General features: G+C 65.8%; 99 protein-coding genes and 2 tRNA genes (2 of these 101 only partly in view). 64 read left to right on the forward strand and 37 right to left on the reverse strand.

What is annotated here, in order from left to right:
• The 4 genes in view from ACPVPU_RS02990 to ACPVPU_RS03005 are tightly spaced (at most 22 nt apart) and all read right to left on the reverse strand, a layout consistent with a single transcriptional unit that may run on beyond the window.
• Window positions 1-97: the beginning of a 23S rRNA (pseudouridine(1915)-N(3))-methyltransferase RlmH gene (locus ACPVPU_RS02990; RefSeq protein WP_448659439.1), read on the reverse strand. Its footprint begins 326 nt before the window's first position; 97 of the gene's 423 nt are visible here — the first part of the coding sequence; its start codon is at window positions 95-97; its stop codon lies off the left edge, out of view.
• Between the two features lie 22 nt (window positions 98-119).
• Entirely contained in the window at window positions 120-509 is a 390-nt protein-coding gene (gene rsfS, locus ACPVPU_RS02995) for a ribosome silencing factor (RefSeq protein ID WP_448659440.1), read from the reverse strand.
• Between the two features lie 8 nt (window positions 510-517).
• Window positions 518-1144 carry a nicotinate-nucleotide adenylyltransferase gene (locus ACPVPU_RS03000; RefSeq protein ID WP_448660399.1) on the reverse strand — a complete coding sequence of 209 codons (627 nt, stop codon included), beginning with the start codon at window positions 1142-1144 and terminating at the stop codon, window positions 518-520.
• A gap of 13 nt (window positions 1145-1157) precedes the next feature.
• Complete coding sequence (locus ACPVPU_RS03005) at window positions 1158-2441, reverse strand: glutamate-5-semialdehyde dehydrogenase (protein ID WP_448659441.1); 1284 nt, start codon at window positions 2439-2441, stop codon at window positions 1158-1160.
• A gap of 60 nt (window positions 2442-2501) precedes the next feature.
• On the opposite strand from ACPVPU_RS03005, the gene ACPVPU_RS03010 reads away from it, so the two are divergent.
• The 4 genes from ACPVPU_RS03010 (at window position 2502) to ACPVPU_RS03025 (ending at window position 5782) form a co-directional block, all read left to right on the forward strand.
• The gene (locus ACPVPU_RS03010) at window positions 2502-3563 is read left to right on the forward strand and encodes a DUF3667 domain-containing protein (RefSeq protein ID WP_448659442.1); all 1062 of its coding nucleotides are present in this window, start codon (window positions 2502-2504) and stop codon (window positions 3561-3563) included.
• Window positions 3564-3660: 97 nt separating this feature from the next.
• Window positions 3661-3747, forward strand: a tRNA-Leu gene (locus ACPVPU_RS03015).
• 146 nt (window positions 3748-3893) lie between these two features.
• Window positions 3894-4988: a sensor histidine kinase gene (locus ACPVPU_RS03020; protein WP_448659443.1), complete on the forward strand. Its 1095-nt coding sequence runs from the start codon at window positions 3894-3896 to the stop codon at window positions 4986-4988.
• On the forward strand, window positions 4985-5782 hold the full coding sequence (locus ACPVPU_RS03025; protein WP_448659445.1) for a LytR/AlgR family response regulator transcription factor: 798 nt from the start codon (window positions 4985-4987) through the stop codon (window positions 5780-5782). Before ACPVPU_RS03020 ends, ACPVPU_RS03025 begins: the two co-directional genes overlap by 4 nt.
• A 24-nt stretch (window positions 5783-5806) precedes the next feature.
• Here the strand turns inward: ACPVPU_RS03025 and ACPVPU_RS03030 are convergent, their stop codons facing one another.
• The 3 genes from ACPVPU_RS03030 to ACPVPU_RS03040 form a co-directional block, all read right to left on the reverse strand.
• Window positions 5807-6073, reverse strand: a complete 267-nt coding sequence (locus ACPVPU_RS03030) for a DUF3297 family protein (protein ID WP_448659446.1) — start codon at window positions 6071-6073, stop codon at window positions 5807-5809.
• Between the two features lie 44 nt (window positions 6074-6117).
• A complete protein-coding gene (locus tag ACPVPU_RS03035) occupies window positions 6118-7794 on the reverse strand; it encodes an FAD-dependent oxidoreductase (RefSeq protein ID WP_448659447.1) in 1677 nt (558 codons plus the stop codon).
• A 90-nt stretch (window positions 7795-7884) separates the two neighbouring features.
• Window positions 7885-8268, reverse strand: a complete 384-nt coding sequence (locus tag ACPVPU_RS03040; protein ID WP_448659448.1) for a hypothetical protein — start codon at window positions 8266-8268, stop codon at window positions 7885-7887.
• A 146-nt stretch (window positions 8269-8414) separates the two neighbouring features.
• Between ACPVPU_RS03040 and ACPVPU_RS03045 the strand changes: the two genes are divergently transcribed.
• The 4 genes from ACPVPU_RS03045 to ACPVPU_RS03060 all read left to right on the forward strand — a co-directional run bounded on the left by ACPVPU_RS03045 (window position 8415) and on the right by ACPVPU_RS03060 (window position 10721).
• A complete protein-coding gene (locus ACPVPU_RS03045) occupies window positions 8415-8813 on the forward strand; it encodes an EVE domain-containing protein (RefSeq protein ID WP_448659449.1) in 399 nt (132 codons plus the stop codon).
• 49 nt (window positions 8814-8862) lie between these two features.
• Complete coding sequence (locus ACPVPU_RS03050; RefSeq protein WP_448659450.1) at window positions 8863-9849, forward strand: glycoside hydrolase family 5 protein; 987 nt, start codon at window positions 8863-8865, stop codon at window positions 9847-9849.
• 87 nt (window positions 9850-9936) lie between these two features.
• The gene (locus ACPVPU_RS03055; protein WP_448659451.1) at window positions 9937-10485 is read left to right on the forward strand and encodes a DUF2975 domain-containing protein; all 549 of its coding nucleotides are present in this window, start codon (window positions 9937-9939) and stop codon (window positions 10483-10485) included.
• The gene (locus tag ACPVPU_RS03060; protein WP_448660400.1) at window positions 10485-10721 is read left to right on the forward strand and encodes a helix-turn-helix domain-containing protein; all 237 of its coding nucleotides are present in this window, start codon (window positions 10485-10487) and stop codon (window positions 10719-10721) included. Before ACPVPU_RS03055 ends, ACPVPU_RS03060 begins: the two co-directional genes overlap by 1 nt.
• A gap of 130 nt (window positions 10722-10851) precedes the next feature.
• Here ACPVPU_RS03060 and ACPVPU_RS03065 read toward each other — a convergent pair whose 3' ends face one another.
• Entirely contained in the window at window positions 10852-11763 is a 912-nt protein-coding gene (locus ACPVPU_RS03065; RefSeq protein ID WP_448659452.1) for an OmpA family protein, read from the reverse strand.
• A gap of 228 nt (window positions 11764-11991) precedes the next feature.
• Window positions 11992-13815 carry a translational GTPase TypA gene (typA, locus tag ACPVPU_RS03070; protein ID WP_448659453.1) on the reverse strand — a complete coding sequence of 608 codons (1824 nt, stop codon included), beginning with the start codon at window positions 13813-13815 and terminating at the stop codon, window positions 11992-11994.
• A 129-nt stretch (window positions 13816-13944) separates the two neighbouring features.
• Here typA and ACPVPU_RS03075 point away from each other — a divergent pair, with 129 nt between their 5' ends.
• The 3 genes from ACPVPU_RS03075 to ACPVPU_RS03085 all read left to right on the forward strand — a co-directional run bounded on the left by ACPVPU_RS03075 (window position 13945) and on the right by ACPVPU_RS03085 (window position 17086).
• Window positions 13945-15111 carry a DUF418 domain-containing protein gene (locus tag ACPVPU_RS03075; protein WP_448659454.1) on the forward strand — a complete coding sequence of 389 codons (1167 nt, stop codon included), beginning with the start codon at window positions 13945-13947 and terminating at the stop codon, window positions 15109-15111.
• Window positions 15112-15194: 83 nt separating this feature from the next.
• Window positions 15195-16394: a toxic anion resistance protein gene (locus ACPVPU_RS03080; RefSeq protein ID WP_448659455.1), complete on the forward strand. Its 1200-nt coding sequence runs from the start codon at window positions 15195-15197 to the stop codon at window positions 16392-16394.
• Window positions 16391-17086 carry a hypothetical protein gene (locus tag ACPVPU_RS03085; RefSeq protein ID WP_448659456.1) on the forward strand — a complete coding sequence of 232 codons (696 nt, stop codon included), beginning with the start codon at window positions 16391-16393 and terminating at the stop codon, window positions 17084-17086. The genes ACPVPU_RS03080 and ACPVPU_RS03085 overlap by 4 nt, the downstream gene beginning before the upstream one ends.
• Window positions 17087-17216: 130 nt before the next feature.
• On the opposite strand, the gene ACPVPU_RS03090 is transcribed toward ACPVPU_RS03085, so the two are convergent.
• Window positions 17217-17378, reverse strand: a complete 162-nt coding sequence (locus tag ACPVPU_RS03090; RefSeq protein WP_448659457.1) for a DUF1674 domain-containing protein — start codon at window positions 17376-17378, stop codon at window positions 17217-17219.
• A gap of 71 nt (window positions 17379-17449) precedes the next feature.
• On the opposite strand from ACPVPU_RS03090, the gene htpX reads away from it, so the two are divergent.
• From htpX to purH, 5 genes are read left to right on the forward strand one after another with little or no spacing between them, the layout of a single operon-like run.
• Window positions 17450-18349 carry a zinc metalloprotease HtpX gene (gene htpX / locus ACPVPU_RS03095; protein ID WP_448659459.1) on the forward strand — a complete coding sequence of 300 codons (900 nt, stop codon included), beginning with the start codon at window positions 17450-17452 and terminating at the stop codon, window positions 18347-18349.
• 6 nt (window positions 18350-18355) lie between these two features.
• Entirely contained in the window at window positions 18356-19642 is a 1287-nt protein-coding gene (locus ACPVPU_RS03100; RefSeq protein WP_448659460.1) for an RsmB/NOP family class I SAM-dependent RNA methyltransferase, read from the forward strand.
• 45 nt (window positions 19643-19687) lie between these two features.
• Window positions 19688-20350: a ribulose-phosphate 3-epimerase gene (gene rpe / locus ACPVPU_RS03105; RefSeq protein ID WP_448659461.1), complete on the forward strand. Its 663-nt coding sequence runs from the start codon at window positions 19688-19690 to the stop codon at window positions 20348-20350.
• Window positions 20347-22074: a heparinase II/III family protein gene (locus ACPVPU_RS03110; RefSeq protein WP_448659462.1), complete on the forward strand. Its 1728-nt coding sequence runs from the start codon at window positions 20347-20349 to the stop codon at window positions 22072-22074. Before rpe ends, ACPVPU_RS03110 begins: the two co-directional genes overlap by 4 nt.
• A gap of 44 nt (window positions 22075-22118) precedes the next feature.
• Window positions 22119-23708: a bifunctional phosphoribosylaminoimidazolecarboxamide formyltransferase/IMP cyclohydrolase gene (purH, locus tag ACPVPU_RS03115; RefSeq protein ID WP_448659463.1), complete on the forward strand. Its 1590-nt coding sequence runs from the start codon at window positions 22119-22121 to the stop codon at window positions 23706-23708.
• A 96-nt stretch (window positions 23709-23804) separates the two neighbouring features.
• Here purH and ACPVPU_RS03120 read toward each other — a convergent pair whose 3' ends face one another.
• Window positions 23805-25619: an ABCB family ABC transporter ATP-binding protein/permease gene (locus ACPVPU_RS03120; protein WP_448659464.1), complete on the reverse strand. Its 1815-nt coding sequence runs from the start codon at window positions 25617-25619 to the stop codon at window positions 23805-23807.
• Between ACPVPU_RS03120 and ACPVPU_RS03125 the strand changes: the two genes are divergently transcribed.
• Both ACPVPU_RS03125 and ACPVPU_RS03130 read left to right on the forward strand, forming a co-directional pair.
• The gene (locus ACPVPU_RS03125) at window positions 25618-25953 is read left to right on the forward strand and encodes a hypothetical protein (RefSeq protein ID WP_448659465.1); all 336 of its coding nucleotides are present in this window, start codon (window positions 25618-25620) and stop codon (window positions 25951-25953) included. The genes ACPVPU_RS03120 and ACPVPU_RS03125 overlap by 2 nt on opposite strands.
• A gap of 52 nt (window positions 25954-26005) precedes the next feature.
• Window positions 26006-26401, forward strand: coding sequence for a hypothetical protein (locus ACPVPU_RS03130; RefSeq protein WP_448659466.1), 396 nt, complete (start codon window positions 26006-26008; stop codon window positions 26399-26401).
• A gap of 21 nt (window positions 26402-26422) precedes the next feature.
• Here the strand turns inward: ACPVPU_RS03130 and ACPVPU_RS03135 are convergent, their stop codons facing one another.
• The 4 genes from ACPVPU_RS03135 to crtY form a co-directional block, all read right to left on the reverse strand.
• Window positions 26423-27370 (reverse strand): phytoene/squalene synthase family protein, encoded by a 948-nt coding sequence (locus tag ACPVPU_RS03135; protein WP_448659467.1) that lies wholly within the window; start codon window positions 27368-27370, stop codon window positions 26423-26425.
• A 14-nt stretch (window positions 27371-27384) separates the two neighbouring features.
• Complete coding sequence (locus ACPVPU_RS03140; protein WP_448660401.1) at window positions 27385-27966, reverse strand: LOG family protein; 582 nt, start codon at window positions 27964-27966, stop codon at window positions 27385-27387.
• 172 nt (window positions 27967-28138) lie between these two features.
• Window positions 28139-29617 (reverse strand): phytoene desaturase, encoded by a 1479-nt coding sequence (locus tag ACPVPU_RS03145; RefSeq protein ID WP_448659468.1) that lies wholly within the window; start codon window positions 29615-29617, stop codon window positions 28139-28141.
• Between the two features lies 1 nt (window position 29618).
• Window positions 29619-30824: a lycopene beta-cyclase CrtY gene (gene crtY / locus ACPVPU_RS03150; protein ID WP_448659469.1), complete on the reverse strand. Its 1206-nt coding sequence runs from the start codon at window positions 30822-30824 to the stop codon at window positions 29619-29621.
• Window positions 30825-31052: 228 nt separating this feature from the next.
• On the opposite strand from crtY, the gene ACPVPU_RS03155 reads away from it, so the two are divergent.
• The 7 genes from ACPVPU_RS03155 (at window position 31053) to ACPVPU_RS03185 (ending at window position 39986) form a co-directional block, all read left to right on the forward strand.
• Window positions 31053-31589, forward strand: coding sequence for a hypothetical protein (locus tag ACPVPU_RS03155; protein WP_448659470.1), 537 nt, complete (start codon window positions 31053-31055; stop codon window positions 31587-31589).
• Between the two features lie 85 nt (window positions 31590-31674).
• The gene (recQ, locus tag ACPVPU_RS03160) at window positions 31675-33450 is read left to right on the forward strand and encodes a DNA helicase RecQ (RefSeq protein WP_448659471.1); all 1776 of its coding nucleotides are present in this window, start codon (window positions 31675-31677) and stop codon (window positions 33448-33450) included.
• Between the two features lie 12 nt (window positions 33451-33462).
• Window positions 33463-33897 (forward strand): TIGR01244 family sulfur transferase, encoded by a 435-nt coding sequence (locus tag ACPVPU_RS03165; protein WP_448659472.1) that lies wholly within the window; start codon window positions 33463-33465, stop codon window positions 33895-33897.
• Window positions 33894-34265, forward strand: coding sequence for a hypothetical protein (locus tag ACPVPU_RS03170; protein WP_448659473.1), 372 nt, complete (start codon window positions 33894-33896; stop codon window positions 34263-34265). The genes ACPVPU_RS03165 and ACPVPU_RS03170 overlap by 4 nt, the downstream gene beginning before the upstream one ends.
• Window positions 34266-34296: 31 nt before the next feature.
• Window positions 34297-35271, forward strand: coding sequence for a sterol desaturase family protein (locus ACPVPU_RS03175; protein WP_448659474.1), 975 nt, complete (start codon window positions 34297-34299; stop codon window positions 35269-35271).
• Entirely contained in the window at window positions 35205-36803 is a 1599-nt protein-coding gene (locus tag ACPVPU_RS03180) for a GMC family oxidoreductase (RefSeq protein ID WP_448659475.1), read from the forward strand. The genes ACPVPU_RS03175 and ACPVPU_RS03180 overlap by 67 nt, the downstream gene beginning before the upstream one ends.
• A gap of 96 nt (window positions 36804-36899) precedes the next feature.
• Window positions 36900-39986, forward strand: coding sequence for an autotransporter outer membrane beta-barrel domain-containing protein (locus ACPVPU_RS03185; RefSeq protein WP_448659476.1), 3087 nt, complete (start codon window positions 36900-36902; stop codon window positions 39984-39986).
• 78 nt (window positions 39987-40064) lie between these two features.
• Here the strand turns inward: ACPVPU_RS03185 and ACPVPU_RS03190 are convergent, their stop codons facing one another.
• The 3 genes from ACPVPU_RS03190 to ACPVPU_RS03200 form a co-directional block, all read right to left on the reverse strand.
• Window positions 40065-40679 (reverse strand): class I SAM-dependent DNA methyltransferase, encoded by a 615-nt coding sequence (locus ACPVPU_RS03190; protein ID WP_448659477.1) that lies wholly within the window; start codon window positions 40677-40679, stop codon window positions 40065-40067.
• A 118-nt stretch (window positions 40680-40797) separates the two neighbouring features.
• The gene (locus tag ACPVPU_RS03195) at window positions 40798-42141 is read right to left on the reverse strand and encodes an ammonium transporter (protein WP_448659478.1); all 1344 of its coding nucleotides are present in this window, start codon (window positions 42139-42141) and stop codon (window positions 40798-40800) included.
• 14 nt (window positions 42142-42155) lie between these two features.
• The gene (locus ACPVPU_RS03200; protein ID WP_448659479.1) at window positions 42156-42494 is read right to left on the reverse strand and encodes a P-II family nitrogen regulator; all 339 of its coding nucleotides are present in this window, start codon (window positions 42492-42494) and stop codon (window positions 42156-42158) included.
• 180 nt (window positions 42495-42674) lie between these two features.
• Between ACPVPU_RS03200 and ACPVPU_RS03205 the strand changes: the two genes are divergently transcribed.
• A complete protein-coding gene (locus tag ACPVPU_RS03205) occupies window positions 42675-43379 on the forward strand; it encodes an NAD(P)-dependent oxidoreductase (RefSeq protein ID WP_448659481.1) in 705 nt (234 codons plus the stop codon).
• Here the strand turns inward: ACPVPU_RS03205 and ACPVPU_RS03210 are convergent, their stop codons facing one another.
• From ACPVPU_RS03210 to ACPVPU_RS03220, 3 genes are read right to left on the reverse strand one after another with little or no spacing between them, the layout of a single operon-like run.
• Window positions 43380-43583 carry a putative signal transducing protein gene (locus ACPVPU_RS03210; protein ID WP_448659482.1) on the reverse strand — a complete coding sequence of 68 codons (204 nt, stop codon included), beginning with the start codon at window positions 43581-43583 and terminating at the stop codon, window positions 43380-43382.
• Window positions 43583-45013 carry a metalloprotease TldD gene (gene tldD, locus ACPVPU_RS03215; RefSeq protein ID WP_448659483.1) on the reverse strand — a complete coding sequence of 477 codons (1431 nt, stop codon included), beginning with the start codon at window positions 45011-45013 and terminating at the stop codon, window positions 43583-43585. Before tldD ends, ACPVPU_RS03210 begins: the two co-directional genes overlap by 1 nt.
• An 18-nt stretch (window positions 45014-45031) precedes the next feature.
• Window positions 45032-45262: a zinc-finger domain-containing protein gene (locus ACPVPU_RS03220; protein WP_448659484.1), complete on the reverse strand. Its 231-nt coding sequence runs from the start codon at window positions 45260-45262 to the stop codon at window positions 45032-45034.
• 110 nt (window positions 45263-45372) lie between these two features.
• On the opposite strand from ACPVPU_RS03220, the gene ACPVPU_RS03225 reads away from it, so the two are divergent.
• The 8 genes from ACPVPU_RS03225 to ACPVPU_RS03260 all read left to right on the forward strand — a co-directional run bounded on the left by ACPVPU_RS03225 (window position 45373) and on the right by ACPVPU_RS03260 (window position 56267).
• Window positions 45373-45936, forward strand: a complete 564-nt coding sequence (locus ACPVPU_RS03225) for a hypothetical protein (protein WP_448659485.1) — start codon at window positions 45373-45375, stop codon at window positions 45934-45936.
• Window positions 45937-45992: 56 nt separating this feature from the next.
• The gene (locus ACPVPU_RS03230) at window positions 45993-46910 is read left to right on the forward strand and encodes an ABC transporter ATP-binding protein (RefSeq protein WP_448659486.1); all 918 of its coding nucleotides are present in this window, start codon (window positions 45993-45995) and stop codon (window positions 46908-46910) included.
• A gap of 112 nt (window positions 46911-47022) precedes the next feature.
• On the forward strand, window positions 47023-47721 hold the full coding sequence (locus tag ACPVPU_RS03235) for a TrmH family RNA methyltransferase (RefSeq protein ID WP_448659487.1): 699 nt from the start codon (window positions 47023-47025) through the stop codon (window positions 47719-47721).
• On the forward strand, window positions 47718-49304 hold the full coding sequence (gene nadB, locus ACPVPU_RS03240) for an L-aspartate oxidase (protein ID WP_448659488.1): 1587 nt from the start codon (window positions 47718-47720) through the stop codon (window positions 49302-49304). Before ACPVPU_RS03235 ends, nadB begins: the two co-directional genes overlap by 4 nt.
• A 108-nt stretch (window positions 49305-49412) precedes the next feature.
• Window positions 49413-50558, forward strand: coding sequence for a serine hydrolase (locus ACPVPU_RS03245; RefSeq protein WP_448659489.1), 1146 nt, complete (start codon window positions 49413-49415; stop codon window positions 50556-50558).
• A gap of 158 nt (window positions 50559-50716) precedes the next feature.
• Window positions 50717-53506, forward strand: a complete 2790-nt coding sequence (gene polA / locus ACPVPU_RS03250) for a DNA polymerase I (protein WP_448659490.1) — start codon at window positions 50717-50719, stop codon at window positions 53504-53506.
• Window positions 53503-54768 (forward strand): cation:proton antiporter, encoded by a 1266-nt coding sequence (locus tag ACPVPU_RS03255; protein ID WP_448659491.1) that lies wholly within the window; start codon window positions 53503-53505, stop codon window positions 54766-54768. Before polA ends, ACPVPU_RS03255 begins: the two co-directional genes overlap by 4 nt.
• Window positions 54765-56267: a lipopolysaccharide biosynthesis protein gene (locus ACPVPU_RS03260; RefSeq protein WP_448659492.1), complete on the forward strand. Its 1503-nt coding sequence runs from the start codon at window positions 54765-54767 to the stop codon at window positions 56265-56267. The genes ACPVPU_RS03255 and ACPVPU_RS03260 overlap by 4 nt, the downstream gene beginning before the upstream one ends.
• 10 nt (window positions 56268-56277) lie before the next feature.
• On the opposite strand, the gene ACPVPU_RS03265 is transcribed toward ACPVPU_RS03260, so the two are convergent.
• The 8 genes from ACPVPU_RS03265 to ACPVPU_RS03300 all read right to left on the reverse strand — a co-directional run bounded on the left by ACPVPU_RS03265 (window position 56278) and on the right by ACPVPU_RS03300 (window position 66779).
• Complete coding sequence (locus tag ACPVPU_RS03265; protein ID WP_448659493.1) at window positions 56278-57291, reverse strand: sugar kinase; 1014 nt, start codon at window positions 57289-57291, stop codon at window positions 56278-56280.
• A gap of 6 nt (window positions 57292-57297) precedes the next feature.
• The gene (locus ACPVPU_RS03270) at window positions 57298-58182 is read right to left on the reverse strand and encodes an LOG family protein (RefSeq protein WP_448659494.1); all 885 of its coding nucleotides are present in this window, start codon (window positions 58180-58182) and stop codon (window positions 57298-57300) included.
• Between the two features lie 54 nt (window positions 58183-58236).
• Entirely contained in the window at window positions 58237-59049 is an 813-nt protein-coding gene (locus ACPVPU_RS03275) for an ATP-binding protein (RefSeq protein WP_448659495.1), read from the reverse strand.
• Between the two features lie 51 nt (window positions 59050-59100).
• Window positions 59101-61119 (reverse strand): tetratricopeptide repeat protein, encoded by a 2019-nt coding sequence (locus tag ACPVPU_RS03280; RefSeq protein ID WP_448659496.1) that lies wholly within the window; start codon window positions 61117-61119, stop codon window positions 59101-59103.
• Window positions 61103-62464, reverse strand: a complete 1362-nt coding sequence (gene prsR / locus ACPVPU_RS03285) for a PEP-CTERM-box response regulator transcription factor (RefSeq protein ID WP_448659497.1) — start codon at window positions 62462-62464, stop codon at window positions 61103-61105. Before prsR ends, ACPVPU_RS03280 begins: the two co-directional genes overlap by 17 nt.
• Complete coding sequence (prsK, locus tag ACPVPU_RS03290) at window positions 62461-64509, reverse strand: XrtA/PEP-CTERM system histidine kinase PrsK (protein WP_448659498.1); 2049 nt, start codon at window positions 64507-64509, stop codon at window positions 62461-62463. The genes prsR and prsK overlap by 4 nt, the downstream gene beginning before the upstream one ends.
• 6 nt (window positions 64510-64515) lie before the next feature.
• Complete coding sequence (locus ACPVPU_RS03295; protein WP_448659500.1) at window positions 64516-65904, reverse strand: TIGR03013 family XrtA/PEP-CTERM system glycosyltransferase; 1389 nt, start codon at window positions 65902-65904, stop codon at window positions 64516-64518.
• 146 nt (window positions 65905-66050) lie between these two features.
• Window positions 66051-66779, reverse strand: coding sequence for a FadR/GntR family transcriptional regulator (locus ACPVPU_RS03300; RefSeq protein ID WP_448659501.1), 729 nt, complete (start codon window positions 66777-66779; stop codon window positions 66051-66053).
• 294 nt (window positions 66780-67073) lie between these two features.
• Between ACPVPU_RS03300 and ACPVPU_RS03305 the strand changes: the two genes are divergently transcribed.
• From ACPVPU_RS03305 to ACPVPU_RS03315, 3 genes are all read left to right on the forward strand, one after another.
• A complete protein-coding gene (locus ACPVPU_RS03305) occupies window positions 67074-68015 on the forward strand; it encodes a hypothetical protein (RefSeq protein WP_448659502.1) in 942 nt (313 codons plus the stop codon).
• Window positions 68016-68025: 10 nt separating this feature from the next.
• Window positions 68026-69756, forward strand: a complete 1731-nt coding sequence (locus ACPVPU_RS03310) for a hypothetical protein (RefSeq protein ID WP_448659503.1) — start codon at window positions 68026-68028, stop codon at window positions 69754-69756.
• Between the two features lie 62 nt (window positions 69757-69818).
• A complete protein-coding gene (locus ACPVPU_RS03315) occupies window positions 69819-70352 on the forward strand; it encodes an ECF-type sigma factor (RefSeq protein ID WP_448659504.1) in 534 nt (177 codons plus the stop codon).
• On the opposite strand, the gene ACPVPU_RS03320 is transcribed toward ACPVPU_RS03315, so the two are convergent.
• Window positions 70347-72758: a protein kinase domain-containing protein gene (locus tag ACPVPU_RS03320; RefSeq protein WP_448659505.1), complete on the reverse strand. Its 2412-nt coding sequence runs from the start codon at window positions 72756-72758 to the stop codon at window positions 70347-70349. The two genes, ACPVPU_RS03315 and ACPVPU_RS03320, sit on opposite strands and share 6 nt — an antisense overlap.
• A 162-nt stretch (window positions 72759-72920) precedes the next feature.
• Between ACPVPU_RS03320 and ACPVPU_RS03325 the strand changes: the two genes are divergently transcribed.
• The 7 genes from ACPVPU_RS03325 (at window position 72921) to ACPVPU_RS03355 (ending at window position 81416) form a co-directional block, all read left to right on the forward strand.
• On the forward strand, window positions 72921-74000 hold the full coding sequence (locus ACPVPU_RS03325) for a hypothetical protein (RefSeq protein WP_448659506.1): 1080 nt from the start codon (window positions 72921-72923) through the stop codon (window positions 73998-74000).
• Window positions 73960-74484 (forward strand): hypothetical protein, encoded by a 525-nt coding sequence (locus tag ACPVPU_RS03330; protein WP_448659507.1) that lies wholly within the window; start codon window positions 73960-73962, stop codon window positions 74482-74484. Before ACPVPU_RS03325 ends, ACPVPU_RS03330 begins: the two co-directional genes overlap by 41 nt.
• Window positions 74485-74507: 23 nt before the next feature.
• On the forward strand, window positions 74508-74954 hold the full coding sequence (locus ACPVPU_RS03335) for a hypothetical protein (RefSeq protein ID WP_448659508.1): 447 nt from the start codon (window positions 74508-74510) through the stop codon (window positions 74952-74954).
• A gap of 3 nt (window positions 74955-74957) precedes the next feature.
• On the forward strand, window positions 74958-75437 hold the full coding sequence (locus ACPVPU_RS03340; protein ID WP_448659509.1) for a hypothetical protein: 480 nt from the start codon (window positions 74958-74960) through the stop codon (window positions 75435-75437).
• A gap of 27 nt (window positions 75438-75464) precedes the next feature.
• Window positions 75465-78197, forward strand: a complete 2733-nt coding sequence (locus ACPVPU_RS03345; RefSeq protein WP_448659510.1) for a hypothetical protein — start codon at window positions 75465-75467, stop codon at window positions 78195-78197.
• Window positions 78194-78721, forward strand: a complete 528-nt coding sequence (locus ACPVPU_RS03350; protein WP_448659511.1) for a hypothetical protein — start codon at window positions 78194-78196, stop codon at window positions 78719-78721. Before ACPVPU_RS03345 ends, ACPVPU_RS03350 begins: the two co-directional genes overlap by 4 nt.
• A 346-nt stretch (window positions 78722-79067) precedes the next feature.
• Complete coding sequence (locus ACPVPU_RS03355; protein WP_448659513.1) at window positions 79068-81416, forward strand: protein kinase domain-containing protein; 2349 nt, start codon at window positions 79068-79070, stop codon at window positions 81414-81416.
• Between the two features lie 10 nt (window positions 81417-81426).
• On the opposite strand, the gene ACPVPU_RS03360 is transcribed toward ACPVPU_RS03355, so the two are convergent.
• The 5 genes from ACPVPU_RS03360 to ACPVPU_RS03380 are packed head-to-tail and all read right to left on the reverse strand — an operon-like array spanning window position 81427 to window position 84572.
• Complete coding sequence (locus tag ACPVPU_RS03360; protein WP_448659514.1) at window positions 81427-82020, reverse strand: ECF-type sigma factor; 594 nt, start codon at window positions 82018-82020, stop codon at window positions 81427-81429.
• A complete protein-coding gene (locus ACPVPU_RS03365) occupies window positions 82001-82462 on the reverse strand; it encodes a hypothetical protein (protein ID WP_448659515.1) in 462 nt (153 codons plus the stop codon). Before ACPVPU_RS03365 ends, ACPVPU_RS03360 begins: the two co-directional genes overlap by 20 nt.
• Before the next feature lie 56 nt (window positions 82463-82518).
• Complete coding sequence (locus tag ACPVPU_RS03370; protein WP_448659516.1) at window positions 82519-83529, reverse strand: hypothetical protein; 1011 nt, start codon at window positions 83527-83529, stop codon at window positions 82519-82521.
• Window positions 83530-83537: 8 nt separating this feature from the next.
• Window positions 83538-84098: a hypothetical protein gene (locus ACPVPU_RS03375; RefSeq protein ID WP_448659517.1), complete on the reverse strand. Its 561-nt coding sequence runs from the start codon at window positions 84096-84098 to the stop codon at window positions 83538-83540.
• A 27-nt stretch (window positions 84099-84125) separates the two neighbouring features.
• Window positions 84126-84572 carry a hypothetical protein gene (locus ACPVPU_RS03380; RefSeq protein ID WP_448659518.1) on the reverse strand — a complete coding sequence of 149 codons (447 nt, stop codon included), beginning with the start codon at window positions 84570-84572 and terminating at the stop codon, window positions 84126-84128.
• A gap of 158 nt (window positions 84573-84730) precedes the next feature.
• Here ACPVPU_RS03380 and ACPVPU_RS03385 point away from each other — a divergent pair, with 158 nt between their 5' ends.
• Window positions 84731-85537 carry a PAN domain-containing protein gene (locus ACPVPU_RS03385; protein WP_448659519.1) on the forward strand — a complete coding sequence of 269 codons (807 nt, stop codon included), beginning with the start codon at window positions 84731-84733 and terminating at the stop codon, window positions 85535-85537.
• 62 nt (window positions 85538-85599) lie between these two features.
• Window positions 85600-88284 (forward strand): hypothetical protein, encoded by a 2685-nt coding sequence (locus ACPVPU_RS03390; protein WP_448659520.1) that lies wholly within the window; start codon window positions 85600-85602, stop codon window positions 88282-88284.
• 533 nt (window positions 88285-88817) lie between these two features.
• Here ACPVPU_RS03390 and ACPVPU_RS03395 read toward each other — a convergent pair.
• A tRNA-Leu gene (locus ACPVPU_RS03395) sits at window positions 88818-88904 on the reverse strand.
• Between the two features lie 130 nt (window positions 88905-89034).
• A complete protein-coding gene (locus tag ACPVPU_RS03400; protein WP_448659522.1) occupies window positions 89035-90150 on the reverse strand; it encodes an IS1 family transposase in 1116 nt (371 codons plus the stop codon).
• A gap of 214 nt (window positions 90151-90364) precedes the next feature.
• Here ACPVPU_RS03400 and ACPVPU_RS03405 point away from each other — a divergent pair, with 214 nt between their 5' ends.
• From ACPVPU_RS03405 to ACPVPU_RS03490, 18 genes are all read left to right on the forward strand, one after another.
• The gene (locus tag ACPVPU_RS03405; RefSeq protein ID WP_448659523.1) at window positions 90365-90565 is read left to right on the forward strand and encodes a hypothetical protein; all 201 of its coding nucleotides are present in this window, start codon (window positions 90365-90367) and stop codon (window positions 90563-90565) included.
• Window positions 90565-91134: a hypothetical protein gene (locus tag ACPVPU_RS03410; protein WP_448659524.1), complete on the forward strand. Its 570-nt coding sequence runs from the start codon at window positions 90565-90567 to the stop codon at window positions 91132-91134. The genes ACPVPU_RS03405 and ACPVPU_RS03410 overlap by 1 nt, the downstream gene beginning before the upstream one ends.
• A gap of 38 nt (window positions 91135-91172) precedes the next feature.
• Complete coding sequence (locus ACPVPU_RS03415; protein ID WP_448659525.1) at window positions 91173-92144, forward strand: DNA methyltransferase; 972 nt, start codon at window positions 91173-91175, stop codon at window positions 92142-92144.
• Window positions 92128-93711, forward strand: coding sequence for an Eco57I restriction-modification methylase domain-containing protein (locus tag ACPVPU_RS03420; RefSeq protein WP_448659526.1), 1584 nt, complete (start codon window positions 92128-92130; stop codon window positions 93709-93711). Before ACPVPU_RS03415 ends, ACPVPU_RS03420 begins: the two co-directional genes overlap by 17 nt.
• A complete protein-coding gene (locus ACPVPU_RS03425) occupies window positions 93704-96238 on the forward strand; it encodes a DEAD/DEAH box helicase family protein (RefSeq protein WP_448659528.1) in 2535 nt (844 codons plus the stop codon). The genes ACPVPU_RS03420 and ACPVPU_RS03425 overlap by 8 nt, the downstream gene beginning before the upstream one ends.
• A 180-nt stretch (window positions 96239-96418) precedes the next feature.
• Complete coding sequence (locus ACPVPU_RS03430) at window positions 96419-97351, forward strand: complex I NDUFA9 subunit family protein (RefSeq protein ID WP_448659529.1); 933 nt, start codon at window positions 96419-96421, stop codon at window positions 97349-97351.
• A 67-nt stretch (window positions 97352-97418) separates the two neighbouring features.
• Window positions 97419-98219: an undecaprenyl-diphosphate phosphatase gene (locus ACPVPU_RS03435; protein ID WP_448659530.1), complete on the forward strand. Its 801-nt coding sequence runs from the start codon at window positions 97419-97421 to the stop codon at window positions 98217-98219.
• A gap of 164 nt (window positions 98220-98383) precedes the next feature.
• Window positions 98384-99832, forward strand: coding sequence for an NAD(P)-dependent oxidoreductase (locus ACPVPU_RS03440; protein ID WP_448659531.1), 1449 nt, complete (start codon window positions 98384-98386; stop codon window positions 99830-99832).
• Window positions 99833-99852: 20 nt separating this feature from the next.
• A complete protein-coding gene (locus ACPVPU_RS03445; protein WP_448659532.1) occupies window positions 99853-100581 on the forward strand; it encodes a hypothetical protein in 729 nt (242 codons plus the stop codon).
• Between the two features lie 61 nt (window positions 100582-100642).
• Window positions 100643-105160 (forward strand): glutamate synthase large subunit, encoded by a 4518-nt coding sequence (gene gltB, locus ACPVPU_RS03450; RefSeq protein WP_448659534.1) that lies wholly within the window; start codon window positions 100643-100645, stop codon window positions 105158-105160.
• On the forward strand, window positions 105157-105564 hold the full coding sequence (locus ACPVPU_RS03455; RefSeq protein ID WP_448659535.1) for a hypothetical protein: 408 nt from the start codon (window positions 105157-105159) through the stop codon (window positions 105562-105564). The genes gltB and ACPVPU_RS03455 overlap by 4 nt, the downstream gene beginning before the upstream one ends.
• Before the next feature lie 10 nt (window positions 105565-105574).
• Window positions 105575-106246, forward strand: coding sequence for a glutathione S-transferase family protein (locus tag ACPVPU_RS03460; protein ID WP_448659536.1), 672 nt, complete (start codon window positions 105575-105577; stop codon window positions 106244-106246).
• Between the two features lie 234 nt (window positions 106247-106480).
• The gene (locus ACPVPU_RS03465; protein ID WP_448659538.1) at window positions 106481-108595 is read left to right on the forward strand and encodes a M10 family metallopeptidase; all 2115 of its coding nucleotides are present in this window, start codon (window positions 106481-106483) and stop codon (window positions 108593-108595) included.
• Entirely contained in the window at window positions 108592-109605 is a 1014-nt protein-coding gene (locus tag ACPVPU_RS03470; RefSeq protein WP_448659539.1) for an SIS domain-containing protein, read from the forward strand. The genes ACPVPU_RS03465 and ACPVPU_RS03470 overlap by 4 nt, the downstream gene beginning before the upstream one ends.
• Window positions 109602-110423, forward strand: coding sequence for a 3-deoxy-manno-octulosonate cytidylyltransferase (locus ACPVPU_RS03475; protein WP_448659541.1), 822 nt, complete (start codon window positions 109602-109604; stop codon window positions 110421-110423). Before ACPVPU_RS03470 ends, ACPVPU_RS03475 begins: the two co-directional genes overlap by 4 nt.
• Window positions 110424-110473: 50 nt before the next feature.
• A complete protein-coding gene (locus ACPVPU_RS03480; RefSeq protein WP_448659543.1) occupies window positions 110474-112234 on the forward strand; it encodes a type I secretion system permease/ATPase in 1761 nt (586 codons plus the stop codon).
• On the forward strand, window positions 112231-113565 hold the full coding sequence (locus ACPVPU_RS03485) for an HlyD family type I secretion periplasmic adaptor subunit (RefSeq protein ID WP_448659544.1): 1335 nt from the start codon (window positions 112231-112233) through the stop codon (window positions 113563-113565). The genes ACPVPU_RS03480 and ACPVPU_RS03485 overlap by 4 nt, the downstream gene beginning before the upstream one ends.
• Window positions 113558-115111, forward strand: the start of a protein-coding gene (locus tag ACPVPU_RS03490) for a PAS domain S-box protein (RefSeq protein ID WP_448659546.1). It continues 2058 nt past the right edge of the window; the window shows 1554 of its 3612 coding nt (coding positions 1-1554); its start codon is at window positions 113558-113560; its stop codon lies beyond the right edge, outside the window. Before ACPVPU_RS03485 ends, ACPVPU_RS03490 begins: the two co-directional genes overlap by 8 nt.

Raw genomic sequence — 115111 nt, forward strand, 5'->3', positions numbered from 1 at the left:
TCCGCACCGGCCAGCCGACCCGCTTCAGATAGCGGTCGACCAGTTCCGCCTCTGCGCCGCGGCCGATGCGCCCCCGCGCGACGATGTGCAGCAACATGGCGGCGCGGCGGTCGGATCGTTCAGGCTGCGCCGGATGCGGCGGGGCCGTCGCCGAACGACCACATGCGTTCCAGGTTATAGAAGCTGCGCACTTCGGGCCGGAACAGGTGGACGACGACGTCGCCGGCATCGATCAGCACCCAGTCGGCAGTGGCCAGGCCCTCGACCCGCGCGTTGCGGCCGAACTGTGCCTTGATCTTCTCGGCCAGCTTGGTCGCCATCGACGCCACCTGACGGGTCGACCGGCCGGATGCAATCACCATGAAATCGGCGATGCTGGATTTGCCGGCCAGCGGGATCGACACGGTTTCTTCCGCCTGATCGTCGTCGAGCGACGTAAGGATCAGGTCGCGAAGCGCCTCGGCCTCTTCGGGACTGGACGGCGACAGCTTGTGGGGTCTGGTGGCCAAGGAACCTCCTAGCGATTGGGTTTCGGTTGATCGGATCGGCGCGGCGACGACAGGCGCCGGTGCCAGGCAGGATCGGCGGCGCGAATGCGGGTCGCCGAAGTCGGATCGGGGCGGAAGCGCAACAGCACCAGGGCTGGCAATCTCCACTGCGTCCACTGTCGTGCATGACGTGCGGGGCGAACGAACCGCCGCAGCCAACTCATCGCGGGGCCCGCGCGAGCATCGTCATCATAACCTGGACGGGTCAGAACCGCAATCGGAACCTCCCGCGCGATCCGCCGCCATCCCCGCCACTGATGGAACTGGGCCAGATTGTCCGCACCCATCAACCAGATGAACTGGTGCCGCGGATACATCCGGTTGATCCGCTTGAGCGTATCGACGGTGTAGCGCGTGCCGAGCCGCGTCTCCAGCGTGGACGGCCGGATCGGGGCCAGTCGCGCCATGGCCCGCGCCGATGCCAGCCGCTTGTCGAGCGGCGCCATGTCGCCCCGCCCTTCTTTCAACGGGTTGCCGGGCGACACCAGCCACCACACCTCGTCCAGGCCAAGCGCCGCCAGCGCTTCCAGCGAAATGTGACGATGCCCGCGATGGGCCGGGTTGAACGACCCGCCCAAGATGCCGATGCGTTTCAGGGACGTGGCTTTGCTATGGCCGCACCTGGCCGGTACCGATCACCTGCCATTTATAGGTGGTCAGCCCTTCCAGCGCGACCGGCCCGCGCGCGTGCAGGCGGCCGGTCGAGATGCCGATTTCCGCCCCCAGCCCGAATTCGCCGCCATCGGCAAACTGGGTGGAGGCGTTCCACATGACGATCGCCGAATCGACGCCGTTCAGGAACCGCTCGGCCACATTCGCATCCTCGGCGATGATCGCGTCGGTATGACGGCTGGAATGCCGGTCGATATGCGCCATTGCGCCCGCAACGCCGTCCACCAGCGCCACCGACAGGATCGGCTCCAGATATTCGGTGTCCCAGTCGTTTGCCGCGGCAGGTTCGGCGCGCGGTTCGATGGCGCGCACCGCCTCGTCCCCACGCAGCTCGCATCCCGCCTCGACCAGCGCCGCCAGCACCGGCGCCGGATCGGCAAAGGCGCGGTCGATCAACAGCGTCTCCATCGCGCCGCAGATGCCCGTGCGGCGCATCTTGGCATTGACCGCGATGGCCAGTGCCATGTCTGGATCGGCCGACGCGTCGATATAGGTGTGACAGATGCCGTCCAGATGGGCGAGCACCGGCACCCGCGCCTCTGCCTGAACCCGCGCGACCAGCGACTTGCCGCCGCGCGGCACGATCAGGTCAATGAGGCCGTCCGCGCCCAGCATCGCGCCGACCGCCGCCCGGTCGGTGGTGGGGACCAGCTGGATCGCATCGACCGGCGCGCCCGCCGCTGCCAGCCCCTCGATCAGCGCAGCATGAATCGCGGTGTTGCTCTCGATCGCTTCCGATCCGCCGCGCAGGATCGCGGCATTGCCCGCCATCACGCACAATGCGCCCGCATCCGCTGTCACATTGGGGCGGCTTTCATAGATGATGCCGATGACGCCGATCGGCACGCGCACCCGCTTCAGCACCATGCCGTTGGGCCGGGTGGACTGATCGATCACCTGCCCGACCGGATCGGCGAGCGCGGCAACGGCCTCCACCCCGGCGGCCATGCCCTCGACCCGCTTCTCGTCGAGCTTCAGCCGGTCGAGCATGGCGGGCGACAGGCCGTTGGTGGCCGCGCGCTCCATGTCCCGGGCGTTCGCCGCCAGGATCGCCGGGGCATGCGTGCGGATCGCGGCGGCAGCGGCGGTCAGCGCGGCGGCCTTGGCAGCGGTCGGCATCGCCGCAAGCGTTGCGGAAGCGGCGCGGGCCGCACGGGCCATCGTGTCGATCAGCGCCTTGGGATCGGCGGCGGGGCGGGCGAGTTCTGCGGGTGCGGTCATCGGTCTTTCTCCGGCGCCCTCTCTCGCATTGCAGCGCGAAAATTGATAGCCCTTGAGCATATGAGCGGGGGAATCGAGGCAGCGGGCGAATTCGCCACGGGGGCGCTGATGGGTCGCGCGGTCGAGCCGCGGGCGGGCGAGGGGCATGGCGATGCGGGCGGGCTGTGCCTGAACTGCGGCACCCGGCTGATCGGATCGCATTGCCATCGCTGCGGTCAGGCGGGGCATGTCCACCGCACGATCGGCGCGATCTGGCACGATCTGCTGCACGGCGTCCTGCATTTCGAGGGCAAGATGTGGGCGACGCTGCCCATGCTGATCGCGCGCCCCGGCGAGTTGACCCGGCGCTATATCGACGGCGAGCGGGCGCGCTTCGTCTCGCCCATGGCGATGTTCCTGTTTTCGATCTTCACCATGTTCGCCGTGCTTCAGATCATGGGCATCCAGGTGCCCACAGATGTGAAGATGGACCCGGCGGCCTCGGCCGAGATGAAGCAGGAACTTGCAAAGGTCCGCACCCAGCTGAAAGCCGAAACGGCCAAGCTGGACGCCATTCCGGACGGTCAGCCGGGGCGATCCGGCCAGGTTCAAAAGGTGAAGCAGCTGGAGGTCCAGCAGAATATCCTGGAGGGGATGAATCCTGCATTCGTCATCAGCAGCGATGATGGCAACAGCGAGGTGAGGACGGGCTGGAAGCGACTGGACAAGGGCATCGCCAAGGCGCGCTCCGATCCCGGCCTGATGCTCTATAAGCTGCAGGCGAACAGCTATAAGTTCAGCTGGTTGCTGATCCCGCTGTCGATCCCGTTCGTATGGATATTGTTTGCCTGGAAACGCAGGCTGCACGGCTATGACCATGCGATCTTCGTCACCTATTCGCTGGCATTCATGTCGCTGATGTTCATCGCGGTGACGATCGCCATGGGGCTGGGTGCGCCCTGGGCAATTGTCGGTTGGGTCGTGACGCTGGTGCCGCCCTTCCACATCTATCGCCAGTTGCGCGGTGCCTATCGGCTCCGGCGGCTGAGCGCTGTGTGGCGCATGGTCGTGTTGTGTCTTTTCATCAACATCATCCTGACGATTTTCCTGGTGCTGGTGATTGGGCTTGGCCTGATCGGTTAGCGGCTTGGCGGGCCGATTTCAGTCGTTGCCAGCCCGCGCCCGCCTTGCTATTGGCCGCGGCCTGCCAGCGACCGGATTTCCGTCCGGTCCTTCACGTGCGGCCGTGGCGGAACTGGTAGACGCGCAACGTTGAGGTCGTTGTGTCCGAAAGGACGTGGAAGTTCGAGTCTTCTCGGCCGCACCACAGGCTCCCGCCACTGGCGGCAGCGCACGGTTCAGGATCGCGTTCGAACGGCCGGCGTTCGGACCGGCGCCCACCCATCGCCGCAACCCTGCCGGTGATCGCGCCGGAATTGCTCCGGCGTCCGTCCGCGCCTAGATAGTCGGGCCATGCAATCGCGCCTGCTTTCCCGCCCCTTCTTCGAAGACAAGAGCCGCGCCTTCTGGGTGCTGCAGGCGGCGGGCTGGTCCGGCTATCTGTTGCTGCGCACCGTATCCAGCATTTCGAACAGTTTCGATGTCGATACGGTGCTGTCGGTCATCATCAACGCCATTGTCGGCTATTGCCTGACGCTGCTCCTGTCGGTCTTTTACGCCATGTACCGCCGGTTGCCGCGGTTGAGCGGGATCCTGCTGACGCTGCTGACGCTGGTGCTGGCGACCGCGCTCTATGCCGTCATCGATGCGTTCAATTTCACCTTCATCCGCCAGGCATCGCCGACGGTCGATCTGAAGCTGATCCTGGGCGGCGTATTCCTGAACTTCACGGTGCTGGCCGGCTGGTCGGCCCTGTATTTCGGCATCAACTTCTATCTGATCGTCGAACAGCAGATCGACCAGATGCAGCTGCTCGAAAACCAGGCGAGTTCGGCGCAACTGGCCATGCTGCGCTATCAGCTCAACCCGCATTTCCTGTTCAACACGCTCAATTCCATCTCGACCCTGGTGCTGCTGAAACAGACCGAGCGCGCCAATGCGATGCTCAGCCGCCTCGCTTCGTTTCTGCGCTATACGCTGGCCAACGAACCGACCGCCCATGTGCCGCTGGAACAGGAGGTCGAGACGTTGAAGCTGTATCTGGAAATCGAAAAGATGCGCTTCGACGAGCGGTTGCGGCCGAAGTTCGACATCGACGTCCGCGTCGCCCAGGCCCGCCTGCCTTCGTTGATCCTCCAGCCCCTGGTGGAAAACGCGATCAAATATGCCGTCACGCCGCTGGAGGAGGGGGCCGAGATCGCGATCGTCGCTCGGCTCAACGGGGAACGGGTGCAGATCACCGTGTCGGATACGGGCCCCGGCTTGATCGACCGCCCAAAGCGGCCAAGCCTTTCCACGGGCGTTGGGCTGGCCAATACGCGTGAGCGGCTGGCCCAGGCTTATGGCGACCAGCATCGTTTCGAAACGCGATCGAAACCAGGCGGGGGATTCAGCGTTCTGATTGAATTGCCCTTCCAGCTGGAAGAACCCGATCGAGAGGCAGCATGACCATCCGTACCATTTTGGTCGACGACGAACCGCTGGCGATCCAGGGCCTCGAGCTGCGGCTCCAGGCGCATGAGGACGTCGAAATCGTCGAGAAATGCGGCAACGGCCGCGAGGCGATCCGTGCCATCAAGACGCACAAGCCCGACCTGGTGTTTCTGGACATCCAGATGCCCGGCTTTGACGGCTTTTCGGTCGTGCAGGGGCTGATGGAGGTCGAGCCGCCGCTGTTCGTGTTCGTCACCGCCTATTCCGATCACGCCATTCGTGCGTTCGACGCACAGGCGGTCGATTACCTGATGAAGCCGGTCGAGGAGGCGCGGCTGGCGGACACGCTGGAACGCGTCCGTCAGCGGCTGAGCGACAAGCGCGGCAGTGCCGAGGTCGAAAAGCTGAAGGAAGTGCTGGCCGAGGTCGCCCCCGATGCGGTCGAAAATCTGGGCAGTTCGGACGGGCCGGATTCAAACCGGTTCGAACGGCTGATCAACATCAAGGATCGCGGCCAGATTTTCCGGGTCGACGTCGACAGCATCGAAAGCGTCGAGGCGGCTGGCGACTATATGTGCATCAAGACTGCCGACAATACGCTGATCCTTCGCCAGACCATGAAGGACTTGGAGAAGCGGCTCGATCCCCGCCGGTTTCAGCGCGTGCACCGGTCAACCATCGTCAACCTGGACCTGGTGAAACAAGTCAAGCCGCATACCAATGGCGAATGTTTCCTGGTCCTGGATTCCGGCGCGCAGGTAAAGGTCAGCCGCAGTTACCGCGACGTGGTGGCGCGGTTCGTTCACTGATCAACCGGGGTAGCGGCCGGCGGATCAATCGTCCGCCGGTTGCTCGCCCGCTTCGTCGTCCTGATACCATGCCTCAACCGGGCCGGTCAGCTTGATGGTCAGCGGCTGGCCGTGCCGGTCGACCTTCTTGCCCAGCTGAACGCGAATCCATCCCTCGGACACCGAATATTCCTCGACATCCTTGCGCTCGGTTCCCTTGAACCGGATGCCGATGCCGCGGCGCAGGACTTCGGCATCGAAATGGGGGCTGTTCGGATTGACCGACAGGCGGTCGGGGGGCGTATCGCTCATGCCGCGTCGCATAGCGGCGACATGCGGGCCTGCCAAGCCGTTGGCTAGTGCGGCTGATCGGCCAGGTAGCCGTGAACGGCCGATACGACCACCGATCCTTCCCCGACCCCCGATGCGACCCGCTTGACCGAACCGGACCGCACGTCCCCGACGGCAAAGATCCCGGGCTGCGACGTTTCGAACAATCGGCTGCCGGGCGTGCAGACAAAGCCGCGATCATCGGTTTCGACGCACCCGTTCAGCCAGTCGGTGTTCGGTACCGCACCGATCATCACGAACAGTGCGCCGACCGCCACCCGCTGTTCTGCCCCGCTGCGCCGGTTGACCCAGCGGACGGCCTCCAGATGGCGCTCGCCCTCCAGTGCCGTGATCTCGGTCCAAGGATGCAAGGTGATTGCAGCGCTGCCCTCGATCCGTTCGATCAGGTAGGACGACATGGTCTCGGCCAGCCCCGCCCCGCGCACGACGACATGCACATGCGCTGCATGGCGCGACAGGAAGACTGCGGCCTGACCCGCGGAATTGCCGCCGCCCACCACGACCACCTCGGTCCCGGCGCACAGGCCGGCCTCCATCGCGGTGGCGGCATAATGCAGGCCATTGCCTTCGAACCGGGCGTACTCGGCCAGATGGTCCAGCTTGCGATAGCGTGCGCCGGTGGCGATCACGACCGAACGGGCGGCGATGCTGGACCCGTCGTCCAGCAACAGCCGGAACGGTGCGCTTTCGCATTCCATGCCGACGACATGGCGCGATACCGCCAGCTTCGCGCCGAACTTCTGCGCCTGAACCTGGGCTCGGCCCGCCAGTGCCTGACCCGATATACCGGTGGGAAAGCCCAGATAATTTTCGATCTTCGAACTGGTCCCGGCCTGGCCGCCGGGGGCGATCCCCTCGAGGATCAGGGTCGTCAGCCCCTCCGATGCCGCATAGACGGCGGCGGCCAGTCCTGCGGGGCCAGCGCCGACCACGGCAACATCGTGCAGCTGCGCCGGGTCCAGATGCACGGACAGCCCCAGTGCATCGGCCAGTTCGGCATTGCCGGGGTTGCGCAGCACGCCACCATCGACCAGCACGACCGGCAGCGCATCGGCCTCCACCCCGAACGCCGACAGACAGGCGGGCAGATCGGGTTCGCGTTCGGTGTCGATCGTCTGGTGCGGATAGCCGTTGCGGGTCAGGAACGTCTCGATCCGCGCCGTAGCTGCGGCATGGGCCGGCCCGACCAGGGTGACCCCGCCCTGACGGTGCCGCATCAGCCCGACCCGGCGCAGGATGAAGGCGCGCATGATGATTTCGCCGATGTCGGATTCGGCGGCGATCATCCGGCGGAAATCGGCCCGCGCCACCCGAATGACGCGGGTGTCCGGCCCCGCCTGTCCGCTCACCAGGATCTTGCGGTCGTTGAACAGATCCAGTTCGCCGGTGAACTGGCGGGGCTGATGACGGTGGACGATGCGGTCGCCATGGCTTGGGTCATGATCGATCACGTCGATGCTGCCCTGTTCGACGACGAAGAAGTCGACACTGCGCTGGCCACGCTGGAACAGGAAACTGCCCTGTTCGACCGGCTCCGACCCGCCATAGCCCGCGATCCGCGCAACCATGGCTTCGCTCAGCACCGGAAAAGTCTGGGCAGTGCGGGCATAGGGATCATCGGGCGACAGGCCATCGTCGGACATGGCGGGGCGGTCCTGCGCGGGCGAATCGACGGCGGTCATGCCTCGCATCGTAGCTGCGTTGCCCGGCCGAAACGAGTCGGGACGGCACCCTGCGATGCCGTCCCGATCCCGTTTACAACTAAGCCGTCGTCAGTAGCAGTAGCGGACCCGCACCCGGCGGCCCTCATACGGATCCCAGACCCGCCGGACCTCGCACTGGCCATAGTCGCGGTAGCGCTGGGCGTAATAGCCATTGGCCGGATAATAGCCGCGATTGCGGTAATATCGGCGGTCATAATCCCAGCGCCGGTCGTCCCAGCCGCGATCATAACCGTAACGCCGTCCCCGGTCGCGGTCGGCCAGCGCCGATCCGATGACGATGCCGGCAATCCCGCCGACGATCGCGGCCGCGGCGACATCGCCGCCCCGATCGCGGTCGCGGTACCGATATCGCTGCGCTTCGGCCGGTGCCGCTGCGGTCAGCGTGGTCGCAACCAGCGCCGCGCCAAGCCCGATCTTGCTCACCATGGTCATGTCAGTCGCTCCTCATTCTCCCCGCCCCCGGCCGAATGGTTGGCATCCGGCTTTCAGCATGGATCGGTTCATGGCAGCATGGCGCTGAACAGACCCGGAATTGGCCGTTCAGCGGCGGTTTATCGTCGAACACAGGGGCAGCGTGGATGGCGCATTGGCTAATGAAATCCGAACCCGACAGCTATGGCTGGTCGGATCTTGTGCGCGACGGGCACACATTGTGGGACGGCGTGCGCAACAATGCCGCCCGGCTGCACCTGCGCGCGATGCAGCCGGGGGACACGGCGTTTTTCTATCATAGCGGCGGTGAAAAGGCGGTGGTCGGCGTGATGGAAATCACGGGGCAACCGGTGCCTGATCCAGCGGACGCGAATTGGGTCGCGGTTCCCGTGCGGCCGCTCCATGCAATCGACCCGCCGGTCCCGCTGGCCGCGCTGAAGAGCGAGGCCGAATTGGCCGACATGGCCATGCTGCGCCAGTCGCGCCTGTCGGTCAGCCCGGTCAGTGCTGCGGAATGGCGGGCGGTGCTGGCGCTCAGCGGTTGACAAGGGGCGGCAGGCACCGTCCTGTTTCGGGGAAACAGGAGAGGATGCCATGACCCCGATGATCGATCGCCGTGCCCTGATCGGCATGGCTGCGGCCCTGCCGTTCGCTACACCGGCGCTGGCGGCGGAGCCGGCGACGGCGGTGGCTCGCCATGGCTGGCTGCAGGTGCGCGACGGCCGCCTGACGGACCAGACGGGCCGTCCGGTGACCCTGCGGGGCATGTCGCTGTTCTGGAGCCAGTGGATCGGCAAATACTGGAACGAGGCGACGATCCGCCGTCTGCGGGACGATTGGGGCATCACCCTGATTCGTGCTGCGGTGGCGGTGGATCATGGCGGGTACCGTGAGCATCCCGAACGCGAATGGGCCAGGCTGGAAACCGTCGTCGATGCCGCCGTCGCCCTTGGGCTGTATGTCATCGTCGACTGGCATGCGCACGAACCCCATGCCGATGACGCCGCGGCGTTTTTCGCGCGGGTCGCCAAGCGCTGGGGCGGCCTGCCAAACCTGATCTATGAACCGTATAACGAGCCGTTGCAGCAGCATGGCTGGTCGACGCTGCTCAAACCCTATCACGAACAGGTGCTGACCAGCATTCGTGCCCATGACCCGCGCAACCTGGTCGTTCTGGGGACGCGAAGCTGGAGCCAGGCGGTCGACGAAGCGGCGGCCGATCCGGTTGCCGATGGCAACGTCGCCTATGCGCTGCATTACTACGCGGCAACCCACAAGCAATGGCTGCGCGACGCCGGTGACCGCGCCCTGGCAAAGGGGGCGGCGCTGTTCGTTACGGAATATGGCATCACCGAAGCGAGCGGCGACAAATCGATCGATCCGGCCGAGGCGCGGGCCTGGTGGGACTGGATGGAAGCGCGCGGGATCAGCCATGCCAACTGGTCGGTCAGCGACAAGCCCGAATTGTGCAGCATCTTCACCCCCGGCACGCCGACCGACGGGCGCTGGTCCGACGCCAATGTCACCCGGGCAGGCCGCATGGTCCGTGCCGAATTGCAGCGACATATCGCTAAGGGATAAATCACTTATCGAAGAACGATAATATCTCTTGACGCGAGAGGCGAACGAGAATATCGAATAACGATAATAACAACATCGAGGTTCGATATGACCAAGGTTCAGAACTCTACATCGGACGGCGCATTGCTCGTCCTTGCCACCGTTTCGTTGCGTGGGATCACCTTGTTCCTCTGGGTGGCGCTAGGTGTCGTGGTGTTGGCCATCCCGACCATCATCCTTTTCCAGGGTGCGTTCATGCAGGGGATCGCCGATGGGTTGGCCGCCAGCCGCGTCGTCGGCGATCCGGCATCGCTGGTCTGGCGGATCGCGCTGATCCTGATCGGGGCAGCCGCCATGCTTTCGCTCGCCATCGGCTTTTTCACCCTGCTGCACCGGATGGCGTTGACCGTTCGGGCCGGCGACCCGTTCATTCCGCGCAATGCCCGGCGGCTGCGCATGATCGCCTGGCTGTTCCTGGCGATGGAAGCGGGCAGCATCCTGCTCGGCATCGCGTCGCGCGCCCTGTTGCCGATGGCCCAACCCGGCAATGTGGACGTGTCGGTTACCAGCATCATCGCCGTGCTGGCCCTGTTCGTCCTGGCGCGGGTGTTCGAACGCGGCACGCAGTTGCAGGCCGAAATCGAGGGGACCGTATGATGCCGATCATCGTCAAGCTGGACGATCTGCTCCACGCCCGCCGCATGACCCTTTCCGATCTGTCCGAACGGGTGGGGATCACCCTGGCCAACCTGTCGATCCTGAAGACCGGCAAGGCAAAGGCGATCCGGTTCTCGACGCTCAATGCGCTGTGTCGTGAACTCGATTGCCGCCCCGGCGACCTGCTGGATCACGTACCGGGCGATGGGGAGGGGGAAGATGAAACTGACGCTTGAACTGAGCCTGCCACCGCGACTGCTGGTGGTCCTGATGCTCGCGGCAATCGCCCTGCCCTGGCTGGGCTGATTGCCCCAGAAACCAAATCGGCCCCGACGCGAACCGCGCCGGGGCCGATTGTGCATATGCTCAGCGTCCGGCCGACTGAATGCCGTCCAGACCCTTGCTGACCAGGATGTTGACCGCGACGCGGCGGTTCTGCGCCTTGCCTTCCTCGGTCATGTTGTCCGCCAGCGGATCGGCCTCTGCCATGCCGGTCGGGGTCAGCATCCGATAGGGCTTCCACGAACAGGCCTGCTGCAGATAGTTCACGACCTTTGCCGCGCGCTTTTCGCTCAGCATCTGGTTGAACTCCTCATCGCCCGTCGAATCCGTATATCCGACGACCAGCAACAGTGCGTTGTCCATCGTCTCGGCCGATTGAGCGGTGCTGCACAGCGCCGCCTTGGCATCTTCGGTAAGCACGGCCTGGCCGGTGTCGAAATTGACGTTGGTCGTCGCCTTAACGTTATACTGATCGATGTCCGCGACCCGGCCGCGCAGCGCTTCGGTCGCAGCGGTCTGTTCCGCGAAGCCCTGCGCCGTTCCGGCCCGGATCATCGACGCGACCTTCAGATCCTTGTTGGCCAGCTTCACCTGGCTGGCGATCAGCGTGCCGTTCCACTGCTTGGTCTTGGCGGTGATCGGCAGACCGTTCATCAGCGAATCAGTCGCTAGCTTGCTGCGACCCAGGCCCAGAAAGCCGCCGCTGCCCGTGACGCGCGTGGTGTCGACGACCATCACCTGACTGGCCGCACCGTCGGCGCCGGTCACCTGCACGGCGTCGCCCCGGCGCATGGTGATTGTGCCTTCGACTTCCGGTCCGTCGGGCAGCGCAGCCAGCTCCTCGGCGGTCGGCATCGGCATCACGCCATCGACGGTGATGTCGCTCCCGGCGGGCGGCGTCATCATCTGATCCTGGGCATAGAGGGTCGCCGGGGCAGCGCCGGCCATCAGGGCGACCAACATCATCGCCTTCGGGGTCTTGAGCGAAATCGACATACGCAACTCCCATTACTGAAATCATCCGGTCGCTGCGTGTCTGGCCCGTCCTGTCGCCCGCATGAACGGTCCGACGGTCGGCCACGCGCGGCCCGGCGGAATGAGCGCGCGGCGCGGCAGGCGGTTCCTTTGCCGCCAACGATCAGTCGCGTTTTGAAGGCGGCACAACGAAAAGGGCGCCGGAATCTGCTTCCGACGCCCTTGTTCATTTCAATCACGCGACCTGGTTCAGGCTGCGTCCTTCTTGCGGCTCGCCTTCTTGCGCTCGTGCGGGTCCAGGATCGCCTTGCGCAGGCGGATGGTCTTGGGCGTCACTTCGACCATCTCGTCATCGTCGATATAGGCGATGGCCTGTTCCAGCGTCATCTTCTTCGGCGGGGTCAGCCGGATCGCATCGTCCTTGCCGCCCGATGCGCGGAAATTGGTCAGCTGCTTCGCCTTCATCGGATTGACCTCCAGGTCATCCGTCTTGGCGTTCTCGCCGATGATCATGCCCTCATACAGCGCCTCGCCATGCCCGACGAACAGGATGCCGCGATCCTCGAGCGGCCCCAGGGCATAGCCCTGCGCCTCGCCGGCACCGTTCGAGATCAGCACGCCGTTCTTGCGGCCTTCGATCGGTCCCTTGTGAGGGCCGTATTTCTCGAACAGCCGGTTCATGATGCCGGTGCCGCGCGTATCCGACAGGAACTCGCCGTGATAGCCGATCAGGCCGCGCGACGGCGCACTGAACGTGATGCGCGTCTTGCCGCCACCCGACGGACGCATGTCGGTCATCTCCGCCTTGCGCTGGTTCATCTTGTCGACGACCGTGCCGGAAAATTCCTCGTCCACGTCGATGACGACCGTTTCATAGGGCTCTGTGCGCTTGCCATCCTCGTCGGTGCCGAACAGCACGCGCGGACGGCTGATCCCCAGCTCGAACCCCTCGCGGCGCATCGTCTCGATCAGCACGCCCAGCTGAAGTTCGCCGCGGCCGGCGACTTCGAAGCTGTCGCGGTCCTCGCTCTCCGTCACCTTGATCGCGACGTTCGATTCGGCCTCGCGCTCCAGCCGGTCGCGGATCATGCGCGACGTGACCTTCGATCCCTCGCGGCCGGCCATCGGCGAATCGTTCACCGCGAACCGCATCGACAGGGTGGGCGGATCGATCGGCTGGGCCTGGATCGGCGTAGTGACGATGGGGTCGCAAATGGTGTTCGACACGGTCGCCACCGTCAGACCGGCCAGCGAGATGATGTCGCCGGCATGCGCCTCATCGGTCGGCACACGCTCAAGACCCTGAAAGGTCATGATCTTGGACGCGCGGCCGGTTTCGATGACATTGCCGTCCATGTCCAGCGCATGGATCGGCTGATTCAGCTTGACCGAACCGGACTGGACCCGGCCGGTCAGGATGCGGCCCAGGAAATTGTCGCGATCAAGCAGCGTCACCAGGAAGCTGAACGGCGCATCCCGTTCCAGCGCGGGCGGCGGCACATGGTCGACGATCTTCTCGAACAGCGGCGTCAGCGTTCCTTCGCGCGCATCCGGATCGTCGCTGGCATAGCCGTTGCGGCCCGAGGCATAAAGGACGGGGAAATCCAGCTGCTCGTCATTCGCCTCCAGCGTGACGAACAGGTCGAACACTTCGTCCAGCACTTCCTGCACCCGGCTGTCCGACCGGTCGATCTTGTTGACGACGACGATGGGACGCAGGCCGAGCTTCAGCGCCTTGCCGGTGACGAACTTGGTCTGCGGCATCGCGCCTTCGGATGAATCGACCAGCAGGATGACGCCGTCGACCATCGACAGGATACGCTCCACCTCGCCGCCGAAATCGGCGTGGCCGGGCGTATCGACGATGTTGATCCGCGTGCCGTTCCATTCGACGCTGGTCGGCTTGGCCAGGATGGTGATCCCGCGTTCCTTTTCCAGGTCGTTGGAATCCATCGCGCGTTCTTCGATACGCTGATTGTCGCGAAAGGTGCCGGACTGGCGGAAAAGCTGGTCCACTAGGGTCGTCTTGCCATGATCGACGTGCGCGATGATGGCGATGTTGCGCAGATTCATCAAATTGTCCCGGAAACTATGTCGGGCGCGCATAGCCGAATTGCCGCAGATGCGAAAGGGCAAAGGCGGATGACGGCCTGCCATGCCGACGCTATCAGGCCCGGGATAGTCAGAACGGGGGCGGCGACGATGGTAGAGGGGAGCGGATCGCGCGTCGATCTTGTCGACGGGCTGCGCGGATATGCCCTGCTCGGGTTGTTCCTGGTGCACATGATGGAACGCTTCGAGCTGTACTGGCTCGATCCCCGGCCCGATGCCGTGTTCGACTGGGTGTTCTTCATCTTCGCGGGCAAGAGCTTCGCCCTGTTCGCCCTGTGCTTCGGGTTCAGCTTCGCGACGATCATGGCCAATGCCGAACGGCGGGGCGATGGGGGTGCCGTTCGCTTTGCCTGGCGGCTGGTGGTGCTGTTCGTCATCGGCACGCTGCATGCGCTGTGGTATCGCGGCGACATTCTTCAGGTGCTGGCGGCGATGGGCCTTGTCCTGATCCCCGCCTGGTGGATCCGAAGCCCGCGCGTGCTGATCGGGCTTGGTCTGGCTTGCATCGCCAATCCGTTGCTGATCGCGCGCGGCCTTGCCGCCGGGGCGGGCCAGGACTGGGCACAGCTGCCGCCGGTCTTTGCCGGGGATACCGGACTTGCCGTGCTGGCCGATGGCAGCTTTGCGGAGATGCTGGCCGTCAATGCCGGGCCGGGCATGGCGGGCAAATGGTCCTTTTACCTGGATACCGGGCGGCTGTTTCAAATCGCGGGCCTGTTTTGCTTCGGGATGGCTGCGGCACGGACCGGGCTGTTCGCTGCGCCGGAGAAGTTCGTGCGCGAACGCTGGCTGATCCTTGGGACGGCGCTCGCGGTCGCCACGGCGCTTTATTGGTTTTCGGACGCAATCCTGCCCCCCGGCGCCGATTCGGGCGGCCAGCCGATGCACCGCGACCATTGGAACTGGGCGCTGACCAGCTGGCAGGCGACGGCGTGGATGCTGGCTCAGCTGATGCTGTTCATCCTTGTCTGGCGATCGGCGGCGGGGCCGGCCCTGCGCCTGCTCGCTGCGCCGGGGCGGATGACGCTCAGCTTTTATGTCGGCCAGTCGCTCGTTTTCGTGCCAGTCTTCTACGGCTTTGGCTTGCGCCTGTTCGACGCGGCGTCACATGGCACCTGGCTGGTCGACGGGATCATTGCGTTCGCAGTCCAGATCGTCCTGGCGCGCTGGTGGCTGGGGCGCTTCCGCTATGGTCCACTCGAATGGCTGTGGCGCAGCGCGACGCGGATGGAGCGGGTGCCGCTGGCCCGGTCTTGATGCACGGGGTGTGTTGTCTATATCATACAGTTGAAGGATGTGCCGAAGCCCGTCATGCTCGGGCATCTGGCATGGAGGGATGAATGGCCACCGATACGGCAGTTGCGACCGACACGATCACGCTGACGCCCCCCGACCCGGTGCCCGCCGTGACGCCGACCAAGGCGGCCGGGCTGGTGCCGGTGGACGAGGCCAAGAAATCCGAGCTGGAAACGCGCGTCGACCAATTCATCGACGATCTGGTCGCTCAGGACGTGAACTCGCCCGAATTCGGCAAGCGCGTCGATGCGATCACCGCCATGGGGCAAAAGGAAATCCGCGAGGCGGCGGGCCAATCCAACCGCTTTCTCGACCGCCCGGTCAAGGCGATGGACAAGGACAGCGGCATCGGCGCCGACCTGGTCGAACTGCGCCGCACGGTCGAGCGGCTTGACCCTGGCGCCAACGGCAAGTTCTTCAACAAGCGCGGATTTCTGGACAAGATCTTCGGCGACCGGATCAACAATTATTTCGACCAGTACAAATCGTCGCAAAGCCATATCAACGGCATCCTGAAATCGCTGGCCAGCGGCAAGGACGAGCTGTTGATGGACAATGCCGCGATCGACGTGGAGCGGCAGAATCTGTGGGCGGCCATGGGTCGGCTGGAACAGATGATCCATCTGTCCAAGGCGATGGACGCCAAGCTGGAGGACCGCGCCAACGATCTGGACGCGACCGACCCGGCCAAGGCCAAGGCGATCCGCGAAACCGCGCTCTTCTATGTGCGCCAGCGCACACAGGACCTGCTGACCCAGATGGCCGTGACGGTGCAGGGCTATCTGGCGCTCGACCTGGTCAAGAAGAACAATGTCGAGCTGGTCAAGGGCGTCGACCGGGCGAGCACCACCACGGTTTCCGCCCTTCGCACCGCGGTGACCGTGGCGCAGGCGCTGACCAACCAGAGGCTGGTGCTGGACCAGATCACCGCGCTCAACACCACCACGGCTGGCCTGATCGATTCGACGGGCGAAATGCTGAAGTCGAACACCGCGCGCATCCATGAACAGGCCGCATCCAGCACCATACCGCTGGAGACGTTGCAGCGCGCGTTCCAGAACATCTATGACACGATGGATGCCATCGACACCTTCAAGCTGAAGGCGCTGGACAGCATGAAGACGACGGTGACGACGCTGTCGAACGAGGTCGAGAAATCCAAGGGCTATATCGCCCGCGCAGAGGGCCAGGCGGCCAATGCCGGGCAGGGCGGCGCGGACCTCTATAAGCTGGAGGCGCTGTGACCGACGTGGACCGCGAGATCGAGCGGGCGAGCGCGGTGCTGGATCGCACCCGCGACCGCTACCGTGCGCGCGGTCGCCAGCGGCGCGAGGCGGAGATCCTGCGCCGCATCGTGCGGATCGCGGCGGCGGACATCGCAATCATCGTCGCTGCGCTGGCGATCGGCTGGTTCGTGCCGCTGGGCATGGGCGGCGCGCTGCTCGTCATGGGCCTGCTGATCGCGGTCACCCTGTTCTTCGCCATTTTCCCGCTTGTTCCAGCACCCACGCCGGAGCGGCTGGCCGAAGTGCCCTTGAAGGCGCTGCCCCAGCAGACCGAAGCGTGGCTGGAGCGACAGCGGCCGATGCTGCCAGCGCCCGCACTGGGCCTGGTCGACCGGATCGGCGTTCAGCTGGACGCGCTCGCCCCACAATTGGCCAAGGTGCCGGAGGGTGACCCCGCCGCGTTCGAAGTGCGCAAGCTGATCGGCGAACAGCTGCCCGAACTGATCCGCGGCTATGAACAGGTGCCCCCAACACTCCGCAAGGTGGAACGCCACGGTCGCACGCCGGACCAGCAACTGGTCGACGGCCTGGCGCGGATCGACGAGGAAATCGCCGACATGAACGCGCAATTGGCCGAAGGCGCGCTGAACCAATTGGCGACCCGCGAACGCTATCTGCAGATCCGCTATCAGGGCGACGGGCAGAGCTAATGCCCGGAAGTCCGCCACCCCGGCCGCGTGCCGGGGTCCCGCTTCCTTGGCCTGAGTGAAGAATAGTTGGGCCCCGGCTCAAGGCCGGGGTGACGATGGGTGGGGCCGACAAGGCCCCTCTACCCACCAGTTAAAAGTCGATGGCGATGCCCTTGAGTTCCCAGTCGCCATAGCGCGTGGGGCTCTGGCCGTCCGGGTCCTTCTGGCCCGGCTCCACCGGTTTCGGTTCCGGCACCGGCGGCGATTTGGACAGATAGGCGGGCGGCTTTACGTGGGCGGGGCGCTGGCCCATGGCGGTGGCTCCGGATGATTGCGAAAACGGCGGATCGTCCCCACATTTGGGGGACGAAGGAGTGTGTTCAAGTGAACGGAATGAAGACGGCGATGCTCTTGGCGGCGATGACGGCGCTGTTCATGGCGCTGGGGCTGACGCTGGGCGGGCGCGGCGGCATGATGATCGCGCTGCTGGTCGCGGTGGGCATGAACCTGTTCACCTATTGGAACGCCGACAAGATCGTCCTCAAGATGCACAATGCGCGTCAGGTGGATGCCGCTAGCGCACCGGAATTCTACGCCATTGTCCGCGAGCTTGCCGCCCGGGCCAATCTGCCCATGCCCAAGGTGTATATCGTGGACGAGCCGCAGCCCAACGCCTTTGCCACCGGCCGCAATCCGGAAAATGCCGCAGTCGCTGCAACGACGGGGCTCCTCCGCATCCTGGACCGGGACGAGGTGGCGGCGGTGATGGCGCACGAACTCGGCCATGTGCAGAACCGCGACACGCTGATCATGACCATGGTGGCGACCATTGCGGGCGCGATTTCGATGCTCGCCAATTTCGGCCTGTTCTTCCGGTCGGGCGATGACCGCTCGGCGGGCATTGCTGGCTTGCTCGCCGTTCTGGTCGCGCCCTTTGCGGCGATGATCGTGCAGATGGCGATCAGCCGGACGCGGGAATATGGCGCAGACCGGGCGGGTGCCGAGATTTCGGGCAATCCGCGCGCGCTGGCGAGCGCGCTGGCCAAGCTGGCCCGCGGTGCGGAAATGATCCCCAACAGCGTCGCCCAGCGGATTCCGGCGACGTCGCAGCTCTATATCGTTCCCGGCCTGTCGCGCGGCGACAACCTGTTTTCCACTCATCCCGATACCGGCAACCGGATCGCGGCGCTGGAGGAAATCGCGCTGGCCATGGGCGAGCGGCCGGTCAGCCGTCCGGCACCCGGCGGTCGCGCCAGCGCGCTCGATCCCCTGCGGCGCGGCTGACCCGGCTTGGCCCGTCCCGTCCTTGCCAGCGACCCGCCCGGCGTCGCCACCCGCCGCGCGGCGCTGCGTCTGCTCGATGCAGTCCTTCGCCGTGGCCTGCCGCTCGAATCGGCGCTCGACAGCGCGGCGGCCGGGCTTGAGCGGCGGGAGGACCGGTCGCTGGCCCATGCCATCGCGGCGGTTGTGCTGCGCTGGCTGCCCGATCTGGATGCGCTGATCGACGGGGCGACCGCAAAGAAGCTGCCCGATGACGCCAAGGCGCGCTTCGTCCTGCGCATCGCGCTGGCGCAGGCGCTGGGGCTGAACACGCCGCCCCATGCCGCGATCTCGACCGTGCTGCCGTTGGTCGATGGCGGCCCGCGCAAGCTGGTGCACGGCGTATTCGGCGCGCTGATGCGGGCGGAGGTCGCGTTGCCGCCCAAGCCGACCCTGCCCGATGCCGTGGCCCGCCGCTGGCGAAAGGCCTGGGGCGATGCTGTCGTCCATGCCGCCGCCCGTGCGCTGGCTGCCCAGCCCCCCACCGACCTCAGCCTGGCCGATCCGGCCGCAACCGACCGGCTGGCGGAGTCGCTTGGCGGGGTCAGCCTGTTGCCCGGTCATGTCCGGGTGCCGCCAGGCGGTTCGGTGCCGGGCATGGACGGGTTTGCCGAGGGCGAATGGTGGGTGCAGGATCTTGCCGCGTCTATGCCCGCGCGCCTGTTGGGCGGGGGTTCCGGCACGGCGCTCGACCTGTGCGCTGCGCCGGGGGGCAAGACGCTGCAACTGGCGGCTGCGGGATGGTCGGTGACTGCGGTGGACACGTCGGAAAGTCGTCTGGCACGACTTTCCGACAATCTGGCCCGAACGGGCCTGAGCGCTGCGGTCGTCACCGCCGATCTTGAGGATTGGGCCCCGAGCGCGCCTGCCGATGTCGTTTTGCTGGATGCGCCGTGCAGCGCCAGCGGCATCTTCCGTCGCCATCCGGACGTCCTGTACCGCGTCCGCCCCCGTGCCGTTGCCGAACTGGCCGAGCTTCAGGCGCGGCTGCTGGCCCGTGCCGCCGACTGGGTGCGGCCCGGCGGCCTGATCGTCTATGCCACCTGTTCGCTGGAACCGGAGGAGGGGGAGGCGCAGATCGAGGCGTTCCTGGGCGCGCGGGCCGACTTCGCGCTCGACCCCGTGCTGCCCAGCGAATTGCCCGATGCCATGCCGCCCGCCCATCCAAGGGGCTGGTTGCGGGTGCTGCCGGGGGCACTGGCGGATGCCGGGGGCGTCGACGGGTTTTTCATGGCGCGAATGATGCGAACCGCCTGACGCGCCTTGCGGCGACGAATCGCCATGTTAGAGACTTCGGGTTCGATGACCCGTCCCGTCCGCATTGCCCCCTCCATCCTGTCTGCCGACTTCGCTCGGCTGGGCGAAGAGGTGCGCGCGATCGACGCGGCCGGCGCCGACTGGATCCATGTCGATGTGATGGACGGACATTTCGTGCCGAACATCACCATCGGCCCGGCCGTGATCAAGGCGCTGCGTCCGCTTAGCGCCAAGCCGTTCGACGTCCACCTGATGATCGCACCGGTCGACCCCTATCTTCAGGCCTTTGCCGATGCCGGGGCCGATTGCCTGTCGGTGCATCCCGAAAGCGGCCCGCACCTGCACCGCACGCTGCAGACGATCCGGGGCCTGGGCAAGCGCGCCGGGCTGGTGCTGAATCCGGCAACGCCGATGTCGGTGGTGCCGCCGGTCATCGACTTGATCGACCTGGTGCTGGTGATGAGCGTCAATCCCGGGTTCGGCGGTCAGAAATTCATCGACAGCCAGCTTGCCCGCATCGCCGAATTGCGCGCCATGATCGACGCATCGGGCCGCGCCATCGATCTGGAGGTGGACGGCGGCATCGACCGGGCGACCGCGCCCCGAGCCATCGCAGCGGGCGCGGATGCGCTAGTGGCGGGCACCGCTACGTTTGCTGGCGGCCCTTCGGCCTATGCCGGCAATATCCGGGCATTGAGGGGGCAATGAATCTGCACGCCCCTCCGCCCGCCGACGGCATCGATGCGGGCAAGCGGCTGGTGCGTGTCGGCGGCGATCGCGGCCTGTCGCTGGCCGAACGGATGGCCGAACGCCTGCAACGCCTGGCCTGGCGGACGCCGCTGCATCGGCTCGCTTTGCGCGGCCGCTATCCGCTCAAGCTGCTGGCGGTGGCCGACGATCCGTTCCTGGGCGATGTCGCGCGCGGCCAGGCGATGCTGGAAGGAATGCTCAGCTTTCGCGGCGAAACCGTGAACATTGCGGGGCTGATGCTGGACCGCCCGGGCTTTTCCGTGCCCTTTGCCGACTATGTCCACAGCTTTGCCTGGTTGCGTGACCTGTCCACGGTCGCACCCCGGGTAACGGGGGCACCGATCGCCGAATCGATCATGCGGCAATGGCTGGATGCCCATGCCGACCGGATCGGTGATCCGGCGTGGCGGGCCGATCAATGGGGCCGCCGCATCCTGTACTGGGTCGCGCACGCGCCGTTGATCCTGTCCAGCACCGATCTGATCTACCGGTCGCGGGTGCTGAACACGCTGGCGCGCGGTTCCCGGCATCTCGAGCGGGTGGTGGACAAGGCGCCGGTGGGCCTGCCCCGCATCGCCGGTTGGTCGGGCATGGTGGCGTCGCTGTTGATGATCCCCGGCGGTGATCCCCGGCGTCCGGGTGCAGAGGCGGGGCTGGAGCGGGCGCTGGGCGCATCGCTGTTTCCCGATGGCGGCATCGTTTCGCGCTCTCCCGATGCACAGGCAGAGGCGATCATGCTGTTGACCATGGTGCGCGCCACCTATGCCGCGCGACGCATCGACGCGCCGGAATGGCTGGAACAGGCGCTGGTGCGGATGGTCGCGGCCTTGCTGGGGCTGCGGCACGGCGATGGTGGGACGGCCAGCTGGCAGGGATCGGCACCGATCGACGCCGATGTCCTGGACGAACTGGTGGCCGCCACCGGGGTGCGCACCCGGCCGCTGCGCCAGCCGCGCGACTGGGGCTATCACAGCATGGTCGCCGGACAGGCCATGCTGATCCTGGATGCCGCCCCGCCGCCCGTTGCCCGGGTGGTCGAAGGAGGCTGCGCATCGACCCTGGCGTTCGAACTGTCCGACGGTCCCAACCGCATCATCGTCAATTGCGGCGGCGCGCGCGGATGCCATCATGCGGTCGCGTCGCAGCTGAGTCAGGGGTTGCGCACCACCGCGGCCCATTCGACGCTGGTCATCGCCGACAGCAATTCCACCGCCATCCATGACGAAGGCACGCTGGGTCGCGGGGTGGGCGAGATCGAGCTGGCGCGCCAGGACGGCGACGGATCAGCGCGGATCGAAGCAAGCCATGACGGCTATGTCCGCCGGTTCGGATTCCTGCATCGTCGCCAGTTGATCCTGTCGGCCGAGGGCCGGGACCTGCGGGGCGAGGACATGCTGTTGCCGCGGGGCCGAAAGCGCAAGGGCGATACCGCCTTCGCCATTCGCTTCCATCTGGCACCGGGGATCGAGGTGGCGCCGACTGCCGATGGCCAAGGCGCGTTCCTGCGCGTGCCGGGCGGGGCCTTGTGGCAATTCCGGGCGCGCGGGGCTGCATTGGCGATCGAGGACAGCGTGTGGATCGACGCGCGGGGCCGCCCGCATTCGACCCGCCAGCTGGTGCTGGCCGCCGATTCCCCGCCGGGCGGTTGCTCGGTTACCTGGCTCCTGCATCGTGGGCGCTGATTGGGGCTTGCCCTTCGCCGCCCGATCCTGAAAAGGCGCGGGCCATGGATATGGTTCCCCTGCAACGCGCCCTCATTTCGGTTTCCGACAAGACGGGCATCGTCGAACTTGCCGCCGCTCTGGCCGGGCACGGCGTCGAATTGGTGTCGACCGGCGGCACGGCCCGGACGCTGCGCGATGCAGGGCTGACGGTGCGCGACATCAGCGACCTGACCGGCTTTCCCGAAATGATGGACGGGCGGGTCAAGACGCTGCACCCGGTCGTGCATGGCGGATTGCTGGCGGTGCGCGACAATGCCGACCATGTCGCTTCGATGCAGGCGCATGGCATCGGTGCCATTGATATCGTGGTGGTCAACCTCTATCCTTTTGCCGCGACCGTGGCGAAGGGCGCGGACCGCGACGAGATCATCGAGAATATCGACATTGGCGGGCCCAGCATGGTCCGTTCTGCGGCAAAGAATCACGATTCCGTGGCCATCGTCACCGACCCGTCGGATTATGCCGCGCTCATCGAGGAACTGGCCGCCAATGGCGGGGCTACCAGCCGGTTCACCCGCCGCCGCTTGGCGGCCAAGGCCTATGCCGCCACAGCCGCCTATGACAGCGCCATTGCCCAGTGGTTCGCCTTTGCCGATCAGGGCGAGGCATTCCCCGACACGCTGCCGCTGGCATTCCGGCGGGGCGAGGCGCTGCGCTACGGGGAAAACCCGCATCAATCCGCCGCGCTCTACCTGCCGAACGGCCCGGCTGCGCCCGGCATTGCGCAGGCCGAACAGGTGCAGGGCAAAGCACTCAGCTACAACAACTACAACGACGCCGATGCCGCGCTTGAACTGCTGACCGAATTCCGTGATGGCCCGCCCACCGCAGTCATCGTCAAGCACGCCAATCCGTGTGGCGTCGCCAGCGCCGACACGCTGATCGATGCCTATCGCGCCGCGTTCCAGTGCGACAGCGTGTCGGCCTTTGGCGGGATCATCGCCCTAAACCGTCCGCTGGACGCTGAAACGGCAACGGCGATCACCGAGATTTTCACCGAGGTCGTCGTCGCCCCCGGCGCGTCGGACGAGGCGCGGGCGATCTTTGCGGCCAAGAAGAACCTGCGCTTGTTGCTGGTGGCCGATCTGGCCGATCCGCGCCGCCCCGGCTTGGCGGTCAAGACCATTGCGGGCGGCCTGCTGGTCCAGTCGCGCGACCACGGCGTGCTGGCCGATGTCGAACTGCGCCAGGTGACGAAGCGGGCGCCCACGGCACAGGAACTGGCCGACGCCAAATTCGCCTGGACCGTCGCCAAGCACGTCAAGTCGAACGCCATCGTTTATGCCATGGGCGGCGCGACGGCGGGGATCGGCGCGGGCCAGATGAACCGGCTGGAAAGTGCGCGGATCGCGGCGTGGAAGGCAAAGGACGCCGCTGAAAAGGCCGGGTGGGCCGAACCCCGCACCATCGGTTCGGCGGTTGCCAGCGATGCCTTCTTCCCCTTTGCCGACGGCCTGCTGGCGGCGGTGGAGGCGGGTGCCACCTGCGTGATCCAGCCGGGCGGATCGATCCGCGACGATGAGGTGATTGCAGCGGCGGATGAAGCTGGTCTGGCGATGTTGTTTACCGGCATGCGCCATTTCCGGCATTGATATCTGACCGGTGCTCCTGCGCAGGCAGGAGCCCAGAGTTGCGAAGGACATCGATGCAGGCTCTGGGCTCCTGCCTGCGCAGGAGCACGGCGACGGTCAGACCTCGACCAGCGCTTCTTCCTGTTCCTGTGCCTGGCGTGCCCACATTTCGGCATAGAGGCCGCCCAGCGCCAGCAATTCGGCATGGGTGCCGCGTTCGGCGACCTGTCCCTGATCCAGCACGACGATCTGGTCCGCACCGACGATGGTGGACAGGCGGTGGGCGATGATGATCGTCGTGCGGCCGCGCTCGATCGATTCCAGCGTCGCCTGGATCTCGTGTTCCGTCCGCGTATCCAGCGCGCTGGTCGCTTCGTCCAGGATCAGGATGGGCGGGTCCTTCAACAGCGTGCGCGCAATCGCCACCCGCTGTTTTTCGCCGCCGGACAGTTTCAGGCCGCGTTCGCCGACGCGCGTTGCATAGCCATCCGGCAGGCTGGCGATGAAGTCGCCGATCGCCGCCCCGCGCGCCGCCGCCTCGATCTCCGCCTGGCCCGCCCCTTCGCGGCCATAGGCGATGTTGTAGCCGATGGTGTCGTTGAACAGCACCGTATCCTGCGGAACGATGCCGATCGCGGCGCGCAAGCTTTCCTGCGTCACCCGCGCGATATCCTGGCCGTCCACGGTCACGCGCCCGCCGGTCAGGTCGTAGAACCGGTACAGGATGCGGGCCAGCGTCGATTTTCCCGCGCCCGATGGACCGACCACCGCCAGAGTTGAGCCGGGCGGCACGTCCAGGTCGATCCCCTTCAGGATCGCCCGGTCCGGATCATAGCCGAACCGCACCCCTTCGAACCGGACATGGCCGCCCTGCACGACCAGCGGGGCCGCGCCCGGCACATCGACCACCTCTGCCGGTTGATCGATCAGGTCGAACATGGCGGCCATGTCGATCACCCCCTGGCGGATGGTGCGATAGACCCAGCCAAGCATGTCGAGCGGCCGGAACAGCTGCGATAGCAGGGTGGATACCAGCACCACGTCGCCGGATGTGAACTCGCCCGTCGACCAGCCCCATGCGACGAGTGCCATGCCGAACCCAAGCATGGCGTTGGTGATCACCGCCTGACCGATGTTCAGCCAGGCAAGCGAGTTTTCCGAGGTGACGGCGGCGCTGGCATAGGATGTCATCGCCGTTTCGTACCGCCTGGCCTCGCGCGCCTCGGCGTTGAAATATTTCACCGTCTCGAAATTGAGAAGCGAATCGACCGCGTGCGCGACCGCGCCGGTATCCAGGTCGTTCATCCGCTCGCGTAACTTCGCACGCCAATCGGTGACCATGCGGGTAAAGGCGATATAACCGACCACCATCGCCAAAGTGCCGGCGACCAGCCAACTGCCGAAGCGCGAGCCGAAGATTTGCAGCACCAGCGCCAGTTCCAGCACCGTCGGCGCGATGTTGAACAACAGGAAATAGAGCATGGTATCGATGCTCTTGGTGCCCCGTTCCACCACCTTGGTGATCGCGCCCGTCCGCCGCTCCAGGTGAAAGCGCAGCGACAGCTGGTGCAGGTGCCGGAACGTGACGACCGCCAGTCGCCGCGAAGCCTCCTGGCCCACCCGCTCGAACACGACATTGCGCAGATTGTCGAAGATGACGGTGCCCAGCCGTGCCGCGGCATAGCCGACGACCAGCAGGACGATCAGGGTGGTTGCCCCCCGATCGCCGATGTCCATCCGGTCGATCGCGCCCTTCAGCGCGAACGGCACGCCGTAAACCTGCACCAGTTTCGAGACGAGGACGAACAGCATTGCCCCCACGATCCGCACCTTCAGCCCCGGCGCATCGGCTGGCCAGAGATAGGGGAGGAAGCGCCGGATGGTCGGCCACAGCGGCCGATCGGCGCTGGAGGGTTCTGAGGCGGGCGGCATGATCAAGCCGCCATGTGGGGCAGCCGCCGCGCCGATGCAACGGCTGGACGGAACCGGAGCCGCTTTGCTGCATTGGTTGATGCAGGAGGACGGGACGATGGACCAACTCATCTATGTCATGGCGATCCTGGGCTGTGCGGACGATGGCTCTATGTGCGAACGCCAGCGGTTCGCGCCGACCGGCTATCAGACCGCAGCGTCCTGCCAGGCACAGCTCGATGCCGTGCTGGTCCAGCACAGCGACATCCCCTATCCGCTGGTCGAGGCGCGGTGCGAGGCCATGACCATTCGCGATGCAAGCCGCGCACTCGGCAAGGCACCGACGCTCGGCTGATCTGTTCCGGCAGCGTGATCGATGTTAGCCTGCACCCGGGAGGTGCAGGGATATGGTCAAGCGCATTCTCGGCATCATTGTCGGTATCGTGCTGTTCGGCGTTGGCACCAGCGTCGTCCAGCTGGTCGGCAATGCGTTGTTCCCCCCAGCCGTTCCAATCGACATGCGCAATCCAGCCGCCGTGGCGGCGATGGTGGATCAAATTCCGCTCGGGGCAAAGCTGTTCGTCGTCTTTGCCTATTTCATCGGTGCCTTGCTGGGCAGCTGGGTTGGCATTCGCATCGCCGGGTGGCGCGCCGTTGCCTGGTGGGTGCTGGGCGCGGCATGGCTGGGCAACGTCGTCAACGTGATGACGATTCCCCACCCGCGCTGGATGCTGATCGCGTCGTTCGTCACCCCTTTGCTTGGTGCGTGGCTGGCGTGGCGCATGAGCGGGCGCTCAGACTGAGTCCGTTCGCCGGGGAAAGCATCAGCGCGGGCGGGTCCACAGGTCTGCGGGACGGGCCGTCGCCTCATACAGCGCCTGTCGCCGGGCCGCCTGACCGGCCGAACGCGCGATCCAGCCCAGCTTGGCCATGCCGCTGGTCGTCGTGCGGTGATCCCAGGCATGATCGCCGCGTCGGGCGACCTCGCGCGCGATGTCGCCGTAGATGCCCGCCGCCGCCAGCACGGCCCAGGCTGAGCGAAAGGACAGCGCCGGGGTGCCGCCCCGCGCGCTTGCCTCATAGCGCTCGGCCATGGCCGCCAGCCGCCGCGCCAGCACGGTCAGCCGGGGACGAAAGGGCGGTTTCATGTGCTGGCCCGGCGGGATGTCCATTTCGACCAGCCATTCGACGGGCAGATAGCATCGGCCCGCCCGGTCATCCTCCTCGATATCGCGGGCGATATTGGCCAGCTGAAACGCCAGCCCCAGGTCGCAGGCGCGGTCCAGCGTCGCGTGATCGTCCGGGCGCACCCCCATGATGACGGCCATCATGCAGCCGACGACCCCCGCCACATGATAGCAATAGCGGAGCAGATCGTCGGTCGTGCGGGGCCGCCATTCGTCGGCATCCAGGGCAAACCCCGCAATGACGTCATGAGCGAACCGGTGCGGCAGGGCGGTTTCCGCCGCAACGATGCGCAGCGCGTCGAAGGCGGGATCGCACACGATTTCGCCGGCAAGCGCCCGGTTGGTGCGATCGGTGATGATCGCCAGCCGGTCGGCGGCATCGTCCACCGCCTTCATGCCGTGCCCCATCTCCTGCCCATCGGCCAGGTCGTCGCACGCTCGGCACCAGGCATAGAGCAGCCAGGCGCGCTCGCGCGTCTTGCGATCGAACAAGGTGCTGGCGGCGGAAAAGCTTTTCGATCCCCGGCCGATCGCCTCGCCCGCCGTGGCGACGATGGCGGCGCGCGACGGCAGGGGATGGGCCATGCCGTGCCCTGCGCTCACAAATCCTCGCGCGCCATCTGGATGATCGGCGTCGCGCCCTGCCACGCCGCCATCTGGTCCAGCAGGCCACCCAGCGCGGTATCGACGATCAACAGCCCCTGATGCTGGGGCCGGACGAACCCGACCTCCCCCATCTTGTGCCAGAACTCGATCAGGCCGTCATAATAGCCGGCGATGTTCAGCAGCCCGACGGGATCGCTGTGATAGCCGAGCTGCGCCCAGCTGAGCGCCTCCCACAATTCGTCCATCGTGCCGGTGCCGCCGGGGATGGTGACGAACCCGTCAGCCAGATCGGTGAACAGCGCCTTGCGTTCATGCATGGTGCGGACGGTGTGCAATTCGGTCAGGCCCTGGTGCGCCACTTCCGCTGCGACCAGCGCATCGGGGATCACGCCGATCACCTCACCCCCTGCGGCCAGCGCGCTGTCGGCAACCGCGCCCATCAGCCCCAGCTTGCCGCCGCCGTATACGACGCCGATTCCCCGCTCCGCCAGCGCCCGGCCGACATCGCGGGCGCATTGCAGATAGACGGGATCGGCGGGGCTGGCGGACCCGCAATAAACGGCCAGGCGGCGAATGGTCATGCCCGCCCCGTTAATCGGGATTCGCCCGGGTGGCTAGGGACGTGTAGCGATCCCACGAAACCCTTTGCCCTGAGCTTGTCGAAGGGCTGTCCTTCTTTCAGCGGCGTGCAGGAAGGAACGGCAGTGCTTCGACACGCTCAGCACGAACGGGGTTGGGGTCCGAGACTTATCCCTCCGTCCCCAGCATCAGCCTCGCTGTCGCCTTGGCGCTGCCGACCACGCCGGGAATGCCCGCGCCCGGATGGGTGCCCGCGCCGACGAAATACAGGTTCGGGATATGGTCGTCCCGGTTGTGCGCCCGGAAATAGGCGCTTTGCGTCAAGAGCGGCTCCAGGCTGAAGGCGCTGCCCAGATGGGCGTTCAGGTCGGCAGTGAAATCGGTCGGCATATAGCTGAACTTGGTGACGATCCGGTCGTGGATGTCGGGGATCAGGCGGCGGCCGACCTCGTCCAGGATGCGCTTCTCCAGGATCGGGCCGACCTGATCCCAGTCCGCCGGGAACTTGCCCTGATGCGGAACGGGACAGAGCGCGTAGAAGGTCGAATGACCCTCCGGCGCCATTGCCGGATCAGTGACGGTCGGGTGGTGGAGATACAGGCTGAAATCCTCTGCCAGCACGCCGTGATCGTAGATGTCGGCCAGTAGCCCCTTATAGCGCGGGCCGAACAGGATCATGTGGTGCGGAATACCGGGCCAGGTGCCCTTCAATCCGAAATGCACGACGAACAGGCTGGGCGAAAACCGCTTCTTTTCAAGTGACGCCGCCGTCCGCTTGGCTGAGCGCGACGTGGACAACAGGTCCTTGTAGCTGTGCATCAGGTCGGCATTGCTGGCCACGGCATCGCAATCGACGTGGAACCCGCTCTGGGTCGTCACGCCGGTCACCCGGTCGCCCAGCGTCTCGATCGACGCGACGGGATCATCAAGGCGCAGCGTGCCGCCCAGCCGCTCGAACAGCGCGACCATGCCCGCAACCAGCCGGTTGGTGCCGCCCTTGGCGAACCAGACGCCGCCATCGCGTTCCAGCTTGTGAATGAGCGCATAGATGCTCGACGTCTTCATCGGATCGCCGCCGACCAGCAGCGTGTGGAACGACAGCGCCTGGCGCAGCTTCTCGTTCTTCACGAACCCGGAAACCATCGAATAGACCGACCGCCATGCCTGATATTTCATCAGTGCCGGCGCCGCTTTCAGCATGGAGCCAAAGTCCAGGAACGCAACATCGCCCAGCTTGACATAGCCTTCTTCGTAGACACCCTTCGAATATTCGAGAAATCGGGTGTACCCGGCGATATCACTTGCATCGAGCTTGGCGATTTCGGCGTGCAGAATGCTGTCGTCGTTGGTGTAGTCGAAATTGGTCCCGTCCGGCCAGTTCAGCCGGTAGAACGGGCTGACCGGCACCAGCTCGACATCGTCGGCCATGCGGTTGCCGGACAGGCTCCACAATTCCTCCAGCGCTTCGGGCGCGGTGATGACGGTGGGGCCGGCGTCAAAGGTAAAGCCGTCGCGCACCCAGTGATAGGCGCGGCCGCCGGGCTTGTCCCGCGCCTCGATAATGGTGGTATCGACGCCCGCCGATTGCAGGCGGATCGCCAGCGCCAGGCCGCCGAACCCCGAACCGATCACCACTGCCGTTTTCAAATCATGCACTCCCTGGTCGTTTGGCCGTGATCGCCCTGATCGCGCGGCCGATGGGCACTGGCGGCTTTCCGGTCAAAATCCGCGCCTTGTCCAGCAGGTTCGACTGACCCGCATAGAAGCGTCCGATCAATACCGGATTGAGCCGGTAGAAGCGCTGCATGACGCGGTACCGCTCCTGCGGATCGGCGGCACGGAACAGCATCTTTGTCAGCATCCGGTAAAATCCGCGCGCCCGCCACGCCTCTGCCGCATGGTCGTGCGTCAGCATGTGCAGCCCCGCGCCGGACAGGTCGCTCGCCCGGGCGATCCGCACCGCCAGCCGGACCGCATCAGGCAGCGAATATCCGGTCAACGGATGGAACAGCCCGGCGCGCATCCCGCCCTTTGCCACGCCCGCACCGCCGGATTGCCAATATCCCTCGAAATCGCCGTCCAACGCCACCGGCAGCGCGCCGACCTCGCTCCGTGCGACGCGGTCGACCTGCCATCCCTGACGCTGGGCATAATCGGCGATGCGCGGCATCAACGGATCGCCATTCGCCCCCGGCGCCCGGCGCAGCGGGTCCAGGTCGAGGTCGGGCGTGTCGCTGTAATAGGTATCCTCAACGAACATCCGGCGTTCGCCAAAGGGCAGGCAATAGACAAAGCGATATCCGTCCAGCTGTTCGACGGTGGCGTCCATGATCACGGGATCGGGCGCATCATGCGGTGCCGCAAGCTCCAGCTCCTGCCCAACGAACTTCTGCCAACCCAGGTCCAGAAATGCCGTATCGGCCGGTCCGCGACAATCGATCACGCCGCCGGCCGCAACCGCATCGCCATTGGCAAGCGCGACATGGGTGGGGCTGACCGCAAGCACCCTGGCCCCCAGCATTACCGTGTCGCGCGACAGCTGCGACCGCACGACGCGGTCCAGCTGGACCGATTCGATGCTGTAATAGGGCTGTGCGATGGTGCGGCCATGGGCCGGAAAGCGGATCTGGTGCCGTTGCCACGCATGGGTGACCAGCGGGGCCAGCAGCCATCGGTCCGCGCGGTCGACATCGCCCCCGAAAAACGACCATAGATGATTGCCGCCCAGCCGATCCCCGCCCTCGATCAGCCGCAGCTTCAGATCGGGACGGCTCTTGGCCAGCGCCAGCGCGATCAGCGACCCGGCCAGGCCGCCCCCGACAATCGCCACATCGCACTGGTTGATCGTCGCCATGGCATCCGCCTAGCGGATCGCAGGGGTCGGCGAAAGGTGTCTGCACGTGCGACTTCGGGCGCGGGCGACAACCCTGTCACTGCCCGTTTCATGTTGCGCTGCAATACAGATTCGGCTCGCCAAAGCTGAAACCAGGGCGGACATGATTAGTTACGCAATTATCCTCAATTTTATTTGTCGAAAATTTACAATAGTGCGATACCGATGGAGTAGGAGGTCAACAAGGCCATGAAAATGCGTTTGGTGCAGGCAGAGGATGTTCAGGGCGAGGGCCTTCTGTCCTTGCTGAAACGGATTTTTGCCGGCGGCGTGTCACGCGATGCGACGTTTGACCGCAGCACCCGGCGCACCAGCCCCCAGCCTGCCGACTGGCCCGTTGCCCCCCCTTCTGCGATTGACTCGGCGACGGCTGCTGAACTCGGGCTGACCATCCTCGATCTTCTGGCCGAACGCGGCAATGGCGGCGATGCGGTTACGCTGGCGGCGCAGATCAATGCCGGTCGCCGACTGGCGGTCAGTGCTGTCGATGTCCAGCATGTGCTGGAGCGGCTCTACGACCAGCACCAGCTGGCGGGCTATGGCCCTGTCTTCTGCCTGCCCGAACAGGTTTCGGTCCTGCGCAAGAGCTGGCTGCTGCGCGCATCGCTCGGCATGCCTGGCGAAGCGCGCGATGCGGGACAGGACATGCGCGAAGCCGCCGCGGTCCAGCGCATCTGTCGATGGGACGGATGGAACATGCCGATCGCTCGGGGCATGCCCGCCTGAACCCCGGACCCCTGAATTTCTGAACCTTCGCATCGCTGAACTGCCCGCCATTGCGGCCACCATGTCCGACCCGTAAGGGCAGGGCATGGCCGCCGAACCGCTTTCCGTCCTGCAATCCCTGTTCGGATTTCCCGCCTTTCGCGGGGTTCAGCGCGACGTGATCGACCGGGTCCTGGCCGGGCAGCGGACGCTGGCCGTCATGCCGACGGGCGCCGGCAAGTCGCTGACCTATCAATTGCCGTCGGTGATGCTGGGCGGCACCGCATTGGTCATCTCGCCGCTGATCGCCCTGATGCACGATCAGTTGCGGGCGGCGCAGGCGGTGGGCATCCGCGCCGGCACGCTGACCAGTGCCGACGATAACCGGGCGGAGACGATCGCTCGGTTCCGGGCCGGGGAACTGGACCTGCTCTATGCCGCGCCGGAGCGGGCTTCGTCTCAATCCTTTCGCGACCTGCTCGGGCAGGGGCGGATCGCGCTGTTCGCCATCGACGAGGCGCACTGCGTCAGCGAATGGGGCCATGATTTCCGCCCCGACTATCGCCTGCTCCGCCCGCTGCTGGACGCGTGGCCCGATGTGCCGCGCCTGGCGCTGACCGCCACCGCCGACGCCCATACCCGTGCCGATATCCTCGAACAGCTCGGCATACCCGCCGACGGCATGATCGTCGCCGGGTTCGATCGGCCCAACATCCGATATGCCATTCATGCCCGGGATCAGGGCACGCGACAGATCCTGCGCGTGGTTCAGGATAATCCGGGGCCGGGCATCGTCTATGCCCCCACCCGTGCCGCTGCCGAACGGCTGGCGGAATCGCTGGGCGCGTCGGGCCGTCCCACCCGCGCCTATCACGCCGGACTGGAACCGGGGGTCCGCGCGGCCAACCAGGCCGCGTTCGTTGCCAGCGAGGACATGGTCATCTGTGCCACGGTCGCCTTTGGCATGGGGATCGACAAGCCCGACGTCCGCTTCGTCGCGCACGCCGCACTGCCCAAGTCGATCGAGGGCTATTATCAGGAAACTGGCCGGGCGGGCCGCGACGGGGATCCGGCGGTGGCGCATCTGTTCTGGGGTGCGGACGATTTCGCCCGCGCGCGCCAGCGGATCGGGGAGATGGAGCAGGGCCGCCAGCCGGGCGAGCGCCAGCGGCTGGATGCGCTGGGCGCGCTCGTCGAAACCGCCGGATGCCGTCGCCAGTTGCTGCTTGCGCATTTCGGCGAGACGCTCGCCCGACCCTGCGGCAATTGCGACAATTGCCTGGAGCCGCCCCAGGCCGTCGACGCGACGGTCGCTGCCCAGAAATATCTGTCGGCGGTCTATCGCACCGGCCAGAGTTTCGGCGCTGGCTATATCGAAAGCGTGCTGACCGGAAAATCCACCGAACGCAGCCTGATGAACGGGCATGAGCGGTTGTCCGTCTGGGGCATTGCCGATGCAACGGACGCGGCATTGCTGAAACCGGTCCAGCGCGCCCTGCTGGTGCGCGACGCGCTCCGTCCCACCGAACATGGCGGGCTGATGCTCGGTCCGGCGGCGCGGGCGCTGCTCAAGGGGGAATCGGCACTGGCGCTGATCGTGCCGCCCAAGCGGGAACGGCGGCGGCGCGGCGGCGCGGCGGACGGCGGCGCCAATCCGATCGGCCACCCCCTCTTCGAAGCATTGCGGGCGCTCCGGCGGCAGATCGCGCAGGAAACCGGTCTGCCGCCCTATGTCATCTTTCACGATTCCGTGCTGCGCGACATGGCGCTGGCCCGGCCGCGCAACCGTGCGGCCATGGCGGAAATCCCCGGCATCGGCGCCCGCAAGCTGGATGCCTATGGCGAGGCGTTTCTGAAGGTCATAGAAGCGCATCTGGATTAAGGAGATCGTGCCATGCCCACCGTCCGCCGGATCAATGACCGGATCAGCGTCGCCCCCCAAATCTCGGTCGAAGACGTGGCCGAGCTGAAGGCCGCCGGGTTCGTGGCGATCGTCAACAACCGTCCGGACGACGAGGAGCCCGGCCAGCCATCGGGCGACGCCATTCGCAGCGCGGCAGAGGCGGCAGGGCTGGCCTATACCCCCATCCCTGTCACCCATGCCGGTTTTTCAATGCCCCAGGTGGAGGCGATGAGCGCGGCGCTGGCCGCGGCCAATGGCCCGGTCCTCGCCTATTGCCGGTCCGGCACGCGCAGCTGCAACCTGTGGGCGCTGGCCGAGGCGCATGGCGGCGGCCAACCGGACGCGATCATCGATGCGGGTGCCGGGGCGGGCTATGACCTGTCCGCCATCCATCCGTTGCTGGACCAGCTGTCGCGCGCCCGGTGAACGGGTTGCTGCTGGCCGGATCGCTGGTCGCGGTGCTGGCGCTGGCCGGCATCGCACGCGCATTGGGCCTTGGGCGCATCGCTCCGCTGACCGCGGCAGAGGCGGGCCGCATCGCCGGGGAACGCGTGATCGGTTTTCGCCCCGGTACGGTGGTGCTGGCGACAGACGGCAACGCTGCGCTGGTGATGGACCGGAACGGCGACGGCGCGGTCGCCGTTCGCCGGCACGGAGTCGGCGTGCTGGTAGCAACCCTGTCCGGGCCGCTCGCGCTCGACCGGCTGGAGCAGGGCATATCGCTGGACAGCGGCGATCCGCGCATCGGCACGCTGCTTCTGCCCCCGGACCCGGCGTTACTGACACGCTTGTAAGTCCTGTTGAAGCGATTAGGCTGTAACCGTCATGGAACGGTTGCCCGATCCCGTCTCGCTGGCGATTCCCGCCTTCGTCCTGTTGGTGCTGGCCGAAATGCTGGTGGCGCGCGCCCGCGACCGGCGGCGTTACTGCCCCCGCGACACGCTCACATCGCTGATGCTCGGCCTGGGCAGCACGGTTGCCGGCGCGCTGGCGGGCGGCGCGGTGTTCGCCCTGGCCAGTTGGGTGCATCAGTTCCGGCTGTTCGACATCGGTTGGCACTGGGGCTGGTTTGCGCTCGCCTTCGTCTTGGATGACCTGGCCTATTACTGGTTTCACCGCACGGCGCACCGCGTCCGCTGGTTCTGGGCCAGCCATGTCATCCATCATTCCAGCCAGCATTATAATCTGTCGACCGCGCTGCGTCAGACCTGGACTGGGTTCTTCAGCTTGTCCTTCCTGTTCCGCCTGCCCCTGTTCCTGATCGGGTTTCCGCCAGCGATGGTCTTTTTCGTCGCAGGACTGAACCTGATCTATCAGTTCTGGATCCATACCGAGACCATCGGGCGGATGCCGCGCTGGTTCGAAGCGGTGATGAACACGCCGTCGCATCACCGAGTCCATCACGCCACCAACCCGCGCTATCTGGACACCAATTATGCCGGGGTGTTCATCGTCTGGGACCGGATGTTCGGCACCTTCACGCCCGAACTGGATGACGAACGCCCGCGCTATGGCATCGTCCGCGATCTGGGCAGCTTCAACATCCTGTGGGCGGCGGTTCACGAATGGGTCGCCATCGCCCGCGACGTGATCGCCGCGCCCGACTGGCGGTCGCGCTGGCGCTATGTCGCGCGGGAACCGGGATGGAGCCATGACGGAAGCCGCCAGACCAGCGCCGACATCAAGGCCAGTTGGCAGGCGGCGGCGCGCGACGCAAGCGAGGGAGAGGCAGCATGGACGAGGCCGATATCGTCGTCATCGGCGGCGGATCCGGGGGCAGCGCCGCCGCGGGCCGCCTGAGCGAGGACAGCGCATTGGCCGTCTGTGTGCTGGAAGCCGGCGGGCGCAACGATGGCTGGCGCACGCGGATGCCGGGTATGATGCCATTCCAGCCGGACGGCGTGAACTGGCGGTTCGAAACCTTGCCCCAACCGGGGTTGAACGGCCGCCGCGGCTATCAGCCGCGCGGGCGGGGGCTGGGCGGATCCAGCGCGATCAACGCCATGCTTTATGTGCGCGGCCATCCATGGGATTACGACCATTGGGCATCGCTTGGCTGTACCGGCTGGGCCTGGGACGATGTGCTCCCCTGGTTCCGCCGGTCGGAAGGGAACGAGCGCGGCGCGGATGACTGGCACGGTGCGGATGGCCCTTTGCAGGTCAGCGACCAGCATCATGCCCATCCCGCCTGCGAAAAGTTCATCCAGGCCGCCCAGGCCTTGCAGATTCCCCGCAACGACGATTTCAACGGCGCACGTCAGGAAGGCGCCGGCCTGTATCAGGTGACCCAGCACCGGGGCGAACGGTGGAGCACGGCGCGCGCCTATCTCGATCCGGCCCGCAGCCGCGCCAACTTGACCATCCTGACCGACACGCTGGCGGAACAGGTTGTGATCCAGGATGGGCGCGCGGTCGGCGTGCGCTATCGGCGCGGGGGCCTGGTGCACATGATCCGGGCGCGCGCCGGGGTGGTGATGGCGGGCGGCGTGTTCGGCACGGCGCAATTGCTGATGCTGTCCGGCATCGGGCCGGGCGCGCATCTGGCGGACCATGGCGTCCCCGTCCGCATCGACCGTCCGGCGGTGGGCGCCAATCTGCAGGACCATCTGGACTATACCGCGAGTTTCGAAACGCCGGGCAGCCGTTATTTCCTAGGCCGTTCGCTGGCCGGGTCGCTAGCCGGGCTGCGCGACATGGCCCGCTGGTTTGCTCGTCGCACCGGGCCGATGACCACGCCCTATGCCGAGGCGGGGGCGTTCGTCCGCACCGACCCGGCATTGCCTGCGCCCGATATCCAGCTGCATTTCCTGATCGCCATGGTCGAGGATCATGGCCGCGCCGCCGTGCCGGGCCATGGCTTCAGCTGCCATGCCTGTGTCCTGCGCCCCGAAAGCCGGGGGACCGTGCGGCTGCAATCGCCCGATCCGGCCGCGCCGCCCGCCATCGATCCAGCGTTCCTGTCGGATCGGCGCGATCTCGACCGGCTGACGGCGGGGGTTCGTCTGATGTACCGGCTGCTGGACGCGCCATCGGTGCGCGCCTGGCGCGGGCGCGACCGCTATCCGGTCGATCCTGCCGACGATGCCGCGCTCGAATCGCTGATCCGGGCGCGGGCGGATACCATCTATCACCCGGTCGGCACCGCGCGGATGGGGTCGGACGCCGATGCCGTCGTCGATCCCCGGCTTGGTGTGCACGGCATCGAGGGGCTGTGGGTTGCCGATGCGTCGGTCATGCCCACCCTGATCGGCGGCAACACCAATGCGCCCAGCGTGATGATCGGGGAACGGTGCGCTGCCTTTGTCCGCGAACGGCTGGCCGCTTCCGGCTGATCCCGGGCGTCGATTGCGCCTTGCCGCCGCCGTAATCCATGCCTAGGCCTTTTGGCCGGTACCCGCCGATGTATGGCGTTGCGCGAGAGGGGACTTATGCGTTTGTTGCTCGGTTCGGCCAGCCTGGCCGTCATTGCTGTTGCCGGTGCGACCGGCGAGGCACAGGCCCAGCGCCAGATCACGACTGCAACGACCACGCCAGTTGCCACCGGCACTGCGGGCGATGGCGGCACCCGCGCGGACATTACCATCACCAGCGCCGGATCGATCCGGCCAACGGTCGCCGGGCCTGTCGTCACCGTCAACAGCGCCAACAACGTGACCAACCAGGGAACGGTGGAGGTGACCGGCGTCAACGATGTCGACGGCATCTTGGCGACGACCGGCGGATCGGGCACGATCACCAATGGCGGCGCGATCAGCATCATCGAAACCTATACGCCGACCGATACCGACACCGACGGGGATCTGGACGGACCGCTGGCCCAAGGGACGAACCGGTTCGGCATCCGCACGGCCGGTGCCTTTACCGGATCCATCGTCAATACCGGCACGATCACCATCGAGGGCAATGATTCGGGCGCGATCCGCCTGGGCGGACAGCTCACTGGATCGCTGACCTCCAGCGGCACCATCGGCGTGCTGGGCGATCGCAGCATCGCCATTCGCACCGACGACGTGTCGGGCAACGTCACCGTGCGCGGCAGCGTGACCGCACAGGGCCGCGATTCGATCGGCGTCGCTGTTGACGGCGATGTCGGCGGCGCGCTGGTGTTTCAGGGATCGGTCAACGCCACCGGATACCGGTCGATCACCCGTCCGGCGACGGTCACGGGTCTGGATGCGGACGACCTGTTGATCGGCGGGCCTGCGATCCGCGTCGCGGGCAATGTGGCGGGCGGCATCCTGTTCGACGTTCCGCCCGTCAATTCCAACCCGAACAGCACCGACGACGATGGCGACGGCATCCCGGATGCCGAAGAAGGCTCTGCTTCGATCGCATCCTATGGTTCGGCACCGGCCCTGGCGGTCGGCGGCGCGGAAGCCATCACCATCGGCGCGGTGGCGGGCGATGCCGATCGGATGGGCATCGTGGTGCGCGGATCGATCCTTGGTTCGGGCGTCTATGACAATGTCGATTCCACCGCCATCCGCATCGGCGGGGCGGGGGGCACCGTCGATCTGACGGGCGGGATGCGCCTGGCCGGTGCGGTATCGGCGGTGGGCACCCGCAATGCCACCGCCGTCGACCTGGCCAGCGGCGCACAGGTCGACAAGCTTGTCTTGGCCGGTCAGCTGGGCGTTCAGATCACCGCCGACGGCACGGCGACCGGCGTTGTGGTGCGTCAGGGCGCAACCGTCCCCGAACTGGTCAACAGCGGCGCGGTCGGCATTGTCGGCGGGGACAAGGCAACCGCCGTCGCCATTCAGGACCTGTCCGGCACTCTGGCGCTGATCACCAATACCGGCCGCATCGCCGTGGGATCGACCACCGGTACGCTGGCATCGGGCACCGCGATCGATCTGGCGTCCAACACTACGGGTGCCACCATCCGCCAACAGGCCAGCGCCGCCAACGCATCGCCGTCCATCGTCGGGGCCATCCGGCTGGGCAGCGGGGGCGATCTCTTGGATATCCAGGCGGGCACGATCGTCGGCAATGTCGATTTCGGCGGGGGTGCCGACCGGCTGACCCTGGCACAGGATGCGACGCTGATCGGCGGGCTGACCAATGCGGGCGGGCTGGCTGCATCGATCAACGGCCGTCTGGAACTGGGCACGGGTGCGGCGGCATCGATCGGATCGCTGGCCATGGGATCCAACGGGGTCTTGGGCATCACCATCGATCAGGCGACGACCAACGCCGCTCGGCTGAACGTTGCCGGCAATGCCAGCTTTGCAACGGGGGCCACGCTGGCCGTCGCCTTGCGCAGCGTGTCGACCGCCCAGGGCAATTACGCCATCCTGGATGCCGGAACCTTGACCGGGGGCGGCAACCTGACGCTGGGCGACACCAGCCTGCCGTTCCTGTTCAACGGTGCGCTGACGGTCGACAACGCGGCCGGCACGATCAACCTGGCGATCGCCCGCAAGTCCGCGGGCGAGCTGGGGTTCAACCGGTCGCTGTCCAGTGCCTATGATGCGGTGTTCGCGGTGATCGACCGCGATACGCAGATTCGCGACACCTTTCTGGCGGCGGGCGATGCGGAAACGGTCAGGGCCCGGTTTGGCAGTTTCCTGCCCGAACATACCGGCGGCACGTTTCAGAATGTGACGCTGGCGACGCGGACGGCGGCGCGGTCGCTGGAAAATGTGCCGAGCGATGCCATCGCCACGCGCGGGACCGGCCTATTCTTCAATACGTTGGTGTGGGGCACCAACAAGGACGAGGGCGATACCCAGGCGTATCGCATCAATGGCTGGGGCCTGCAGGGGGGCGGCGAGCTGGCGCTGGGCGATCTGGGCCGGGTCGGCGCTTCGCTGGCGCTGTATCTGGGCCTGAACGAGACGCGCGGCAATTTCAATGCTGTGGAAAGCAGCCAGTATGAACTGGCGCTGCATTGGCGGCGCAAGGCTGGCGGCCTGACCACCTTTGCCCGTGGCGCCTATTCGCTGATCGGTTTTCAAAGTCAGCGGCGGTTCGACGTGGTTGCCGAAAGCGCCAGTTTCAGCCGGGTGGCGACCGCCGAGTTCGGCGGCGGGCTGATGTCGGGCATTATCGGCGCGACCTACGAGGCGCGGCTGGGCGAACGCATTTCGGTGCGGCCACGCGTGGCGGCGGATTATTTCCGGCTGAACGAAAAGGCCTATACCGAGGCCGGCGGCGGCGATGCGTTCAACCTGTCGGTGGACAAGCGGGTCAGCGACGAGGCGGCGGTCGAGGCGACGGTGACGCTGGGCTATGACCTTGGCAGCCTGGATCAGGCGGGCACGCCGCTTCGCGCCGAGGTGGAGGGCGGCTATCGCAAGATCGTTGGCGGATCGGTCGACACGACTACCGCCCGTTTCACCAATGGCCAGCCCTTTACGCTGGAACCACAGCGGCGGGCCGACGGGTGGGTCAGCCGGGGCCGCATGATCGGCGGGTCCGAAGGGTTCCAGTTCGGTGCGGAGGGAAGCGCGGAGGATCAGGCGGGCGCGCTCAATCTCGGCCTGCGGCTGGGGGTTCAGATCGGCTGGTAGGCCGTCTGGCAGCGGCTGTGGTGAAACCGCCGGGCGGGATGGCCGGACGTGCTTCGATGGGGCGGGGCGGCCAATCCGTTACCGCAGCGGGCGCTGCGCTTCACAGTAACCGTTGCCGCCCTCGTCCAAGCGCCAACTGATGACGTTGATTCCGGTGCGGGCCAGGTGCGCCGCATAGGCATCCGCGCCAAGCGACCTGGATTGCCGCCCGGTCAACCGGTCGTCCCAGACACAGGGTCTATCCGGCGCGCTGAACAACAGCCAGCCACCGGGCCGCAGCACCGCCGCCGATCGGGTCAGCACCGCTCGCTGATCCTCCTCCGCCAGCAGGAAGATCAGGCCAATGGCGATCACCGCGTCGAATGGACCCCCGAACATCACGCTTGTCTGTGCCGCCTCGCAGGCCAGCGGCACGTCGGGGTGCCGGGTCTGGAATGACCGGATCATCGTTGGCGATGCGTCCACCCCGTGCAGCGCAAAGCCATCGGCCAACAACGCCTCCCCGATCGGGACGCCCGATCCGCAACCCAGATCAAGGATAGTGGCCCCGGGCATCAGTCGCTCGCGTGCCCAGCCCCGGACCAACGCCGCCCCGATATCCGAACGGATCGCCATGAACTGACCGGCGACTGCCTCCCATCCTTCGCTCAGGTCCTCGTCCATCGCCGTCGCGCCTTCCCCGCTCCCGCTCATCCTGGCCGGCTATGATGGACAAAAAAAGGGGCCGGTGGTCGAAACCACCGGCCCTTAGGGGTCCGCAGGAGGAACCTCGTGGGGGCGGGCGCTTCTGGCGGCGCCCGCCCGATTTCAATCAATAGTTGTAGGCGCGTTCGCCATGTTCCCCGAGATCGAGGCCTTCGCGCTCGACTTCCTCGGTAACCCGCAGGCCGATGGTGAACTTGACGATGAAGAAGGCGATGGCCGAACCGACCGCTGCCCAAAGGATGGCGACACCGACCGAGGCGATCTGGATGCCGAGCTGGCCGCCCAGATCATAGTCGTCCGCACCCGGTCCGCCCAGCGAGGGCAGCATGGTGACGGCGGTGCCGACCGATCCGATGATGCCGCCCAGGCCGTGGATGCCGAAGGCGTCCAACGAGTCGTCGAGATTCAGCTTAGGCTTCACCGACACCACGAAGATGGCGCAGACGACCGCCGCAATGGCGCCCAGCAGGATCGCACCGAACGGGCCGGAGTTGCCCGCCGCCGGAGTGACCGCGACCAGGCCGGCGATGGCACCCGAACAGGCGCCGAGCAGCGAGCCCTTGTGACCCAGCAGCTTTTCGGTGAGCATCCAGAACAGGACACCGGCAGCCGTAGCGACGAAGGTGTTGATGAGCGCAAGACCCGCCGAGCCGTTTGCCTCAAGCGCGGAACCTGCGTTGAAGCCGAACCAGCCCACCCACAGCAGACCGGTGCCGATCAGCGTCATGGTCAGCGAGTGCGGGGCCATAACATCCTTTTTGTAGCCCAGGCGCGGACCGAGGATCAGGGCGCCAACCAGTGCCGACACGCCGGCATTGATGTGCACCACGGTGCCACCGGCGAAATCGAGCGCGCCCCAGCCGAAGATCAGGCCGGTCGCCTCGTCGCTGCCGCCCAGGTACCAGACCATGTGCGCGATCGGGAAATAGACGATGGTCAGCCAGATCGCGCCGAACATCAGAAGCGCGCTGAACTTCAGCCGCTCCACCAAGCCGCCGACTACAAGGCAGAGCGTGATCGCGGCAAAGGTCATCTGGAACGCGATGAACACGAATTCCGGGATGACGACGCCGTCGGTGAAGGTGGCGACGGTCGAGTCCGCCGTCACGCCAGCGAGGAAGAACTTGCCGGTCGACAGATACTGGTTCCAGTCACCGCCAAAGGCCAGGCCGTAGCCATAGACGACCCAGATGATCATCGCCAGCGAGGCCGCCGCGATGATCTGGGTCAGGACGGAGAGCATGTTCTTGGTGCGGACCAGACCGCCATAGAACAGCGCCAGGCCGGGGACGATCATCATCATCACCAGCACGGTTGCGACGATCATCCAGGCGGTATCGCCCTTGTCCGGCGTCGGCGCTGCGGCCTCGGCCGCGTCCTGCGCCCATGCGGGCAGGGCAGCGAACAGCCCCAGACCGGCCGTGCCGGCCAGTTTCATCATGTGCTTCATGGATACCCCCTTGCTCACAGCGCGGTCTCGTCGATCTCGCCGGTGCGGATCCGCACGGCCTGACCCAGATCGAGCACGAAGATCTTGCCATCGCCAATGGCGCCGGTGTTCGCCGCGGCCTGAACCGCCTCGACGACCCGACCGGCAAGGTCGGAACCGCACGCGACTTCGATCTTCAGTTTCGGCACCATGTTGGTGCTGTATTCGGCGCCGCGATAAATCTCGGTCTGGCCCTTTTGCCGTCCGAACCCCTTGACCTCGGTCACGGTCATGCCCGTCACCCCCAGTTCGGTCAGGGCTTCGCGGACTTCATCAAGCTTGAACGGCTTGATGATGGCGATGATCAGCTTCATGTCGCCCCCTAGTTGCGATTGTTCCCGGGGCAACGCTGCAATCGCCGTGCCAAAGACAGAATGGCGCTGAATCGGGCGCGTTCCCGACAGAAAATGTTACAATGCGGTAAAAAATTGAGCAGCGGCCGTGCTCTGCCTAAAAAACAGGCAACCAATTTGACCGTCGTGCATTCTTCGCCGATGGCCACAGCCTCCCCTGTCGACCTGGCGGTCTTTGGTGCCGATGGCGGCGTGGGTCGCCGGATCGTCGATCAGGCGCTGGAGCGCGGGCATGCCGTCCGCGCCATCGTCCGGCATCCCGCCCCGTCGATCCCGCATCACGACAGGCTGACGATAGAGGTGGCGGACGTGCTGGCCGATCCGCTGGAACCGGTGATCGAGAACGCTGGGGCGGTGTTATCCGCGCTGGGTGTCGCACGCGGTCTGCGCAATGCAATCGATCCGCCGCCGGTTTACTCCCGCGGAACGGCGCGGATCGTGTCGGCAATGCGGAGTTGCGCCCTTCGGCGTCTGGTCGTCATTTCTGCGGCATTCGTGTCCCGCCGCCCACCCGGTCCGCTCTGGTTCCATCTGGCCGCGCAACCGGCGCTGGCGGCGGTGTTTCATCAGATGCGGGCAATGGAGGATGTGCTAGCCGGCGCATCGGACATCGACTGGACGGCGGTGCGCCCGGCCTGGCTGCTCGACCGTGAACCGTCGGGCAATCCGTTGATTCAGCCCGATACCCTGCCCAGAACGGTGTTCCGCACGCGGCAGGGCGATCTTGCGTCGTTCATGCTTGACTGCGCGCTGGGCAGCGACTGGATTCGCCAGACGCCCGCCATCGGACGGCGGGAGAGCGAGATGCTGGAAAGCCCTCTGGCTTTGCTGGACGAACTTAGCTGATCATCGCTGTTCGGCCATTACCCGCCGCGCCGCCGCCAGATCGCCGGCGTCGACCATGACGCGCGTCGGGATCAACAAAAAGCTGCCGTCGGCGATGCTGGCATTGCCGTCAAAGGCAACGGCGTCGATCCCCGCGGAATCCAGCAGCCCGACGATCAGGTGAGCCTCCATCCGGTCAAATCTGCCCAATTCGGCAAGCGCCATCAGACGGCGGTGCCGCCGACGGTCAGGCCATCGACCAGCAGGGTGGGCTGACCCACGCCCGCAGGCACGCTCTGGCCGCCCTTGCCGCACATGCCGATCCCCTCGTCCAGCGCGAAGTCTTTGCCGATGCCGCGCACCTTTGTCAGGCAGGTCGGCCCGTCGCCGATCAGAGTCGCGCCCTTGATCGGCGCGCCCAGCCTGCCGGCCTCGATCCGATAGGCCTCGGTGCAGGAAAAGACGAACTTGCCCGACACGATATCGACCTGACCGCCGCCGAAGGATTTGGCGAAGATGCCGCGCTTGACCCGCGAGAGGAGTTCGGCGGGATCGTCGGAGCCGCCGCGCATGAAGGTGTTGGTCATCCGGGGCATGGGCGCATGGGCGAAGCTTTCGCGGCGGCCATTGCCGGTGGGGGCGACGCCCATCAGCCGGGCGTTCATCCGATCCTGAATATAGCCGCGCAGGACGCCGTCCTCGATCAGGATATTCTCCTGCGTTGGCGTGCCCTCGTCATCGATGCTGAGCGAGCCGCGCCGAGCGCCGATGCTGCCATCGTCCACAACGGTGACGCCGGGCGCCGCCACCCGTTCGCCGATGCGGCCGCTGAACGCGCTGGTGCCTTTGCGGTTGAAATCGCCCTCCAGTCCGTGGCCGACTGCTTCGTGCAGCAGCACGCCGGGCCAGCCGGGGCCGAGCAGCACGGTCATCTCGCCAGCAGGCGCGTCCACTGCTTCCAGATTAACGAGCGCCTGGGCCAGCGCCTCGTCGATCGCGCGGTTCCACGTCTCCGGCGCGATCAGCCGGTCGTAAAGCTCGCGCCCGCCAATGCCGAAGCTGCCCGATTCGCGACGGCCATTCTGTTCGACGACGATACTGACGTTGAGCCGGGTGAGCGGGCGGACATCGGTGGCGACGAAACCGTCGGGCCGCACGATCTCGACCACGCTCCAAGCCCCGGTCAGCGAAACCGACACCTGCACCACCCGCGGATCGCGGGCGCGGGCGGCGGCGTCGATCGTCTGGCAAAGGTTCACCTTCACATCGAAGGGCAACAGGTCGATCGGATCGGCGTCAGTATATAGGTGACGGTTGTTGCCGCGCGGGGGCGACGCCTTCGGTCCCGTGGCGGGGTCGATCAGCGCCAGCGTATCGCCAGCCCGCGCGATGGCTGCGGCGCTGATCTCGCTGGCATGGGCGAACGCCGTCTGCTCGCCCGAAACCGCGCGCAGGCCAAACCCGGCATCGGTATTGTAGCTGGCGGTCTTCAGCCGCCCGTCGTCGAAACCGAACGCCTCCGACTTGCGATATTGCAGGTACAGCTCGCCATCCTCGGCACGGGACAGCAACCGCACGGTCAGCGCGCGCGCTTCGTCCGGGTCAAGGCCATGGCCATACAGGAAGCTACGGGGATCAGCGGCAGAAACGGTCATGCCACCGATATAGGCGTGTCAGGCGCTGGCGCCAGACGCGATATCGGGCATGGTCGCGGGGTCCACCCCGTCCGCCGGACCGCCGATCAGGACGAAGCGCCGGTCGCAATAGCCGCAATCGACATAGCCATGCTCGTCGATTTCCAGGAACACGCGCGGGTGGCCAAGCGCAGTAGGGATACCGTCATAGGCTCCGTCACAGGACACGCGGACGGACGAAGTGCGGGTGATGGTGGGCGGGCTGATCATGCCCGGCGAATTAGCAAAGGGCGGCAAACGCGGCAAGCACGGCGCGTCCGGCTTGCAAAGCCCGTTGGCCGGGCTCATGACGGATGCGGAACAAGGGGGGTGGGCAGGTCATGGGTATCGGACGAGCGCTTTGCATTGCCGGTATCCTGTGGATCGGCGCAACCTCTGCCGCCGCAGCTCAGACGTCGCCGGTGACGCTCGAACAGGCCCGGGCCAGTCTGGCCGGCATGTGGCAGGGCAAGCTTGAATATCGCGATTACCAGGCGGACCGCTGGTTTGGCCTGCCGGTCGTCGTGGCGGTGGAACAGGGGCGGGACGGGCTGACCCTCATCCGCAAGGCGGATTTCGACGACGGCCCGAAAACCGGGATCATCACCATCACGTCGATATCGCTGCTCGATCCAGCTACGGGCGCCGAACAAAGCGCCAGCTTCCGCAAGGGCCGTCAGGCCGAGCTGATCGTCGACCGGCTGACCCTGACGCGGGCCGAGGCGGCCGACCGCTGGACCATCGTGGCGACGCGGGAAGGCCGGGACAATGATCGGCCAGCATCGATCCGGGAAACGACCACGCGGGACGGCCCGGTGGTTGTCACGCTCAAGGAAGTCGACTTTACCGACGATGATGGATCGGCCTGGTTGGTGCGCAACCGGACGACCCTGACCCGGAAATAAGGGGGGATCGGTCCGGCGGACTTGGCGAGGGCGATCATCGATCCTATGCCAGCGGCATGACCGAAGCCGCGATCCGCATCGACAGCCTGGCCAAGACCTATACCGGTGGCAAGCGTGCGCTGGACGGCGTGTCCTTCGACGTGCCGCGAGGGACAATCTTCGGCCTGCTGGGACCGAACGGGGCGGGCAAGTCGACCCTGATCAACATCCTGGCGGGTCTGGTCAACAAGACGAGCGGCACGGCCGAGATCTGGGGCTTCGACATCGACCGGCATCCCCGCAATGCCAAGGCGTCGATCGGCATCGTCAATCAGGAGATTATCTTCGATCCCTTTTTCACGCCCGCGGAGACGCTGGAAATCCAGGCCGGGCTGTTCGGCGTGGCCAAGGGCGATCGGCGGACCATGGACCTGCTGCGCGCCATGGGGCTGGAGGACAAGGCGAACGCCTATTCCCGCACTCTGTCTGGGGGCATGAAGCGGCGGCTGATGGTGGCCAAGGCGATGGTGCATTCCCCGCCAGTGCTGGTGCTGGACGAACCGACGGCCGGGGTGGACATCCAGCTCAGGCAGCAGCTCTGGGACTATGTGCGCGGCCTCAACGCGCGCGGCGTCACCATCGTCCTGACCACCCATTATCTGGAGGAGGCCGAGGAGCTGTGCGATCGCATCGCCATCATCAACCATGGCCGCGTCATCGCCAATGAGCCGACCCGCACACTGGTCGGCATGGCGCAGGAAAAACTGGTCGAGGTGACGGTCGACCGCGATCTGGGCGCGGTGCCGGATGCGGCCTGTTTCCAGAAAGTGGAGGTGAAGGGTGAGCGCACCCTGGTCATCACCTATCGCAAGGACCGGGCGAATGCCGGCGAGGTGCTGGGCGCGGTGCAGGGCGCGGGGTACGGGATCGTCGATGTGAGCACGCGCGAGGCGGACCTGGAGGACGTGTTCCTGAATTTGACGAGCGCTGCCTGAGACACCCTGCGTTTAGCCATGCCCTTGAAACTTCGTTCGCTTCGAGCGTAGTCGAGGAGCGCTTGTCCCTCACACCGTGTCTCGACGTCGCTCGACACGAACGGAGCCCTAAGTGAACGACGAACAGGATCTTGCTGTCGAGGGAGAAACTGCCACCGAGCCGCGCGCGGCAACGTCAAAGCGGTCAGTTCGGCAGCGCGCTGAGGCGATCAAGGATTTTCGTTGCAAGAACTGCATCGCAGTCATCGAAAATCCTTCCGACATCAAGAACATTGGGACGGTGATCCGTAATGCCAACGCGCTTGGTGTCGAAAAGGCTTATGTTGTCGATCCGCGCCGCTCCTTGCCAGATGACTGGCAGGAACTGCGTGAGCGCCCATCGCTGTCGAAAACATCGGTGTCGGCGGTAAAATGGACGTTCGTCAAGCGCTTCGACAGCAAGACGGATTGTTTCGATCATCTTGAAAAGCTTAATTTTCGGTCAGTTGTAACGTCGCCGCATATCAAGGGGAAGCGCAGCATCTATCTGCATGAAGGCGACTTTACCGAATTTACTAAATTGGCCGTCTGGTTCGGAAGCGAGGCTCAAGGGATCAGCGACGAGGCCGTGGCGCGGGCAGAGATGTGTGTCAGCATTCCGATGTTCGGAATGATCGAAAGCCTGAACCTCGGCACCAGTTCCGGCATCGTCTTGTACGAAGTGACCAAGCAACGTCGGGAGTATCAAAGCAAGTATCGACGACGCGACCGTCGCGGCGCACGCGCCATACCGCTTCCAATCGCCATGCCGCTGCCGGACGAGCGTTCGTGAACGATCCCCATAGCGCCGACGTCCTCGTCATCGGCTCCGGTGCCGCCGGGCTGACTGCCGCGCTCAATCTGGCCGACCGGTTCCGGGTGACCGTGCTGGCCAAGGGCGGGCTGGCCGAGGGGTCGACCGCCTGGGCGCAGGGCGGCATCGCGGCGGTGCTGGAGGAAGGCGACACCTTCGACAGCCATATCGAGGATACGATGGTGGCGGGCGCGGGCCTCAACGACCGCGCGACCGTCGAGTTCGTGGTCGAGGGCGCGCCGGCGGCGATCCGGCGGCTGGAGGAACTGGGCGTGCCGTTCAACATGGACGGCAACACGCTGCACCTGACGAGGGAGGGCGGGCACAGCCACCGCCGGATCGTGCATGTCAACGACGCGACCGGATGGGCGGTCCAGGAGGCGCTGCTCAATGCCGCGCGTGCCAATCCGAACATCACGCTGGTGCCCGACATGGTGTGCATCGACCTGGCGACCAGCCGGCACGAGACGCGCTATTCCGGGGCGGGGCAGGTGTGGGGCGTCTATGCGCTCAATCGCGCGACGGGCCGTGTCGAGCTGTTCACCGCGCGCGCGACCGTGCTGGCAACGGGCGGAGCCGGCCGCACCTATCAGTTTTCGACCGCGCCGCGCGGGGCGACCGGCGACGGCATCGCCATGGCCTGGCGCGCGGGTGCGCGGGTTTCCAACATGGAGTTCATGCAGTTCCACCCGACCTGCCTGTTCAACCTGGAGGTGAAGAACTTCCTGATTACGGAAGCCGTGCGGGGCGAGGGCGGGCACCTGCTGATCCCGGAGACCGGCTACCGCTTCATGCCGGATTTCGACCCCCGGCTGGAACTGGCCCCGCGCGACGTCGTCGCCCGCGCGATCGACCATGAGATCAAGCGGCTGGGCCTGGATTATGTCCATCTGGACATCAGCCATCGGGGCGAGGCGTTCGTGCGCGAGCATTTCCCGACCATCCACGCCAAGCTGCTGACGCTGGGCATCGACATGACCGTCGATCCGATCCCGGTGGTGCCAGCCCAGCATTATACCTGTGGCGGGGTGGTGATCGACCGCGACGGGCGCACCGACCTGCCCGGCCTCTATGCCGCGGGCGAAGTGACGCAATCGGGCCTGCACGGCGCGAACCGGCTGGCCAGCAATTCGCTGCTGGAATGTTTCGTGTTCGGCGAGGCGGCGGCGCGGCATATCGACGCCAACTGGGACGCGTTCCGCCCCGTGCCCGCCATCCGCCCCTGGGACGAAAGCCGGGTCACCGACAGCGACGAGGAAGTCATCATCAAGCAGAACTGGACCGAGATCCGCCGGTTCATGTGGAATTATGTCGGCATCGTGCGGACGACCAAGCGGCTGGAGCGTGCGGCGCATCGCATCAAGCTGCTGACCGAGGAGGTGGAGGATTATTACGGCCATTTCCGCGTCACGCCCGACCTGATCGAGCTGCGCAACCTGCTCCAGTCCGCTGACCTGATCGTCCGGTCGGCCCTGCACCGCAAGGAAAGCCGGGGCCTGCATTACACGCTGGACTATCCCGATCTGCTGCCGGATGCGGTCGACACCATTCTGGTTCCCTGACGCGGTCATCGGTTCATCGCCGCACTGCAACAGTCTGGCGCACGTCAGCCGCGCGTTGCTGGGCCGTTCATCAATGTCGTGTCAGAACAACGACATGAGCATCGGGGCATGATCGGAACCGAGCGCGATCCGCGCACCCATCCCCTGTCGACCGTGGGCGCGCTGGCGCTGTTGCTGGTTGGCTGCGTTGCGCCGTCCTCGCCTGAGCCAATGGCCCGGCCGGGGATCGGCGTCCCGTCGGCACAGGCCGGGCCCGCCGCACGGCCGGTATTCACCCCGCCACCCATGCCAGTGCGCCCGGTTACGCCCCCGCCGCCGCCGGTCGCTCCCGCAGCGCTCAGCAGCACCATCGACCGGCTGGGCCGCGAGTTCGGGGGCAAGGTGGGCATCGCGGTATCCAGCGTCGATCGCGGCTGGGGCACGGACTGGAACGGCAGTACGCCGATGCCGCAGCAAAGCGTCAGCAAGCTGTGGGTCGCCATCACGCTGATGGACCTGCGCGACCAGGGGCGGCTGACGCTGGACGATCCCATCACCATCCGGCCGGAGGACATTACCCTGTTCCATTCGCCGGTGGCCGCTCTGGTCAAGGGCGATGGCTATCGCACCACGGTCCGCGACCTGCTGGCGCGGGCGATGGTTTCCAGCGACAACACCGCCAACGACCGGCTGCTGACCTTTGTCGGCGGACCCGAGGCGGTGCGGAAGATGATCGCCGACAAGGGGCTGGGGCCTATCCGCTTCGGGCCGGGCGAGCGGTTGCTTCAGGCGGGAACGGCAGGCCTGACCTGGCGGCAGGAATATGCCGGCCGCGCCTTTTATACCGCGCGCGCCAACCTGCCCATCGCCACCCGGCAGCGGGCGTTCAACGCCTATATCGCCGATCCGCCGGACGGGGCGACCGCCATGGCCATCGCCCGTGCGCTGGGGCGGCTGCATCAGGGCGAATTGCTGTCCGAAGGGTCGACCGCGCATCTGGTCGGCCTGATGGAAGGGTCGCGGACCGGCAAGGAACGCTTGCGCGGCGGCGTGCCCGCGGGCTGGCGCTTCGGGCACAAGACCGGGACGGGCCAGGACCTGATGGGCCGGACGGCGGGCTATAACGATGTCGGGTTCCTGATCGCGCCGGATGGCCGCAGCTACGGGGTCGCGGTGTTGATCGGCGACACCGGCCGCCCGATCCGCGAGCGCCAGGCGCTGATGCAATCGGTGATCCGTGCCGTCGTCGCCAGCCACGGGACTCCGCTGCGTTAAGTCGTGCCAACCACCGTTCATCCTGAGGAGCCGCGAAGCGGCGTCTCGAAGGACGTGCCCCCGTGCTTCGAGACGGGGCTGCGCCCCTCCTCAGCACGAACGGAGGATGGGTCTGCACCCGCTCGCCATCCCGGTCCGCCGCTGCTAAGCCGCGCGGCATGGCGAACCATCTCTACCTCGTCGACGGCTCGGGCTATATCTTCCGCGCCTATCACCGGCTGCCCCCGCTCACCAATCCCGAAGGCACGCCGGTCGGCGCGGTCTATGGCTATGCGGCGATGCTGTGGAAACTGGTCGACGAGCTGAACAAGGCCGATGGCCCCACGCATATGGCGGTGATCCTGGACAAATCGTCCAAGACGTTCCGCAACGACCTGTATGACCAGTACAAGGCCCACCGGCCGCCGCCGCCCGAGGATCTGGTGCCCCAGTTCCCGCTGATCCGCGACGCAACGCGGGCGTTCAGCCTGCCCTGCATCGAGGAAGAGGGGTGGGAGGCGGACGACCTGATCGCCAGCTATGCCAAGGAGGCGCTGCGCCAGGGCTGGCACGTCACCATCGTCAGTTCCGACAAGGACCTGATGCAGCTGATCGAGCCGGGCCTCGACCTGTATGACACGATGAACAACCGGCGGCTGGGGCCGGAGCACGTCGTCGAGAAGTTCGGCGTCGGGCCGAACAAGCTTGGCGAGGTGCTGGCGCTGATGGGCGATAGCGTCGACAATGTGCCGGGCGTGCCGGGCGTTGGGCCGAAAACGGCGGCCAAGCTGATCCTGGAACATGGCGACGTCGACGGCGTGCTCGCCGCAGCACCCGCGATGAAGGCCGGAAAGCTTCGCGACAATTTGATCGAGCACGCCGACATGGCGCGGCTGTCGCGCGAGCTGGTCAAGCTCGCCTGCGACGTCCCGCTGCCCGAGCCGCTCGATGATTTCGCGCTCAAGGGCATTCCGCCGGAGCCGTTGGCTGCGTTCCTGTCCCAGCACGGCTTCCGGTCGATGCTGGCCAAGCTGGCGAGCGTCAGCGGCACGGCGGCACCCGCGCCCGGGCCGCGCACCCATGTCGGACCTGCCGCGCCCGCATCGCCCGCGCCGGTCGATCCGCCCATCGACCGTTCGCTGTACGAAACCGTCACGACCGTCGAGGCGCTGGACGCCTGGGTGGCGGAGGCGCGCCATGTGGGCATGCTCGCGGTCGATACCGAAACCTCGGCGCTCGACTGCATGGCGGCCGACCTGGTCGGGATCAGCTTGTCGACCGCACCGCGCCGCGCCTGTTACATCCCCCTGGCGCATCGCGGCCACGACCTGCTGGCCGAGAAGCCCGATCAGCTGCCGCTGGCGGACGTGGTCGAACGGCTCGGCCCGCTGCTGGCCGATCCGGCGGTGCTGAAGGTCGGGCACAACCTGAAATACGACCTGATCGTGCTCGCCCGACACGGCATGACGGTCAGCCCCTATGACGACACCATCGTCATGAGCTTCGCGCTGGATGCCGGACGGCGGCAGGGGCATGGCATGGACGAGCTGGCCGCCGACCATCTGGGCCACCAGTGCATCGCTTTCAAGGAGGTGGTCGGCACCGGCAGGGCGCAGAAGAGCTTCGGCGAGATCGACCTGGCAAGCGCCACCGCCTATGCCGCCGAGGATGCCGAGGTGACGCTGCGGCTTTGGCGCTCCCTGAAACCCAGGCTGGCGGCGGAGGGCGGCACCCGCGTCTATGAGCGCGTCGATCGCGGGCTCGTCCAGGTGCTGGCCGACATGGAGATGGCCGGAGTACGCGTGGACAGCGAGCGGCTGGCCCGCCTGTCCCACGAGTTCGGCGAGCAGATGGTGGCGCTGGAAGGGCGCATTCATGAGGCGGCGGGCGGCCCCTTTGCCATCGGTAGCCCGAAACAGCTGGGCGAAGTGCTGTTCGACCGGCTGGGGCTGAAAGGCGGGCGCAAGGGCAAGACCGGCACCTATTCGACCGACGTGACCGAGCTGGAGCGGATCGCCGCGATGAAGGATACGCCCGGTGCCGATGTCGCCCGGCTCGTCCTCGACTGGCGGCAGCTGTCGAAGCTCAAATCCACCTATACCGACGCGCTGCAGCAGCAGGTGAACCCCGCCACGGGGCGGGTCCATACCAGCTATTCGCTGACCGGGGCGCAGACCGGGCGGCTGTCCTCGACCGATCCCAATCTTCAGAACATCCCGATCCGGACAGAGGTGGGTCGCCAGATCCGCGATGCGTTCGTGGCCGAGCCGGGCAATGTCATCCTGGCCGCTGACTATTCGCAGATCGAATTGCGGCTGGCCGCGCACATCGCCGATGTGCCCGCGCTGCGCGAAGCCTTTGCGGCCGGGGAGGACATTCACAACCGCACCGCGATCGAGCTGTTCGGCGAGGTCAACCGCGATACGCGCGGGCGGGCAAAGACGATCAACTTCGCCATCCTCTACGGCATTTCCCGCTGGGGACTGGCCGGGCGGCTGGAGGTCAGCCCGGACGAGGCGCAGGCGATGATCGACCGCTATTTCGAGCGGTTTCCCGGCATCAACCGCTATATCGCCGACACGCTGATGACGGCCAAGGAGACGGGCTATACCGAGACGCTGTTCGGCCGGAAGACGCATTTCCCCCGCCTGAAATCGCCCAATCCGAACGAGCGGGCGGGCAGCGAGCGCGCGGCGATCAACGCGCCCATCCAGGGGACGAGTGCCGACATCATCAAGCGCGCGATGCTCCGCATGGGACCGGCGCTGGCCGAGGCGGGGCTGCAGAACGTCAGGATGCTGATGCAGGTGCATGACGAACTGGTGTTCGAACTGCCCGAAGGCGATGTGGCGGCGGCGAAACCGGTGATCGAACGCATAATGGCGACGGCGGCCGAACCAGCGGTGACGCTGACCGTGCCGCTGGGCGTCGAAATCGGCGTCGGCCCCAGCTGGGGCGCGGCGCATTGAGCCAGCCGCCGCCGTCCCCCGATTGGGTGGACCTGTATATCCCGGCGCTATGCGCTGTCGGGCTGCTGATCTTTCTGGTCGCCTGGCTGCCGCTGATCCTCAGGCGACTGCCGCTGTCGCTGCCGATCCTGTGCGTCGGCATCGGCATGGCGCTGTTCTCCCTGCCCGCCGCCGCGCCCTTTGCGCTGCATCCGATCGAACGACCATGGATCGTCGAAAAGGCATCCGAACTGATCGTCATCCTGTCGTTGATGGGGGCGGGGCTCAAGATCGGGCGGCCCTGGAGCTGGCGGCGCTGGGCCTTGCCGGTCCGCCTGCTGGGCATCGCCATGCCGCTGACCATCGTGGCGCTGCTGATCGCGGGCCAGCAGGTCCTGGGGCTTGGCTTTGCGACCGCGCTCCTGCTGGCGGCGGCGCTGGCCCCCACCGATCCGGTGCTGGCCGGGGACGTCCAGATCGAAGGACCGGGCGGACAGGAAGAGGACGAGGCGCGTTTCGGCCTGACGTCGGAGGCGGGGCTGAACGACGCCCTGGCCTTTCCCTTCATCCACCTGGCGATCGCGGCTTCGATCGGGGCGCTTGGCTGGTCGGAACTGGGGGAATGGGCGCTGGATGCCGTTGCCTACAAACTGGGCATGGGCGCGCTGGTCGGCTGGCTTGGCGGGCGGCTGATCGGCTGGATCATCTATCATGTTCCGGACGCCGGCCGATTGTCGCGGACCGGCGACGGATTTGTCGCGCTGGCGGCGACCCTGTCCATCTATGCCTTGACCGAACTGGCGCATGGCTATGGTTTCCTTGCGGTCTTCGTCGCCGGGCTGATGATGCGCCGGTCGTCGGACGGGCATGATTTCAACGACCGGATGCACGATTTCGCCGACGAGACCGAACGGCTGATGATGATGGTGCTGCTGGTCGCCTTTGGCGGGATGCTCAGCGTCGGGGGGCTGTTCGCCTATATCGGCTGGCGGGAACTGGCCTTTGCGATCATCGCGCTGTTCCTGGTCCGGCCGGTCATCGGCTGGTTGTCCCTGGCCGGACTGGGGCTTGCCGCAGGCGAACGGGCCATCATCGCCTTTTTCGGCATTCGCGGCATGGGATCGGTGTTCTACTTCGCCTATGGGGTCAACCATGGCGTGTTTCAGGAACCGATGCGGATCTGGGGGGCGCTCGGCCTGGTGATCCTGATGTCGATCGTGCTCCATGGCATCACCGTCACACCGGCGATGCGCGCGCTCGAACGGCACAGGGCCGCCCGATGAGTGCCGCCAACGAAGAAATCGCCGCACTGGCCAAGGGCGGGCGGACCAATGTCATGGGCTTTGCGCTCAGGCTGCTGGCGCGGTTGCCCTTTCTGTTCATTGCCGGGCGGTTCTACGGGCCGGAAATCGTCGGGCGGTTCGCCGTTGCCGTGCTGGTGGTCGAATTTGCCGCACTGGTCGCCACGCTTGGCCTGAAGCGCGGACTGGCCCAGGCGCTCAGCACCACCAGCCGCCCGCATACCCATGTCGTCTGGGACGCGCTGATCGTGGCCCTTCTGGCCTCACTGATCGCCAGCGCCGTCCTGATCGCCTTTCCACAGGCCATGTATCCCAACAGCCAGGTGATCGGCTTCGAACGCCTGCTGCCCTTTGTCGTGTTCGCCGTTGCCTGTACCGACATCGCGCTGGCGGCGCTTGCCTATCGCCACAATGTAAAGGCGACGGTGACGGCGCGGGCCATCGTCGAGCCATGGACCATCTCGATCGCCGCGCTGGCGCTCTACTATGTCTCGTCGCGCGACGGGCTGATCCTGTCCTATGTCCTGTCGACCGTGGCGGCACTGGTGGCGGCGATGGTACCGTTCCTGAAAAGCTATGGCCTGCCGACCGGATGGGTGCCGCATCCGACGCCGATGTTCGCGCTTGCCCGGCGCAACATGCCGCTGGCTGGGGCCGACACGATCGAATGGGCGACGCGCAATGTCGACCGGTTCATCCTGGGCCTGCTCTTCGGCCCCGCGGTGGTCGGCGTCTATTACATGGCGCAACAGGTCGCGTCGCTGCCGCAAAAGCTGAAGACCAGTTTCGATCCCGTGCTGGGGCCGGTCGTCACCCAGGCGCTGAAACGCGGCGACCGGGCGGCGGTGGCAGCGCAGATCCGCCAGGTCGGGTTCTGGATCATGGCGGCGCAAGCGGCGCTGGCGCTGATCGGTTCGATCCCGGCGGAAGGGGTGATGGGGGTCATCGGCCCGCAATTCGTCGTCGGGGCCGGGGCGCTGTGTTTCCTGTTGTGGGCCGAGGTGCTGGCCAGCCCCGGCGCGGTGGCGGAAAGCGGGCTGGTCTATGTCGCGCGGCATCGCAACCTGATGATCTCTGTGGTGATCCTGTCCATCCAGGTCGTGCTCAGCTTTGCGCTGGTGGCGTTGATGCGTGCGCTCGGCTGGCCGGAGGCCTGGCAGGCGGCCGGACCGGCGGCGGCGCTGGCGCTGACGCTGGCGCTGGGGTCAGCGATCAAGGGCTGGCTGCTGGCCCGGCTGCTCGCCGCGCCAGTGTCGCCGCTGCGCTGGGCGTTCGTCTGGGCCGCACTTGCAACGGCGCTGGTCGGATCGGCGATGACGCAGCTGGTCGAATGGGCCGAACTGGCCATCGGCATCCCGCTGATGCTGGTGGTCTATTTCGCCATCATCTGGCGCTTCGCCTTTGGTCCCGAGGATCGGGCATTGTTTTCCAGGCTGCCACGGGACGAACAACCCACGCTGCCCGTCGACGAACGGGTCTGACGCCACGCGGTCAGCGCCGCACGTCCCGTTCACCCGAGCGATAGGCGGCCAGCAGGTCCGGCGCGATGATCGGCATGTCGCCGGGGATCGAATGTTTGAGCACCGCCATCGCCAGTCCGGTTTCGGCAATCTCGCGCGCGTCGCCCCGGTTCAGCCAGGCGTGCAGACAGCCAGCGGCAAAGGCATCGCCCGTGCCGATCCGGTCGACGATGCCGCCCACCGCCTGTTCATCGGTCTGATGCCCGCCATCCGGCAGGTCGATGCGCGCGGCGATCCGGTTGGTGTCCGCATCCAACACATGGCGCGCGGTCGAAGCGATCAGCTTGAGGTTGGGGCACAGCGCAAACGCCGCCTCTGCCGCCTCGCGCCGCCGATCCGGTCCCTCGCCGGAAAATTGCCGGCCGGTGATCAGCGATATGTCGCGGTGGTTGCCGAACAGGATGTCCGCCTGGCCGATCAGTTCGGTCAGGACGGCGCGCGGATCGCTGTCCCATGCCTGCCACAGCTGTGCCCGGTAATTGCCGTCGAAACTGACCGTGACGCCCGCTTCCCGCGCTGCACGTACCGCCGCCAGCGCCGCCGTGGCTCCGGCGGGGCCGAGCGCAGGCGTGATGCCGGACAGGTGGAGCAGCCGTGCCCCTGCCAGCGCCGAGCGGAAATCGAACGATTCCGCGCTGGACGCCGCAAAGACCGATCCGGCGCGGTCATAGGTGATGGCGCTGGCGCGGGCACCCTGGCCCGGTTCCAGGAAGTACAGGCCCATCCGCCCCTCGGCCCGGGCGATATGAACGGTGCTGATCCCCCGCGCGGCCAGCGTCGCCACCGCCAGATCGCCCAGCGGGTTGGCGGCGACGCGGCTGACCATCGCCGCCGGATGGCCCAGTGCCGCCAGACCGGCCAGCACATTGGCCTCCGCCCCGCCGATTTCGATGTCGAGCGACTGGCTCTGCACGATCAGCCGCTTGCCCGGCGGGGTCAGCCGGACCAGCAGTTCGCCGAAACCGATGATGATGCCCGCGCTCATGTCGCCTTATCGCGCCGCATCGGCCAGCTTGTCGCGCATCGCATAGTAATTCTGGATATATTCCCAGCCTTCCTCGGCGGTTTCGACGTAATGAAACAGCTCCAGGTCGCGGGGCGAAATCACGCCTTCCTCGCACAACGCCTCGAAATTGATCACGCGTTCCCAGAATGCACGGCCATAGAACAGCACCGGCATCCGTTCGACCTTGCCCGTCTGCATCAGCGTCAGCAGTTCGAACGATTCGTCAAAGGTGCCGAACCCGCCCGGAAACACGGCGACGGCCCGGGCGCGCAGCAGGAAATGCATCTTGCGCAAAGCGAAATAGTGGAACTGCATCGACAGCGACGGCGTGACATAGGGATTGGGGGCCTGTTCATGCGGCAGCACGATATTCAGGCCGATGGATTCGGCGCCCGCCTCGCACGCGCCGCGATTGGCCGCCTCCATGATCGACGGCCCGCCGCCCGAACAGACGACGAACTGGCGGGTACCGTCGTCATCGACGGGAAAGGCACTGGCAAGCGCGGCGAGCTTGCGGGCCTCGTTATAATAATGCGACTTTTCGACCAGCCGCTCGGCGATGCGCCGTGATGCATCGTCACTGGCCAGGTCCAGCAGCGTCCGTGCCTTGTCCGGTTCCGGGATCCGCGCCGATCCATAGATGACCAGGGTCGATCCGATCTTTGCCTCGTCCATCACCAGCTGCGGCTTGAGCAGCTCCAACTGGAACCGCACCGGGCGCAGATCCTCTCGCAACAGGAAATCCATGTCCTGAAACGCGAGGCGATAGGCGGGATGTTCGGTCTGGGGGGTGTGCGTGCCGCACCGGGCGGTTTCGGCATCTTCTTCGGCACGGCGGAACACGCGCTTGGGCAGGTTATTCTCGGTCATGCCGCCCTAGCTAGGGGATCGTCACGGCTGCCGCCAGCCTCGGCATCCGCAAAATCACTCGACGGCGACGCCGCTGCGCCCGGCCAGGTCGACGACATAGTGCCATGCCACCCGGCCGGAACGGGCACCCCGCTGAACCGACCAGCGCAGGGCGTCGGCCGGATCGGGGGTCAGCCCAAGTGCGGCGGCATGGGCATCGACGATCGCCAGATACTGGTCCTGATCCACCGCATGAAATCCAAGCGACAAGCCGAACCGGTCGGCCAGCGCCAGCTGGTCGTCGGCGGCATCGCGCGGGTTGATCGCATCCGCCTCGTCCGCAAAGGCGCGGGGCATCAGGTGGCGTCGATTGGCGGTGACGATCAACCGGGCATTGGCAGGCCGGGCCGACGCGCCCCCTTCCAGCATCGAGCGAAAGGCGCGGGCCTCACCCGGCGCGTCAAAGCCCAGATCGTCGATGAATAGCGCAAAGGCACGCGGGGCCGCAGCGATCATGCGGAACAGGTCGGGCAGCGACGGGATCGCCGCCGCCGTCACGTCAATCAGCGCCAGCGCGCCGCCCGCCGACTGAACGGCGCCCACCGCCGCCTTGGCCAGCGCCGATTTGCCCGTGCCGCGCGCACCCCATAACAGCACGTCATGGGCCGCTGCGCCTGCCGCCAGGCGGTGCAGATTGTCGGTCAGGGCGGCACGCTGGCGATCCACGCCCACCAGTCGGTCCAGGGCAAGCGGCCGAAACCGCTCGACCGCACTCAGCACCGCGCCGTCCCAGCCATAGGCGGGATGCGCCATCGCATCCGCCATGGGCAATCGCGCCGGCGACAGCCGTTCCAGCGCGGCGGCAATGCGGTCCAACGGATCGGTCATGCACCGGGGGTTTAGCCGCTGGCCGCACCCGGTCAACCGGTGCCCGGGCGTTCAGGCCAGGCGGGCCAGCAGGGCGGTTGCCTCGTCCCGTTCCGAAAAGGCCGGATCGGTGATCAGCGCGCGGATCATCGTCGCCGCCTCCCCGCGCCGCCCCGCATCGGCATAGGCCTGGGCCAGATGCCAGCGCAGCCCGGCATGGCCGGGGGCCAGCGCCACCGCCTTTTCCAGCAGCGGCACCGCACCCGCCGTGTCCGCCGCCACCAGCCGGGCGAGGCCATAGGCATGGGCCGCGACCGGATTGGCCGGTGCCAGCGCATAGGCCGCCTCGCCATAACGGATCGCCATGCCCGCATCCTCCAGGCCCGCATACCCTTGAGCCAGCGCCGCCAGCAGCGCGGCGTCGCGGTTGCCGATGCGAAAGCGCACCGCCTCCAGCGTATCCACCGCCTCGGCGAACTGCCCGGCGGCCAGCTGACGGTCGGCCAACAGCCGCTGCGCCGTCAGGTTCTGCGGATTCTGCGCGATGAACGTCGCCAGCACCCGCGTCGATCCGGCAACGTCGCCGGTCGCGCCGAGCGATTCCATCAGCCGCAACAGCGCCGGCTGGTCGAACCGGATGGCAGCGGCGCGGCGATAGGCGGCAACGGCGTCGCCCGGCCGGTTCATCGTCATCAGCACGTCCCCGACCAGCAGGAACGCGCCCGGCGCACCGGCATTGTCGGCCGCCACCCGTTCTGCCCGGTTCAGCGCCTCGCCCCCGCGCCCTTCGGCCAGCAGCGCGCGGATATAGGGGATGGCCACGTCGGGCCGCCCCGGCGCATCGTCGGCGGCCGTCGCCAGTACGGCCAGGCTGGTATCGCTGGAAAAAGGCGCGGGCGCTGACCGTGCGGGATAGGCGGCCCGGTCCAGCCATGCCCCGGCCTCTGCCCGCTCGCCGATCCGTTCCAGCCCGCGCGCGGTCAGTTCCAGCGCATAGCTGTCGGCATCGGCGCGCAGCACCAGCGGACGCAGCACTTGAATGGCATTGCGCGCCGCATCCACCCGCAGCAACGCGGCGGCATACAGGCGACGGACGTTCAGGTTCATCGGTTGCTGGTCGATCAGCCGGGCCAGTTTGGTCGCGGCCTGTTCGTTGGCCCCGGCCTGCAGGTCGAGCGTCGCCGCCAGCAACAGGCCGCCGGGGATCGATTGGGCAGCGACCCCGCCCCGTGCCAGCACGTCGCGGGCGAGCTGGTATCGCCCGGCCCGCGCCGCCAGCAGTGCCTGCAGGTACAGGCCGCGCGGACTGCCCGGCCTCGCATCCATCGCCCGGCGAGTCATGGCCAGCATCTCGACCGTATGGCCGCTGTCGCCAAGCGTTGCCGCGAGTTCGACCAGCGCGTCGTGATGATAGCCGTCCACGGCGATCGCGCGGCGGAACCACGGCGTCGCGGCCACCAGCCCATATTGCTGGCGCACCAGTTCACCGCGCAGCACCAGCGCGCCGACATGGGTGGACCGCAGCTTTACCGCTCGCGCCGATGCCTGTCCGGCACCGACCAGATCGCCGACATATTGTCGGAACCGGCCCAGATCGACCCACGCATCGATGTCGTTCGGGGCCAGCGCCACCGCCTGCTCCAGCGCCTGGCGCGCGGCGGCAAAATCGCCCTGCAACGTCATCGCCTGGCCCCGGACGCGCAGGATGTGCACGCGGTGTTCGGGTCGCGCCTGGCCCAGCGCCTGCAATGCGGCGCGGGCATCCCCCTGCTGGACGATCGCCTGGGCGCGCAGATGCTGGATATCGGCCAGCGGCGTGCCCGACGCCACTGCCCGGTCAAGCTCGCCCTCTGCCCGCGCCCCTTCGCCCAGCGCCAGATGGGCGCGGGCCAGTGCCAGATGCGCGGGCGCCATGTCGGGATTGGCGCGCGCCGCCTTGAACGCCCAGGCGCGGGCGCCGGTCGCGTTGCCCGCCGCCAGCAACCGGGCGGACCGGTTCAGCTGTCCCTCCGCCTCTGCAGGGTCGGCATGGGCCGGAGCAGCCAGGATCAGGGCGGCCAGTGCCGCCAGCAGCTTAAGGTTGCAGGTCATAGGCTTTCAACAGGTCATAGAGGGTCGGGCGGCTGATCCCGAGCAGCTTGGCGCTGCCGGAGATATTGCCTTCGGTGCGGGCCAGCGCCCGGCGGATCGCGCGGCGATCGGCGATTTCGCGCATCGCCTTCAGGTTGATCGCCTCATCCGCATCGGCGGGTTCGGCCAGGTCCAGGTCTGCCGCCGACACGCGCGGGCCGTCGGCCATGATGACCGCGCGTTTGACGCGGTTTTCCAGTTCGCGGACATTGCCGGGCCAGCTCCACGCGTCGATCGCCGCCAGCGCATCGGGCGCAAACCCCTTGACCGCGACGTTCATCTGCGCGGCGAACTTGCGCAGGAAATGCCGGGCCAGCAGCCCGGCATCGCCGGTCCGATCGGCCAGCGCCGGGATGGCGACGACGATTTCGGCCAGCCGGTAATACAGGTCGTCGCGGAACCGCCCGTCGGCGACCATCGCATCCACATCCTGATGCGTTGCGCAAACGATGCGGGTGTCGACCGGGATCGCCCGTCGTCCGCCGATGCGTTCGATGACGCGTTCTTGCAGGAACCGCAGCAGCTTGACCTGAAGCGGCAGGGGAATGTCGCCCACTTCGTCCAGAAACAGCGTGCCGCCATGCGCCTGTTCGATCTTGCCCTCGGTCGTCTTGACCGCGCCGGTGAACGCGCCCTTTTCATGGCCGAACAGCTCGCTTTCCAAGAGCGTCTCCGGAATGGCGGCACAGTTGATCGCAACGAACGTGCCCTTGGCCCGGGGGCTGGCGTCATGCAGGCCGCGCGCCAGCAATTCCTTGCCCGTACCGCTTGCGCCCAGCAGCATGACTGACACGTCGGCCGCGGCTACCCGCTCGATGGTGCGCGTCACTTTCTGCATTTCCGGCGCGCCGGTCAGGATGCCGCCGATGCCCGCAGACTGGCCGGCGGGCTGGTCGCGCAGTCGCCGGTTTTCCGATTCCAGCGCATGCACATGAAAGGCGCGCGCGACGATCAGGCCAAGCGCGTCGATGTCGATGGGTTTGGCATAGAAATCGAACGCGCCCATGTCGATCGCACGCAGCGCGCTTTCCCGCGCGCCGTGCCCGCTGGCGACGATCACCTTGGTGTCGGGTTTCAGCGCCAGGATCGCTTCCAGCACCGCAAACCCCTCGCTCGTGCCGTCGGGATCGGGCGGCAGCCCCAGGTCGAGCGTCACCACCGCAGGCTCCTCGGCCCGCAACGCGGCCAGCGCCGATTCCCGATCGGCCGCCACCGTGACCTGGTATCCGTCATAGGCCCAGCGCAACTGGCGTTGCAGGCCCAGATCATCCTCGACGATCAACAGCCGGGGCAAATCGGCGCTCATGCCGCCTTCTCCATCTGGGGGGTGTCGATGCCGCCATCGGCGCGCGCCAGCACGATCCGGAATCGGCTGCCTGAACCCGGGGTGCTTTCCACCTCGATGCGGCCGCCCATCGCCTCGGCCAGCTGGCGCGCCTCATAGGCACCGATGCCGAAGCCGCTGGGCTTGGACGAGACAAAGGGCCGGAACAGCGAATCGCGGATGAACGCGGCGGTCATCCCCGGTCCGCGGTCGATCACATCGATCCATGCGTGCCGGCCATCCTCGCCGGGGCGCACGATCACCGGCTGATCGGGCGGACTGGCCTCGACCGCGTTCTGGACCAGATGAGCGAGCACCTGTTCCAGCCGGACGGGATCGGCCAGGACGACCGGATGCGCGTCGCCCTCCACCCGGATGGTCTGGCCAGGCCTGCGCGCGGTGGCGGCGGCGATCACCGGGCGCAGCGACACCGCGCCCATCGCCTCGCCTGTGCCTGCCCGCTGCTGCTGTGACAGCCGCGCGAGCAGGTCGGTCATCCGCCCCGCAGAATCGCGCAGGGTGGCGATCATGTCGGCGCGGAATTCGGGATTGTCGGCATGGCGTTCGGCGTTGCGGGCGACCAGGCTCAATTGGCTGACCAGATTCTTGATGTCGTGCAGGATGAACGCAAAACGACGGTTGAACTCGTCGAATCGTTGCGCCTCGGCCAGCGCGTCCTTGGCGCGCGCTTCGGCCAGATAGCTGGCGGCCTGTCGCCCGGCGACGCGCAACAGGTCGAAATCCTCCCAGTCGAGCGCCCGGTCCAGCGGCGGGCGGGCGAGCAAGATCGCCCCGGCCAGCGCCGCTGCATGGGGCAGCGGCACGATGATCCATGCCTCTGCCTCGGCCAGCATCCAGTCGGGCACGCGGGATGCGTCCTGTCCGCCGCGCACCGCATCCAGCTCGACGATGCGTTCGCTCCGGTCCCGTCCGGTCAGCGCATCGGGTTGCAGTTCCGGCGCGCCGTCGGTCGCCAGCAGCGGCCAGCGCCAGTGCGAAGCCGGCACCAGCCCGTCGCCCGACGGCACTAGCAACAGGCCGGCCGGCGCATCGACCAGGTCTGCCACCGCCTTGACGATGCGTTCGTCCAGGGTGACGCCGTCGTCCGGCCGGCCCAGCGTCTCGGTAAAGCGTTGCCATTCGACCCGGTAGTCATAGCGGTGCCGGAACAGGTGTTTCGCAAGCTTCACCCGGGTCCATGCGCGCAGCCACGGGCTGGACAGAAACGCAAGCGTCGCGGCGGTGGTGCCGAACACGAACGCCGCCTGACCGATCCGGGCATGCCGACCACCGAACGCCTCGATGATGTTCAGGCTGGACAGCAGCAGCGTCAGGTAAACGATGGCGCCCAGCACCCACAGTGCCTGCATCATCGCCGTGCGCGACATCTGCATCCGCTGTTCCTGCCGGCGAACCAGTGCCAGCGCCAGCGCCGCCGCGATCAGGCCGATGGCGATGCCGCGCGCGGCCAGCAACGGATCGGCCACCGCCTCGACGGTCAAGCGCAACAGCGCGGCATTGGCGTCGATCAGCCACAGAACGGCCGCCGCCGCCAGAATGGTGCGCGCCTGGCCCCCGCTGGCGGTGCGATAGGCGTTGAGGACGAGGAGCAGCGCGGCGACCGCCACCATCAGCGCCAGCGCCGATGCCGCATCCCGGTAAATGGCTGCGATCGCCGGCGGTGCCGACGCACCGCCCAGCATCATCACCATCTGTCCGGTTTGGACCAACGTGACGACCAGATAGACCAGCCCCAGCGCTGCGGGCGGACGGCCCAACGCACGGCGATGGATCAGCCCCGCCAGCACCAGCCAGGCGACGCCGCGAATCCCCGACGCCAGCTGCGTCCCGCTTTCCGCCGGGCCGATGCCCGCGACCGCCAGCGCCCATAATGCGGTCAGCCCCAATGCGGCGGCCAGCGCGGGGCGGGGTACGCCGCCGACCGGCCGGCGGATCGCACCCAGCGCCAGCGCCGCGAACAGCAACGCCGCGCTGGCATGGCCCCACAGGATGATTGCCGACGCCATCGCGCCCTATCGCGCCCCGTCCGGCCAAAGCACGACGCGTACCGTCTGGATTAGGATGAGCAGGTCGAGGAAGGGGGAGTAATTCTTTGCGTAATACAGATCATATTCCAGCTTCTGGCGGCTGTCCTCGATGGACGCGCCATAGGGATAGTTGATCTGCGCCCAGCCGGTGATGCCCGGCTTCACCATGTGCCGTTCGGCATAATAGGGCAGCTTCTGTTCCAGATCCTCGACGAATTGCGGGCGCTCGGGTCGCGGGCCGACAAAGCTCATCTCGCCCTTCAGCACGCTCCAGCATTGCGGCAGTTCGTCCAGCCGGGTCTTGCGGATGAACCGACCGATGCGGGTGATGCGCGGATCGTCCTTTTCGGCCCAGACTGCGTTGCCGGGCACCTCTGCATCCACGCGCATCGACCTGAGCTTCACGATGTCGAACGGCTGGCTGTACAGGCCCACCCGGCGCTGGCGGTAAAAGGCCGGTCCCTTGCTGTCGATCTTTACCAGGATCGCAGTCAGCGCGATGACCGGCGCTGCCAGGATCAGCAGGATCAGGCTGGCAGTGATGTCGAACAACCGCTTGAACACGCCGGAAAACATGCGCCCCGACGAAAAGCCGTCGGAAAAGATCAGCCAGGACGGATTGACGCTGTCCAGATCGACCCGGCCGGTTTCGCGTTCCAGAAAGCTGGAGATGTCGTTGACGTGGACGCCGGTCGTCTTGATCCTGAGCAGATCCTTGAGCGGCAGGGCGTTGCGCCGTTCTTCCAGCGCCAGCACGACCTCGGCCGCGTTCAACAGGACGACGTGATCGGCCAGGTTATAGATGGCGTCGCGGGCGATCGCCTCCGGGATCACCCGGTTCGCCTCGTTCATGGCGACATAGCCGACGACGACGAACCCCGCCCCGCGACTCGTGCCCAGCGCCTTCAGCCGCTGGGCACGCGGCCCTGCGCCAAGCACCACCACCCGCCGCTTGAACACCTGTCCGCCCAGCGTCTTGCCCAGCAGGATGCGCATCAGCGTCAGCAGGCAGACGGCGGCCAGCATGGCGTACAGCAGGTTAGATCGCCAGAAGGTCAGCGCCGGCACCACGAAGAAGATGACGGAGAGCAGGATGATGCCAAGCGATACCGCGACGATCAGCCGCGCGGTGGCCACGCGCAACGATTGCAGCGCATCGGCCCCGTAAACCCCGACGGCCACCATTGCGACCTGGAGCGACAGCGCAAAACTGAACAGTTGCGGCAACCGGGTATGCACGGCTTCCACCTGCATCCCGATCTGTTCCGCCCGGATGACCCAGCCCGCCTCTGCCGCGACCAGCAGCAGCATCAGGTCGAACAGACCCAGCAGCAGCACGGCATAGGGAACATAATGTTTGAACAGCCTGATCATCGTTCCGCCCGAGCCATTCCCTGGATAAGCCGGTGTCAAAATTGCCGACACAGGGGCGGGGTGTCGCAGGAATTGACAAAGAAAAGCTGAACGGACCTGGCCGGGCGACCGATCGGCGGGAGTTGGCCCAGCCCAGCCGGGCAGGATCAGTCCTGGCGGCCGGTGGCCATCAAATGCCGGGTATCGGCCAGCAACTGGCGGGTGGCTGCAGCCGCGCCTGCGGGATCGCGCGCGATCAACCGGTCCAGCACCGCGTAATGCGCCGCCAGCTTCTCGCTTTCGTCGCGGGCGATGCTGTCGGTATAGCGGATCGAGATCTTCAGCGCGGTTTCGACGAGCGGTTTCAGCCGCTGCAGGAACCGGTTGCCGCTGGCTTCCAAGAGCGCGACATGGAACGAGATATCGGCGGTCAGCGGATCGTCCTCGCCTCGGTCGGCCGCTTCCATCCGGCGATAGCCCTCCGCCACCTGTGCGATGGCATCGCTGTCGGCGTTCAGCGCGGCCAGTTCGGCGGCCATCGGTTCGATGCCCATGCGGACATTGGTGAACTCGATCAGCAGCGGCAGGGAAAAATCCGAACGCAGCATCCAGCGCAGGATGTCGGGATCGAACAGGTTCCAGCGGTCCGGCGTGGTGATCGACGTCCCCAGCCGGGGGCGTGCGGTCACCAGCCCCTTGGCGTTCAGGATCTTCATCGCCTCGCGCAGGACGCTGCGACTTGCCCCGTACCGGGTGCACAGATCGGCCTCGATCGGCAGGATGGTGGCCGGGGCGAACTGGCCGGTGACGATCGCCGTGCCGATCTGGTCGACGATGGTCTGGGTCAGCCGGCCCAGGGTGCTGCCGGCGGGCCGTGGCTGTCCGGTCCTGCTCATGCACGCAGACCTATGCCAGAGCAGCGACCGGTGCAACGCGCCGTGTCGGGTTCCGCGCCGTCCATGCGAATTGGTCAGGACGCCGTCATGAAGTGCCCAAGACGAACGGGTTGACGCAATCGCAACGATCGGGTGTAACCCGCGGCCAGGATCAATGGGCTGGCAGATAAAGCCGGGTCGCCCCCAGCTCGATACAGAAACGCGCATGATCGGTGCCGGCATCTTGTCTTGCCCGCACCGTGAAGGCCACGCCGCAGGGACTGGACCCGGTGGCGGATCGGGAGGGGGGAATTGATGAATCGTCTCATGGCTGCCGCCATCGGTGCGGCACTTGTCTCGGCAACCGCACAGGCCCAGGACACGCCTGTTTTCGGCAATCCCGCCAAACAGATCGACGTCATCGGCAGCGTGCGCGCCGACAACCGCGTCATCATCATCCCGACCGCGCAGGTGAAATGGATGGTGTACGGCAAGGTCAGCAAAACCGCTTCGCCCCATGCCTTTCAACAAAATACGCGCTCCGCACGCTCGACGACCGAAGTGATCGGCAGCGCCGATCCGGCGACGATCAAGGCGCTGGCGGCAACGCTCTATACCGATCTGGTGGCCCAATTGCGCGCAAAGGGGTGGGAAGTCATCACCGCCGATCAGCTGGGGGCGGATGCACCCAAATGGGCGCGGCTCGACCTGGACCCGCAGACCGGCCTGGCCGAGGACAGCTTTAAATATGACGCGGAACGCCGCTATGCCATCGCCGCGCCGGGCGACATGCCGGTGTTCACGACCATCGCCGGCGGCAAGTTTCTGGCCCCGACCAACAATGTCGGCCTGAACAAGCTGGCGCGGGATCGCCAGGCGCTGATCCTGGTCCCGACCTATGTGTTCGACACCGCAGAACTGGATCAGAGCACGCGCCAGGGGTTCAATAACGTGACGGCCAGCACTTCGGCCACGGCATCGCTGTTGCTCGGCGGGTCGGCCAATGTCAGCGCACCGCGCGGGTTCATGACCCTGTCGATCAAGGGGCCGCTTCCGGTTGCGGAAAATATCGGCGAACTGCGCAAGCTGGAGAGGCGCGGCGACAGCGGGTTCACCTCGGCCATGCGGTTCCTGGGCGGCTTGGCCAAGGTGAACAAGTCGGCCTTTTCGCTGGTCGCCGACAATGCCGCGCTTTCGCGCGAGGCCGGCCGGGCCGGCGCTGCCTTCAACACCGAAATCGTCGCCCGGCTGAAATAGGGGGAATGGCATGATCGGGAAATGGCCGGGCGCGCTTGCCCTGGGTGCTGCACTTTCGCTGGCGATGCTCGCCGCTTCCCCAGCTCCGGCCAAAAGCCGGTGCAAGCTGTCGGGCAAGCCCAAGGTCGAGTATCAGATCTATGTGCCGCGCGAACCGGGCAGCGACGACATGGTGCTGATGCAACTGGCCAGCGAATATTGCCGCGGCGTCAACAACGACGTCAGCTCGACGCATTGGCGCCTGCTCGATGCATCGGGCAAGGTGATCTACAAGGCGACTGGGCAAATCTGGCCATTGTCGGCCAGACACGCGGCGGTCGAGGGTGGATTTGCCGGTGCGTCGATCCAGGTCTTTGGCAAGAAGCCGGGACCCGCGCTCCCCTTCTCGTTGCCACGCCTGGAAAGCGCCCTCTATCCCCGCATGGGCAGTGCGGTAATCGCTGCCAAGCCCGTCGTCACCATGCCGCTGCTGGTCGGCGTATCGCGGTCGCAGCCGGGCGGTTCGACCCTGTTCAGCGGCATGATCCTGACCGGCCACAGCTACGAGCCGAAGCTGGTTGAGGGGCTGGGCGGTAAGGCGGTGTTCGGTATCGATCGCTTCGACCGGGAATATCAGAACACGTCCAGCTACCACATCCGCGCCGCCGACTATGTCCTGCCGCAAAAAGGGGCATTGGCATTCATGAACATGACGGCACCCGATGGCACGGCCATCTCGCTGATGCTCGATCGCAACGGCGAGCCGTTCGGAACGGCCGAAGGGTTGGTGGAAATCATTCGGATACCGGAAAGCCATGTCGGCAGCGCCGAGGATTCGCTGCTGGGCCAGCTGGTCAGCCGCATCGCCCCGCTCGGCCCCGGGTTTCCGGGTGCCTGGCTCTACGCCGCGCTGGATGAACAGGGTCAGGTGATTGCCCCGCCACCCGGCGCCGTTGGATACACCGTCGTCCGGCCCGCAAACCGGGTCGTCGCGCCGGTCTGGGGCGCGGTCTATCGCGGGGCTTCCGGTTACGAGGTCGCGCTGTCCATCCGCAGCGACGGCGCGCTGCCGGCGGCCGTGTCGCCCGATCGGTACAGCGCAATGACCTTTCGCGATTCCGATCAGCCCAATCATTACATTGTCGCTGGCAAATCCGCAGCGACGGGCACGTGGGGCATTGTCGATTATCATTATTCTCAGCCCCGATCCGGCGCGAAGAACCAGTTTACTTCGAGCGCGCTGGCCTTCGCCACCTATGACCAGTGGCGGCAACTGGCCGAGGCCGAACGCGCGCGGCAACTGGCAGCTTATGCCCGGCAAAATGCGCTCGAGCGCCAGAGGGTCGAGGAACAGCGAAAGGCCTTGGCCATCGCCGCATTCGAACAGGATTATGCCATCCGCGGCCGTGGCTGCTTCGAGGCCAATTACGTCACGGTCGCTCCGCTGGGCGATCCCTATGTGAAGCGCTGGTACGAAAAATGCGGTATTCCTCAGCATCTATATGGCGATGCGCGGCGGCTCGGCGTTTCGCAGGACGTCTTTGCCCGGTCGGACCAGATGGCGGAGAGCAGGCGTGCCTATGAAGCCGATCTCCGCCGTCGGGGGGCCAATGCCACGGCGTTCAGCAACGCGATGGCCGCTGCGCGCACAGCCGCAGGCGCGCCGATTTCCGACCCCTGGGTTCCGGTGCGGGTGACCGAAGGGGGGCGGACGACGACGCAGGTGATGCGGCAAAGCGACTATGACCGCCGCCGTCCCTGATCCTGCCCGATCGGTCGGTCCCGCCCCTGTGCCGCTGCACCCCGATCCGGTACGATAGCGCCATGGCGGATAAACCGGACGCACAGCATCTCGCCCCGCTGCTGTACGGCGATCTGCGCAGGCTCGCCGCGCGTCACCGGTGGCAATATGGATCGGGCGAGACCCTGCGGTCGACTGCGCTGGTCAGCGAAGCGTTCCTGCGCCTGCGTCAGGTTGCCGAGTTTGCCGACGAACGCCATTTTCTGCGGACCGCGGCCATCGCCATGCGTCAGGTTCAGGTCAATCACGCCCATGCCCGCATGACTGCCAAACGCGGCGGCGGTGCCACACTGGTGCCGGTGGATGACGACCTGCCCGTGTTCTGGGAATCGGACGAACGGCTGCTCGCGCTGAACGACGCACTGGCCCGGCTGGCGCACCTTGATCCCCGCTTGGCGGAACTGGTCGATTACCGGTTCTTCGGCGGCTTTTCCGAACCCGAAATCGGCCAGTTGATGGGCATTTCCGAACGGACCGTCCGCCGCGAATGGGCCAAGGCCCGGGCCTTGCTGTTCGAATGGATGCAGACGGACCCGGGGACCTGCGCGGAACTATAACCGGTATTGGCTGCGGATGCCGTCCAGCGCCTGCTGAAGCCGGGCCGCGGCCGGACCCATCGGGGTGATGATCGCCTGGGCGACGCCTGCCGCAACCCTTGCGCCCGGCGCATCCCCATTCGCCGCCAGCGCGCGCGCCAGTGCGATGTGGGCGATGGCACGCGGCGGCGCTGCGTCCTGACCGGCGGTCGCGGCGGACCGGCGCGCTGCCGCCAGCGCCTGGGCCAGATCGCCGGTAGCGACATGCGCCTCCGACAGCCCGGCAAGCGCGGCCACGTGCAGCATGGATCCGGTGCCGGCAAATCGCTCCGCCATGGATTCCGCCCGCATCAACAGCGGCAATGCGCGTTCCGCCTGATCGAGCTGGACAAGCACCTTGCCATAATTGTTCAACAATGCCGCAGTCCCCCCCGACGGCCCGAACAACCGTTCGCGCAGTCGGACGGCATCGGCAAACAAGGGCGCCGCCCCAGCGGGATTGCCCAGCAAAACCTCGATCGCGGCCAGGTTGTTGGCCGTGTTTAGGGCATCGGGCGTATCGTTCAATCCGGTTTCGATCCAGATCCTGCGTGCCGCTTGCAATGCATCGCGTGCGCCGGGAAGGTCGCCGGACGCTTGCAGAGTGACGCCGAGATTGTTCTGGAAAACACCCGACAGCCGGGTGTTGCCGCCGCCGATGGCCAGATGGTCGATGGCCGCCCGGCGTAGCAGTGCGGCCGCGCCCTCCGGGTTTTCCTCGCGGATCGTGATCGCTTCGAGATTGCGGCTATCGATCATCCGATAGCGCCATTTCTCCGGCTCGCTGGCCCAAAAGCCCTGGGCCTGGGCCAGCAGGGTGCGCGCTTGCTCCAGGTCGCCGGTGCGGGCCAGTGTCTGGGCCAGATCATAGCGTGCCGCCGCCAGGGTCTGGGGATCGACGCCCACGGCGTCCCCGGCCGTAACCACCGGGCGCAGCGCCGCGTCCGCACCCTGATAATCGCCAAGATAGAAGTTCAGTTCGCCCAGCGCGTGCAGCACGGGCGCATAATCGGCCGGCGATCGCGCGAAGCGTTCGACGATCCGGGCGGTCGCGCGGTTCAGCACGTCCCTGCGACTGGCATCGGCACCCGCTGTATCCGCACTTTCGGCCAGCATGACATACAGCGATTCGCGTACCGCCTGGGAACGGTCCTCCTCGTCCAGCACGGCATCGCGCGCGGCGATGGCAACTCGCGCCTGCCAGACAGTCGCCGCAAGCCCGCCCGCTAGGCTGAGGGTGATGGCAATGCCCGCCGCGATGGGCCAGCGCCATTGCCACATGCGCCGCCGGACAAGATATCCGCGTTCTCCGATCCGTGCGGCGACGGGGCGGCCATCGCGCACGGATCGAAGGTCGTCGGCCAGCGCATCCAGTGTCGGATAGCGCGCGCCCGGTTCCTTTCTCAGCGCCTTTGCCAAAACGGCGTTCAGGTCGCTGACCATAGTGTCGGGCGCGGTGGCGATGACGATGCTGTGACCATGGGCCGACAGCGGCCTGGGCGGCGTATCCAGCACCCGGCCGACCCCCAGCACAAAGGGGACGCCGTCCAGTTCGATCGGCGGCTTGCCGGTGACCAGTTCATACAGCAGCGCCGCTGCCCCATAGACGTCGCAGGGTGGCCCGACCGGCGCGCCGGTCAGCAACTCTGGTGCGGCATAGGGCGCGGACACCGGCAGCGGGTTCTGCGTCTGGACCGGCAATGCCATCCTTTTGGCCACGCCGAAATCGATGACACGCGCGCGGCCGCCATTGTCGACCAGGACATTGGACGGTTTCAGGTCGCGGTGCAGCACCAGCGCCTGATGCGCCTTGGCCACCGCGCCGATTGCTTCGAGGACAAGGTCGATCCGCCGGACAAGGCTGGCCTTGTGGTCATCGCACCAGACGTCGCAGGGTGGGCCATCGACGCGTTCCATCACCATCCATGGATTACCCGCGCCGTCGACGCCGCCATCCAGGATGCGCGCTAGATTGGGGTGATCCAGCGTGGCCAGCACCTGGCGCTCGGTGGTCAGCCGATCGGGACTGACATCGGCACTCCCCCGGATCAGCTTGAGTGCCGCCGATTGTTCGAAACCGCCCTCGATGCGGCTGACGGCATAGACATCGCTCATGCCGCCGCTGCCGATCCTGCCGTCGATCCGCCACACGCCATAGCGATCGCCCGCCACCGGTGTCCCGCCCGGCATGGCTGCAGGGATATCTGCGTCGGGCGTGTGTTCCAGGAAATCGTCCGTTGACTCCATCCGGGCGATCAACCGGCGCGCGCGATCCGCCAGCGCCGGATCCTTCGCCGCTGCCCTGGTCAGAAAGGCGTCGCGTTGATCCCGGGGCAGATCCAGCGTCCTGTCGATCAGCGCTGAAACATCGGTCCAGTCGATCGTCACGCCTCATTCCCCAATCCCGCGATGATCGTCATCATCCCCGTAATTATTGCTCCATCGCAACTATTTTCTCCGGCGCTGGCCGGTTTCATGCGACAATCCTGTCTTGGGGAAGGTGGGTGCCATTTCCGTCAGCGATCTGGCCCGGGGTTAGGAGCGATAGGGATGCAGAGCATATTGTGGGTTTTGGCCGCAGGGGTGATGATGACCGCAGGCGAGCCGCCGGTACAGGGGGCGCCGGCCGACGCCGCAGACGGCTATGGCTATGCCACGACGGCCTTTGAAAAGATCAAGCCGCAGCTGGTCCTCAGTGCAATGTCGGGGGATGTGACGGGGACCTATACCGCAACGCAGGATTACGCCGCGCTAGAGGCGATCATGCGCACCGGCACCTACGGCGTGACCAGCGGCACGATCGAGGGTCAGTTCACCGGGAACGTGTTTCGCGGCTATTGGTACGAGGCGCAAACCAATGCCGACCTTCAGGGCTATTGCGACACCGAACGGAACGGCACGCATATCTATGGCCAGGTGCTGCTCACCTTCAGCGCCGACCGCAAAAGCTTTACCGGCTATCGCAGCAGCTGCGACGCCGTCCCGAACAAGGATGACAATGCTTATGACACCTGGTCGGGCACCCTGACCGGCCGGGTTTCGGCACCGAAGCCGGATGGCGCGGCGTCCCGTGCAGCCGCAGCGGCCGCGCCGCAGGGACCAAGCGCGCTGGGCAACGCCTATTCGACGGTCGACTGGGGTGAATTGACTGTCACCGAATGGGGCAGCGCCAGCTTCGGCGCTGACTATACGCATGAAAATGGCCGGATCGAGGGTAGCCGCGACGGCATGACCGTCAACGGCTACTGGATGCAGCCGACCAGTGCCCAGCGCTGTGAAACGAGCCGGGGCGGCACCCATTATTATGGGCGGATGACCTTTACCTTCAATGCGCAGCTGGACGCGTTCCAGGGCGTTTGGGGCTATTGCGACGAAACCCCCTATGCGACGTGGAACGGCAATCTGACGCGGCGCGGCGCTGCGTCCGGCGCCACGGCCTCGGCAACCAGCCAGCGCCCGGCCGCTGCTTCCGCCCCCGCAGCTGCCAAAAAGCCAAAGAAGCCCGTCAAGGTGCCGGGTTTCCTCCGGCGGCTGGCAGACCGGGCAGCGGGACAGGTGGAGAACCGCGCCGGTGCCGAGGTCGAACAGGGTGTCGATGATGCGCTCGATTCAGCGCTCGATCCGCGCTGAGCCATCTATGGATCCGAAAGGAAACCCCATGAACATTCGCATTCTTGTCGGGGCGGCGTGTCTGGTGCTGGCTGCCTGTGGTGGCCAGGCCCCGGACCCAATCCAGGCTGATGTTGCCGCCGACGCCGCAGGGTCTGTCCTTGGCGGCGTGACGGGCATGGGCGCATCGACGGCGGACCTGCCCGATTTCGTCGATGTACCGGCGGGTGCCAAGGCAATCCACACCATGCGCGTCAACGACGAAGGCAAGACAGGCGGCAGCGTCTCGCTTGAAACCGAGGCAAAGCCCGGGGAACTGGTCGCCTTCTACAAAGAGTCGATGGCCAGGCACGGCTTGCGGATCGGCATGGAGAATGCCTCCGACCGCCTTGTCCAGATCCTGGGCGAAAGCGAGGATAAATCCCGTTCGCTGATGGTCATGATCATGATCGACGATGCCGGAAAGGCGTCGCTGACCCTCACCCATTCGCGCAAATCAATATGAACGGGCTTCGAGCAAACGCGACCATGATCGCGGCTGTCCTGATGCTGGCGTCCTGCGGGGGTGCGCCGGAACCAGAGCCGGTGGACGCCGCAATTGAGGGCATTGCGGACGCGGCGAACGACGACACTGCCGACCGCGCGATTCCACGCGAAAAATTGCCTGATTTCGTTGAAACCTATGCGGGCGGAACCGGTCTGACGTCGCTGTTCGGCAGCAATGAAAAGCGGCGCACAGGCACGCTGGTCTACCGCGCATCTGCGGCACCGGCGGATGTCATCACCTTTCACAAGGCATCGGCGGAAAAGTTCGGATTCCAGGTGTCGGTCGGCGCGGCCCAGGTCGTGCGGGACAAGCCGGAGACCTCGATCGAAGCGAAACACGCGGACGGACGAACGCTGAACGCGGTGGTGATCGCGGACTCGCCGCAGCGCGCGACCGTGCAGATCAACTTCACCATCCCGGTGGCCTGAGCCATGTGGGCGTCGCTTCCCCGCGCCATCCGGCCGCTTGCCCTGGCAGCGGCATGTCTCGCCGCGCCTGCGGCTGCACAGGAAAGCGGCATTACATCACCGCCCGGACCTTGGCAGGGCAATTATCAACTGCTCCGCGACGATCCCCGCATCCGCACGCGCGGCGGCGCTGACCTGATCCGGATGCAACTGATCCAGTCGAAGGGCGAGGATGCGGTGACGGTATCTTGGATCGCCGGACGCGCGATCTGCGAAGATCCGCTGGCCAAGCCGTGCGAATGGATCGGCGCGAACGGCACGACGCGCGGCCGCATCGTGGACGACACGCTGATCATCGCGCTGCCGCTGTCGGCGGATGCGGCCGATCCGGCAATCCTGATGATGCGACGCGACGTCATGCCCGCTCGGCCGGTCCGGTATTCCGGGGTGATGGCCAATGCCCAGGCGGATTGGGCCTATCGCTTTACTGCCATCGCCGAATGATTGGCTGAAACAGGGACTGGGGGGCACATGCAGACGCGAACCGATCGGCTGGCAATGACGCGCCATGGCACAGGCTGGGCCGTCAAGCTTGGGCTTGCCGCTTCGCTGTTCTGTGTCTCTGGAACCGCCATCGCACAGACTGAACGCATCTCGGTTGTCGGGCTTGATGAAGAGAATCTGGCCGACATCGACGTTCCGGCGATCGTCGATGAAAAGGCCAATCTGGTCTATGAACTGCATCGTCGCGCCTGGGGCGTGCCCATGATCGAGACGTTCCTGGGCAAGGACCGCGTGATTTTCCTGGTCAAGCGTGCGGAAACGACGCCAACGGCAGCCGTCAGCGGAAATTACCAGCCCATCGTGGTCAGCGACTATTCGAACCAGAAGGTGGCGGAGCGGTTTTGCCAAGGGGGGTTTGGCGCCAGCATTGCCGAGAGGATCGACGGCAAGGAATATGCGCGCGGATGGTGTCAGGGTAGTTTTTTCAGCGCCAAGATCTATGCCGACAAGGCGGATCATTGGAGCATGCCCGCGCTGCTATCCCACGAGTTCGTCCACCTGAAACAAGCTCAGTTGCCCGATGGCAAGACCGTCCGGATGCCGGAATGGATCGGCGAGGGCCAGGGCAACGGCTTCGGCTTTGGGATGATGGAATATCAAGCCGGTTTGTCGATGCCGGCCATCGCCAAATCGGCGGCCATCAGGACGGATCAGAATTTCCCCTTCTTCCTCGGCCTGCGCTACTACGACTCGCCTCTGGCGGTCGATAACTGGGCCAGCAGCTATCCAACCGATCATCCGGGCTATCCCGTCGATAAGGCGTCCGATCCGGACATCGAACCCGGCGATCCCGATCCGGACCCGCCATATCATATCTCCATGGCTGGCTATATGACCGGCAGCTTCTGGCGGCACGTTCTGCGCGCACGGCCCGGCGGCTATGCAGTGGCACGGGCGTTTTTTCGTACCCCCTCCCCCAAACAGGCCAAGGATCGCGCCTGGCTGCCCTGGGTCGACACCATCCTGAAAACCACGCGTGAACCGAAAACGGGCGCTATCGTCTGGGAAGGGGGATTGCGCACCGCCTTTTCCGAAATGATCGTGGAACTGGCGGATCGGCCGGACCTGTCGGTCAAATCGCGGGCCGGAAAGCTGCGCGAATACACCTATGACCGGCTGCTATGGCGCAAAGGGTGCACCAAGGTCGATCTGACCAGCCAGCCGACGGCAGTGGTTGCGGGCGTCGAAATCGCGCAGATCGCGGCCAGATGCTTCACCATCAAGCTGCCGCCCGACGGCGTGGACATGAGTGGGGAGAATGCAAAGCCGATCCTGACCGGATCGATGGGTTCCCAATTTTCGGTGACCGCCACCAGCAAGGTCGGCGCTTGCCGCGACCTCGAACTGGGCACTCGTGGCCAGTTGATCCGGTCGCCGACGATCGACAACCTACTTGGCAACGTCAATGATTGTCGCATTACCTGGAAGGGCTATTATCTGCCGCTGGGGCTGAAACACCCCAATGGTCGGAACGGTTGGCAGACCGTGGTGCTGGTCAATGCGCCCGATGATCCCACACGGGCCAAGCGTCATGTCGTTGACCTGACCTTCTTGCGGCCCACCGCGACGGCGACGATTACGTCCCAGCCCTTTGTGAAGGTCCGCGACCGCAAGGTGCGGCGAAAGGCACCGTCGCCGCCCCCCGGCAAGCCCGCGCCTCAATCAGCCAGCCCGGTTATCGTCAAGCCGGATGACGGCAGCGTGTGCGAGGCGGAGCAGCGCGCCCTGCTCGAATGCGGGCCGCTGACTGGGATAACGGTCGCGTTCGGCGACCAGGCAAAGTTCGCAACCACTGGAGCCGCCATGCTCGACAGCATCCAGCTTCACTATCTGGCGGGCAGCTTCACCACGCCGGATCAGAAAACCATGGGTGACCTTCTGTACGACGCAAGCCAGGAAGAGATGGCAGCAGTCGGAGCGATGACCCAAAGGATGGCGGCGTCGGGCAGCTACCCATCGGGATCGCTGATCGCCATTGCGATGAAACAACTGGCCGATGGCGAAACCGGGACGTTCCCCGCGCGCATGGAATTGCTATGGGGAGACGGGCAGCCAGGCGAGCCGGGACGCCCGGAGTCGGTCAAACCCGCCCGGACCACTGCAAGCAACGACTGTGTGAATGTCGATTCCTATGCGCTGGATGCCATGGTGACGATCACGCACAATGATGCGGGGGCGCTGGTCGGCTCCGCTTCCGGACGGATGTGGGAGGAAAATCCTGACGAGGAAACCTCGTGCCGCCAGCCTTATGTGATGGTCGGCACCGTAGAAGTCGCGTTTGCATCGCCGTCGCAGATCAATCTAGGCACGCGCGAACTGGATCTTGAGACCCGCACGGTGCGAAACGCGAAAATCGACGAGAGCATCATTGCGCAGACCCGGATACCGATCGAGGAGCGCTCCGATGTGCTCGGCGATGAGGGCGCTGGAACAGGCGGTGCAGGCGCTGGCCCCGGCGCCGGCGGTGACGGCTCCGGCGGGGGCAGCGGGGTGCTTGCCACCGGCAAGTGCAGCGCGGCAAGCCTGACGCGCAATGACCTGATGGGCTTCATCCGCGCGATGATCAGCAGCGATGGCGAACCGCCGACACCGGAAATGGAGGCGCAGTTCGCATCGGTCGATCTTGCGCCCTATGCACCGGCTATCTGTCAGTGGATCGCTGCCGGTCGGCCGGCGCGCTTTACCCTGGGGGACGAATGATGCGGGTTCAGTCGAGCCTCTGGGCCGCACTCATTGCCCTGTTGCTGACCAGCGGCTTCCTGGCGCAGGATAGCAGCGACCAGGCCGAACCGGTGCGGTCGATCGGCCTGCCGCCTCCGCCGCCGCTGCCGCCGGAAACGGCGGTGCCCGCACCGGCGCCTGCGTCCGTCGCGCGCGCCATGGCGCTGATGGCTCCGCCCCCGCCACGCGCCCAGTGCATCACGGCCGAACAATATAACCGCGCCGCCAGCGGATCCGGGTGTTCCTGTACGTGCGAGGAATATGCCCGCAAGCCGGTTTCCGACACTTGTGACATCGCCTGTGGCGGCCATCCGCACTGCTGGATGCCCAAACCGACGGATGCAGAGGTCAACGCACAGTTTGACAAGGCAATGCAGGGGCTGCCAGCCGTTGCCGCCCGTTCCTCTGCCGGCCTGAGCGGCAAGGAACGCGAAGACCTGCGCGCCAGCCTCGCCATGCTGCGCGCGCTGGAATGGAGCGAGGCAAGAAAATGCACGTCCTGAGCAAGGGTAAAAGTCCTTTCACCGCCGATCCGGATGGGATGCATGGGCGACAGTCGACCCTGCCCGGAATAAATGTCCCGACATCCGACCGACATTCCGTCAAGATCGTTCTTGTCTAGCGCCGATTGGCCCGTCATCCACGGTACGGGATTCCATGCGGTTGTCCGGCTGTGTTCACGGGTCCACGTAGCGCAGGCGTCCCTTGGGGCACCTTCCGGGATCGCTTTGTCCTTGCGCCTGAACGGCCACCGGCGATAGCCTCGCATCGTTCGTCGGTTGGGATAGCCTGTGGGGGCGCATGGATTCCGAGACGTGGCAATTGATTGACCGGGCGATTGACGAGGCCATGAATATGCCGCCTGATCGCCGCGACGCCGCCCTGTCGCGCCGACTGCAAGCCCATCCCGACGCGCTTGGCCAAGCGCGGAAAATGATGGCCAATCTGGAGGCGGCCGAGGCTTTTCTGGAGCCGGAGGCTGGCGATCGGCCCGTCATGCCGGATGCCCCTCCGCCCCGGATCGGCGTGTGGCAGGTCGGCCTGCTCTTGGGGCGCGGCGGCATGGGCAGCGTCTATGCCGCAAGCCGGGCCGAGGGCGGGTTCGAACAGGCGGGCGCGCTCAAGCTGATGAACGCCGCCTCCAGCATCGACATCGCCCGGTTCGAGGGCGAGCGGCAGGTGCTGGCGACCCTCGATCATCCCAATATCGCGCGGCTGCTCGATGGCGGCGTCGGGGCGGACGGACGGCCGTGGATGGTGATGGAGCGGATCGATGGCACGCCCATTGATCGTTGGTGCGCCGATCGGACCACTCCGCTGGCCGATCGCGTGCGGCTGGTGCTCGACGTCATCCAGGGCGTGGCCGCGGCGCACCGGATGCTGGTGCTGCACCGCGACCTCAAGCCCGGCAACATTCTGGTCGACGGGACCGGCCGGGTTCGGGTGATCGATTTCGGGATCGCCAAGCGCCTGGGTGCGGGTGACCAGACCGAGGGCATGTTGCCGCTGTCCGCGCCCTATGCTGCGCCGGAGCTGTTGACCGGTGCGCCCGTCGGTCCACCGGTGGATGTCTATGGCGCAGCGGCCATCCTGTACGAACTGGCCAGCGGCCGCGCGCCCATTGATCTGGACGGCGTTCCGGTTGCGCTGGGCATCGGGCGCGTCCTGGATTCCGAGCCGACCCGGCTGGCCGCGCTGCGTGTCGATGCCCCAATGCTGAAGGGGGCATCGCCCGCCCTGGTCGGCGATCTGGACGCCATCCTGGCCCGTGCCCTTCGCAAGGAATCGGCCGATCGGTATCCGACGCTGGAGGCGCTGGCCGACGATCTGCGCCGGGCACTGGAAGGCCGGCCGGTCGCAGCGCGATCCGGCGACCGTGCTTATCGCCTGCGCCGCCGCCTGTGGCGCGCCCGCTGGCCGATTGCGGCATCGCTGGCGATCATCGCGGCGCTGGGCGGGGGACTGATCACCACCGAGGTACAGCGGCGCGAGGCGGTGGCGGCGCGGGATGCGGCACTGGCCGAGGAAGCGCGAAGCGAGGCTGTGCGGCAGTCGCTCTATCTGGTGCTGGCCGAAAGCGTCGATGCCGCAGGCACGGCGGGCAATGCGCGCGAGGTGCTGGACAAGGCCACGCAGCGCATCACCGCAGCGTTCGCCCGCGATCCCGCGGAATCGGCGCGGGTGCTGCACGCACTTGGCGAGCTGCATTTCTATCTTGGCGATTATCAGGCTGCAAAGGCTGCACTCGGGCCGCTGGTCAGCGGCGGCGATGCCGATGTGCCCGGCGATACGCTGGCGGCTGCGCGCTATGACATGGCGCAGTCGATGGTGCGGCTGGGGGAGATCGACGCTGCCAGGCCCATGCTGGCTAAGGCGCAGCGTTACTGGCAGGGCGATGCCGCGAAATGGCGGGCGCGGCTGATCGACAGTCGCCTGGTCGAGGCGCAGATCGTGCGAGCAACGGATCCGGTGGCGGCCGTGGCGTTGCTGAAATCGGCGCTGGCCGAACATGATGCCATGCACGGGAAGACCAACCGCCAGGCGGGCGTGTTCCAGAACAATCTGGGCGTGACCCTGCAGGCGTCCGGCGATCTGGAGGGTGCGGCCGCCGCCTTTCGCAGCGCACAGGCCGTATGGCAGCGCGCTGGGCTGACCGAAACGCCCGATGCGCTGAATACGGCCAACAATCTGGCGGCGATCGAGACGCTGTCGGGTCGTCCGGAGGCCGCCGAGCCGTTGTTCGCCGAGGCGGTTCGCATCCGCCGTGCGCTGTTCGGGGCATCCGGCGGCACAGCCGCGCTGCTCAGCAACCATGGCAAGGTGCTGCTCCAGCTGGGTCGCCCGGCAGAGGCGACGACGCGGCTGGCCGAGGCGGTCGAGATGGCGGAGCGGTTTGCCGGCGCGGGCTCGATGCTGCATGTCGCGGCGCTGTCGGGCCTGGCGGATGCACGGCTGGCCAGCGGATCGGCCGATGCGATGGCGACGGCGCGCGCGGCCATTGCTGCGGCGGGCTTGGGCAAGTCGCCTCCCCCGGCAAGGGCTATGGCGCTGCTGTCGCTGGCCAAGGCGCAACAGGCGGCGGGAGATCGCGGCGGGGCGCTTCAGTCGCTGGCGGCGGTCGAGGGGATGCTCCCCGCGCTCGGCCCGGCGGGCGCGCGACTGGGGGAAGCGGCCAAGGCGGTGAAGGCCGGGCTGTGACGCGCGGCGGTCAGGCCGGTTCGGACGCTGCGCTCATGTCGATCAGCAGCAGCGACTTGGCCTTGACCCAGTCGCGCCGCACCGTCCGTTCGTTGCAATCCAGCAGCACCGCGATCTCGCGCTCCGCATAGCCGCCAAAGAAGCGCAGTTCGACGATCTGTGCCAGGCGCGGTGCGAACGATGCCAGTCGCTCCAGCGCCGCGTTCAGCGCCACCAGCCGGTCATCGCTTTCCCAATAGACGAATGGAAGATCGTCCTCGAACGCTTCGGTCCGCTGGCCCCCGCCGCGTTTGGCGGCCAACCGTGCCTCGGCATGATTGACCAGAATCTGACGCATCGCGCGCGCGGCCGTGCGCAGGAAATGGCCTTCATCGACAAAGCCGTCGCTACCGCGCAGTTTCAGATAGCATTCGTTGACCAGCGCGGTGGAACGCATCGTCTCGCCCGTGCCATAGCGCCAGCGCAGATCGCGGGCAATGCGCTTGAGCTGTGGATACAGCGCCCTCACCAGCGCTTCATTCGCGTCCGCTGCCTGCCCCGACTGCCCCGACATGTCCGGATCATGCTGGGTTGCCGAGGGGTTGTCACGGATTTTCGGCAGCATAGACCAGCGATACCTGCTGCGGCTCTCCTTCGGTCGGGGGCGAGACCGTCAGCTGCAGGGCCGCCTCGCCATCGCCCTGCCGTCCCATCGTCAGGATGCGGGCACCGCCCATGTTCGCCTCGGCCTGCGCGACCAGCCCGGCGGCCGTCGCCCTTTCCCGGTAAAAGGCGATCACCTTGTCGGGCGTATCCCCGGTGGTGAAGGAAACCATGCCCTTCGCCTCCTGCGCACTGCCGGTCACGGCGGCGGTGATGGTCGCCCCGGGATAGATCGGAGCGAACGCAGGAAGATTGGCCGGTGCCGCGATGCCGCCGCCACCGGCCCCTGCGGTGCGAATCGTCACAGCCTCTCCGGTTTCCGCGTCGCGGACCGTTTGTTCCCGTTCCCCGCCACAGGCAGCGAGCAGGATCAGGGTCGCCAGAATTGCGGGTCGGTTCATCATCGTGCCTCCTGGCTGGTGGTGCATTGGTGATCTGGTCGGGGGGGAGCCGAGTGCGTTCATGCCGCAAGCCGCCCCATGCCCACCATCATGGTCATGCCCGTCCAGCGCCGCTCGACCAGCCGTTCGATCGGCCGCTGCAGCGCATCCAGTGGGGTGTTGCCTGCAAGTGCCGCATCGAGCGCGGCCAGCTGCTCGACGATCTGGGCAATGCCCTGGCCCAGCGAAGGCGCCGTCTGCAGCACGGCGTCGCCAATGCGCACCATCGGCGGCAGCGCGTCCGCGGCCTCGATCTCGGTCCGCCGGGCGAGCGGACTGTCATGCCGCAACGGGCGGTCGGCAAGCGAAAGATTGCCCATGCGATCGGCCCATTCGGCCCCGGCGGTCAGCAACAACCGGTCGAGCGACTGGCGACTACAGGGAACGGCATTGGCACCACCCCGCACCGTCAGTCGCTGGACCCCGTCCGGGCCGTTTAGCAGCATCACGCTGCCCCGTTCATCCTGTTCCCCGATCAGCCATGACTGGCCGGGCCGCACATTCGTGCCGGTCCACGTCCAGCATCGGTCCAGGCCGGACAACTCGTCGGTGATCGCACCGATACCCGGCAATCGGGCGACTGCCTGTTTCAGGCCGCTGGCGTCGATCAGCAGATCGGCGGTGCCCGCCCGATCGGCTGCCCGCCATTGCCAGCCCGGCCGTTTATTGGGGGGAACCAACAGGACGTCCTGTACCGCGACGATACCCACCGATTTGGCCCGTGCTGCCAAGGCACTGCGCAGGCGCTCTGCCGCCACGATCGGCCTTGGACCTTCGTCGCGCTGGCCGTTCGCATCCCAGATCAGCGCCTCGCCCATCGTCCATCCGCCAAGCGCACCGCCGGCGAGTCGTTCCAGTACCTCCAGCACAGGATGCGCCACCAGATGCGCGTGATCCCGATGGCCTGTCCGATCGCGCGGCGCGCAGGCCAGGTGCACGGACCAGCCGTGCCGGGCGAGCAGGATCGCTGCGCCCAGCCCGGCCAGGCCATCGCCCATCACCAGCGCGCTGGGATTGGATCGCCCCGGCATCGCCCCGATCAGCCCCGCGCCGTGGGCAGGCCGATGCCGCGCCCGCGCGCGCCCTTGGCATCGACGAGCACGAAGAAGACGAGCCCGTTCGCCGCATCGCCACGACCGAGCGTGTCTCGTGCAACCGGCTCCAGCACCGCGCCAGCACCCCGGTCGGGGACGAGCATGTCTCCGGGGAACAGCATGTCACCCGGAAAGAGCATGTCTCCCGGGAAAAGCATGTCTCCCGGAAACAACATGTCGCCGGGAAAGAACATGTCACCCGGAAAACCGACCTGCCCCGGTTTCAACTCGAAGCCGTCTGATGCGAAGACGTCGCGCAGCGCGCCGTTTTCCACCCGTCCGGCAACGAATTGCGCCTTGACCGGCCCCGCGATCCGGGCACGCAGCCGCACCGATTTGACGAGCGCCGACCGCAGCTTCTCGCCGGACAGTTTCGACGGGGCGCGCGGATTGGCGATCTGCACCTCGATCAGATCGCCCTCAGCGCCCAGCGCTGCGGTGCCCGTGGCGAGACCAGCGGCGACAAAGGTGGTGGCCACCATAAATTTGCGGCGGGTGATGGTCATTGCATTGCCTCCTTAAAAATTGGGGTGTCAGCCGGCCTGCTGCGCGGCCAGGCATTCGCGGATGGCGGGCAGTTCGCGCTCGATCGCATCGCGCGTCGCCAGCACCCGGGTGCCCTTGGCGATGGCGGCATTCTCGTCCGCGTCGGTCATGTCGGGCGCCTTCAGCCGGGCGGCCCGGTCGGTCCAGTAGGACGCGCTGGTGGCCGTAATCTGATCGAGTTCGGCCGGGCGGTCGTCGCTGAGGATCGTCTTGGCAGCAAAGGCGGCGGCGATCAGACCCCGGCACTGCCACGCCTGTTCCACCTGCTCGCGCGTCGCGGGAATGGTTTCGCCACCGCCTTCGGCAGCAGCGGACGCCTTCGCCGGAGCGGACGCGGCATTGCCCTCGGCAACCGGGTCGCCGCCTGTCCCGCCACCACAACCGGCCAGTGCGGCAAAAGCCAGCACCATCATCGCCATCGAACCCCGCATCATCCTCTCCCTTCGACCATCAAAACCGGAAAGGCAGTGCAAAGCGGACATCACCGATCGCAATAAATTATGGGGCGTGGCTGTCCGCTTTCCCGGCGGCTTTCTGTATATGCCGCAGAGACCGTCGAATTCGGTCGGGGCAGCAGCGGGAGGAACGAAGAATGCGTAAACTCATCATCGGTCTGGCACTGGGCATCACCGCCACCATCCCTGTCGCCGCAGGCGCGCTGCTCGCACAGGGCGAGCCGCCGCGCAGCATCACCCTGTTCAACGACGAGGGCTTTCGCGGCGCACCGGTGAAACTGAGCACCGATACCGCCAACCTGCAGGAAGTCAGCGCTGCCGAGGGGTTTGACGGAACGGCGAACGATTATGCCTATTCGCTGAAGACCGAGGGTCGCTGGCAGGTCTGCATGGATGCAGGCTTCAAGACTGATTGCCGCGAGGTCGACGGGGAAGTCGCGGTGCTGGGCGAACAGGGCGGCTCGATCAGTTCGGTCCGCTATCTGGGGCCATCCGCGCTCGCCAACGCCGCCGCGACCCCGGGGCAGGGGACGACCGGCGCCACCGCCACGGCGGCGACCGCACCGGCCTGGCAACCGATGCGCAACGTCGATCTGTTCGGCGGCGATTACCGGGAAATCGCCTATGCCCAGCCGGGCAATGGCTGGGAACAGTGCAAGGCGGAATGCGATGCCGACCGGCAGTGCAAGGCATTCACTTATGTCGCGCCCGGCCGAACGGAACATGGCGAATGTTTCCTGAAGAACGTCGTTCCGGAAGCAGCGTCGTCGGACTGTTGCGTCTCCGGCATCAAGGGCGCGCCATCCGCCGGCAATGCGCGCGGCGATGCGGCGATCAATCGGGTCGTGCGGCGCATGGCCGGAACCGCCGGTGACGCTGCCGAGCGCAGGATGAACGAGAAGATCGACGAAGGCGTCAACCGGGTGCTCGATCGGGTATTCTGACCGCTGGTGAACGGGTGACGGTATGGGCGCCGTCACCCGCCGATGATTGGGGAGACGGGGTGATGCGCTACCGAGCGTTACTGGGCGCGCAAGCGCTGACCTTGGCGGCGTTGGCAGCATCACCGCTTTCAGCTCAGACGTCGCTCACGGCTTCGAACGATCTTGTCTTTCGGGGCTATGTCAGCGCGACGGGCGAAAGCATCAAAGTGCCCGACGATGTCATAAAGACTGCCAAGCAGGTTTACGACTTATACGATCAACGCTGGAACGTTCCCAGGATCGATGTGACAACAAACGGACAGCCGACGATATTTTATCTTCAAAGGTCGTCGGACGAAATCAAGCAGTCACCCAATACGGGTGCCCGGACGGCTAACGCTTACCCCTTCTCGATCGACAATCAGAGCGGGGGTGTGCGGCAGATGCTTGCATGCTCGGAAGCGCCCTTGGAGCGTAAAGTCGGCTGGTGCAGCGCCGACCATTTTTCCATCGGCCTGCTGGCGGACCGGTCCACTGACTGGGCGTTGCCGATGCTGATCTCGCATGAGTTTCTGCACTTGCGCATTCGGGAATTTCAGCCGCGCGAGATCGTCGACAAGGTCTTTCCCTACTGGATCAGCGAGGGAAGCAGCAATGGATTCGGCTTCGGATTTGTCGAACATCTCCCCGGTCTGTCGCGCCGCGCGATTGCCGAGAAAACCGCTGGGCTGCCATCCGATCAGAACCAGTTCTCTGCGTTTCTGGGCCTTCGATACTATGATCGCCCGCTACCGCTAACCGGCGAGTTCGCGCTCACCTATCCGCGGAACCATCCCGCCTATCCCGCCAAGGCGGGCGAGCCCGATTTTCATGTTCAGATGGCTGGGTATGGCACCGGCAGCTTCTTCCGTCATGCGCTTCGCGGCCGTCCGCGTGGCACGGCGGTGATGGAGGCGGTCATGAAGCGGCCGATGCCCAGGACGACAACGGGATGGGGGCCGTGGATCCACTGGCTCGACGAGGGGCTGAAAACGGCACGGCTCTTGGGCCAATTCTCCAACGACGGCAAACCGACGAAGGTTTGGCCGCGCGGCATCCGCCAGGTCTATGCCGAAATGATCGCGGACATGGCGGATTTCCCCGATCGGGTTGCGAAAAGCCGCAAGGGGCGGCTGTCCGCAGACCAGTATGACAAGCTTCTGTGGAGCAAGGGCTGCGAGACCATCGACCTCGCCTATCAGCCCTATTGGTCGAAAACGATCGACATCGCCCCGATCGCTGCACGTTGTCTGCGCATCAAGATGCCTGCCCATTCGCTTGACCTGAGCGGTAAGGATGCAAAGCTGCTTGCCAATAATCTGCCGCCCAGCTTTGTGGTCACTGCAACCGCCAGTGATGGCGGGTGTAACGATTTGGAGGTCGGCACCCGCGGCGAGGTGCTGTCCGAGCTTATCCGGTTCAAGGGTACCAAAGATGCCGGCAAATGCATCGCCAAGTGGTTGGGCTATTATCTGCCGCTCAATGTCAACGATCCCCAGGGACTGAAAGGCTATCAGACGATCGTCATCAGCAACGTCGCTGATGAAGCGCGGCTCAGCAAGCCGCGCCAGATCGAGCTCTCCATCGTCAATCCGGTCGCATCCGGCAGCGTCGATGCGGCTCAGACGGTCGAGCGGGGCGGCGGCAAGATCAAGAAACCCGTGCCCAAGCCCAAGCGCGGCCGCCCTCGCGAGCCCCAGGTCGGGGTGCCGGTGATGGTCGAGCCGGAGCCGCCGGTCGAGTGCGACGCCGATCAGAGGGCGATTTTCGAGTGCGGCGACACCATGACCATCTTGTTCAACTATGGCGACGGCGCCGATGTGGCGGTGGATATGGAAGCGGTACGCACCATGATCGGCATCGACCAGTTGCCCGCCGCCTTCTCGCCGGACGGGGAAGACAGCATCGCCAGCGTCATTCAAGCCAGCAAGGGTGACGGTCTGGCCGGGTCGGCGGGGGCGATGACCAAGCTGATGTCGGGCGGCGGTGAAGGCGGCGGCGTGTCGATCCAGATGCAGCGGCTGGCCAGCGGTCAGACCGGCACGTTCCCGGCGCAGGTGAAGATCAACTGGGCGTCGCCGGGCGGGTTTGAGGGCAGCATCGCCTCCATCGCTCCGGCCCGGCTGGCACGGGCGGGGGATTGTGTCGTGGTGCAATCCTTTCGGGCGACCGGGACGGTGACCGTCACCCGGAATAGCGCAGGCTTGCTGATGGGCACTGTCCGAGCGGAATTTCTCGAGGAGAACCCGGACGACCGGGCCGCCTGTCAAACGCCCTATGTCCGGACCGGCACCGCCGAGTTTGCCTTCTCCCTGGGCGGCATCGTGACGGTCGGCGATCTCGGCGACTACGACATCGACATGGATCAGATGCAGAAGGCGTCGGAGGCCAGGCTCGCCAACGCAATGGCGGTCGGCACGCCGATGGGCGACCGGATGGAGGGCGATGGAGCCCGGCCGGGAATGGATGGCGATCAGGGCAATCCCGAGCAACCGTCCTCGCCGGCCCCGTCGATCCTCCTGTCGGGCGCTCCCGACGACCCGGCGATAGAGGCTTGCATGACCACCGTCACCCGGCGCGATCTGGATCAGGCGCTCCGCAAGCTGTACGGGGAACTGGCAACTCAGAACCCGGAGTTCGTCAGACAGCTTCGCGAACAATATCTGGCCGACTGGGAAAATACCAAGCGCCTGCTCTGCCTTTGGCAAACCACTGGCGCGGTCCCGTAACCCATTGCGGTCAACCTTCCAGCCCATATCCCGGATGATCCCAGAAGGTTTCAGGCCCACCCGGCAGCCTGCCGTTCCCGAACCGCGATTCCGCGATTCGCCAACCCGCTTGGTCACCGTCAATCGGTCGGCCACCGTGCGCAGGACAAGCGTTGCGTCGTGCCGGGCATTAACGCTCCGAATCTCTGATGTCGTTTCAACCGGGGGATGTGGAGCCGTGACGGAGCAACTGGTCGCTGTTGTCCCGACGCATCGCCATGCTCTCGGATAAACGCAGGGCCGTGCCCGCTTCACTTGACGGGCGCCAGGATGCCATTCGATGCGAAGTACGGTTTGCCGCCGTGTCAGTCAGACCCAAGGCCGCTAGGCCGAGTTTACACCGTTGAGCGAGAGGCCCATGCACGATGGCCAGTGCTCGGCGACCTGTTCTAAGGCGGCGCGCTGCCAGCCGAAACAAGATTGGAGACGATGCGGCAGGCATCCCGAAAGATGCCAGCAATGCCCTTCTTCTCAGCATCCTGGCTGCGGGTGAATGGTGCCCAGAAGAGGACTCGAACCTCCACGACCTTGCGATCGCCAGCACCTGAAGCTGGTGCGTCTACCAATTCCGCCATCTGGGCACGGGGTAGGCGGCGGCCTCTAGGGGGTGATCGGGTCGCTTGTCAACCGGGATCGTCATTCGGTGGTGATGGATTTTGGGGGCTATGTTAGGGAAACTGACATCGGTCAAATCGCATTGCTACCATCGAACTATCGGCGCTTTCCGTAGGTTGAGCGGGTTACGTAGCCACCGAGGCACAAGCGGCATTTGCTGTGGGTGTCAGGTTCTTTTTTTTCGGCCACCGCTACGGCATCCTCCTCCGTTGCAAAGTTCAACCAGACACTCGTGGTTGAGGCTTCGTCGCCCCGTGCCATTGCCTTCCGGACGGTTGAACAATCGGACGAATGTACCTTAGCCCTCTTATGCTGCGGGCAATGATTCAACCAGAATGGTTTTTCGCGGAGATCGCTTTCTCCCTGCTCCAACCCCACGGGTGCCGCTGTCTCACGCGTCTTCTTATAGGCGTCCGAACGTTCAATGATTTCTTCTTCCCGCCACACTCGGTCTGTCAGACCAGCGCTCATGGCTGCCGATACCTCCCGCTTGGGATCATTCGGGTCAATCTTACGGGACCAGCAATAATTGCGATAAAGCATCCAAATTGCGACTTGGCGTTCGTGATAGATCAAGCGCTTTGAGAACGCGTTAGTCTTACGCGTGAAGCGACGGTTCGCCTGCCTTAGAAAGCCGTTCTCTCGTTCAATTCGCCATGTGTTGATTTCTTCGTAGCGGGGTGCTCCCTTTAGCTGCTTTCGCTTCGAGCCAATGTATCGCTTTTTCTCATCATAGACCTTTTCGAATACACCAGCATCTACCTCGGCACCGAAAGCTAGCTCGATGGCGTCAGGATATACAGGGTGGCCATCCACTGCCAGTGATGGTCGAACGAGGAGTTCGCCGTGCTCATTTCGCGCTAATCGTCGAGCAACTTTGCGCATGAACGGTGTCGCATCGACCGCTCCTCGTGTTCCGATGTGATAGGTGAGAACAAGCTGCGTCTCGGGATCGATTGCGAGCCAAGTCCAAGTTACGCCTTCGTTCGGGACTTTATCCTCTGGCGCATACCCACGGTCGTTCCGACCAACAAACGACCAAATCTCATCGGCTTGGATTTCTCGGGGCGTGACAGTGCCACTTTCGTTGTGAAACGAGATGGCCATGTCGCCGACCTCCCGCACCAGACGCAATACGGACTTGAACGATACGCGGAAGGTGCGGCTGCAAGCGCGAATGGACATCCCTTCGCACAATGCTGTCAGGATCATCCTGCGAACGTGCAGCGGTAGTATGTTCAAATATCTGTCTCCTTTCGCCTTGGTGAGCTGGACGGCTTCCGAGTTTTGCAGCGGTCTGGTTGGCGGCCTCTAGCCACCTCACCCAAACATCATCCTTGCCGGATCAACCAAATGTGATACAACGGGTCAGCGACTCGATACACCGAGTCGCTGACCCTGTAAAGGCGAAAGGCGCTGATTGCTAATGGCAAAGTTCGATTTTCTGTTGTTCGGTAACCCATGCATTCATCGGGTAGAGGTCGCCGCCGACGGACTCGAAGAGCTTACCGCCGAACTCGCGTCGGCGCGGTTCGTCAGTGGCGAGCTCGATCCTGACGAATGGGGGCAAGTGCGGCGCGTTGCGATCCGATCCGACCGCATTCAATTCATCGTGGAGTCGAATTGATGGACTGGACCAAGCTGGAAGGCATCGGCCTTGTTGCTTTCAACGTCTTTACGCCGGGCGAATTAGAAACTGCCACCGGCCTTACCGCCGATATGCAGCGTGTGTGGCGAAGGCGGGGACAGTTGTTGGCTTGCGATGGCGCTAGGGCTCGCTTCAACGCCGACCAAGTTGCAGCAATTGCCGTTCGGTTTGAACTGGCCCGCTTCGGCGTTTCTCCGAGCGAGACCACGGCAATTGGCGAGCGGGCGGCAAGAACGGTCCTCCACAGTGCCTTATTGTCTCGATCGCGGGCGGCCCAAGTTCGAGGACCCTTTGACGAGGTAGCGACTGTGGCAGCGACCTTTGCCAATGACCATCGGTTGGCCGATGTGGTTGCGGGAGCTGACGGCAGTGGCCGCTATCTGATCGCACTCTCGCCATCAGACTTTGAGTTTGTGGATGACGTCGCATCACTGCTTTCTGACGAAGGACACTCAGCCATCTTGATACTGGACCTAACAGTTGTCGGCATTCGACTGGCAGATCGATCGCCCAAGCCACTATTTATCATTGATGTGGGGCGTGCATAGGAATTCACGACAGTGCGATCTATCGGTATTATCTCGACATGACATTCGCAAAACTTAGGATCGACGCCGGTTTAACTGTGGATGAAGTGGCGTCACAATTTCGGGTTGCTCCCGAGCTCGTCGCGAAGTGGGAAGAGGGGAGTTGTGAAGCGCCTTCGCACATTTGCCGTTCGCTTGATGTTTTGAAGCAATATGCTCCGCACGCGTCGGCCGACATTGATACGTGTGCGGTTGCGTCTGGTGCCAAGCGGCCAGTGCGTCCTCAGACCGACGAGAATCCTCTGTCGGCTCGATTGACACGCCAGTCCACTTCCGACCAAGCCGCACCCGTGTCACCCGCCCTCATCAAATCCAAAAAGCGCGTTGCCGATCACGGCGAAGTGTTCACACCGCCATGGCTTGTCGAGCAGATGCTCGATCTCGTGCAGGGCGAGACCGAGCGGATCGACTCCCGCTTTCTGGAGCCGGCGTGCGGCAGCGGCAATTTCCTCGTGCCGATCCTCCAGCGCAAACTGGCCGCCGTTGAGGCGAAGTACGGCAGGTCCGATTTCGAGAAGCGGCACTATGCGCTTTTGGCGCTCACCAGCCTGTACGGGATCGAGCTGCTGGCCGACAACATCGCCGAGTGTCGGGCAAATATGCTGGAGGTGTTCGCCGCGTATCTCGGCATCGACGAGGAGGAAGAGCTTTATCGCGCGGCCGGCCATGTCCTTTCACTCAACCTGATCCACGGCGACGCGATGAAGATGGTCGCGGCCGATGGACAGCCGATGCGAGTCACGGAGTGGTCGTCAGTGGGCAAGGGCAAGTTCAACCGTCGGGATTTCCGGCTTGATTCGCTCACCCGCGCGGGCGAGCTTCGGCAGTCGAGCGTGCGGGAACAGGCTTCGCTGTTCGGGGGACTCGGGCGGCATGAGGTGTTCACGCCGGTGAAGGACTATCCGCCGATGACGGTGCGGGAGCTGGCGGCGGCGGACGGGGGGACGGAAGCGGATGCTGGACAAGGCTAGTTTCAGGCTGCGGGGGCGCAATCCCGACGTTCTGACGTGCATCGCCAACCTGTCGAATGACGAGGTGTTCACCCCGCCCGAGTTTGCCAACCGGATGCTCGACACGCTGGCCGACGCATGGGCGAAGGGGAATGGCGGCGCGAACATCTGGGTGGACCCGACGGTCCGGTTCCTCGACCCGTTCACCAAGTCCGGGGTGTTCCTGCGCGAGATCACCAGTCGGCTGATCGCCGGGCTGGCCGAGCAGATGCCGGACCTACAGGCGCGGGTCGATCATATCCTGACCAAGCAGGTGTTCGGCATCGGCATCACGACGCTGACCGCCCTGCTCGCACGGCGCAGCCTCTACTGCTCGAAGTTTGCCAACGGGGAGCACTCGGTTGCGAAGAGCTTCACGAGCGAAGCGGGCAATATCTGGTTCGAGCGAACCGAGCATCGGTGGAGCGAGGCGCGATGCACCTTCTGCGGTGCACCGCGCGAGGTCTTCAATCGGCCCGCCCCGCTCGACAACCACGCCTACGCGTTCATCCACACCAACGACATCAAGGCTCGCATGGGCGAGCTGTTTGGAGCCGACATGCAGTTCGACGTGGTTATCGGCAATCCGCCGTATCAGCTTGAGGATGGCGGATTTGGCACAAGCGCAGCTCCAATCTACCAACTCTTTGTCGAACAAGCGTTGGCCCTTGAACCTCGATATGCGGTCTTCGTTACGCCGTCTCGATGGATGACTGGCGGCAAAGGCCTTGATAAGTTTCGACAGGACATGCTTGCTGACAAGCGCCTCCGGAACATTGTGGACTTTCCCAAGCTCTATGAAGCCTTCCCCGGTGTGAAAGTTAGGGGCGGCATCTCCTATTTTCTTTGGGATCGAGATCACAAAGGCCCGTGCGAAGTCCAAACATTTTGGGACGGGCAACCCACGGGACCCGCCGTGTCCCGGTATCTCGACGCCTACGACGTCCTTGTACGACGCAATGAAGCGGTACCTATCTTGGAGAAAGTCAGGGCCAAGAGCGAACCAACTCTCAACAACCGTGTATCCAGCGGTAAGCCCTTCGGTTTCCGCACGTTCTTCCACGGCAAGCCAACCGCAACTGGCCTGAAGAACCCTGTGCAGCTCTATGGCTCCCAGAAGATTAGCTGGATCGAGCGATCGGAGGTTGCAGTTAACGCTGCGTGGATCGACGAATGGAAGGTGCTTATGACGGCGGTACAGGGGACCAGCGCTGCCGTCGAAACGAAGTTCCTTAGTCGTCCAATAATTGCAGCGCCGGGGACGGCGTGCACGGAAACATATCTCGTCGCAGGCCACTTTGCAGACGAGGCCTCGGCTAAGCACTATGCGACGTACCTTAGGACCCGCTTCGTTAGGTTCCTCGTGTCGCTTCGAAAGGTGACGCAGCACGCAACGCGAGACGTGTATAGCTTTGTCCCGGATCTGCCCTTGAAGCAGTCTTGGACCGATCGCAAACTTTACGACCACTACGGGCTGACCGATGACGAGATTGCATTCGTCGAAAGTCAGGTGGCCGAGCACAACGATGCACAGCTCTACGATGAATAGTCCATCGATCGAGGAAATCCTCACCCCCAAGCCCGAAGCCCGCCCCCGCATCTATGCCTATACCATTGCCGACGCCGCTCACGCCGGACTCCTGAAGGTCGGCCAAACCACACGCGACGTGAAGCAGCGCGTGGCGGAGCAGCTCAAGACGGCTGCGATCACAAACTACACGATCGAACTCAATGAGAGCGGCGAGCGCGATGATGGGGGGATCATCACCGACTATGCCGTCCGCGATCGGCTGAAGCAGAAGGGCTTCGCCAACCCACAGCTCGAATGGATGTGCTGCACCGTCGCAGACGTGAAGACCGTGCTGGCGGAGCTGCGCTCGGGCCAGCAGTTCACCGGCACGCACCACGAGACCTTCCCGATGCGGAAGGAGCAGGCGGCGGCCGTCGATCAGACCTACGCCTATTTCCATTCGCGCTGGCAGCAGGACATGCGCGCCGTCCCACGCTTCCTGTGGAACGCGAAGATGCGGTTCGGGAAGACGTTCACCAGCTACCAGCTCGCCAAGAAGCTCGGAGCCAAGCGCGTGCTGGTCGTCACGTTCAAGCCGGCGGTCGAGGACGCGTGGCGTACCGATCTCGAAAGTCATGTCGATTTCGACGGCTGGCAGTACCTGTCGCGCTCATCCGGCCGCGACCCGCGCCAGATCGCGGCGGACAAGCCGGTGGTTTACTTCGGCTCGTTTCAGGACCTGCTTGGGCGTGATGCGGCGGGCAACATCAAGCCGCAAAACGAATGGATTCACGCGATCAATTGGGACCTCGTGATCTTCGACGAATATCATTTCGGGGCGTGGCGGGACACTGCCAAGGAGCTGTTCGAGGGCGAGGATGCGCCCGTGGTCAAGGCGGCGGCGAAGCTGGAAGCCGATCTCGACGCGGTGAACGAAGACCTTGAGGTGCTTTCCGTAAACGAAGCGGAGTTCCTGCCCATCACCACACGGGCCTACCTCTACCTCTCGGGCACACCGTTCAAAGCGCTCGCCACGGGCGAGTTCATCGAAGAGCAGATTTTCAACTGGACCTACACCGACGAGCAGCGCGCGAAAGTCGAGTTCGCCGAGGCGCATCCGGAAAAGCGCAACCCCTATGGCGCGCTGCCGCAGATGCGGCTGCTGACCTATCAGATGCCTGACGAGCTGCTTCAGATTGCCAGCGCGGGCGAGTTTGACGAGTTCGATCTCAACGAGTTCTTCCGGGCGAGCGGCGTCGGCGTGCTCGCGCAGTTCGTTCACAAAGACGAGGTGCAGAAGTGGCTCAGCATCATCCGGGGAGCTTACGCACCGCAGACGGTTGAGGCGCTGAAGACGGGGACCAAGCCGCCGTTCCCCTATTCCGACGTGCGACTGCTGCCATACCTCCAGCACAGCTTCTGGTTCCTGCCAAACGTCGCCGCCTGTCAGGCAATGGCGAATCTGCTGGAGGAACCGCAGAATGCTTGGTGGTCCGACTACCAGGTCGTGGTCGCGGCAGGCACTGCGGCGGGTATCGGTTTGGACGCGCTCGGCCCGGTACGTGGGGCGATCGGGGGCGGTTTCGATACGAAGACCATCACACTGTCGTGCGGCAAGCTGACGACTGGCGTGACGGTTCCGCAATGGTCGTCGATCCTGATGCTACGGAACCTGAAGTCGCCCGAGACCTACTTTCAGGCGGCGTTCCGCGTGCAGTCGCCATGGTCGATCAAGAACCCGAACGGCGACAACCCGAACGAGGAGGAAATCCTTAAGCCGGCGTGCTTCGTGTTCGACTTCGCGCCCACCCGCGCGCTGCGCCAGCTCTCCGAATATGGCATCGGTCTGTCGCCGGGTGAGCCTAATCCTGAGAATGCCGTCCGCGATCTCGTCTCGTTCCTGCCCGTGCTCGCCTACGACGGCGCGAACATGACGCAGATCGACGCTGGCGGCATCCTCGACATCGCCATGGCCGGCACCTCTGCCACGCTGCTCGCGCGCAAGTGGGAATCGGCGATGCTGGTCAACGTGGACAACGAGACGTTGCGGCGGGTGCTCGACAACCCTGAGGCGCTGGCGGCGGTGGAGCGGATCGAGGGTTGGCGCAACCTTGGCGACAACATCATCGAGACGATCATCAACAAGAGCGAAAAGGTGAAGGCCCTCAAGGCCAAGGCGAAGGGGAAAGACCTGAGCAAGGCCGAGAAGCGCGAACTCACCGAGGAGGAGAAGGAGTACAAGTCGAAGCGCAAGCTTGTGCAGGAGAAGCTGATCAAGTTCGCTACCCGCATTCCTGCATTCATGTACCTCACCGACTTCCGCGAGAACACGCTCCAGGATGTGATTACAAAGCTGGAGCCGGAGCTATTTCAGACTGTGACAGGCCTCTCGGTAGCCGATTTCCACCTGCTCGTCCGGCTCAAGGTCTTCAACACTGAACGAATGAACGAGGCGGTCTTCGCATTTCGCCGATATGAGGATGCTTCCTTGCGGTATACCGGCCTTGATAGCCACGAAGGGCTCACTAGGTATGGGCTGTACGATACTGTAGTGGCGCGGGAATAAGGCGTATGTCAGTTTCCCTAACGTAGCCCCCAAAATCCATCACCACCCGTCATTCGCTGGTCCTTGGCAGAGGAAAGCCGTTCATGGGCGCCGTGCGGCCTTGCCGTGCGGGCGGCGGCGGGGCTAGGGGGAACGGGCAACCGGCGCGGCGCTGCCGCGCGTCTTGGCATGTGAGGCATAATGAAGGACAGGCTGGTCACGCTGTTCGGCGGCGGCGGATTTCTGGGGCGCTACATCGTTCAGGAGTTGCTGGCGGCAGGCGCGCGGGTGCGCATTGCGCAGCGCGATCCCCGCAAGGCCCTTTCGCTGAAGCCGCTGGGCGGCCTCGGCCAGATCCAGTTCATGGCGGCAGATGTGACGCGGCCGGACACCGTGGCGCGGGCGGTTGCCGGTGCCGATGCGGTGGTCAACCTGGTCGGCATCCTGAACGGTGCGTTCGATGCCGTTCATGCGGACGGCGCAGGGAATGTCGCACAGGCAGCGGCCGATGCGGGGGTGGGCGCGCTGGTCCATGTCTCTGCGCTGGGCGCCGATGCCGGTTCGGCCAGTGCCTATGGCCGGTCCAAGGCGGCGGGCGAGGCGGCCGTGCGCGCCGCATTCCCGCAGGCGACGATCCTGCGCCCCTCGATCGTGTTCGGGCGCGAGGATCAGTTCATCAACCGGTTTGCGGGCATGATCGCGTCCTTTCCGGTGGTACCCGTTCTGAAACCCGATGCCCGGTTCCAGCCCGTCTATGTCGTCGATCTGGCGCATGCCGTGGTCAAGGCGCTGGCCAACCCCGGCCAGTTCGGCGGCACCACCTATTCGCTGGGCGGGCCGGACACGATCAGCATGGGCGAGCTCAATCGCTGGATCGCCCGGGAGATCGGCAAGTCGCCCGCCATCGTCGAATTGCCCGACGCAGTGGGATCGATGATCGCGGGTCTGGGCTTCCTGCCCGGTGCACCCATCACCCGCGACCAATGGGCCATGCTGCAAACCGACAATGTCGTACCGGCCGGTGCCGAGGGGATCGAGGCGTTCGGCATCGCCCCGGTGCCGATGGCCAGCGTCGCCCCCGGCTGGCTGGTCCTGTACCGCCGCCAGGGACGCTTTGCGGACAAGCCCGCCTGAACGCGAGGGGCGGGTTCCTGAACGATGACGGGGGCGGCGCGGCCTGTCCCGACCGGCGGAGTGCGGCATGAACGACTGGCTGACCATCATCCTTTTGGGGATCCTGGAAGGATTGACCGAGTTTCTGCCGGTGTCGTCCACCGGCCATCTGATCCTGGCCAGCGAATTGTTCGGCTTTACCGGGGAATCGACGGTGGCGTTCAAGATCGCGATCCAGCTCGGCGCGATCCTGGCGGTGATCGTTGCCTATTGGGGCCGGTTCTGGCGGATCGGCACGGGGCTGCTGGCGTGGCAGCCGGGCCCGGTGGCGTTCACGCGCAATATCCTGTTGGGCTTCGCCCCCGCGCTGGTGATCGGCGTGCTTGCCTATGAGGCGATCCGTTCGGTGATGGAGCGGCCCGCGATCGTCGCGGTCGCGCTGATCGTCGGGGGCGTGGCCATTCTGGTGATCGAGCGGATGGTCAAGGTCGTGCGGTATCAGTCGGTCGAGGCGCTGCCGTTCGGCACGGCGCTGTCGATCGGACTGGTGCAGTGCATGGCCATGCTGCCGGGCGTCAGCCGGTCGGGCGCGACGATCATGGGGTCGCTGCTGATGGGGGTCGAGCGCCGGACGGCCGCGGAATTCAGCTTTTTCCTGGCCGTGCCGACCATGGCCGCTGCCACCGTCTATGCACTCTACAAGGACCGCGATCTGCTGACCTTTGACGACCTGAGCGCGATCCTGGTCGGATTTGCCTGTGCCTTTGTGGTTGCGCTTGCCGTGGTCAAGGCGTTCGTCGCGTTGGTCGGGCGCTATGGCTTCGCGCCATTCGCCTGGTACCGGATTGCAGTCGGCTCGGCCGCCCTGATCTGGCTCATGGCACGGTAGGTCCGGTTCGGACCGGACGAAATGATATTGCGCGGCGATACGGGTCAATCCTAGGTCCAGCCGCCAAAAATAAGGTAAGTATTACTGACTTAATCGCGCAAAACCGCGTGACTCAGAGCCTTTTCCCCGTTATGCGAGCCGCGCAATCGATAGGGACTGGGCGCATGGCCGACGACAAGATGCTGAAATTCGTGCAGCGCGAACAGGCGTATCCCGCCAAGCGTCCGCCGGAATTGCGGGCACAGGATTTCCGGGAAATCGCCGATCGCTATGCCCTGCCCAGTGCCGAGGATCAGGCGGGGCGATGCTCGCAATGCGGCGTGCCCTATTGCTCGGTCCATTGCCCGCTGCAGAACCATATTCCCGACTGGCTGCGCCTGACCGCCGAAGGGCGGCTGCGCGAGGCGTACGAGCTGTCGAACAGCACGTCGACCATGCCCGAAATCTGCGGCCGCATCTGTCCGCAGGACCGGTTGTGCGAGGGGAATTGCGTCATCGAGTTTTCGGGCCATGGCGCGGTCACCATCGGCTCTGTCGAAAAGTTCATCACCGATACCGCCTGGGAACAGGGCTGGGTCGAGCCGCTGGTGGCGGGTCCGGTGCGCGGCCAGTCGGTCGGGATCATCGGCGCGGGTCCGGCGGGTCTTAGCGCAGCGGACTATCTGCGCGCGCTGGGCTATGACGTCCATGTCTATGACCGGCACGACCGGGCGGGCGGCCTGCTGACCTATGGCATCCCCGGCTTCAAGCTGGAGAAGGAAGTCGTCATGCGCCGGGTCGATCGGCTGGCGGCGGGCGGGGTTCAGTTCCACCTCAACTTCTCGGTGGGTGAGGATGCGACGCTGGATGACCTGCGCTCGCGTCACGACGCGCTGCTGATCGCGACCGGCGTGTACAAGCCGCGCGATATCCGCGCGCCCGGTATCGGCAGCACGGGCGTGGTAGAGGCGCTGGATTTCCTGACCGCGTCGAACCGCAAGAGCTTTGGCGATGCCGTGCCCGCGTTCGACGATGGCAGCCTGAACGCGGCCGGCAAGCATGTCGTCGTGATCGGCGGCGGCGACACCGCGATGGACTGTGTGCGCACCTCGATCCGTCAGGGTGCGAAGTCGGTGAAGTGCCTTTATCGCCGCGACCGCGCGAACATGCCGGGGTCGCAGCGCGAGGTTGCCAATGCCGAGGAAGAGGGCGTCGAGTTCGTCTGGCTCTCCGCGCCCGAGGCGTTCGAGGCGGATGGCGATGGCCAGGTGACGGCGGTGCGCGCGTCCAAGATGCGGCTGGGCGCGCCCGATGCGTCGGGCCGCCGCGCGCCGGAGGCCGAGCCGGATGGCGGATTCCGGCTCGACGCCGATCTGGTCATCAAGGCGCTCGGCTATGATGCCGAGGACCTGCCCAAGCTGTTCGGCGCCGAGGATCTGGGCGTCACCCGCTGGGGCACGCTGCGGGTCGATCATCAGACGATGATGACCAACCTGTACGGCGTGTTCGCCGCCGGAGACATCGTGCGCGGCGCCAGCCTGGTCGTCTGGGCCATCCGCGACGCGCGCGACGTGTCGGAACGGATGCACAAATGGCTGAAGACCAAGGCTCGCGCCGAACAGGTGGCTGCGTAATGCGGTGGGGGCTCGTCGTGATGGCCGCGGCAGTCGCAGCGGCAATTGCTGCACTTACGTCGATTGTGGTCCAGCCAGCGACAGCGCATCAGGCGTCCGTTCAGCAGCCATCGGCGGCGGCCATGAAACTGGCGCAGACGGTCAATTCGCGGTCGGGCCTGCTAATCGAGCATTCGAACGCATTCGAGAACGGCGAGATGCGGGCCGGCCTGCTGGCTGACGCTGATGTTGAAGCGCTCGAAAAGGATTATCCCGGGATAGTCGCACACATGCTGGTGCGCATGCGCCCGGTGATTGAACGGCAAGTAGAGACATCGTTACCCGATCTTTGGCAGCGTACGGCTCTGCTGTTTGATGCCAAAATGACGCCAGAGGAAATCGAACAGGCATATACCTATTATACGTCCCCAGCCGGGCAGCGATTGATCTCCAAAGTCCATGAACGCTTTGATGTCAAACCGATGATTGCTCAGGTATTAAGTGACCCCGACAGCAATGTGACTACCGACAGCATCAGGCAAGGGCTGGCCAATACGATACCATCGATCGTGGCCGAATTTTCGAGTGAAGATCAAATAGCGCTGTTAGCATTTACGCGCACATCGGCCTTCGAAAAAATAAAGGCGCTAAATCCGCTGCTGGCGCAGACCAAAACAGAATGGTCGAACGAGTCAACGCCCGAAGAAGATGCGGAGATTGAGCGAGTTGTTACCGAAGCGGTTGAACAGTTTATTGCTGATAGCGAATAGAGCGCTTGTCATTGTCCATTAACTGGACGCGTGCCCCTATTGGAATCCTGAAAGAGACAAGATGATTGATCAACGCCTCCGCCTTGCCACCGAGGGTATGTATCGCCCGGAGTTTGAATCCGATGCCTGCGGTGTCGGCATGATTGCGGCGACGGATGGCAAACGGTCGCGCCGCGTGGTTCAGGCCGGGATTGATGCGCTGAAGGCCGTGTGGCACCGGGGTGCCGTCGATGCGGACGGCAAGACCGGCGACGGGGCGGGCATCCATGTCGACCTGCCGGTCGCCTTCTTCGACGATGCGATTGCCGATGGCGGCCACCGCGTGCTGCCCAACCGGCTGGCCGTCGGCATGGTGTTCCTGCCACGTACCGACCTTGGCGCGCAGGAATTGTGCCGCACCCTGGTCGAGGCGGAACTGATCGACGCGGGCTTCACCATCTATGGCTGGCGTCAGGTGCCGGTGAACGTCGCAGTGATCGGCCAGAAGGCGCAGGCAACCCGGCCGGAGATCGAACAGATCATGGTCGCCGGCCCGCTGCCCGATCAGGTCAGCGAGGCGGAGTTCGAAAAGACGCTCTACTTGGTCCGCCGCCGCATCGAAAAGCGGGTGATCGCCGCGCAGGTGAACGGCTTCTACATCTGTTCGCTGTCGTGCCGCTCGATCATCTACAAGGGCCTGTTCCTCGCGGAATCGCTGAGCGAATTCTATCCCGACCTGCTCGACGAGCGGTTCGAAAGCCGGGTCGCGATTTTCCATCAGCGCTATTCGACCAACACCTTTCCGCAATGGTGGCTGGCCCAGCCGTTCCGGTGCCTGGCGCACAACGGCGAAATCAACACGATCCGCGGCAACAAGAACTGGATGCTCAGCCACGAGATCAAGATGGCCAGCATCGCGTTCGGCGAGCAGAGCGAGGACATCAAGCCGGTGATCCCGGCCGGCGCGTCGGATACGGCGGCACTGGATGCGGTGTTCGAGGCGCTGGCCCGTTCGGGCAAGGATGCGCCGACGGCCAAGCTGATGCTGGTGCCGGAGGCGTGGCAGGGCGCGAAGGAAGTGCCCGACGCGCACATGGCGATGTACCAGTATCTGGCGAGCGTCATGGAGCCGTGGGACGGCCCGGCGGCGCTTGCCATGACCGATGGCCGCTGGGCGGTGGCTGGGCTGGACCGCAACGCCCTGCGGCCGCTCCGCTATACCCGCACCAATGACGGCCTGCTGATCGTGGGTTCCGAAACCGGCATGGTGCCGGTGCCGGAGGCGACGGTGCTGGAAAAGGGGCGGCTTGGCCCCGGTCAGATGATCGCCGTCGACCTGGACGAAGGCCGGCTCTACACCGACCGCCAGATCAAGGACCGGGTCGCAGGCGAGGCGGATTATGCCGCGCTGGTCGCCAATTTCCAGTCGATTGCCGACCTGCCCGATACCGGTGCCAACGTGCTGCGCTATGACAGGGCGGACCTTGCCCGGCGGCAGGTGGCGGCCGGCCAGACGCTGGAGGATATGGAGCTGATCCTGTCGCCGATGGTGACGACCGCCAAGGAAGCGGTGGGATCGATGGGCGACGATACGCCGCTGGCCGTCATTTCCGACAAGCCGCGCCTGATCAGCCAGTTCTTTCGCCAGAATTTCAGCCAGGTGACCAATCCGCCGATCGACAGCCTGCGCGAGCGGCAGGTGATGAGCCTGAAGACCCGGTTCGGCAACCTGGCCAACATCCTGGAAACGGCGGAACGGGCGAACCCCGTGCTGGTGCTCGATTCGCCGGTGCTGACCTGTGCCGAATGGGATCGGCTGCGCGCCAATTTTGCGGTCAGTGCGGCGACCATTTCCTGCCTGTTCCCAGCGGGATCGGGCGCGGAGGGGCTGCGCGCCGCCATCGCTCGCATCCGCGCCGAGGCCGAACAGGCGGTGCGCGAGGGCAAGGCCGAGCTGTTCCTGACCGACGAGGATGTCGATGCCGACAACATCGCCATACCGGGCGTGCTGGCGGCGGCGGCGGTGCACACCCACCTGGTGCGCCAGGGGCTGCGGTCCTATGCCAGCATCAACGTCCGCACTGCAGAGTGCCTAGACACGCATTATTATGCCGTGCTGATCGGCGTCGGCGCGACGACGGTGAACGCCTATCTGGCCGAGGCATCGATTGCGGATCGCCACGCGCGCGGGCTGTTCGGCGACATCGCGATCGACAAGGCACTGGAAAATCACCGCAAGGCGATCAACGAGGGCCTGCTCAAGATCATGTCGAAAATGGGGATCGCCGTGATCTCCAGCTATCGTGGCGGCTATAATTTCGAGGCGGTCGGCCTGTCCCGCGCGCTGGTCCACGATCTGTTCCCCGGCATGCCGGCCAAGATTTCGGGCGAGGGCTATGCCTCGCTCTATGTCAATTGTTCGGAACGGCACGAAGCGGCGTTCGACCGCGCGGTGGCCACGTTGCCGATCGGCGGTTTCTATCGCCACCGGGCGGATGGCGAGGCGCATGCCTATTCGGCGCAGCTGATGCATCTGCTGCAATCGTCGGTGTCCAGCGACAGCTATTCGACCTATCTGCAGTTTTCGCGCGGGGTCCGTGACCTGCCGCCCATCTATCTGCGCGACCTGCTGGAATTCAATTTCCCGGCCGACGGCATTGCCATCGATCAGGTCGAGGCGATCACCGAAATCCGCAAGCGGTTCGTGACGCCGGGCATGAGCCTTGGCGCGCTGTCGCCGGAGGCGCACGAGACGCTGGCCATCGCGATGAACCGCATCGGGGCCAAGGCGGTGTCGGGTGAGGGCGGCGAGGACAAAGTCCGCTATTCCCCCTATGCCAATGGCGATAACGCCAATTCGGTGATCAAGCAGATCGCGTCCGGCCGGTTCGGCGTGACCGCCGAATATCTGAACGCCTGCGACGAGATCGAGGTGAAGGTGGCGCAAGGGGCCAAGCCCGGCGAGGGCGGCCAGCTGCCCGGGTTCAAAGTGACCGAGTTCATCGCGCGGCTTCGCCATTCGACGCCGGGGGTGACGCTGATCAGCCCGCCGCCGCACCACGACATCTATTCGATCGAGGATCTGGCGCAGCTCATCTACGACCTGAAGCAGATCAACCCCAAGGCGCGGGTGTGCGTGAAGCTGGTCAGCTCGGCCGGCATCGGCACCGTGGCGGCTGGCGTGGCCAAGGCGCACGCGGACGTCATCCTGGTGTCCGGCCATGTCGGCGGCACTGGTGCCTCGCCCCAGACCAGCATCAAATATGCCGGGACGCCATGGGAAATGGGCCTGTCCGAGGTCAATCAGACGCTGACGCTGAACGGCCTGCGCGGGCGGGTGAAGCTGCGCACCGATGGCGGCCTGAAAACCGGGCGCGACATCGTGATCGCCGCGATCCTGGGCGCCGAGGAATTCGGCATCGGCACGCTGAGCCTGGTCGCCATGGGCTGCATCATGGTGCGCCAGTGCCATTCCAACACCTGTCCCGTGGGCGTGTGCACCCAGGACGAGGCGCTGCGCGCCAAGTTCGTCGGCACGCCGGAAAAGGTCATCAACCTGATGACCTTCATCGCGGAGGAAGTGCGCGAGATCCTCGCGCGGCTGGGCGTCAAGTCGCTCGACGAGATCATCGGGCGCACCGAACTGCTCAAGCAGGTGTCGCGCGGTGCCGAGCATCTGGACGACCTCGACCTGAACCCGATCCTGGCCAAGGTCGATGCGACCGAGGCCGAGCGGCGGTTCAGCCTGACCACCAACCGCAACGAAGTGCCCGACAGCCTCGATGCGCAGATGATCAAGGACGCGGCACCGGTCTTTGCCCGCGGCGAAAAGATGCAGCTGCAATATTCGGTGCGCAACACGCACCGGGCGGTCGGCACGCGCCTGTCGAGCGAGATCACCCGCACCTTCGGCATGGACAAGCTGAACGACGGCCATGTCCATGTCCGGTTGCGCGGCAGTGCTGGCCAGTCGCTGGGCGCATTCCTGTGCAAGGGCGTCACGCTGGACGTGTTCGGCGACGCCAACGACTATGTGGGCAAGGGGCTGTCGGGCGGGACGATCATCGTGCGGCCGCTCGTCTCCTCGCCTCTGGTCAGCCAGCACAACACCATCATCGGCAACACCGTGCTGTACGGCGCGACCAGCGGCCGGCTGTTCGCCGCCGGACAGGCGGGCGAGCGCTTCGCCGTCCGCAATTCGGGCGCGGAAGTGGTGGTCGAGGGCTGCGGGGCCAATGGCTGCGAATACATGACCGGCGGTACGGCGGTCGTGCTGGGTTCGGTCGGCGCCAATTTCGGCGCGGGCATGACCGGCGGCATGGCGTTCGTCCATGATGCGGACGGCAGCTTCGCCGAGCGCGCCAATCCGGAAAGCATCATGTGGCAGCGCATTGCATCCACCCATTGGGCGGACCGACTGCACGCGCTGGTTCAGGCCCATCATGCGGTGACCGACAGCAAATGGGCCGGCGAATTGCTCGAGGATTGGGACCGGGCGATCGGCGAGTTCTGGCAGGTGGTGCCCAAGGAAATGCTGACCCGCCTGCCGCACCCGCTGGACGATGCCGCCGTGGAACCGGAAATGGTGGCGGCAGAGTGAACCTCAGGGCCTGGATAGAGAACGCTCCTGCGGCGTTTCTCATCCTGGCGCTGCTGGCGGGTATGATCTGGCTTCAATGGGCCGCGATGCCGGCAAAGGGGCCGTGGAAGGAACGGGGCGGGACAGTCAAGCGCGTGGTCACTCGGGCAGCAGCCATGCGGGATACCCGTTTGATCACGGTTTTTCAGGTCGCGCTTGATAATGGCGAGGTTGCATCGGTCGGCGGAGGGTCGGGCTGCGTGCCTCAATACAAGGCGGGGGATCGCATCCGCCTTGTGCAACAGCCTATCAACAGCGGCGGTTATTACTGGCGCATGATCGATAGCTGGTGCCCTGAGCCGGTCGCTCTACCGAATGGTGTTAGCCGCACCACCGCGCTTCCCCCAGCCGGGGCGGCGCGGTAAGACCAACGTCATGTGGCAGCTCCTTCAATTCACCCTGTGTCCCTTTTCCCGCAAAGTGCGGCTGATGCTGGGAGAAAAGGGCGTGGGCTATGAACCGGTCCGCTATCTCCCATGGGAGCGGCGGGACGAGTTTCTCGACCTCAATCCCGCCGGCCAGACACCGGTGATGGTCGATCAGGCGCGCGGGCTGAAACTGATCGATTCGGTGGCGATCTGCGAATATTTCGAGGAAACGGTCGATCGTGCCACGCTGATCGGGGGTACGGCGGCGGATCGCGCCGAAATCCGGCGGCTCGTTTCCTGGTTCGACACGCAATTCTACCGCGAAGTCACCGGTCCGTTGATGTTCGAACGGATGGAAAAGCGGCTGGTCCACCGGGTCGGACCGGACACCGCCGTCCTGCGCCAGATCATGAAGGCGGCCGTCGAGCACCTCGATTACATCGATTTCCTGCTCGGTCATACCAACTGGATCGGCGGATCGACCATGAGCCTGGCCGATCTGGCGGCGGCGGCGCAGATTTCGGTGGCCGATTATCTGGGCGGCATCGACTGGAAAACGCACGACCAGGCCAAGCGCTGGTATCTGGGCATGAAGAGCCGTCCCAGTTTCCGACCGCTGCTCGCCGAACGGATGGAGGGCATCAAGCCGCCCGCGCAGTACGAGGCGCTGGACCTGTAATCCCGCATCGCGGCCAGCCCCGCATCTGTTGCCGATTGGCCGCAAGGTGCCTGTCATGCGCCGTCTTCTGCGGTCAGGATTCACGATGGCGGATGACACGGCCGCAATAGCCGTTACCATTCATCGTCAGGTGGATCGGACAGACGACTGTCGACCGCGTTTGGTGCCGAAGGGTTGCGTCGGCACCGGGTTGGATCAATCTCGGCCGCCTGGCGGCCCGGTGGGGAAAGTCTGATGGTCGCCTTCAGCGATTTGGTGCGCACGCCCGGCAGCGGCAACATCTACGTCGCCGGCCTGATCGACGAATGGCATTTCCGCCAAGGATATGAAGTGACCGTGCTGTTGCAGGGCAATCCCGGCGACACGAGCGAATTCGGCGGACAATTGTGGAACGCGACCGGCGCCGCCAGCGCCTTTATCCAGGCGGCTGCTGCATGGAGCGCCGTTGCCAACATCTCGATCCGGGTCCTGCCCCGCGCGTTCGACGGATCCGGCAGCCGCGACGGCGCGACCTGGGTGGAACAACTTGGCCCGTTGCCGGACGAACCGAATACGCTCGGCTATCATTTCACGCCCGGGACCAACGATCTGGGCGGATTTTTCAACAATGCCCATCCCACCTTTACCGCCGCTTCGCTGGTGCGCGGCGGCTATGCGTTTCTGACCATCCTGCATGAAATCGGCCATGGCCTCGGCCTCAGCCATCCGTTCGACGGCCCCGCCACCTTTCCGGGGGTGGGCGACGATCCGTTCAATTTCGGCGAAGGCGGCCTGAACCAGGGCATGTGGACCGTCATGAGCTATAATGACGGGCTGGAGGGGCGCTATCCCCCCGGCTTCGGCTATGGCTGGAGCGGCGCGCCGATGGCGTTCGACATCGCCGCGATCCAGCACCTGTACGGGGCAAACATGGCCACCGGGGCGGGCGATGACGTCTATGTCCTGCCGGGTGCCAATGGCGCCGGCACCTATTGGTCGGCGATCTGGGACGCAGGCGGCATCGACGTGCTGAGCGCGCAGGGGCAGGCGGCAGGCGTGGTGATCGATCTTCGCGCCGCGACGCTGGAACGGGGCGAGGGCGCGGCGGGCTGGCTGAGCGTCGCCAACGGTATCTTCGGCGGCTTTACGATCGCCAATGGCGTGACCATCGAAAATGCGATCGGCGGCAACAGCGACGACCGGATCACCGGCAATGCCGCCGCGAATGTGCTGGACGGCGGTGCGGGCAATGACGTGCTGATCGGCGGCGGCGGCCGCGATACCTTTATCGGCGGGGCGGGCGACGACAGCTTCTATGTCGATGACACGGCCGAACTGGTGTTCGAACTGGCTAATGGCGGCATGGACGACGTGTTCACGCTCGTCAGCTTTTATCTTTACGATCACCTCGAACGAATGACGCTGCTGGAGGAGGGGGCGGCCGATTTCGGCGTCGGCAATGCGCTGAACAATCTGATCATCGGCAATGGCCGCGACAATCTGTTGCTGGGTGGCGCCGGCGATGATTCGCTGGAAGGGCTGCTGGGCAACGACGCGCTGTTCGGCGAGGCGGGCGACGACTGGCTGGCCGGGGGAGAGGGGTCGGACACCCTGGTCGGCGGCATGGGCCGCGACCTGTTGTTCGGCGGCAATGGCAGCGATGCGATTTATGGACAGGATGGCAATGACGTGATGCGGGGTGGCGATGATTTCGCCACCGACATCCTGGTGGGCGGTGCGGGGGATGATTCGCTCGACGGGGCGAGCGGGCTTGGCGATTACGACCTGATGGACGGGGGTGCTGGCAATGATTTGTACCGCGTCGATACGCCGGCGGACCTGACGTTCGAGGCGGCGGGCGGCGGCATCGACACGGTGCAGGCGGACATCACCGGTGCCGGCTATTACCTGTACGATCATGTCGAGAATCTGGTGCTGGAGGGCGCGACGCCGTTCGGTGTCGGCAATGCGCTGGCCAATCGCATCACCGGCAGCGGCAGCGCCAACTGGCTGCTGGGCGGGGCGGGCGACGATGTGCTGGACGGCGGCGGGGGCAATGACGTGCTGTTCGGCGAAGCGGGTGCCGACCGGTTCGTGTTTACGCGCGGCACCGGTGGGGACGTGATCGGCGATTTCCAGGCGGGCACTGACCGGATCGACCTGTCTGCGTTCGGCTTTGCCTCGTTCGCGGCGGTGCAGGCAGCGATGGGCGAGAATGGCGGGACGGCGTTCATCAACCTGGGCAATGGCGACTTCATCGTCCTGAACGGCGTGGCGATGACCGCGCTCGGCGCAGGCGATTTCATCCTGTCGGGGGGCGCGGCGGCAGCAATCGCGCCGCAGCACGTCGATGCCGGATGGCTGGCATGACCGGGCCGGTATCGGTGACCAAGCGCCAGGCAACCGGCGTCGATCTGCTCGATCTGGAAGAGGCGCGGCGCGTCGTGCGGATCGCCGCCGATACGCTGGACCGACTGGCCGACCGGTTGGATCCGGTTCTGGTGGACGCAGCGGCGATGCTGCACGACCGGCCCGGCCGGATGCTGCTGACCGGAATCGGCAAGTCGGCGATCGTGGCGCGAAAGATTGCAGCGACGATGAACTCGCTGGGAATTTCAGCGCAATGTCTTCACGCCTCCGATGCGCTGCACGGCGATCTTGGGGCGATGACCGCCGACGACGCCCTGATCGCGATTTCAATTTCCGGCGCCACGCATGAAGTGGGCGAGGTGATGCGCCATGCCCAGATGGTGGGCGCGCCCACGGTCGGCATGACCGCGCGGCGCGGATCGCCGATCGCCAATGGTGCGGATTACTGCCTGTTCCTGCCGCCGGTGGCGGACGAAGGCTATGGTGACGTGCCCGCGCCGATGGCGTCGATCCTGGCGGCGATGGCGCTGGGCGATGCGCTGGCCGTGTTGCTGGCCCGCGCCAGCAATACCGGGCGGGCGGACATGGCGCTGAACCATCCCGGCGGCACGATCGGTCAGCGGCTGCGGCCGGTCAGCGCACTGATGCTGGGCGAATTGCGGCTGCCGCTGGTGCCCGGCGATGCCGATGTGCGGACGGTGATCGATTCGATCGGCGCGGGCGGGTTCGGACTGGTGGGCGTCATCGATCCGGTCAGTGGCGCGCTGTTGGGTGCGGTGACCGATGGCGATCTGCGCCGCGCCCATCCGGTCGACCCGGCGGCGCGTGCCATGGCCATCGCGCATTGCCCGGCCCTGACGCTGACGCCCGATGCGGATGTGGAACAGGCGCTGCAGATGATGCGGGCGAACCGGGTGACCGCGCTGTTCGTCGTCGATCCCGGCACCGGTCGGCCGGTCGGGCTGGTCCAGCTGCACGATCTGCTGGCGGTAGGGACTCTGGCCCCGTGACGCCGCCGTCGGACGGCCGCGATATTCTGGCGATCATCCCGGCGCGAATGGGATCGACCCGTTTTCCGGGCAAGCCGCTGGTGCCGCTGACCGTCGGCGGTACGGCGCGCCCCATGATCGAATGGACCTGGCGGGCGGCCGTCGCGGCGATGGGCGATGCAGAGCGGGTGATCGTCGCCACCGACGATGCGCGGATCGCCGATGTCGTAGCGGGCTTTGGCGGCCGGGTGGCCATGACGCCGGAGGGCTGCGCCAACGGCACCGAACGCTGCGCCGCCGCGCTGGACGGGCTGGCCGAACGCCCGGCGCTGGTCGTCAATGTCCAGGGCGATTCGCCGCTGACGGTGCCGGGCCATGTCCGGGCGCTGATCCAGGCGTGGCGGACGGAGGGGGCGGCGGTGCTCACCCCGGCCATCCCCTGTTCGCCCGAACAGGAACGGCGGTTGCTGGCCGAGGCGGCGGCTGGCCGGGCGGGCGGCACCACCGTCGTCGGCGACGCGCACGGCCGGGCGCTGTATTTTTCTAAACGCGTCCTGCCGTTTCGCGGCGGCGATGCCCCGGCGCTGCGGCTGCATCCGGGCCTCTATGCCTATACCCCCGATGCGCTCGCCCGCTATGTCGCGCTGCCGCCGGGGTCGCTGGAACTGGCGGAGGGGCTGGAACAGCTGCGCTTCCTGGAACAGGGGATAGCCATCCGGCTGGTCGATGTCGCCGATCGGCCGGGCGGCCTGTGGGAAGTCAACCATCCCGACGATGTGCCGCTGGTCGAACGCCTGCTCGGCGCGGCGGAAGCCGACCCCGCCGAAGCGGCTTGGTAAGCCCGGTGCGCCGGGTTATACCGACTGCATAACCCTTCGCCGGAGTGTCCATGCGGCGCGCCCAGTCATCCCCTTCCCGACGACGATCCGAACTGTCCGCCGCGCTCTGGTCGCTGCGCGGCGCGTTGGGCGGCGTGGCGGCGCTCAGCGCGGGGATCAACCTGCTCACGCTGACCGGCTCGATCTACATGATGATGGTCTATGACCGCATCCTGCCCAGCCAGAGCGGGGCGACGTTGCTCAGCCTGTTCCTGATGGTGATTGCGGCCTATGCCTTTTACGGCCTGTTCGACGTGCTGCGCGCGCATCTGTTGTCGGATGTCGGCCTGTCGCTCGAACGGATGTTGCACGACCGGGTGCAGCGGCTGGATTTCACGCTGGCTGCCGCTGGCCGCCGCGATCCGGCGCAACCGCCGCCGCTGCGCGACCTGGACCAGATCCGTGCCTTTCTGGGCAGTGCCGGTCCGGCGGCGCTGATCGACCTGCCGTGGATCCTGTTCTTCGTTCTGCTGCTGACGGCGGTGCACTGGTCGCTGGGCCTGGTGACGCTGGCCGCCGGGATCGTCCTGTGCGCGCTGACGCTCGCCGCCGATCGCAGTACCCGCGCCTATCTGACCGACAGTGCCCGGGCGGGGCTGAAGCGCGAGACGCTGGCCCAGCGCAGCCGCAGCCATGCCGAACTGATCCGCGCGCTGGGCATGCGCGACGCGATGCTGGGCCAGCATGCGCAGGCCGGGACAGAGGTTGCCGCAGCCCAGGCTGCGCTGGCCGAATCCACCGCCCGCTTCGCCGGATGGAGCCGCGTGTTCCGCATGTTCGTCCAGGCCGCCGTCTTGAGCGTCGGCGCGGTGCTGGTCATCGACAATCAGGCAAGCGGCGGCGTGATCTTTGCCGCATCGATCCTGTCCGGCCGGGCGCTGGCCCCGGTGGACGCGGCAATCGCCAACTGGCGCGGCTTTGTCGGCGCGCGAGAGGCCTGGGCGCGGCTGGGCGCACTGCTCGACCGTCATCCGGCCGAAGCCGACCCGGAAATCCGCCTGCCCCCACCCGTCGCCACGCTGACGATCGAGCGCGTGACCCTGGTCCCGCCGGGCAGCGAACGGATCGCGGTGGCAGAGGTCAGTTTCCAGCTGCGTGCCGGGCAGGTGCTGGCGATCCTGGGGCCGAGTGCGGCGGGCAAATCGTCGCTGGTTCGCGGCATCATCGGTGCGTGGCCGGCAGCGCGCGGGACCGTGCGGCTGGACGGCGCGGCGTTGAACCAGTGGCCGAGCGAAACGCTCGGTCGGCATATCGGCTATCTGCCCCAGTCGGTCGAACTGTTCGGCGGCACCATCGCTCAGAACATCGCCCGGTTCGACCCCGATGCCGATGATGCCGCAGTGATGGCGGCGGCGCGCGCGGCGGGCGTCCACGATGCGATCCTGGCGATGCCCGGCGGCTATTCGGTCGACATTGGCGAGGGCGGTCAGTTCCTGTCCGCAGGGCAGCGCCAGCGCATCGGCCTGGCCCGCGCGCTTTATGGCGATCCGTTCCTGGTGGTCCTGGACGAACCCAATTCCAACCTGGACGGCGATGGAGAGGCGGCATTGTCGCGTGCCCTGGCCGATGTCGGGCGGCGCGGCGGCATCGCCATCGTCGTTGCCCATCGCAAGCAGGTGCTGGACGTCGCCACCCATGTGGCGATGCTGCAGGGTGGCCAGCTGCGCGCCTTCGGACCCAAGGAACAGGTGCTGGCCCGGCTGCGCCAGGCGGCAGCCACGGCCAAGGGGGATGGCGACCTGACCGTGATCGATGGCGGCCGGCGGCCATGAGCGGGCTCTATTCCCATGACGAACTGGTCGCGCTGACCGGGGGGCGGCCGGCCCCGCGCCTGCACCGCCGCACGCGCCGCGCTTGGCTCGTCATCGGCGCGCTGGCGGTCATCCTGTTGCTGATGGCATCGGTGCTGCGGGTCGGCGGCGCGGTGATCGGCATGGGCAGCGTGTCGGTGGAAACCCGCGTCAACACCCTGCAGCATCCAAGCGGCGGCGTGTTGACCGAAATGCTGGTGCGCGAGGGGCAGCGGGTGGCCGCCGGCCAGCCCTTGCTGCGCCTGGATACCAGCATCAGCGCGGCCGGGGCGCAATCGGCCCGGCTGACCGCTGACGATCTTGCCGCGCGCCGCGCCCGGCTGGAGGCGGAGCGGGACGGCGCGCCTGCGATCCGCTGGCCGGCCGCGCTGACGGCGGCGGACGGCGCGTCGGCCAGCGACGCGATGCGCCGCGAACAGCGTCTGTTCGCGCTGCGCAATCAGGAGATTGCAGGCAGCCGCACCTTGCTGGCCCAGCGGGTCCGCCAGTTCGACGAACAGATCAACAGCTATGTCGCGCAGATCGCGGCGATCGACCAGCAGCGTCGCCTGATCGAACCCGAACTGGCCGGCCTGCGCGAACTCTATGCCAAGCGGTTGACGCCCTTGTCGCGGATCAACCAGCTTGAGCGCACCGCCGTCCAGCTCGACGGCTCGCGCGCCGCGCTGGAGGCGAACATCGCCGAGGCGCGCGCCCGCATTTCCGAAACCCGCGAACAGATGCTGACGCTGGAACAGCGTCGCCGGTCGGAAGCGGCGGGCGAATTGGCGCAGGTGTTGGTACAGAGCAACGATCAGGACGTGCGCCGGGCCAGCGCCGACGATGCGCTGAGCCGGTCGGTGCTGACTGCGCCGTTCGACGGGGTGGTGGACAAGCTGTTCTTCACGACGCCGGGCAGTGCGCTCCCGCCGATGCAACCGCTGGTCCAGATCGTGCCGGCCGACGACCTGACCGTGATCGAGGCGCAGATCCGGCCTGAGGACGTCGATCAAGTGCGACCGGGTCAGCGTGCCCGTGCTCGCTTTTCAGCTTTGAACCGGGAACTCAGCCCGGAAATCGACGGGCGGCTGGTGTTCGTGTCGCCTGAGCGGACCGTGGATGAACGGCTGGGCATCAGCTATTACCGGGTGCGCGTCGCCATCGACAAGGCACAGGCGGAACGCGAACTCGGGCCGCTGACCGCCGGGATGCCGGTCGAGGTCTATATCGCCACGGGGGATCGGACCATCCTGTCCTATCTGTTCAAGCCGATGACAGACCTGTTCAACCGGTCGATGCGGGACGGTGGCTGACCCGGTGCGCCACTCCGCGTCGCTGGGCCTGGCGGTCCGCATCCTGTTGGTGGCGATCGGCTTTGGCGTCCTGGCGTGGGTGAACGTCACCATGACGCGCGAAGGAACGCGGGTGGCGGCATTGTGGCTGTCCAATGCCCTGGTCGGCGCGGCGATCCTGCGCGACCGCCCCCGCGCGGCCCCTTTGTACATCGCGGCCTGTTTCATGGCCAACATCGCCGCCAACGCACTGACGGGCGATACGCCGGGCCATTCGCTGATCCTGTCGATGGTCAATGCGGTGGAGGTCGCCGTGCTGGTCATCGTGCTGCGCCGGATCGCGCCCGCGGGCCTCGGCATGGACCGGCTGATGGACATGGGGCTGCTGCTGCTGGCGACGGTGACGGCCGCATTGCTTGCCTCCAGCCTGGCGACCCTGACGCTGGCCCCGCCCGATCCGGTGCAGGCCTGGCGGCTGTGGAGCACTTGGTTCATGGCGGATGCGCTGGGGCTGATGGTGCTGACCCCGCTGATCCTGATCTATCGGGACGCGCTGTACGATCGGGCGCTGGCCGCGCCCTTGTTTTCCAAGGCGGGGATCGGCGTGGTGCTGGGCACGATCGCTGCGACGGCGCTGGTGTTTGGCCAGTCGAGCTATCCGTTTCTCTTCCTGATCTGTCCGGTCGTCCTCTATGCCGCATTCAGCACCGGGATGGTCGGCACGGCAGTCAGCGTCGGCATCATCTCGATCATCGCCTCGGCGGCGACGCTGGCGGGATGGGGGCCGGTCGCGACCCTGGTGCGCGGCGGCACCACCAGCCAGTTGTTCGCGCTGCAGCTGTTCCTGGCCGTCAGCTTTGCGATGGGCCTGCCCGTGGCGGCGTTGCTGCGCGGGCGGGAAGCGATTGCCGCCGCGCTGGAGGAAAGCCGCAACCTGTCCGAATCGATCCTGGCCAATATCAGCGATGTCGTGTTCCGGACCGATGCCCAGGGGCGGTGGATCTATCTGAACCCCGCCTGGCAACGGCTGACCGGCTATAGCGCGAGCGAAAGCCTGGGCTGGGAAACCACCCGGCTGCTGCATCCCGACGACCTGGAGGCGACCCGCACCATCTATCCCCGGGTGGTGAGCGGAGAGATCGTGGAAACGCGGCTGCGTCAGCGGTTCACCGATGCGCGCGGCGTCCTTCGGCATATCGAGGTGACGGTGCGGCGGCTGACCGACGATGGCGGGGCATTCATCGGCGTCACCGGCAATATCCGCGACGTGACCGAGGCGCATCTGGCGATGTCTGCGCTGGCGGAAAGCGAAAAGCGGTTCCAGACGCTGGCGATGCTGTCGCCGGCAGGCATCTTCCGCACCGACAATCATGGCCGCAACACCTATGTGAACCCGTCCTGGGAAAACACCAGCGGCGTCAGTGCAGAGGATGCGCTGGCCGGTCGCGTCCTGGAACGCATTCACCCCGACGATCGGGACGGGATCATCACGGCATGGCAGGATGCGACAGCGGTCGGGCGCGATTTCCGCGCGGAAATGCGGTGGCTTCATGCCGATGGACAAATT

Source organism: Sphingomonas paludis (assembly GCF_053502515.1).

Excerpts from the sequence above, each read along its gene's own strand:
- ACPVPU_RS03440 (WP_448659531.1), top strand. The coding sequence starts at position 98,384 with ATGGCCGACGACAAGATGCTGAAATTCGTGCAGCGCGAACAGGCGTAT.
- ACPVPU_RS03385 (WP_448659519.1), top strand. The coding sequence starts at position 84,731 with ATGCGTAAACTCATCATCGGTCTGGCACTGGGCATCACCGCCACCATC.
- ACPVPU_RS03415 (WP_448659525.1), top strand. The coding sequence starts at position 91,173 with ATGACATTCGCAAAACTTAGGATCGACGCCGGTTTAACTGTGGATGAA.
- ACPVPU_RS03055 (WP_448659451.1), top strand. The coding sequence starts at position 9,937 with ATGACCAAGGTTCAGAACTCTACATCGGACGGCGCATTGCTCGTCCTT.
- ACPVPU_RS03325 (WP_448659506.1), top strand. The coding sequence starts at position 72,921 with ATGCAGAGCATATTGTGGGTTTTGGCCGCAGGGGTGATGATGACCGCA.
- ACPVPU_RS03035 (WP_448659447.1), bottom strand. The coding sequence starts at position 7,794 with ATGACCGCCGTCGATTCGCCCGCGCAGGACCGCCCCGCCATGTCCGAC.
- ACPVPU_RS03310 (WP_448659503.1), top strand. The coding sequence starts at position 68,026 with ATGATCGGGAAATGGCCGGGCGCGCTTGCCCTGGGTGCTGCACTTTCG.
- ACPVPU_RS03420 (WP_448659526.1), top strand. The coding sequence starts at position 92,128 with ATGCTGGACAAGGCTAGTTTCAGGCTGCGGGGGCGCAATCCCGACGTT.
- ACPVPU_RS03350 (WP_448659511.1), top strand. The coding sequence starts at position 78,194 with ATGATGCGGGTTCAGTCGAGCCTCTGGGCCGCACTCATTGCCCTGTTG.
- typA (WP_448659453.1), bottom strand. The coding sequence starts at position 13,815 with ATGAATCTGCGCAACATCGCCATCATCGCGCACGTCGATCATGGCAAG.
- ACPVPU_RS03200 (WP_448659479.1), bottom strand. The coding sequence starts at position 42,494 with ATGAAGCTGATCATCGCCATCATCAAGCCGTTCAAGCTTGATGAAGTC.
- ACPVPU_RS03445 (WP_448659532.1), top strand. The coding sequence starts at position 99,853 with ATGGCCGCGGCAGTCGCAGCGGCAATTGCTGCACTTACGTCGATTGTG.
- ACPVPU_RS03375 (WP_448659517.1), bottom strand. The coding sequence starts at position 84,098 with ATGACCATCACCCGCCGCAAATTTATGGTGGCCACCACCTTTGTCGCC.
- ACPVPU_RS03360 (WP_448659514.1), bottom strand. The coding sequence starts at position 82,020 with ATGCTGCCGAAAATCCGTGACAACCCCTCGGCAACCCAGCATGATCCG.
- prsK (WP_448659498.1), bottom strand. The coding sequence starts at position 64,509 with ATGGCGTCGGCAATCATCCTGTGGGGCCATGCCAGCGCGGCGTTGCTG.
- ACPVPU_RS03300 (WP_448659501.1), bottom strand. The coding sequence starts at position 66,779 with ATGAGCAGGACCGGACAGCCACGGCCCGCCGGCAGCACCCTGGGCCGG.
- ACPVPU_RS03405 (WP_448659523.1), top strand. The coding sequence starts at position 90,365 with ATGGCAAAGTTCGATTTTCTGTTGTTCGGTAACCCATGCATTCATCGG.
- ACPVPU_RS03185 (WP_448659476.1), top strand. The coding sequence starts at position 36,900 with ATGCGTTTGTTGCTCGGTTCGGCCAGCCTGGCCGTCATTGCTGTTGCC.
- ACPVPU_RS03225 (WP_448659485.1), top strand. The coding sequence starts at position 45,373 with ATGGGTATCGGACGAGCGCTTTGCATTGCCGGTATCCTGTGGATCGGC.
- crtY (WP_448659469.1), bottom strand. The coding sequence starts at position 30,824 with ATGGCGACGATCAACCAGTGCGATGTGGCGATTGTCGGGGGCGGCCTG.
- ACPVPU_RS03060 (WP_448660400.1), top strand. The coding sequence starts at position 10,485 with ATGCCGATCATCGTCAAGCTGGACGATCTGCTCCACGCCCGCCGCATG.
- ACPVPU_RS03280 (WP_448659496.1), bottom strand. The coding sequence starts at position 61,119 with ATGACCTGCAACCTTAAGCTGCTGGCGGCACTGGCCGCCCTGATCCTG.
- ACPVPU_RS03355 (WP_448659513.1), top strand. The coding sequence starts at position 79,068 with ATGAATATGCCGCCTGATCGCCGCGACGCCGCCCTGTCGCGCCGACTG.
- ACPVPU_RS03010 (WP_448659442.1), top strand. The coding sequence starts at position 2,502 with ATGAGCGGGGGAATCGAGGCAGCGGGCGAATTCGCCACGGGGGCGCTG.
- prsR (WP_448659497.1), bottom strand. The coding sequence starts at position 62,464 with ATGAGCGCCGATTTGCCCCGGCTGTTGATCGTCGAGGATGATCTGGGC.
- ACPVPU_RS03025 (WP_448659445.1), top strand. The coding sequence starts at position 4,985 with ATGACCATCCGTACCATTTTGGTCGACGACGAACCGCTGGCGATCCAG.
- ACPVPU_RS03220 (WP_448659484.1), bottom strand. The coding sequence starts at position 45,262 with ATGATCAGCCCGCCCACCATCACCCGCACTTCGTCCGTCCGCGTGTCC.
- ACPVPU_RS03435 (WP_448659530.1), top strand. The coding sequence starts at position 97,419 with ATGAACGACTGGCTGACCATCATCCTTTTGGGGATCCTGGAAGGATTG.
- ACPVPU_RS03305 (WP_448659502.1), top strand. The coding sequence starts at position 67,074 with ATGAATCGTCTCATGGCTGCCGCCATCGGTGCGGCACTTGTCTCGGCA.
- ACPVPU_RS03370 (WP_448659516.1), bottom strand. The coding sequence starts at position 83,529 with ATGCCGGGGCGATCCAATCCCAGCGCGCTGGTGATGGGCGATGGCCTG.
- ACPVPU_RS03155 (WP_448659470.1), top strand. The coding sequence starts at position 31,053 with ATGAAAATGCGTTTGGTGCAGGCAGAGGATGTTCAGGGCGAGGGCCTT.
- ACPVPU_RS03180 (WP_448659475.1), top strand. The coding sequence starts at position 35,205 with ATGGACGAGGCCGATATCGTCGTCATCGGCGGCGGATCCGGGGGCAGC.
- ACPVPU_RS03165 (WP_448659472.1), top strand. The coding sequence starts at position 33,463 with ATGCCCACCGTCCGCCGGATCAATGACCGGATCAGCGTCGCCCCCCAA.
- ACPVPU_RS03030 (WP_448659446.1), bottom strand. The coding sequence starts at position 6,073 with ATGAGCGATACGCCCCCCGACCGCCTGTCGGTCAATCCGAACAGCCCC.
- ACPVPU_RS03465 (WP_448659538.1), top strand. The coding sequence starts at position 106,481 with ATGGTCGCCTTCAGCGATTTGGTGCGCACGCCCGGCAGCGGCAACATC.
- polA (WP_448659490.1), top strand. The coding sequence starts at position 50,717 with ATGGCGAACCATCTCTACCTCGTCGACGGCTCGGGCTATATCTTCCGC.
- ACPVPU_RS03110 (WP_448659462.1), top strand. The coding sequence starts at position 20,347 with ATGAATCTGCACGCCCCTCCGCCCGCCGACGGCATCGATGCGGGCAAG.
- ACPVPU_RS03040 (WP_448659448.1), bottom strand. The coding sequence starts at position 8,268 with ATGACCATGGTGAGCAAGATCGGGCTTGGCGCGGCGCTGGTTGCGACC.
- ACPVPU_RS03090 (WP_448659457.1), bottom strand. The coding sequence starts at position 17,378 with ATGGGCCAGCGCCCCGCCCACGTAAAGCCGCCCGCCTATCTGTCCAAA.
- ACPVPU_RS03075 (WP_448659454.1), top strand. The coding sequence starts at position 13,945 with ATGGTAGAGGGGAGCGGATCGCGCGTCGATCTTGTCGACGGGCTGCGC.
- ACPVPU_RS03460 (WP_448659536.1), top strand. The coding sequence starts at position 105,575 with ATGTGGCAGCTCCTTCAATTCACCCTGTGTCCCTTTTCCCGCAAAGTG.
- ACPVPU_RS03390 (WP_448659520.1), top strand. The coding sequence starts at position 85,600 with ATGCGCTACCGAGCGTTACTGGGCGCGCAAGCGCTGACCTTGGCGGCG.
- ACPVPU_RS03275 (WP_448659495.1), bottom strand. The coding sequence starts at position 59,049 with ATGACCGATCCGTTGGACCGCATTGCCGCCGCGCTGGAACGGCTGTCG.
- ACPVPU_RS03480 (WP_448659543.1), top strand. The coding sequence starts at position 110,474 with ATGCGGCGCGCCCAGTCATCCCCTTCCCGACGACGATCCGAACTGTCC.
- ACPVPU_RS03120 (WP_448659464.1), bottom strand. The coding sequence starts at position 25,619 with ATGCCGCCCGCCTCAGAACCCTCCAGCGCCGATCGGCCGCTGTGGCCG.
- ACPVPU_RS03470 (WP_448659539.1), top strand. The coding sequence starts at position 108,592 with ATGACCGGGCCGGTATCGGTGACCAAGCGCCAGGCAACCGGCGTCGAT.
- ACPVPU_RS03195 (WP_448659478.1), bottom strand. The coding sequence starts at position 42,141 with ATGAAGCACATGATGAAACTGGCCGGCACGGCCGGTCTGGGGCTGTTC.
- ACPVPU_RS03050 (WP_448659450.1), top strand. The coding sequence starts at position 8,863 with ATGACCCCGATGATCGATCGCCGTGCCCTGATCGGCATGGCTGCGGCC.
- ACPVPU_RS03270 (WP_448659494.1), bottom strand. The coding sequence starts at position 58,182 with ATGACCGAGAATAACCTGCCCAAGCGCGTGTTCCGCCGTGCCGAAGAA.
- ACPVPU_RS03365 (WP_448659515.1), bottom strand. The coding sequence starts at position 82,462 with ATGATGAACCGACCCGCAATTCTGGCGACCCTGATCCTGCTCGCTGCC.
- ACPVPU_RS03295 (WP_448659500.1), bottom strand. The coding sequence starts at position 65,904 with ATGATCAGGCTGTTCAAACATTATGTTCCCTATGCCGTGCTGCTGCTG.
- ACPVPU_RS03345 (WP_448659510.1), top strand. The coding sequence starts at position 75,465 with ATGCAGACGCGAACCGATCGGCTGGCAATGACGCGCCATGGCACAGGC.
- ACPVPU_RS03080 (WP_448659455.1), top strand. The coding sequence starts at position 15,195 with ATGGCCACCGATACGGCAGTTGCGACCGACACGATCACGCTGACGCCC.
- ACPVPU_RS03260 (WP_448659492.1), top strand. The coding sequence starts at position 54,765 with ATGAGTGCCGCCAACGAAGAAATCGCCGCACTGGCCAAGGGCGGGCGG.
- recQ (WP_448659471.1), top strand. The coding sequence starts at position 31,675 with ATGGCCGCCGAACCGCTTTCCGTCCTGCAATCCCTGTTCGGATTTCCC.
- ACPVPU_RS03335 (WP_448659508.1), top strand. The coding sequence starts at position 74,508 with ATGATCGCGGCTGTCCTGATGCTGGCGTCCTGCGGGGGTGCGCCGGAA.
- ACPVPU_RS03210 (WP_448659482.1), bottom strand. The coding sequence starts at position 43,583 with ATGGCGCTTGCCGAATTGGGCAGATTTGACCGGATGGAGGCTCACCTG.
- ACPVPU_RS03135 (WP_448659467.1), bottom strand. The coding sequence starts at position 27,370 with ATGGCCCATCCCCTGCCGTCGCGCGCCGCCATCGTCGCCACGGCGGGC.
- ACPVPU_RS03485 (WP_448659544.1), top strand. The coding sequence starts at position 112,231 with ATGAGCGGGCTCTATTCCCATGACGAACTGGTCGCGCTGACCGGGGGG.
- ACPVPU_RS03425 (WP_448659528.1), top strand. The coding sequence starts at position 93,704 with ATGAATAGTCCATCGATCGAGGAAATCCTCACCCCCAAGCCCGAAGCC.
- gltB (WP_448659534.1), top strand. The coding sequence starts at position 100,643 with ATGATTGATCAACGCCTCCGCCTTGCCACCGAGGGTATGTATCGCCCG.
- tldD (WP_448659483.1), bottom strand. The coding sequence starts at position 45,013 with ATGACCGTTTCTGCCGCTGATCCCCGTAGCTTCCTGTATGGCCATGGC.
- ACPVPU_RS03175 (WP_448659474.1), top strand. The coding sequence starts at position 34,297 with ATGGAACGGTTGCCCGATCCCGTCTCGCTGGCGATTCCCGCCTTCGTC.
- ACPVPU_RS03125 (WP_448659465.1), top strand. The coding sequence starts at position 25,618 with ATGATCAAGCCGCCATGTGGGGCAGCCGCCGCGCCGATGCAACGGCTG.
- ACPVPU_RS03065 (WP_448659452.1), bottom strand. The coding sequence starts at position 11,763 with ATGTCGATTTCGCTCAAGACCCCGAAGGCGATGATGTTGGTCGCCCTG.
- ACPVPU_RS03045 (WP_448659449.1), top strand. The coding sequence starts at position 8,415 with ATGGCGCATTGGCTAATGAAATCCGAACCCGACAGCTATGGCTGGTCG.
- ACPVPU_RS03315 (WP_448659504.1), top strand. The coding sequence starts at position 69,819 with ATGGCGGATAAACCGGACGCACAGCATCTCGCCCCGCTGCTGTACGGC.
- ACPVPU_RS03230 (WP_448659486.1), top strand. The coding sequence starts at position 45,993 with ATGACCGAAGCCGCGATCCGCATCGACAGCCTGGCCAAGACCTATACC.
- ACPVPU_RS03190 (WP_448659477.1), bottom strand. The coding sequence starts at position 40,679 with ATGAGCGGGAGCGGGGAAGGCGCGACGGCGATGGACGAGGACCTGAGC.
- purH (WP_448659463.1), top strand. The coding sequence starts at position 22,119 with ATGGATATGGTTCCCCTGCAACGCGCCCTCATTTCGGTTTCCGACAAG.
- ACPVPU_RS03400 (WP_448659522.1), bottom strand. The coding sequence starts at position 90,150 with ATGATCCTGACAGCATTGTGCGAAGGGATGTCCATTCGCGCTTGCAGC.
- ACPVPU_RS03430 (WP_448659529.1), top strand. The coding sequence starts at position 96,419 with ATGAAGGACAGGCTGGTCACGCTGTTCGGCGGCGGCGGATTTCTGGGG.
- ACPVPU_RS03020 (WP_448659443.1), top strand. The coding sequence starts at position 3,894 with ATGCAATCGCGCCTGCTTTCCCGCCCCTTCTTCGAAGACAAGAGCCGC.
- ACPVPU_RS03130 (WP_448659466.1), top strand. The coding sequence starts at position 26,006 with ATGGTCAAGCGCATTCTCGGCATCATTGTCGGTATCGTGCTGTTCGGC.
- ACPVPU_RS03410 (WP_448659524.1), top strand. The coding sequence starts at position 90,565 with ATGGACTGGACCAAGCTGGAAGGCATCGGCCTTGTTGCTTTCAACGTC.
- ACPVPU_RS03245 (WP_448659489.1), top strand. The coding sequence starts at position 49,413 with ATGATCGGAACCGAGCGCGATCCGCGCACCCATCCCCTGTCGACCGTG.
- rpe (WP_448659461.1), top strand. The coding sequence starts at position 19,688 with ATGACCCGTCCCGTCCGCATTGCCCCCTCCATCCTGTCTGCCGACTTC.
- ACPVPU_RS03005 (WP_448659441.1), bottom strand. The coding sequence starts at position 2,441 with ATGACCGCACCCGCAGAACTCGCCCGCCCCGCCGCCGATCCCAAGGCG.
- ACPVPU_RS03205 (WP_448659481.1), top strand. The coding sequence starts at position 42,675 with ATGGCCACAGCCTCCCCTGTCGACCTGGCGGTCTTTGGTGCCGATGGC.
- ACPVPU_RS03380 (WP_448659518.1), bottom strand. The coding sequence starts at position 84,572 with ATGATGCGGGGTTCGATGGCGATGATGGTGCTGGCTTTTGCCGCACTG.
- ACPVPU_RS03340 (WP_448659509.1), top strand. The coding sequence starts at position 74,958 with ATGTGGGCGTCGCTTCCCCGCGCCATCCGGCCGCTTGCCCTGGCAGCG.
- ACPVPU_RS03265 (WP_448659493.1), bottom strand. The coding sequence starts at position 57,291 with ATGAGCGCGGGCATCATCATCGGTTTCGGCGAACTGCTGGTCCGGCTG.